The organism is Bradyrhizobium tropiciagri, from assembly GCF_018130545.1.
Taxonomy (GTDB): domain Bacteria; phylum Pseudomonadota; class Alphaproteobacteria; order Rhizobiales; family Xanthobacteraceae; genus Bradyrhizobium; species Bradyrhizobium tropiciagri_A.
In genome coordinates this window covers 705,759-819,971 of sequence record NZ_JAFCKF010000004.1, presented here as the reverse complement: position 1 = coordinate 819,971, position 114,213 = coordinate 705,759, and the positions used below count along the sequence as shown (strand labels likewise).

Annotated in this window: 107 protein-coding genes and 1 pseudogene (2 of these 108 running past the window's edge); 43 read left to right on the top strand and 65 right to left on the bottom strand. The window is 65.2% G+C overall.

The window, feature by feature from the left end:
• A protein-coding gene (locus JQ616_RS21555) for a tetratricopeptide repeat protein (RefSeq protein WP_212017720.1) crosses the window boundary here: on the bottom strand, positions 1–1,489 show its 5' portion. Its footprint begins 299 nt before the window's first position; 1,489 of the gene's 1,788 nt are visible here — the first part of the coding sequence; its start codon is at positions 1,487–1,489; the stop codon falls past the left edge of the window.
• 415 nt (positions 1,490–1,904) lie between these two features.
• Positions 1,905–3,563: an electron transfer flavoprotein-ubiquinone oxidoreductase gene (locus tag JQ616_RS21550; protein ID WP_212017718.1), complete on the bottom strand. Its 1,659-nt coding sequence runs from the start codon at positions 3,561–3,563 to the stop codon at positions 1,905–1,907.
• A gap of 193 nt (positions 3,564–3,756) precedes the next feature.
• On the opposite strand from JQ616_RS21550, the gene JQ616_RS21545 reads away from it, so the two are divergent.
• Complete coding sequence (locus JQ616_RS21545) at positions 3,757–4,578, top strand: uracil-DNA glycosylase (RefSeq protein ID WP_212017920.1); 822 nt, start codon at positions 3,757–3,759, stop codon at positions 4,576–4,578.
• A 111-nt stretch (positions 4,579–4,689) separates the two neighbouring features.
• Here the strand turns inward: JQ616_RS21545 and JQ616_RS21540 are convergent, their stop codons facing one another.
• From JQ616_RS21540 to JQ616_RS21525, 4 genes are all read right to left on the bottom strand, one after another.
• A complete protein-coding gene (locus tag JQ616_RS21540; protein ID WP_212017715.1) occupies positions 4,690–6,195 on the bottom strand; it encodes a glycosyltransferase family 39 protein in 1,506 nt (501 codons plus the stop codon).
• Positions 6,196–6,463: 268 nt separating this feature from the next.
• Positions 6,464–7,240, bottom strand: coding sequence for a ribonuclease HII (locus JQ616_RS21535; protein ID WP_212017714.1), 777 nt, complete (start codon positions 7,238–7,240; stop codon positions 6,464–6,466).
• A gap of 81 nt (positions 7,241–7,321) precedes the next feature.
• The gene (locus tag JQ616_RS21530; protein ID WP_212017712.1) at positions 7,322–7,768 is read right to left on the bottom strand and encodes a VOC family protein; all 447 of its coding nucleotides are present in this window, start codon (positions 7,766–7,768) and stop codon (positions 7,322–7,324) included.
• A 107-nt stretch (positions 7,769–7,875) separates the two neighbouring features.
• Entirely contained in the window at positions 7,876–9,042 is a 1,167-nt protein-coding gene (locus JQ616_RS21525; protein WP_212017710.1) for a PA0069 family radical SAM protein, read from the bottom strand.
• A 164-nt stretch (positions 9,043–9,206) separates the two neighbouring features.
• On the opposite strand from JQ616_RS21525, the gene JQ616_RS21520 reads away from it, so the two are divergent.
• From JQ616_RS21520 to JQ616_RS21510, 3 genes are read left to right on the top strand one after another with little or no spacing between them, the layout of a single operon-like run.
• Positions 9,207–9,776, top strand: coding sequence for a glycosyl transferase (locus tag JQ616_RS21520; RefSeq protein ID WP_212017707.1), 570 nt, complete (start codon positions 9,207–9,209; stop codon positions 9,774–9,776).
• Between the two features lie 45 nt (positions 9,777–9,821).
• On the top strand, positions 9,822–10,061 hold the full coding sequence (locus JQ616_RS21515; RefSeq protein ID WP_212017705.1) for a hypothetical protein: 240 nt from the start codon (positions 9,822–9,824) through the stop codon (positions 10,059–10,061).
• 55 nt (positions 10,062–10,116) lie between these two features.
• A complete protein-coding gene (locus JQ616_RS21510; protein ID WP_212017703.1) occupies positions 10,117–11,058 on the top strand; it encodes a bifunctional helix-turn-helix transcriptional regulator/GNAT family N-acetyltransferase in 942 nt (313 codons plus the stop codon).
• A gap of 154 nt (positions 11,059–11,212) precedes the next feature.
• On the opposite strand, the gene moaB is transcribed toward JQ616_RS21510, so the two are convergent.
• Both moaB and ypfJ read right to left on the bottom strand, forming a co-directional pair.
• Entirely contained in the window at positions 11,213–11,776 is a 564-nt protein-coding gene (moaB, locus tag JQ616_RS21505) for a molybdenum cofactor biosynthesis protein B (protein ID WP_212017701.1), read from the bottom strand.
• A 205-nt stretch (positions 11,777–11,981) separates the two neighbouring features.
• Positions 11,982–12,920 carry a KPN_02809 family neutral zinc metallopeptidase gene (ypfJ, locus tag JQ616_RS21500; RefSeq protein WP_212017699.1) on the bottom strand — a complete coding sequence of 313 codons (939 nt, stop codon included), beginning with the start codon at positions 12,918–12,920 and terminating at the stop codon, positions 11,982–11,984.
• Between the two features lie 382 nt (positions 12,921–13,302).
• Between ypfJ and JQ616_RS21495 the strand changes: the two genes are divergently transcribed.
• Positions 13,303–14,436 (top strand): site-specific DNA-methyltransferase, encoded by a 1,134-nt coding sequence (locus JQ616_RS21495; RefSeq protein ID WP_212017698.1) that lies wholly within the window; start codon positions 13,303–13,305, stop codon positions 14,434–14,436.
• 324 nt (positions 14,437–14,760) lie between these two features.
• On the top strand, positions 14,761–15,447 hold the full coding sequence (locus JQ616_RS21490; protein WP_212017696.1) for a glutathione S-transferase family protein: 687 nt from the start codon (positions 14,761–14,763) through the stop codon (positions 15,445–15,447).
• 72 nt (positions 15,448–15,519) lie between these two features.
• On the opposite strand, the gene JQ616_RS21485 is transcribed toward JQ616_RS21490, so the two are convergent.
• Positions 15,520–15,672 carry a DUF1127 domain-containing protein gene (locus JQ616_RS21485; RefSeq protein ID WP_212017918.1) on the bottom strand — a complete coding sequence of 51 codons (153 nt, stop codon included), beginning with the start codon at positions 15,670–15,672 and terminating at the stop codon, positions 15,520–15,522.
• Positions 15,673–15,688: 16 nt separating this feature from the next.
• Positions 15,689–16,132 (bottom strand): nuclear transport factor 2 family protein, encoded by a 444-nt coding sequence (locus JQ616_RS21480; protein WP_212017694.1) that lies wholly within the window; start codon positions 16,130–16,132, stop codon positions 15,689–15,691.
• Between the two features lie 150 nt (positions 16,133–16,282).
• Between JQ616_RS21480 and JQ616_RS21475 the strand changes: the two genes are divergently transcribed.
• Complete coding sequence (locus tag JQ616_RS21475; protein ID WP_212017916.1) at positions 16,283–17,197, top strand: LysR family transcriptional regulator; 915 nt, start codon at positions 16,283–16,285, stop codon at positions 17,195–17,197.
• 172 nt (positions 17,198–17,369) lie between these two features.
• On the opposite strand, the gene JQ616_RS21470 is transcribed toward JQ616_RS21475, so the two are convergent.
• The gene (locus tag JQ616_RS21470) at positions 17,370–17,990 is read right to left on the bottom strand and encodes a glutathione S-transferase family protein (RefSeq protein ID WP_212017692.1); all 621 of its coding nucleotides are present in this window, start codon (positions 17,988–17,990) and stop codon (positions 17,370–17,372) included.
• Positions 17,991–18,162: 172 nt separating this feature from the next.
• Here JQ616_RS21470 and JQ616_RS21465 point away from each other — a divergent pair, with 172 nt between their 5' ends.
• Positions 18,163–19,428, top strand: a complete 1,266-nt coding sequence (locus JQ616_RS21465; RefSeq protein ID WP_212017690.1) for a flavin-dependent oxidoreductase — start codon at positions 18,163–18,165, stop codon at positions 19,426–19,428.
• A 155-nt stretch (positions 19,429–19,583) separates the two neighbouring features.
• On the opposite strand, the gene JQ616_RS21460 is transcribed toward JQ616_RS21465, so the two are convergent.
• Positions 19,584–20,003, bottom strand: coding sequence for a PaaI family thioesterase (locus tag JQ616_RS21460; RefSeq protein ID WP_212017688.1), 420 nt, complete (start codon positions 20,001–20,003; stop codon positions 19,584–19,586).
• A 71-nt stretch (positions 20,004–20,074) separates the two neighbouring features.
• Positions 20,075–21,187: an A/G-specific adenine glycosylase gene (gene mutY / locus JQ616_RS21455; protein WP_212017686.1), complete on the bottom strand. Its 1,113-nt coding sequence runs from the start codon at positions 21,185–21,187 to the stop codon at positions 20,075–20,077.
• A gap of 140 nt (positions 21,188–21,327) precedes the next feature.
• Here mutY and JQ616_RS21450 point away from each other — a divergent pair, with 140 nt between their 5' ends.
• From JQ616_RS21450 to JQ616_RS21415, 8 genes are all read left to right on the top strand, one after another.
• Positions 21,328–21,807: a DUF721 domain-containing protein gene (locus tag JQ616_RS21450; RefSeq protein WP_212017684.1), complete on the top strand. Its 480-nt coding sequence runs from the start codon at positions 21,328–21,330 to the stop codon at positions 21,805–21,807.
• A 122-nt stretch (positions 21,808–21,929) separates the two neighbouring features.
• Positions 21,930–22,586, top strand: coding sequence for a DsbA family protein (locus JQ616_RS21445; RefSeq protein ID WP_212017682.1), 657 nt, complete (start codon positions 21,930–21,932; stop codon positions 22,584–22,586).
• A 344-nt stretch (positions 22,587–22,930) separates the two neighbouring features.
• The gene (gene smc / locus JQ616_RS21440; protein ID WP_212017680.1) at positions 22,931–26,395 is read left to right on the top strand and encodes a chromosome segregation protein SMC; all 3,465 of its coding nucleotides are present in this window, start codon (positions 22,931–22,933) and stop codon (positions 26,393–26,395) included.
• A 112-nt stretch (positions 26,396–26,507) separates the two neighbouring features.
• On the top strand, positions 26,508–27,515 hold the full coding sequence (locus JQ616_RS21435) for a small ribosomal subunit Rsm22 family protein (protein WP_212017679.1): 1,008 nt from the start codon (positions 26,508–26,510) through the stop codon (positions 27,513–27,515).
• A 239-nt stretch (positions 27,516–27,754) separates the two neighbouring features.
• The gene (locus JQ616_RS21430; protein ID WP_092124555.1) at positions 27,755–28,315 is read left to right on the top strand and encodes a LemA family protein; all 561 of its coding nucleotides are present in this window, start codon (positions 27,755–27,757) and stop codon (positions 28,313–28,315) included.
• 34 nt (positions 28,316–28,349) lie between these two features.
• A complete protein-coding gene (locus JQ616_RS21425; RefSeq protein ID WP_212017677.1) occupies positions 28,350–29,603 on the top strand; it encodes a M48 family metallopeptidase in 1,254 nt (417 codons plus the stop codon).
• Positions 29,604–29,781: 178 nt separating this feature from the next.
• Positions 29,782–30,525, top strand: a complete 744-nt coding sequence (locus JQ616_RS21420) for a hypothetical protein (RefSeq protein WP_212017675.1) — start codon at positions 29,782–29,784, stop codon at positions 30,523–30,525.
• Between the two features lie 82 nt (positions 30,526–30,607).
• On the top strand, positions 30,608–31,276 hold the full coding sequence (locus JQ616_RS21415; RefSeq protein ID WP_212017673.1) for a hypothetical protein: 669 nt from the start codon (positions 30,608–30,610) through the stop codon (positions 31,274–31,276).
• A gap of 167 nt (positions 31,277–31,443) precedes the next feature.
• Here JQ616_RS21415 and JQ616_RS21410 read toward each other — a convergent pair whose 3' ends face one another.
• Entirely contained in the window at positions 31,444–31,983 is a 540-nt protein-coding gene (locus JQ616_RS21410) for an adenine phosphoribosyltransferase (RefSeq protein ID WP_074131621.1), read from the bottom strand.
• A gap of 14 nt (positions 31,984–31,997) precedes the next feature.
• Positions 31,998–34,163 (bottom strand): anthranilate synthase component I, encoded by a 2,166-nt coding sequence (locus JQ616_RS21405; RefSeq protein WP_212017672.1) that lies wholly within the window; start codon positions 34,161–34,163, stop codon positions 31,998–32,000.
• A 343-nt stretch (positions 34,164–34,506) separates the two neighbouring features.
• On the opposite strand from JQ616_RS21405, the gene JQ616_RS21400 reads away from it, so the two are divergent.
• Positions 34,507–35,481, top strand: coding sequence for a VOC family protein (locus JQ616_RS21400; protein WP_249137037.1), 975 nt, complete (start codon positions 34,507–34,509; stop codon positions 35,479–35,481).
• 172 nt (positions 35,482–35,653) lie between these two features.
• Here the strand turns inward: JQ616_RS21400 and JQ616_RS21395 are convergent, their stop codons facing one another.
• The 3 genes from JQ616_RS21395 to petA all read right to left on the bottom strand — a co-directional run bounded on the left by JQ616_RS21395 (position 35,654) and on the right by petA (position 39,196).
• Positions 35,654–36,328: a dienelactone hydrolase family protein gene (locus JQ616_RS21395; protein WP_212017668.1), complete on the bottom strand. Its 675-nt coding sequence runs from the start codon at positions 36,326–36,328 to the stop codon at positions 35,654–35,656.
• Between the two features lie 192 nt (positions 36,329–36,520).
• Entirely contained in the window at positions 36,521–38,593 is a 2,073-nt protein-coding gene (locus JQ616_RS21390) for a cytochrome c1 (RefSeq protein WP_212017666.1), read from the bottom strand.
• Between the two features lie 72 nt (positions 38,594–38,665).
• Positions 38,666–39,196: a ubiquinol-cytochrome c reductase iron-sulfur subunit gene (gene petA, locus JQ616_RS21385; RefSeq protein WP_212017664.1), complete on the bottom strand. Its 531-nt coding sequence runs from the start codon at positions 39,194–39,196 to the stop codon at positions 38,666–38,668.
• A gap of 278 nt (positions 39,197–39,474) precedes the next feature.
• Here petA and JQ616_RS21380 point away from each other — a divergent pair, with 278 nt between their 5' ends.
• The 6 genes from JQ616_RS21380 (at position 39,475) to JQ616_RS21355 (ending at position 43,021) form a co-directional block, all read left to right on the top strand.
• Entirely contained in the window at positions 39,475–39,960 is a 486-nt protein-coding gene (locus tag JQ616_RS21380; protein WP_212017662.1) for a tRNA (cytidine(34)-2'-O)-methyltransferase, read from the top strand.
• A 10-nt stretch (positions 39,961–39,970) separates the two neighbouring features.
• Positions 39,971–40,603 (top strand): 7-carboxy-7-deazaguanine synthase, encoded by a 633-nt coding sequence (queE, locus tag JQ616_RS21375; protein WP_212017660.1) that lies wholly within the window; start codon positions 39,971–39,973, stop codon positions 40,601–40,603.
• A gap of 27 nt (positions 40,604–40,630) precedes the next feature.
• Positions 40,631–40,996, top strand: coding sequence for a 6-pyruvoyl trahydropterin synthase family protein (locus JQ616_RS21370; protein ID WP_050404001.1), 366 nt, complete (start codon positions 40,631–40,633; stop codon positions 40,994–40,996).
• Between the two features lie 2 nt (positions 40,997–40,998).
• Positions 40,999–41,895 carry an oxygen-dependent coproporphyrinogen oxidase gene (gene hemF, locus JQ616_RS21365; RefSeq protein WP_212017658.1) on the top strand — a complete coding sequence of 299 codons (897 nt, stop codon included), beginning with the start codon at positions 40,999–41,001 and terminating at the stop codon, positions 41,893–41,895.
• On the top strand, positions 41,886–42,626 hold the full coding sequence (locus JQ616_RS21360) for an HAD family hydrolase (protein WP_212017656.1): 741 nt from the start codon (positions 41,886–41,888) through the stop codon (positions 42,624–42,626). The genes hemF and JQ616_RS21360 overlap by 10 nt, the downstream gene beginning before the upstream one ends.
• A gap of 113 nt (positions 42,627–42,739) precedes the next feature.
• Positions 42,740–43,021 (top strand): YodC family protein, encoded by a 282-nt coding sequence (locus tag JQ616_RS21355; protein ID WP_212017654.1) that lies wholly within the window; start codon positions 42,740–42,742, stop codon positions 43,019–43,021.
• A 69-nt stretch (positions 43,022–43,090) separates the two neighbouring features.
• Here JQ616_RS21355 and JQ616_RS21350 read toward each other — a convergent pair whose 3' ends face one another.
• Genes JQ616_RS21350 through JQ616_RS21330 form a run of 5 tightly spaced genes read right to left on the bottom strand, consistent with a single transcriptional unit; the run spans position 43,091 to position 46,674 of the window.
• Positions 43,091–43,855: a sulfite exporter TauE/SafE family protein gene (locus JQ616_RS21350; RefSeq protein WP_212017652.1), complete on the bottom strand. Its 765-nt coding sequence runs from the start codon at positions 43,853–43,855 to the stop codon at positions 43,091–43,093.
• Positions 43,852–45,108 carry a CCA tRNA nucleotidyltransferase gene (locus tag JQ616_RS21345; protein ID WP_212017650.1) on the bottom strand — a complete coding sequence of 419 codons (1,257 nt, stop codon included), beginning with the start codon at positions 45,106–45,108 and terminating at the stop codon, positions 43,852–43,854. The genes JQ616_RS21350 and JQ616_RS21345 overlap by 4 nt, the downstream gene beginning before the upstream one ends.
• Positions 45,105–45,368 carry a DUF6111 family protein gene (locus JQ616_RS21340; RefSeq protein ID WP_212017648.1) on the bottom strand — a complete coding sequence of 88 codons (264 nt, stop codon included), beginning with the start codon at positions 45,366–45,368 and terminating at the stop codon, positions 45,105–45,107. Before JQ616_RS21340 ends, JQ616_RS21345 begins: the two co-directional genes overlap by 4 nt.
• On the bottom strand, positions 45,365–46,000 hold the full coding sequence (locus tag JQ616_RS21335) for a CoA pyrophosphatase (RefSeq protein ID WP_433995990.1): 636 nt from the start codon (positions 45,998–46,000) through the stop codon (positions 45,365–45,367). The genes JQ616_RS21340 and JQ616_RS21335 overlap by 4 nt, the downstream gene beginning before the upstream one ends.
• Before the next feature lie 32 nt (positions 46,001–46,032).
• Positions 46,033–46,674 (bottom strand): DUF1285 domain-containing protein, encoded by a 642-nt coding sequence (locus JQ616_RS21330; RefSeq protein ID WP_212017644.1) that lies wholly within the window; start codon positions 46,672–46,674, stop codon positions 46,033–46,035.
• Between the two features lie 231 nt (positions 46,675–46,905).
• Here JQ616_RS21330 and JQ616_RS21325 point away from each other — a divergent pair, with 231 nt between their 5' ends.
• The 6 genes from JQ616_RS21325 to JQ616_RS21300 all read left to right on the top strand — a co-directional run bounded on the left by JQ616_RS21325 (position 46,906) and on the right by JQ616_RS21300 (position 56,777).
• A complete protein-coding gene (locus JQ616_RS21325) occupies positions 46,906–47,910 on the top strand; it encodes an AAA family ATPase (protein ID WP_212017642.1) in 1,005 nt (334 codons plus the stop codon).
• Positions 47,910–48,851: a DUF58 domain-containing protein gene (locus JQ616_RS21320; protein WP_212017640.1), complete on the top strand. Its 942-nt coding sequence runs from the start codon at positions 47,910–47,912 to the stop codon at positions 48,849–48,851. The genes JQ616_RS21325 and JQ616_RS21320 overlap by 1 nt, the downstream gene beginning before the upstream one ends.
• Positions 48,851–51,652 (top strand): DUF4159 domain-containing protein, encoded by a 2,802-nt coding sequence (locus JQ616_RS21315; protein WP_212017914.1) that lies wholly within the window; start codon positions 48,851–48,853, stop codon positions 51,650–51,652. Before JQ616_RS21320 ends, JQ616_RS21315 begins: the two co-directional genes overlap by 1 nt.
• 1 nt (position 51,653) lies before the next feature.
• Positions 51,654–53,717, top strand: a complete 2,064-nt coding sequence (locus tag JQ616_RS21310; protein WP_212017638.1) for a hypothetical protein — start codon at positions 51,654–51,656, stop codon at positions 53,715–53,717.
• Positions 53,718–53,873: 156 nt separating this feature from the next.
• Positions 53,874–54,299 (top strand): DUF2946 family protein, encoded by a 426-nt coding sequence (locus JQ616_RS21305; protein WP_212017636.1) that lies wholly within the window; start codon positions 53,874–53,876, stop codon positions 54,297–54,299.
• 111 nt (positions 54,300–54,410) lie between these two features.
• A complete protein-coding gene (locus JQ616_RS21300) occupies positions 54,411–56,777 on the top strand; it encodes a TonB-dependent receptor (RefSeq protein ID WP_212017634.1) in 2,367 nt (788 codons plus the stop codon).
• A 59-nt stretch (positions 56,778–56,836) separates the two neighbouring features.
• On the opposite strand, the gene JQ616_RS21295 is transcribed toward JQ616_RS21300, so the two are convergent.
• From JQ616_RS21295 to JQ616_RS21285, 3 genes are all read right to left on the bottom strand, one after another.
• Positions 56,837–57,154 (bottom strand): EthD family reductase, encoded by a 318-nt coding sequence (locus JQ616_RS21295; RefSeq protein WP_212017633.1) that lies wholly within the window; start codon positions 57,152–57,154, stop codon positions 56,837–56,839.
• A gap of 113 nt (positions 57,155–57,267) precedes the next feature.
• Positions 57,268–57,780, bottom strand: coding sequence for a GNAT family N-acetyltransferase (locus JQ616_RS21290; RefSeq protein ID WP_212017631.1), 513 nt, complete (start codon positions 57,778–57,780; stop codon positions 57,268–57,270).
• 39 nt (positions 57,781–57,819) lie between these two features.
• Positions 57,820–58,308: an NUDIX domain-containing protein gene (locus JQ616_RS21285; protein WP_212017629.1), complete on the bottom strand. Its 489-nt coding sequence runs from the start codon at positions 58,306–58,308 to the stop codon at positions 57,820–57,822.
• Between the two features lie 159 nt (positions 58,309–58,467).
• Between JQ616_RS21285 and JQ616_RS21280 the strand changes: the two genes are divergently transcribed.
• Positions 58,468–59,355 (top strand): metallophosphoesterase family protein, encoded by an 888-nt coding sequence (locus JQ616_RS21280; protein ID WP_212017627.1) that lies wholly within the window; start codon positions 58,468–58,470, stop codon positions 59,353–59,355.
• On the opposite strand, the gene JQ616_RS21275 is transcribed toward JQ616_RS21280, so the two are convergent.
• From JQ616_RS21275 to JQ616_RS21265, 3 genes are all read right to left on the bottom strand, one after another.
• Positions 59,352–60,131 (bottom strand): glycine-rich domain-containing protein, encoded by a 780-nt coding sequence (locus JQ616_RS21275; RefSeq protein ID WP_212017625.1) that lies wholly within the window; start codon positions 60,129–60,131, stop codon positions 59,352–59,354. The genes JQ616_RS21280 and JQ616_RS21275 overlap by 4 nt on opposite strands.
• 100 nt (positions 60,132–60,231) lie before the next feature.
• Positions 60,232–60,807, bottom strand: coding sequence for a hypothetical protein (locus JQ616_RS21270; RefSeq protein WP_212017623.1), 576 nt, complete (start codon positions 60,805–60,807; stop codon positions 60,232–60,234).
• A 226-nt stretch (positions 60,808–61,033) separates the two neighbouring features.
• On the bottom strand, positions 61,034–61,243 hold the full coding sequence (locus tag JQ616_RS21265) for a DUF4170 domain-containing protein (protein ID WP_016839740.1): 210 nt from the start codon (positions 61,241–61,243) through the stop codon (positions 61,034–61,036).
• Positions 61,244–61,483: 240 nt separating this feature from the next.
• Here JQ616_RS21265 and JQ616_RS21260 point away from each other — a divergent pair, with 240 nt between their 5' ends.
• A complete protein-coding gene (locus tag JQ616_RS21260; RefSeq protein WP_212017621.1) occupies positions 61,484–62,926 on the top strand; it encodes a helix-turn-helix domain-containing protein in 1,443 nt (480 codons plus the stop codon).
• A gap of 38 nt (positions 62,927–62,964) precedes the next feature.
• Here JQ616_RS21260 and JQ616_RS21255 read toward each other — a convergent pair whose 3' ends face one another.
• From JQ616_RS21255 to JQ616_RS21235, 4 genes are all read right to left on the bottom strand, one after another.
• Positions 62,965–63,222, bottom strand: coding sequence for an iron oxidase (locus JQ616_RS21255; protein WP_212017619.1), 258 nt, complete (start codon positions 63,220–63,222; stop codon positions 62,965–62,967).
• Between the two features lie 290 nt (positions 63,223–63,512).
• Positions 63,513–64,049 carry a serine protease gene (locus JQ616_RS39360; RefSeq protein WP_249137031.1) on the bottom strand — a complete coding sequence of 179 codons (537 nt, stop codon included), beginning with the start codon at positions 64,047–64,049 and terminating at the stop codon, positions 63,513–63,515.
• Between the two features lie 506 nt (positions 64,050–64,555).
• Positions 64,556–64,891: a GYD domain-containing protein gene (locus JQ616_RS21240; protein ID WP_212017617.1), complete on the bottom strand. Its 336-nt coding sequence runs from the start codon at positions 64,889–64,891 to the stop codon at positions 64,556–64,558.
• A 211-nt stretch (positions 64,892–65,102) separates the two neighbouring features.
• Complete coding sequence (locus JQ616_RS21235) at positions 65,103–65,345, bottom strand: hypothetical protein (RefSeq protein WP_212017615.1); 243 nt, start codon at positions 65,343–65,345, stop codon at positions 65,103–65,105.
• Here JQ616_RS21235 and JQ616_RS21230 point away from each other — a divergent pair.
• Together JQ616_RS21230 and JQ616_RS21225 are read left to right on the top strand one after the other, a co-directional pair.
• Positions 65,344–66,294 carry an aldo/keto reductase gene (locus JQ616_RS21230; protein ID WP_212017613.1) on the top strand — a complete coding sequence of 317 codons (951 nt, stop codon included), beginning with the start codon at positions 65,344–65,346 and terminating at the stop codon, positions 66,292–66,294. The genes JQ616_RS21235 and JQ616_RS21230 overlap by 2 nt on opposite strands.
• Positions 66,295–66,436: 142 nt before the next feature.
• Positions 66,437–68,113, top strand: coding sequence for a carbamoyltransferase family protein (locus JQ616_RS21225; RefSeq protein ID WP_349630030.1), 1,677 nt, complete (start codon positions 66,437–66,439; stop codon positions 68,111–68,113).
• Between the two features lie 74 nt (positions 68,114–68,187).
• Here the strand turns inward: JQ616_RS21225 and JQ616_RS21220 are convergent.
• Both JQ616_RS21220 and JQ616_RS21215 read right to left on the bottom strand, forming a co-directional pair.
• Positions 68,188–68,769, bottom strand: a pseudogene (locus JQ616_RS21220) (M48 family metalloprotease); the annotation flags it as partial.
• 179 nt (positions 68,770–68,948) lie between these two features.
• Positions 68,949–70,601: an ATP-binding protein gene (locus JQ616_RS21215; protein ID WP_212017611.1), complete on the bottom strand. Its 1,653-nt coding sequence runs from the start codon at positions 70,599–70,601 to the stop codon at positions 68,949–68,951.
• 185 nt (positions 70,602–70,786) lie between these two features.
• On the opposite strand from JQ616_RS21215, the gene JQ616_RS21210 reads away from it, so the two are divergent.
• The 4 genes from JQ616_RS21210 (at position 70,787) to JQ616_RS21195 (ending at position 75,066) form a co-directional block, all read left to right on the top strand.
• A complete protein-coding gene (locus JQ616_RS21210; RefSeq protein ID WP_249137029.1) occupies positions 70,787–72,130 on the top strand; it encodes a lytic murein transglycosylase in 1,344 nt (447 codons plus the stop codon).
• Positions 72,131–72,418: 288 nt separating this feature from the next.
• Positions 72,419–72,922, top strand: a complete 504-nt coding sequence (locus JQ616_RS21205) for a DUF1993 domain-containing protein (protein ID WP_212017609.1) — start codon at positions 72,419–72,421, stop codon at positions 72,920–72,922.
• Between the two features lie 93 nt (positions 72,923–73,015).
• On the top strand, positions 73,016–73,876 hold the full coding sequence (locus JQ616_RS21200) for an SDR family NAD(P)-dependent oxidoreductase (RefSeq protein ID WP_212017608.1): 861 nt from the start codon (positions 73,016–73,018) through the stop codon (positions 73,874–73,876).
• Between the two features lie 86 nt (positions 73,877–73,962).
• Positions 73,963–75,066 (top strand): alkene reductase, encoded by a 1,104-nt coding sequence (locus tag JQ616_RS21195; protein WP_212017606.1) that lies wholly within the window; start codon positions 73,963–73,965, stop codon positions 75,064–75,066.
• Positions 75,067–75,250: 184 nt separating this feature from the next.
• Here the strand turns inward: JQ616_RS21195 and JQ616_RS21190 are convergent, their stop codons facing one another.
• Positions 75,251–75,724 carry a MarR family winged helix-turn-helix transcriptional regulator gene (locus JQ616_RS21190; protein ID WP_349630029.1) on the bottom strand — a complete coding sequence of 158 codons (474 nt, stop codon included), beginning with the start codon at positions 75,722–75,724 and terminating at the stop codon, positions 75,251–75,253.
• A 72-nt stretch (positions 75,725–75,796) separates the two neighbouring features.
• Between JQ616_RS21190 and JQ616_RS21185 the strand changes: the two genes are divergently transcribed.
• Positions 75,797–76,966, top strand: coding sequence for an FAD-dependent oxidoreductase (locus JQ616_RS21185; protein ID WP_212017604.1), 1,170 nt, complete (start codon positions 75,797–75,799; stop codon positions 76,964–76,966).
• A 72-nt stretch (positions 76,967–77,038) separates the two neighbouring features.
• Positions 77,039–77,851, top strand: coding sequence for a tetratricopeptide repeat protein (locus tag JQ616_RS21180; protein WP_212017602.1), 813 nt, complete (start codon positions 77,039–77,041; stop codon positions 77,849–77,851).
• Here JQ616_RS21180 and JQ616_RS21175 read toward each other — a convergent pair.
• From JQ616_RS21175 to JQ616_RS21055, 25 genes are all read right to left on the bottom strand, one after another.
• On the bottom strand, positions 77,840–78,550 hold the full coding sequence (locus JQ616_RS21175) for a hypothetical protein (RefSeq protein WP_212017600.1): 711 nt from the start codon (positions 78,548–78,550) through the stop codon (positions 77,840–77,842). The two genes, JQ616_RS21180 and JQ616_RS21175, sit on opposite strands and share 12 nt — an antisense overlap.
• Before the next feature lie 180 nt (positions 78,551–78,730).
• Positions 78,731–80,473, bottom strand: coding sequence for an ABC transporter substrate-binding protein (locus JQ616_RS21170; protein WP_433995984.1), 1,743 nt, complete (start codon positions 80,471–80,473; stop codon positions 78,731–78,733).
• 109 nt (positions 80,474–80,582) lie between these two features.
• The gene (locus JQ616_RS21165; protein WP_212017596.1) at positions 80,583–80,909 is read right to left on the bottom strand and encodes a DUF2160 domain-containing protein; all 327 of its coding nucleotides are present in this window, start codon (positions 80,907–80,909) and stop codon (positions 80,583–80,585) included.
• 9 nt (positions 80,910–80,918) lie between these two features.
• Positions 80,919–81,725, bottom strand: a complete 807-nt coding sequence (locus JQ616_RS21160) for a carbohydrate ABC transporter permease (protein WP_212017594.1) — start codon at positions 81,723–81,725, stop codon at positions 80,919–80,921.
• A complete protein-coding gene (locus JQ616_RS21155; RefSeq protein ID WP_212017592.1) occupies positions 81,725–82,627 on the bottom strand; it encodes a carbohydrate ABC transporter permease in 903 nt (300 codons plus the stop codon). The genes JQ616_RS21160 and JQ616_RS21155 overlap by 1 nt, the downstream gene beginning before the upstream one ends.
• Positions 82,627–83,712, bottom strand: a complete 1,086-nt coding sequence (locus JQ616_RS21150) for an ABC transporter ATP-binding protein (protein ID WP_212017590.1) — start codon at positions 83,710–83,712, stop codon at positions 82,627–82,629. The genes JQ616_RS21155 and JQ616_RS21150 overlap by 1 nt, the downstream gene beginning before the upstream one ends.
• Positions 83,713–83,724: 12 nt before the next feature.
• The gene (locus JQ616_RS21145) at positions 83,725–84,813 is read right to left on the bottom strand and encodes an ABC transporter ATP-binding protein (RefSeq protein ID WP_212017588.1); all 1,089 of its coding nucleotides are present in this window, start codon (positions 84,811–84,813) and stop codon (positions 83,725–83,727) included.
• Positions 84,810–86,354, bottom strand: a complete 1,545-nt coding sequence (gene glpD, locus JQ616_RS21140; protein ID WP_212017586.1) for a glycerol-3-phosphate dehydrogenase — start codon at positions 86,352–86,354, stop codon at positions 84,810–84,812. Before glpD ends, JQ616_RS21145 begins: the two co-directional genes overlap by 4 nt.
• Positions 86,355–86,560: 206 nt before the next feature.
• Positions 86,561–86,830 carry a hypothetical protein gene (locus JQ616_RS21135; RefSeq protein WP_212017584.1) on the bottom strand — a complete coding sequence of 90 codons (270 nt, stop codon included), beginning with the start codon at positions 86,828–86,830 and terminating at the stop codon, positions 86,561–86,563.
• Positions 86,827–87,624, bottom strand: a complete 798-nt coding sequence (locus JQ616_RS21130; RefSeq protein WP_212017582.1) for a hypothetical protein — start codon at positions 87,622–87,624, stop codon at positions 86,827–86,829. Before JQ616_RS21130 ends, JQ616_RS21135 begins: the two co-directional genes overlap by 4 nt.
• Positions 87,625–87,700: 76 nt before the next feature.
• Positions 87,701–88,537, bottom strand: coding sequence for a DeoR/GlpR family DNA-binding transcription regulator (locus JQ616_RS21125; RefSeq protein WP_212017580.1), 837 nt, complete (start codon positions 88,535–88,537; stop codon positions 87,701–87,703).
• 192 nt (positions 88,538–88,729) lie between these two features.
• Positions 88,730–89,404 (bottom strand): HAD family hydrolase, encoded by a 675-nt coding sequence (locus JQ616_RS21120; RefSeq protein WP_212017578.1) that lies wholly within the window; start codon positions 89,402–89,404, stop codon positions 88,730–88,732.
• A gap of 83 nt (positions 89,405–89,487) precedes the next feature.
• Positions 89,488–89,682 carry a hypothetical protein gene (locus tag JQ616_RS21115; protein WP_212017576.1) on the bottom strand — a complete coding sequence of 65 codons (195 nt, stop codon included), beginning with the start codon at positions 89,680–89,682 and terminating at the stop codon, positions 89,488–89,490.
• Positions 89,683–89,834: 152 nt separating this feature from the next.
• Positions 89,835–90,296 (bottom strand): acyl-CoA thioesterase, encoded by a 462-nt coding sequence (locus JQ616_RS21110; protein ID WP_433995983.1) that lies wholly within the window; start codon positions 90,294–90,296, stop codon positions 89,835–89,837.
• Positions 90,293–92,389 (bottom strand): 3-hydroxyacyl-CoA dehydrogenase NAD-binding domain-containing protein, encoded by a 2,097-nt coding sequence (locus tag JQ616_RS21105; RefSeq protein ID WP_212017574.1) that lies wholly within the window; start codon positions 92,387–92,389, stop codon positions 90,293–90,295. Before JQ616_RS21105 ends, JQ616_RS21110 begins: the two co-directional genes overlap by 4 nt.
• 2 nt (positions 92,390–92,391) lie before the next feature.
• Positions 92,392–93,675 (bottom strand): acetyl-CoA C-acetyltransferase, encoded by a 1,284-nt coding sequence (locus tag JQ616_RS21100; RefSeq protein WP_212017572.1) that lies wholly within the window; start codon positions 93,673–93,675, stop codon positions 92,392–92,394.
• Positions 93,675–95,942 (bottom strand): acyl-CoA dehydrogenase, encoded by a 2,268-nt coding sequence (locus JQ616_RS21095; RefSeq protein WP_212017570.1) that lies wholly within the window; start codon positions 95,940–95,942, stop codon positions 93,675–93,677. The genes JQ616_RS21100 and JQ616_RS21095 overlap by 1 nt, the downstream gene beginning before the upstream one ends.
• A 382-nt stretch (positions 95,943–96,324) precedes the next feature.
• The gene (locus JQ616_RS21090; protein ID WP_212017568.1) at positions 96,325–97,569 is read right to left on the bottom strand and encodes an SMP-30/gluconolactonase/LRE family protein; all 1,245 of its coding nucleotides are present in this window, start codon (positions 97,567–97,569) and stop codon (positions 96,325–96,327) included.
• Between the two features lie 233 nt (positions 97,570–97,802).
• On the bottom strand, positions 97,803–98,426 hold the full coding sequence (locus JQ616_RS21085; protein WP_212017566.1) for a flavin reductase family protein: 624 nt from the start codon (positions 98,424–98,426) through the stop codon (positions 97,803–97,805).
• A gap of 158 nt (positions 98,427–98,584) precedes the next feature.
• Positions 98,585–99,193 carry a TetR/AcrR family transcriptional regulator gene (locus JQ616_RS21080; RefSeq protein ID WP_212017564.1) on the bottom strand — a complete coding sequence of 203 codons (609 nt, stop codon included), beginning with the start codon at positions 99,191–99,193 and terminating at the stop codon, positions 98,585–98,587.
• Between the two features lie 22 nt (positions 99,194–99,215).
• Positions 99,216–102,353 (bottom strand): efflux RND transporter permease subunit, encoded by a 3,138-nt coding sequence (locus JQ616_RS21075; RefSeq protein ID WP_212017562.1) that lies wholly within the window; start codon positions 102,351–102,353, stop codon positions 99,216–99,218.
• Positions 102,354–102,409: 56 nt separating this feature from the next.
• Positions 102,410–103,516, bottom strand: coding sequence for an efflux RND transporter periplasmic adaptor subunit (locus JQ616_RS21070; RefSeq protein ID WP_212017560.1), 1,107 nt, complete (start codon positions 103,514–103,516; stop codon positions 102,410–102,412).
• A 158-nt stretch (positions 103,517–103,674) separates the two neighbouring features.
• A complete protein-coding gene (locus JQ616_RS21065) occupies positions 103,675–105,000 on the bottom strand; it encodes an MFS transporter (RefSeq protein ID WP_212017558.1) in 1,326 nt (441 codons plus the stop codon).
• Positions 105,001–105,141: 141 nt separating this feature from the next.
• Positions 105,142–106,305 (bottom strand): winged helix-turn-helix domain-containing protein, encoded by a 1,164-nt coding sequence (locus JQ616_RS21060; protein WP_212017556.1) that lies wholly within the window; start codon positions 106,303–106,305, stop codon positions 105,142–105,144.
• Between the two features lie 104 nt (positions 106,306–106,409).
• Positions 106,410–106,652, bottom strand: coding sequence for a hypothetical protein (locus JQ616_RS21055; RefSeq protein WP_212017554.1), 243 nt, complete (start codon positions 106,650–106,652; stop codon positions 106,410–106,412).
• A 144-nt stretch (positions 106,653–106,796) separates the two neighbouring features.
• Between JQ616_RS21055 and JQ616_RS21050 the strand changes: the two genes are divergently transcribed.
• Positions 106,797–107,429, top strand: a complete 633-nt coding sequence (locus JQ616_RS21050) for an OmpA family protein (RefSeq protein WP_212017552.1) — start codon at positions 106,797–106,799, stop codon at positions 107,427–107,429.
• Between the two features lie 59 nt (positions 107,430–107,488).
• Here the strand turns inward: JQ616_RS21050 and JQ616_RS21045 are convergent, their stop codons facing one another.
• Positions 107,489–108,793: a phospholipid carrier-dependent glycosyltransferase gene (locus JQ616_RS21045; protein WP_212017550.1), complete on the bottom strand. Its 1,305-nt coding sequence runs from the start codon at positions 108,791–108,793 to the stop codon at positions 107,489–107,491.
• Positions 108,794–109,041: 248 nt separating this feature from the next.
• Between JQ616_RS21045 and JQ616_RS21040 the strand changes: the two genes are divergently transcribed.
• Entirely contained in the window at positions 109,042–109,752 is a 711-nt protein-coding gene (locus JQ616_RS21040; RefSeq protein WP_212017548.1) for a FecR family protein, read from the top strand.
• A 2-nt stretch (positions 109,753–109,754) separates the two neighbouring features.
• Positions 109,755–110,912, top strand: coding sequence for a hypothetical protein (locus JQ616_RS21035; protein ID WP_212017546.1), 1,158 nt, complete (start codon positions 109,755–109,757; stop codon positions 110,910–110,912).
• Between the two features lie 193 nt (positions 110,913–111,105).
• Here the strand turns inward: JQ616_RS21035 and JQ616_RS21030 are convergent, their stop codons facing one another.
• From JQ616_RS21030 to JQ616_RS21020, 3 genes are all read right to left on the bottom strand, one after another.
• The gene (locus tag JQ616_RS21030) at positions 111,106–111,609 is read right to left on the bottom strand and encodes a VOC family protein (RefSeq protein WP_212017544.1); all 504 of its coding nucleotides are present in this window, start codon (positions 111,607–111,609) and stop codon (positions 111,106–111,108) included.
• Positions 111,610–111,634: 25 nt separating this feature from the next.
• Positions 111,635–112,072: a VOC family protein gene (locus JQ616_RS21025; RefSeq protein ID WP_212017542.1), complete on the bottom strand. Its 438-nt coding sequence runs from the start codon at positions 112,070–112,072 to the stop codon at positions 111,635–111,637.
• A gap of 106 nt (positions 112,073–112,178) precedes the next feature.
• Positions 112,179–113,195 carry an alpha/beta hydrolase gene (locus JQ616_RS21020; protein ID WP_212017540.1) on the bottom strand — a complete coding sequence of 339 codons (1,017 nt, stop codon included), beginning with the start codon at positions 113,193–113,195 and terminating at the stop codon, positions 112,179–112,181.
• A 227-nt stretch (positions 113,196–113,422) separates the two neighbouring features.
• On the opposite strand from JQ616_RS21020, the gene JQ616_RS21015 reads away from it, so the two are divergent.
• Positions 113,423–114,213: the 5' portion of an amidohydrolase family protein gene (locus JQ616_RS21015; RefSeq protein WP_212017538.1), read on the top strand. It continues 736 nt past the right edge of the window; the window shows 791 of its 1,527 coding nt (coding positions 1–791); the start codon lies at positions 113,423–113,425; its stop codon lies beyond the right edge, outside the window.

The following is a 114,213-nucleotide window of genomic DNA, read 5'->3' as shown; positions in this document are numbered from 1 at the left end:
CGACGATGTAGCCGTCATCAGGACGCTGATCGACGGCACGCTTGATCATCTTCATGCCTTCGTCGAGGTTGATGCCCTGGTCGATCCAGGAATAGCCGAGATAGTTCAGCACATGGGGCTGCTCGGGCTGCAGCTCGAGCGCCTTGCGCATGTCGGCCTCGGCCTTGTTCCACTGCTTGGAGCGCTCCTCGCAGATGCCGCGATAGTAATAGGTGACCCAGGCGTTCTTGTCGCCGCTACCGGCCGGCAGCGCATCGATCGCCTGCGAGTAGGTGGTGGCGCAGTCGGCGAACTTCTTGCGGCCGCGCTCGATATTGCCGAGCGCCAGGATCGCCTCGACGTCCTTGGGCTGATCGGCGGTCACTTCCTTCAGGATCTTGATCGCCTCGTCGCTGCGGTCGGCGGCGTCGAGATTGGTCGCGAGCTGGATCTGTGCGTTGCGCTTCAGCGGCGAGGACGCCGGCATCCGCTCATAGACCTTGATCGCCATCTGCGGCTTCTTCACCGACTCATAGAGATCGGCGAGCGACAGCAGCGCCAGCGGATGGTTCGGCTGCAGATAGAGCGCGAGCTGCAGATAGACCAGCGCGAGGTCCTCACCGCCGCGGCGGGTCAGCGTCGCGCCGATGCCGTACAGCGCTTCCGCGGCGCCGGCCTGCGGGCTATCGATCAGCGGCGGCAGCTTCTTGCCGGCCTTGGTCTCCTTGATGCCTTCCAGCACCAGCGGATGACGCGGCAGCTTCTTGTCGAACGCCTCGTACATCGCGGTCGCGGCAGCCGCATCCTTGTTGCGCGAGGTCCAGCGGGCATATTCGTCGACCGTGCGCAGCATCGAATCGTCGAGCTTGTAGACCTTCTCGAAGCGGGCGCCGGCGTCCTTCTCCTTACCGGCGAGCTCGTAGATCATGCCGGCATGCAGATCCTTGAAGATCGGATACCATTCCGGGCCGGTCAGCTTGTCGATCGAGGCGACCGCGCCCTTGCTATCGCCGGCGCCATAGGCCGCCCAGGCCGACAGCAGCGTCGCCACCAGGTCGGTGATCGGGCCGCGGACCGACTGGTTGATGTTGGACTGCGCGGCGGCGTACTTCTTCAGCTTGAGGTCGCGCACGCCGACGACGAGGCGGGCGACGCGGTTGGACTTGTCCTGGGTCAGGATGCGGTCGGCGAGCTTGACCGCCTCCTCGATGTCGCCGTCAGCGAGCGAGGAGATGAAGGCGCGGTCGAGCAGCTCGGAATTCTTCGGGTCGGTACGCAGCGCCGAGCGGTAGAACGCCGCGGCCGAGGACGCATCGCGCTCGACACTGGCGTGGCGAGCCGCGAGATAGCTGCCGGCGGTGGTCAGCGACTTCAGGTCGGTCTTGGAGGGGAACTGCGCGGTATTGTCGGTCGGATGATCGGGCGTCTGCGCCGCAAGCTGCGCAGGCACGGCAAGCGCCGCGGCAGCGAGAACGGCAATCGTCAGGCGGTTGAATCGGGTGGACAGCATCACGGTCGCCTTGCTCCAGGGGTTTAAGGCCACGAAGGATTTACGGCCAAGATCCTCGCGACAAGATCTTGCGATCACTCTCAAAATGCGAACCCATGCGGCGGCATCACGGCGAGCGGACAATGCCGCTTTTGGCGCTCTACCGCAAGGACAGCCCAACGGGTACCTGTGACGAATCAATTGGCAGATTAGGCCTTTACGCCCACCGATCCAGCCAGCCCCACCGCAAAACGCTCCCACTATGGCGGTATCGTGACCGGTCCGGGCACATTCGCGTGCAGATGCAAAAAGCCGCGGATGGCGCCCCCGCACGGCCGGTTCGACCTCTCCCCTGGCGGAGAGGTCGGAATTCGAGCGCCGGCGCAGCGGGACCACTCACGCAAATGTGGCCGGCCACCCTGCTCTGTCCTGGTCGTTACATCGCCTCGTAGTTCGGACCGCCGCCGCCCTCGGGAGGAACCCAGGTGATGTTGCCGTTGGGGTCCTTCACGTCGCAGGTTTTGCAGTGGACGCAGTTCTGGGCGTTGATCTGGAAGCGCGGCGTTGCGCCCTCCTCGACCCATTCATAGACGCCGGCGGGGCAATAGCGATTGGAGGGACCGGCGAAAACGTCGTGCTCCGACGTCTTCTGCAGATTGAGATCGGCGACCCTGAGATGGACCGGCTGGTCCTCCTCATGGTTGGTGTTGGACAGGAACACCGACGACAGCTTGTCGAACGAGATCTTGCCGTCCGGCTTCGGATAGGCAATCGGCTGATGCTGCTTGGACGGATCGAGCGTCTTGCGGTCCGGCTTGGCGTGCGACTGGGTGCCGAACAGCGAGAAGCCGAGCGTGTTGCACCACATGTCGAAGCCGGACAGCGCCATGCCGAGCAGATTGCCGAACTTCGACAGCAGCGGCTTGGCGTTGCGGACCTTGAACAGGTCCTTGCCGATCGAAGACGAACGCCAGGCGTTTTCGTATTCGACGACTTCGTCATTGGCGCGTCCGGCGCCGAGTGCGGCCGCGACATGCTCGGCGGCGAGCATGCCGGAGCCCATCGCGTTGTGGACGCCCTTGATGCGCGGCACGTTGACGAAGCCCGCGGCGCAGCCGATCAGCGCACCGCCCGGGAAGGTCAGCCGCGGCACCGACTGGTAGCCGCCCTCGGTGATGGCGCGCGCGCCATAGGCCAGCCGCTTGCCGCCTTCGAACAGTTCGCGGATATCGGGATGGGTCTTCATCCGCTGGAATTCGTCGAACGGCGACAGATAGGGATCGTTGTAGTTCAGATGCACGACGAAGCCGACCGCGACGCGGTTGTCGTCGTAGTGATAGAGGAACGAGCCGCCGCCGGTCTTGTCGTTCAGCGGCCAGCCGAGTGTGTGCTGCACCCGGCCCTTCTTGTGCTTCGCCGGATCGATCTGCCAGACCTCCTTCAGGCCGATGCCGAATTTCGGCGGCTCGGAGTTGGCGTCGAGATTGAACTTCGCGATCAGCTGCTTGGACAGCGAGCCGCGCGCGCCTTCGGCGAACAGCGTGTACTTGCCGAGCAGCTCCATGCCGCGGGTGTAGGAATCCTTGTGGCTGCCGTCCTTGGCGATGCCCATGTCGCCGGTCGCGATGCCGCGCACCGCGCCCTTGTCGTCATAGAGCACTTCGGCCGCGGCAAAGCCCGGATAGATCTCGACGCCGAGCGCTTCCGCCTTCGGCGCCAGCCAGCGGCAGACAGTGCCGAGCGAGCCGATGTAGTTGTGATGATTGTGCATCAGCGGCGGCATGATGAAGTTCGGGATGCGGAACCAGCCCTGCGACGTCGCCCAATAGAAGCGGTCGCTCGTGACCTGCGTCTTCAGCGGACAGTCGGCATCCTCGCGCCAGTCGGGCACCAGCTTGTCGAGGCCGGACGGATCGATCACCGCACCGGAGAGGATGTGCGCGCCGACTTCGGAGCCCTTCTCCACCACGACGACAGAGAGCTCGGGATTGAGCTGCTTGAGCCGGATCGCGGCCGACAGGCCCGACGGGCCAGCGCCGACGATGACGACGTCGAATTCCATAGACTCGCGCGGGGGAAGGTCTTCAGCACTCATGATCTTTGATCTCAGCCCATTGAGAACGCTTCTAAGCTTTTCAAAAGTCGTTGTTTCCGATTTTTCGGGGAAGGACAACCACGGAATTGCGCTTCGATGGCTTTGCACCGTCCGGATACCGCGGAGAATAATCTTTTCCGAAATCGAGCCTCCACTTTTCCCCTCGATGCTCTAGATTGCGCCGATGATGGCCCTGCCACCCGAGCCCACCCCTACACTGCAGCAATTGCTGGCCTTTTACCTCGAGGCCGGGGTCGATTGCGCGCTCGGCGACGCACCGATCAACCGGCTGGAAGAGGTGGAGCCAGTTCCCGCGCCCGCCGCGCCGCGGCCGCCGGTCGCGCTCAATCCGCTGCGTCCGCCGCCGATGCCTTCAGTTCCGCGCAGCGAAATCACCGTGGCACCGGAGGCCGCGATCGCCTCGGCGCGCGAGGCCGCGCGGACCGCGCCGACGCTCGAGGCGTTGCGCACGCTGATGGAGACGTTCGACGGCTGCGCGCTGAAGCACACCGCGACCCGGCTGGTGTTCGCCGATGGCAATCCGCAGGCGCGCGTGATGTTCGTCGGCGAGGCGCCGGGCCGCGACGAGGACATCGAGGGCCTGCCGTTCGTGGGCCGCTCCGGCAAGCTGCTCGACCGCATGATCGCGGCGATCGGGCTCGATCGCAGCAAGGCCTACATCGCCAACGTGATTCCGTGGCGACCGCCGGGCAACCGCACCCCGACGCCGCAGGAGACGCAGGTGTGCCTGCCCTTCATCCAGCGCCATATCGAGCTGGTGAACCCCGACGTGCTGGTGACGCTCGGCAATCCCTCGACGCAGGCGCTGCTGGCGACGCGCGAAGGCATCATGCGCACCCGCGGCAAATGGGTCGATTACGACACCGGCACGCGCACGATCCGCGCCGTCGCCACCTTCCATCCGGCCTATCTGCTGCGCTCGCCGTCGTACAAGCGGCTGTCATGGCAGGATCTGCGCGCGATCGCGAAGGTGCTGCAAGCCGCGACGGCGTAACGCTTCGTAGGGTGGGCAAAGGCGCGCAGCGACGTGCTCACCTTCACGCGTCGTGCTCGCGATGGTGGGCACGCTGACGCTTTGCCCACCCTACGGATCGACGGATCTGCCTCACCCCTTCGGCCGCACGATCGCCCAGCCGATCCGCAGCACCGGCTGCCGGCCGTTGACCAGGCGATCGAACGCCCGCGGCACTTCCGGCACCAGGCCGGGGAAGCGTTGCGCGAGTTCGGGCGGCGGCGTGCCGGCGGTGTCCTGCGCGCGCCAGACCACGACGCCGCCGGTCTCGTTGAACTTCGCGATCGACAGCCAGGGCGTCCGTTGCGGCGTGGCGTCGAGCAGGAGATGCGGACGACGGCCGTTCATCGTGATCAGGCTGGCGATCTCGGGATCGCCGGCGACCGCACGCAGGCGCTGGTTGGTGCGGCGCTCGTAGCTATCGTCGAAAAAGCGGCCGATCGCGGCCGCCGGCGGCGAGGTCGGTGCCTCCGTCGTGCTGATCCACGGCAGGAACAATGCCGCCGCCAGTGCGGCGGCCGCGGGCGCCGCGACCGCGAAAGCCCACACCGAACGCAACAGCCGCTGGCGCCTCAGCGGGATCAGATCGCCGGTCGCGACGACAGCGGCGAGCCCCGACATCAACAGCGCCACGCCGGCGCCGCCGAAGGCGCGGTCGAGATCGAACAGACCGGAGACGAAGCTGCTCAAAATCGCCGGCGCGAACGCGAAGAAATAGACGAACTGCTGCGCCAGCGGACTGACCCGCGGACGATAGATGATCGGCGCATCCTCACTGGCGCGGGCGAACCAGCGTGAATTGAGGATCGCGAGCACCGCGATCGCGGCCGTCGCCACGATCAACCCGCCGAGCACGACGCCCCAATGCAGCGCGCGCTCCCTGAGATCGGCGATCGCAGGCAAGGCCGGCAGCGCTAGCGCGTCGGCGCGGACCAGCCAGATCAGATAGGGCAGCGCCAGCACGATGACGACCAGCAGCGCATAGAGCGGATCGACCGCGCGCAGCGTGCGCCGCCCACGCTCGGTGACCAGCGCAAAGCCGACCACGAGCAGGATCATGCCGATCGCCGCCGGCGTCGTCAGCAGCAGCAGGCCGCAATCGATCGACCAGGCGAACCAGGCGCTGCGCCGGTTCTGCCCGATCAACTGCCAGGAATGCAGCAACAGCAGCGCCCAGAGCGGACGCGCCAGGATCAGCGGGCCGAACTCGACACTCGGCGAGGAGAACACCACGACCGTCATCGACAGCAAGACCGCCAGTACGCCCTGCGGGCCGCCGACGATGGCGCGCGCCAGCTGGTAGAAGGCGATGAAGGTGGCGATCTCGCAGATCTGCGCCAGCAGGTAGACGCCGAACACATGATTGCCGGCGGCGCGGAAGGCGATGTCGGCAAGCCAGAATGCCAGCGGCGGCCCCATGTCGGTGCCGACCTGATATTCGCGGCCGAAGGCGAGCACGGTGGCGAGATTGCCGGGCGGGCTGCCGTAGAAGATCAGGGGCAGCAACAGCCAGATCGCGGCCTGCACCAGCACCACGACCCAGACCACGAGGCGCGGCCGGGCGCGGATCAGTTCGACAACCAGGGAGGTAAACCGCATGAAATGCCTGAAATGCCCCAGCTACCGCATCTAGCGGCGCAGACTGATCCCGAGGGTTTTGATAAACGGCAGCGGCGGTGGAGGCAACCGGCGTCGGATGAGTCCACGGTGCAAAGTCAAATGCAGCTGTCGTGGTCAGCTTCCCCTGTCATCATCCGCGAAGGCGGGGCATCCAGCACGCCGCGGCCCCTCGATCGAAAACGACGGCCTCTGGAATACTGGATCGCCCGGTCGAGGCCGGCTTTGGGTGGGTTGGCGTCGTCGCGAACTACGCCGCCGCCGATGCCGCCGCTTCGCTCTCTGCATCCACCGTGAACAGGTCGGGCTCGGCCGCGACCGGAAAATGCTTCAGCCGCGCGGCGACGACGGGGGCGAAGAAGCTGCGGTGATGGCTGGTCGGGCCGAGCCGGTCCAGCGCCTCGAGGTGCTCGGGGACGCCATAGCCCTTGTGCTGCTCAAAGCCATAGCCGGGACAATCCAGCGCCAGCGCGCACATCAGGCGATCGCGCGTCACCTTGGCGATGATCGAGGCGGCCGCAATCGAGGCCACGATGCCGTCGCCGCCGATCACGGCGTCGCAGTCGCAGGGCGTGGCTAGCTTGTCGCGGCCGTCGACGAAGACGTGCTTTGGCATCTCCGGCAGCGCATGTACCGCGCGCGCCAGCGCCCAGAGCGAGGCACGCAGGATATTGTCGCGGTCGATTCGCGCCGGCGATGCCACCGCGACCGAGAACGCAGCCGTGGCGCAGATTTCCTCGAACAGCTCCTCGCGGCGCTCGGCGGTCAGCCGCTTGGAATCATCGAGGCCCTTGGGAATCCGATTCGGGTCGAGCACGACGGCGGCGGCAACCACGGGTCCGGCCAGGGGACCGCGCCCGGCCTCGTCGCAGCCGGCGACCGGCCAGACGCCGTTCTTGATCAGCGCGCGCTCGCGCCGGAACGTCGGCCGCCTCACGGCGATGACGCGCTTGGCCAGCTTGGCTGATTTGGCCGGCGCCTTCTTCGACGAGGTCTTTGATGCGCTTTTGGATTTATCCCGAATCATGCGGGAGATCGTGATCAAGCAAGCCCCGCGGCGCAACCGGGAACCGGCCACCCGTCCCCGCTATTCAATTTCCTGCCGGAGCTAGTTCGGGATCGACACAAGTCCGCTCTCCAGCACCGCAAAACCCGGCGCGCGCACCACTTCCCAGGCGTGGCCGTCGGGATCGCTGAAATAGCCGCAATAGCCGCCATAGCTGGTCGGCTGCGCGGGCTTCAGCAACGTGGCGCCTTTCGACAGCGCGAACGCCATCACACGATCGACCTCGGCATCGTCGTTGCAGTTCCAGGCGATCGCAACGCCGCGGAACGCGGCTGGCCGCGGCTGATCGGGCAACGCGGCATCGGCAGCGAGCAGATGCCACGGGAACAGCCCGAGCACGGTGCCGCCGGTCGCAAAGAAGGCCACCTCCTCGCCGGTCGCGCGCATCTTCCTGGTGAAGCCGAGGGACTCGTAGAAGGCGATGCTGGCGCGCATGTCGCTGACGCCGAGCGTGAGGACGGTGAAGCGTGCGGCCGGGGCGTTACTCATTGTTACCTCTTTCCGTCATTGCGAGGAGCCAAGCGACGAAGCAATCCATCTATCCCATTATTGCGATATGGATTGCGTCGCTTCGCCCGCAATGACGTTTTTCAGTTTTAGAACAAACTGAGCTGCTGTCCGCTGCGCTTCGGCTTGGCGAAGTGATCGGTGGTCAGCTTGGTGCGCCGCTTGTTGAGGCCGAGCTTTTCGCAGGCGATCTCGAAGCGGCGGCCGATCATCCAGGCCATCGGGCCGGTGCCCTTCATCCGCGTACCCCATTGCGAGTCGTAATCGCGGCCCCCGCGCATGTCGCGGATCAGCGTGAAGACGTGGCGGTAGCGGTCGGGGTAGTTGGCCATCAGCCATTCGCGGAAGAGATCGCGGACCTCGAGCGGCAGCCGCAGCAGCACGTAGCTTGCTTCCCTGGCGCCGGCATGCACGGCGGCGTCGAGGATGCGCTCGATCTCGGAATCGTTCAGTGCCGGGATCACAGGCGCCACCATCACCGTGGTCGGGATGCCGGCATCCGCGAGCCGCTTGATCGCCTCGAGCCGCTTCGGCGGGGTCGAGGCGCGCGGCTCCATGGTGCGGGCGAGTTTTGGGTCGAGCGTCGTCACCGACAGCGCGACCTTGGCGAGATTGCGCTTGGCCATCCGCGCCAGGATATCGATGTCACGGGTCACGAGCGCGGACTTGGTCACGATGCCGACCGGATGGCCGGCGCGCTCGAGGACTTCAAGAATACCGCGCATGATCTTCCGGTCGCGCTCGATCGGCTGATAGGGATCGGTGTTGGTGCCGATCGCGATCATCCGCGCCTCATAGTCGGGCGCCGCCAGCTCCTTCTCGAGCAGCGCCGGCGCATCCGGCTTGGCAAACAGCTTTGACTCGAAGTCGAGCCCCGGCGACAGGCCGAGATAGGCGTGGGTCGGCCGCGCGAAGCAATAGACGCAGCCATGCTCGCAGCCGCGATAGGGATTGATCGAACGGTCGAAGCCGATATCGGGCGAGTCGTTGCGGGTGATCACCTTGCGCGAGGTGTCGAGCGCCACGCTGGTGGTAAACGGCGGCAGGTCTTCGAGGCTCTGCCAGCCGTCGTCGAAGGCTGTCCGCGCCTCGGCCTCGTAACGGCCGCTGGCGTTGGACTGCGCGCCACGACCGCGCCGCCGCTCGCGCTCGATCGCGACCGCAAGCTCGGGAAAAGAGGTGGGTGCACCCGCCGGGTTATCGGAGGGCGCCGTTACCGGCGGGTGCTTGAGGGCATGAGAGGATGCTCGGCTCATGCTGTGAAGCTAGCACAGCGCGAGAACAAATCAAGAACATGAGCGAAGAAATTCCACAGAACCTTGCTACAAAATTCTGCAAGCGAACAGGCTGCTTTGAATATGACAAGGTGATAACACGGCCGGAGTTTCTTGAAACGTTTGAGCCACCGAAGCCTCAAATCATGCTGAGCGTGATCATTCCAACCGACGGCATCGAGCGCACCGCGGTCGCCACATTGGCGGCGCTGGTGCCGGGCGCGGCCGCCGGCGTCATCCGCGAGGTGCTGCTGGTCGACCGCACCAACAGCGACGTGATGGAGCGCGTCGCCGACGTGGCCGGCTGCGGTTTCCTGCGGTTCGAAGGCACGCGCGCCGCGGCGCTGGCCGCCGGTGCAAGGCAGGCGCGCTCGCCCTGGCTAATGTTTCTGCATCCGGGCGCGGTGCTCGATGCCGGCTGGATCGAGGAGACCACCCAGTTCATCCAGATGGTGGCGGCAAGCGGCAAGGATCGCGCCGGCATCTTCCGCTACGCCCGCGCGCCGTACACCGACCCGGGCCTGCGCGACGGCCTCAAATTCGTCGCCCGCATGATCACCGGGCCCTCAGCCGAACAGGGCCTGTTGATCGCGCGCGAGCATTACGAGCGGATCGGCGGCTACCGGCCCGACGCGCGCCGCTCCGAGGCGCGGCTGTTGCGCCGGCTCGGCCGCTCCTCGCGCACCATGCTGCGCAGCCGGATCATGGTGGCGTAAAGACGCGTTTGCCCTAGGGACGCTTCCGGAGAGGGACAGGCCGACGTGACCGTCGAAATTCAGCGACTCGTTCAACGATTTGTTTCGGGGGCGGACACGTCGATCGGCATTGCGAACGAGATCGAGGTGGCGCTCGATGACGGCTTTCCTGACGACCAGTACGTGCAGGAGACCGTCGAGATGCTCGCAATGTATCGGCCTGCGGGCGGAGAACTCCTGTTCGGTACGGCCACCATCAGAGAACGCCTGATTGAAACGATGAAGCGCCTGCGAAAGGACGCGTAGGTTCTTTCGGCAATTGGGCTTGCGATTTATTTGATACCGTCAAATAATCTGTTTGATGAAATCAAATTCCCAGGACACCTCTCTTGCGAGCCAGGTCGCCGCGGTCCGCGGCTTCAGCCGGTTTTACACACGCAAGCTCGGCATCATCGAGCCGAAGCTGCTGCATTCCCCGTTCACGCTGCAGGAAGCCCGCATCATCTACGAGCTCGCGCATCGCCCCAACTGCATCGCGACCGATCTGGTGCGCGATCTCGACCTCGATGCCGGCTTCGTCAGCCGCATGCTGGCCGCGCTGCAACGCCGCCAGATCGTGACGCGCAAGCCGTCGAAGGCCGACCGGCGCGTCAATCAGGTGGCGCTCACCGCCAAGGGCCGCACCGCTGCCGCGGATCTCGACCGCCGCTCGCGCAGCGAGGTCGGGGCGTTGCTGAAGCAGATCGACGGCAAACGCCGCGCCGCCGTGGTGCGCGCGATGGGCACGATCGAGCAAGCGCTGGAGCCGCCGGCGAAGAAGCCGGCCGGCTTCCTGCTGCGCAGCCATCGCGTCGGCGACATCGGCTGGGTCATTTCGCGGCAGGGACGCGCCTACGCGGAGGAATATGGCTGGGACATCAGCTATGAGGCACTGGTGGCCGAGATCTGCGCGCAATTCATCCGATCGTTCGATCCGGCCCGCGAGCATTGCTGGATCGCGGAGATCGACGGCGAGCCGGCCGGCTCGATCTTCCTGGTCAACGGCGGCGACGGGGTCGCCAAGCTGCGGCTGTTGCTGGTCGAGGAAGAGGCGCGCGGACTGGGCGTCGGCCGCGCTCTGGTCGAGCAATGCATCCGCGCCGCCCGCGAGATGGGCTACAAGAAGATGACGCTGTGGACCCAGAGCATTTTGGTCGCCGCCCGCGGCATCTACGCCCGCGCCGGGTTTCACAAGGTAAAGGAAGAGAAGCACCACAGCTTTGGTGTCGACCTGGTCGGCGAGACCTGGGAGCTGGGGCTGTAAGACTGCACACCCCTGTCATTCCGGGGCGCGCGAAGCGCGAGCCCGGAATCCATTGCTCCGCAGGTTGTATGGCTCAATGGATTCCGGGCTCATCGCTACGCGATGCTCTCAGATGCGCAATTGCGCATCTGAGAATGACGGGGAGAGGTGATGCCTACGCGCTCGCGCCCTTCGCCTTCGGACGGCGCAGATGCTCGTCCAGCCGCGGCATGATCTCGACGAAATTGCAGGGCCGCGTGCGGTAGTCGAGCTGCGCAGCCAGGATGCCGTCCCAGCCGTCGCGGCAAGCGCCCGGTGAGCCGGGCAGGCAGAAGATGAAGGTCGCACCGGCCACGCCCGCGGTGGCGCGGCTCTGGATCGTCGATGCGCCGATCTTGGCATGACTCAGCATATGGAAGGCGATCGAGAAGCCGTCCATCCGCTTCTCGAACAGCGGCTCGACCGCCTCCGGCGTCACGTCGCGGCCGGTGAAGCCGGTCCCGCCGGTCGTGATGACGGCATCGACGCCCGCGTCCGCGATCCAGCGCCGGATCACCGCACGGATCGCCTCGACATCGTCAGTGACGATCTCGCGCGCCGCGAGCTTGTGGCCGGCGGCGGTGAGCCGATCGGCCAGCGTAGTGCCCGACTTGTCATCCGCCAGTGAGCGGGTGTCGGAAATCGTCAGCACCGCGATGTTGAGCGGGACGAATTGCTTCGTTTCGTCGATTGAGGACATGGATTGCTCTCTCGCTCCCTCTCCCGATTGCGGGGGTCCGAGGCGAGCGAAGCTCGCTCTCGAGGTTGGGGTGGGGCTGTCACCGCGAGTCATATAGTGAAGAGAGCCCCCACCCGCATCGCATCTGTAGATGCGATGCGACCTCCCCCGCAAGCGGGAGAGATGAACCGAAGTCGCGGCTACGCCGGGCGATCAACCAACATAACTAGCCGTTACTACCGAACGTGTTGCAGGCCTGCACGGTGCCCTGCTGGTAGCCGGTCATGAACCACTGTTTGCGCTGCGCGGCGGAGCCGTGGGTGAAGGAATCCGGCACCACCCTGCCCGTCGCCTGCCGCTGTAGCGTGTCGTCGCCGATCGCGTTCGCCGTGGTCAGCGCGGCGTCGATATCGCCCGCCTCGAGGAAGCCCGGCCGCTTCTTTTCTTCGCGGTTGACCCAGACGCCGGAGAGACAATCGGCCTGCAGCTCGACCTTGACCTGCAATGCGTTGGCTTCGGCCTTGCTGCCGGCCTGCTGCTGCAGACGGTTCACGCGCGGGATGATGCCGAGCAGGTTCTGGATGTGATGTCCGGCCTCATGCGCGATGATATAGGCCGCGGTGAATTTGCAGGCGTTGCCGGAGCAGCCGCGAAAGCGGGTCTCGACCTCGCGGAAGAAGCCGGTGTCGAGGAAGATGGTCTTGTCCGGCGGGCAGTAGAACGGCCCCATCGCCGACTGCGCCATGCCGCAGCGGCCACCATTGGTGGCGTTGCGAAACAGCACGATCTTCGGACCGGTGTAGCTCTGGCCCGAGGCCTGGAAGATCTCGCTCCAGCGATCGTCGATCTCACCCAGGATGCCTGATATCATGCTGCCCATCTCGTCGGTCGGGGCGCCGCGCTTGACCTGTCCGCCCGACGCCTGCCGGTCGGTCTGGTAGGTCGGCGCCTGGCCGCCGCCGGTGAGAATCTCGGCGCCGCCGATCAGGATGCGCGGATCGATGCCGAAGGCGTAGCCGAGCAGGCCAAGCACGATCACCGTGCCGATGCCGAGGCCGCCACCGCCGCCCATCGGAATGCCGAAGCCGCCGCCACCTCCACCTCCGCCGCTGTCGTCGCGACGGTCTTCGATGTCGTCGCTGCGGCGGAAATCATCATAGCGCATGGCGGTTTCCCTTCATTCCAGTCGGCGCCCCAACGTGGGACACACCAACTTAAAATTTCCATTCTGTTAATCAATATCCTGCCCGGCAATAATTGCCTAGTCGGAAGAGGCGCATCCCCTTGCGGTGCAAACGGCCGTGAACGCAGGCGAATCTAGCGGCGGAATCGCGCCGGTTTGATGATCGGCAAAATTTTTCGCCGAACGCGCTGATGTTGCAGCACAACGCTGATGACAATGCGCCACGCCGTTCAAAAGATGCTGCAATCTTTTGCATGAAGATTTCCAATTAAGTCGATTTTTACTTTGCCCGGTCAATGTGACGCCAGTCGGTTGTTTAGTCCCGCGTCGCCGACAGCGTCGCCTGAGTCAGAGTTCTTGAGTCATGGTAGTGTCGCGTCGCGGGGCGTCTGCAAGGGCGCCCCGCACTAAATTTGAGAGTGCCCCGTCGAGCCACATCGTCATTGGCGATTGCGTGGCCGAGTTGTCGAAGCTTCAGGCCGGCTCGGTCGACCTGGTCTTCGCTGACCCTCCCTACAATCTGCAGCTCAAGGGCGATCTCAAGCGTCCCGACGAATCGCATGTCGATGCCGTCAACGACGACTGGGACAAGTTCTCCTCGTTCGCTGCCTATGACGATTTCACCCGCGCCTGGCTCTTGGCCTGCCGCCGCGTGATGAAGCCGTCGGCCACGCTGTGGGTGATCGGCTCCTATCACAATATCTTCCGCGTCGGCGCCATCATGCAGGACCTCGGCTTCTGGCTGCTGAACGACATCGTCTGGCGCAAGTCCAATCCGATGCCGAATTTCCGCGGTCGCCGCTTCACCAACGCGCACGAGACCATGATCTGGGCCGCGCGCGACGAGAAGGCCAAGGGTTACACCTTCAATTATGAAGCGCTGAAGGCCTCCAACGAGGACGTGCAGGCGCGCTCCGACTGGCTGATCCCGCTGTGCACCGGCGAGGAGCGCCTCAAGGGCGATGACGGCAAGAAAGTGCATCCGACCCAGAAGCCCGAGCAGCTGCTCGCCCGCGTGCTGCTGTCGTCGTCGAAGCCCGGCGATCTCGTGATCGATCCGTTCAACGGCACCGGCACCACCGGCGCCGTCGCCAAGCGTCTCGGCCGCAACTATATCGGCTTCGAGCGCGACCGGACCTATGCCGCCGCCGCCGAAGCCCGCATCGCCGCCATCGAGCCGCTGCCGGAGGAGACGCTGGCGCCGTTCATGACCGCGCGCGAGGCGCCGCGCGTGGCGTTCTCCGAACTGATCGAACGCGGCATGATCGTACCTGGCGCAAAACTGGTCGATGCCAAGAAGCGCCACGGCGCGCTGGTGCGCGCCGACGGCGCCATCATGCTCGGCGACAAGGTCGGCTCGATCCACCGCATCGGCGCGGTGGCCCAAGGCTCCGGCGCCTGCAACGGCTGGACCTTCTGGCACGTCGAGACCAAGAACGGTCTGCGGCTGATCGACGAGCTGCGCGCCGAGATCCGTTCCGAGATGGCGGTGGGCTGAACGCCCACCGCGGTTCTGCCTCTCCCTCTTCGTCATTCCCCGATGCGCAATTGCGCATCTGAGCGCGCCGCAAAGCGGCGAGCCCGGAATCCATTGCGCCACCTGCTCTGCGATTCAATGGATTCCGGGATTCCGGGCTCTCGCTTCGCGAGCCCCGGAATGACGATCGGAGCAAAATGACGCCGGCTGACCAGCGCGCCACGCGACCCTGATTCACAAACTCGTCGCTTGCGCATCGCAGCGAAGTTTGCGCATGAGGAGCCGTGCGGCCTTCCCCCGCCGCGTCCCGATCTCGCCGGTCACAAGAACCAAGGGAGTCCCTTCATGATCAAATTCTATTTCAACGGCGCGCCGAATCCGACCAAGGTCGCCCTGTTCCTCGAAGAATCCGGCCTGCCGTTCGAGGCGATCCCGGTCGACACCCGCAAGGGCGAGCAGTTCGCGCCGGAATTCCTGAAGGTCAACCCGAACGGCAAGGTGCCGGCGATCGACGATGACGGCGTGCTGGTGTTCGACAGCAACGCCATCCTGCTCTATCTCGCCGAGGAGAACGGCAAGTTCCTGCCCGCCAACACGCCGGCCAACCGCGCCGCGACGCTGTCCTGGCTGATGTTCATCGCGACCGGCCTCGGCCCGTATTCCGGCCAGGCAGTGCACTTTAAGCATTTCGCGCCGAAGGATCTCGATTACGCCAACAACCGCTACCAGTACGAAGCGCATCGTCACTACAAGATCCTCGACGATCATCTGGCCAAGTCGCGCTACATGGTCGGCGACAGCTACACCATCGTCGACATGGCGTTCTGGGGCTGGGCGCGGATGGCGACGTTCATCCTCGGCGAGGAAGGCTACGCCAAATATCCGAACGTCAAGCGGCTGGTCGACGAGATCTCGGCACGGCCGGCGGCGGCGCGCGCGATCGCGCTGAAGGACAAGCACACCTTCAAGGCCGAGATGGACGACGCGGCGCGCGACATCATGTTCGGTCACCTCAAGTCCAAGGTGGCGTGACACCGTCCGCATTGAACGCTTAAATGGGGTGGGCACGCTCGCGCGTGACCCACCCCACGCTTTTTCGATCCGTCACGGCGGCCAGTACGGCCTGCGTGCGCCATCCCGGCCACGATGGCAGATATCGGCGCGGCAGACGCCGATGTCCTGCAGCTCGCGTTCACTCATCGCAGCGAGCCGCCGCCATGCGCGCCGGTCCTCGCGCCATTGCCCGAACCGAACCAGCGCGGCCGTCAGTGCTTCAACCTGTGGCGCGAACCTCAGCAGCCGGAAACGGACCGAGGGCCTTCTCGGTCAGAACCGAGTCGCAATATTCCCTCACCTCCTTGATCCTGCCGCCGTCGAAGCGGAACACCAGGCAATAGTCGTTGTCGTAGCGTTGCCCCTCCTTGGTGAGGTTGTTGCCCTTGGCCTCGACCACGACGATGTCGCCGTCGGCGATGATGCGATGCGCGACGGTGCGTCCGCGCTCGACCAGTCTTGACCGGACATGGCCGTGCAGATCGGTCATGATCGATTGCTTGCCGGTGAAGGTGCGCGACCACGAATATTGCCCGGTCACGGTCCAGGTCGCGTCGTCGGCGAGCGTTGCCATGAACAGCGATTTCTCGCGCACCGCGGGATCGGGGCTGCCCGCGATCACGAACATCTCCTGCACCAGTTTCTTGTTGTCGGCTGCGCTCATGGCGCGTCTCCTTAGCGATAGTTGGCTTTGACGTGCAGCGTCCCGCACGCGAAACGCTGTCCGCTTCGCGTGAGATCGCCTTGCCTTCCAATCCTGTGATGTCGGCAGCCATTCTTCCAATCGATAGGTGATATGATATATATTCACCTGATGAATTTGAATTCGCTTGACCTCAATCTGCTGGTCGCGCTCGACGCGCTGCTGCGCGACGGCAGCGTCAGCCGCGCCGCGATGCGGCTCAATCTGTCGCAGCCGGCGACCAGCCACGCGCTGCAGCGGCTGCGCGACCTGATCGGCGACCCGCTTTTGGTGCGCAACGGCGCGCGGATGGAGCTGACGCCGCGGGCGCAGGCGCTGCGTTCGCCGCTGGCGCAGGCGCTCGACCAGGTGCGCACGCTGTTCGTGGCGGACGATTTCGACGCCGCACGCAGTGAGCGGCATTTCCGCCTGATGATGCCGGACCTTGCGGTCGAGCTGTTAATGCCGCCGCTGATGGAGAAGGTGACGCGGCTCGCGCCCCACGTCACGATCGACGTGGTGCCGTGGCGGAGCTCCACGATCTTCACGCCGGACTACGCCCGCACCATCGATCTCGTGATCTCGATCGGCAATTCCTTCAAGGGCTTTCACCGCCAGCGGCTCTACACCGACATTGACGCACTCGCGGTGCGGCGCGGCCATCCCGCCGGGGCGAAGCTGAGGAAGCGCGAGGCGTTCCTCGCCGCGCGCCATGTCGCGGTGATCATCCGCGGCCATAACGAGGATCTGATCGACACCTGGCTGCGCGCCAAGGGCATCGAGCGGCGGATCGCGCTGGTGGTGCCGGGCTATATCGAGGCGCTGCACGTCACCGCACGCACCGACCTCGTCGCCTTCGTGCCACGCCGGCTGATCGCGGCGCTGGCAAAACAATTATCGCTGGTGATCGTGACCCCGCCGCTCGATCCCGGGATCGACGAGCAGCACATGTTCTATCCGACCCGCGCGCAGATGGACCCCGGCTCGATCTGGCTGCGGAGGCTGATGCTGGAGACCGGACGCGAGCTGGAGACGGGGAAGGCGTGACGACGCGCCCTCCCCACGTCGTCCCGGCGAAAGCCGGGACCCATAACCATAGGCGTGAATTGAAGATGATGGGCTGTGGCCCCAGCGTCGCGCAACAATTGAGATTCGGGGTTATGGGTCCCGGCTTTCGCCGGGACGACACCTATTTTTTTGCGACACCTATTTTTGGCGCTTACGCCTTCTGCTCCGCCAGCACCTTCTGCACCGCAGGCCGGCTCTCCATCGCCGCGCGATGCGCCTTCACCTTGGGCAGGGTCGCGATGTCGACGCCGTCGCCGTCGAGCCAGAGCGTCAGCGTGTAGAGATAGGCATCGCCGACGGTGTAGCTGTCGCCCATCACCCACGGGCCCCTGAGCATGTCGCGCTCGATCAGGTTGAAGCAGGCGCCCATGGTCTTCGGGACCATCGCCTTCATGTCGGCGAACGAGGTCTCCTGCGTCGCCCAGCGCGCGCCGCGCATCTTGTGGGCGTGGCAGACATGCACCGTCGAGCAGAGATAGGAGTTGAAGGCTTGCAGTTTGGCGAACTCGAAGGCGTCGTCGAGCGGCGCGAGCTTCGCCTGCGGATAGGTCTGCGCGATATAGGCCAGCATCGCCGGGGTCTCGGTCAGCACGCCGCGGTCGGTCACCAGCGACGGCACGCGGCCCTTCGGATTGATCTTGAGATATTCCGGGCTGTTCTGCTGGTTGACCTTGAAATTGAGCCGCTCGACCGTGTAGGCCGCGCCGGCCTCGGCCAGAGCGATGTGGGACGCGAGGGCGCAGGTGCCGGGGGCAGTATAGAGCTTGAGCATATCGATGTCCTCTGCGGGCCTTGTCGGCTCGTTGCGAACCGCGGCCCTGCCTTTTTATGGGATGCGGCGAGGTTAGCGGCGACGTCCCTTGCCGTCCACCCCGCGCGGTGCCGCGGACCTTGCCCGCGGCACCGCCGCCGTGCGATGACCATGCCAATCGAGAGGGCTTTTCATGACGGTGCTCATTGCAGGTGGCGGAATTGGCGGGCTGACGCTGGCGCTCAGCCTGCACCAGATCGGCGTGCCCTGCCGCGTGTTCGAGAGCGTGCCCGAACTGCGGCCACTCGGCGTCGGCATCAACGTGCTGCCGCATGCGGTGCGCGAACTGATCGAGCTCGGCCTGCACGACGTGCTCGACGCGACGGCGGTGCGCACCCGCGAGCTCGCCTATTTCTCCAAGCACGGCAAGCCGATCTGGAGCGAGCCGCGCGGGCTCGAGGCCGGCTACAAATGGCCGCAATTCTCAATCCATCGCGGCCGGCTGCAACAGCTGCTGCTCGATGCCGCAACCGAACGGCTGGGCGCCGAGAACATCCTGACCAGTCACCACCTCACCGGCTGGACCGAGACCGCGGACGGCGTCCGCGCCGATTTCATCGACAAGGCCACCGGCAAGCCCGCAGGCAGCTATGACGGCGCGGTGCTGATCGCCGCCGACGGCATCCATTCGGCGGTGCGCGAGAAGCTTTATCCGCAGGAAGGGCCCCCGATCTGGAACGGCCGCATCCTGTGGCGCGGCATCACGCGGGCGAACTCCTTCCTCACCGGCCGCACCATGATCATGGCCGGCCACGAGATCCTGAAATTCGTCTGCTATCCGATCTCGAAGGAGGCCGGCGCCGACGGCAAGTTCGACATCAACTGGGTCGCCGAGCGGCACATGCCGCCGACCTATCAGTGGCGCCGCGAGGACTATAACCGCACCGCCAAGCTCGACGAGTTCCTGCCGTGGTTCGAGAGCTGGAATTTCGACTGGCTCGACGTGCCCGGCCTGATCCGGAACTGTCCGCATGCCTATGAATATCCGCTGGTCGATCGGGATCCGATCGCGCAATGGACGTTCGGCCGCGTCACGCTGATGGGCGATGCCGCGCACCCGATGTACCCGATCGGCTCCAACGGCGCCTCGCAGGCAATCCTGGATGCGCGCACGCTGACGCGCGAGATTTTGGCGCATGGCCCGACGCAGGCTGCACTTGTGGCCTACGAGGCTGAACGACGACCGGCGACCACCGATCTCGTGATGCTGAACCGCCGCAACGGCCCGGAACAGGTGATGCAGCTTGTCGAGGAGCGCGCTCCCAACGGCTTTGGCGTCGTCACCGAGGTGCTGTCGCAGCAGGAGCTGGAAGACATCGCCGCCAACTACAAGCGCGTCGCCGGCTTCCAGGTCGAGGGCCTGAACGCCAAGCCGCCGATCGTGCAGCGGGCGGGCTGACGCCTGACGTGAAGCTGGTCTCTGTCCCGTCATCCTGAGGAGCGCGCAGCGCGTCTCGAAGGATGTACGGCCACCAGTGGGCCGTCGACGCTTCGAGACGCGCGCGAGATGCGCGCTCCTCAGGGTGACGGGACTGGCTGTATCGCGAGCAGCCCCTATCGCAGCGCTCGCGCCGCCTCCACCAGGCGGATGCTGCTGCTCGCCGTCGCGAGCAGCGTGCCCTCGGCCGAGGTCAGCCGACCCTCGACGAAGGCGATGGTCTTGCCAAGCTGCGTCACGGTCGCCTCGCCGGTGATCGGCCCGGGCCTGGCCGGGGCGAGATAGTTCACGGTCATCGTGATGGTCGTGGTGAACAGCCGGCCCTCGGTCATCACGAACACCGCCGGTCCCATCGTGTCGTCGAGCATCGCCGACAACATGCCGCCCTGGATGAATCCGGCGGGATTGCAAAAATCCGGCTTGCCGTCGAACACGATCCTGATCCAGCCGTCCTGCGGACGCGCGTCGACCACGTGCCAGCCGAGCAGTCTGGCGACAGGCGGCATCGGGATGTGGTCGAGCGCAGTTGCGATCATGGCGGCCTCCGTTGTTCCGGAGGTCGTAGCCGAGCGCTGCTGCCAGCATGGTGTCAGCAGGTCGTCATCTCCTAGAGATCCAGCCCATGCGCAACGACCTTGCGCATCACATTGGGAAACGCCTCGCCGTCGAGCGTGGCCACCGGTACCCAGCGCATGCCGTCCGGCGCCCGGGTCCGCGACGGAACGCTGGCGGTGTAGACCACGAGCTCGAGCGGGAAGTGCGTGAACACGTGGGTCACGACACCCGTCTTGCGATGCCAGCGCGTGACGCCCTTGAGGTCCGGCGCCTGCGCCAACGCGACGGCATCCTCCTGCCCGGCAAGCCACTCCGATCCCGGCACCTCGGTCATGCCGCCGAGCAGGCCCTTTTCCGGGCGGGAGCGGACCAAGAGCTCACCGCCGCGCGTCACCACGAAGGCGGCGCCGCGGCGCAAGGTGCCGCTCTTCTTCGGCGCCTTGCGCGGGAACGTCTCCTGATCGCCACGGCTGCGGGCCGCGCAATCGTCATTCAGCGGACACAATGCACAGGCCGGCTTCTTCGGCGTGCAGATGGTGGCGCCCAAATCCATCAGCGCCTGGGCACTGTCGCCGGCGCGAGACTTCTCGTCGCCGGCGCGGGCGGGGCCGAGCAAGCTCGCCGCCATCTCCTTGATCAACGGCTTGGCCTGCGGCAGCGCCGCCTCGATGGCGTAGAGCCGGGTGACCACGCGTTCGATATTGCCGTCGACCGGCATGGTGCGGCGGTCGAACGCGATCGCCGCGATCGCCGCCGCCGTGTAGGGCCCGATGCCGGGCAGCCCGCGCAGGCCCTCCTCGGTGTCCGGAAAGACCCCGCCATGCTCGCTCAGCACCGCGACCGCGCAGGCGTGCAGATTGCGCGCCCGCGAATAATAGCCGAGCCCGGCCCACATCCTTAAGACGTCGTCGAGCGAGGCGCGGCCGAGCGCGGTCACGTCAGGCCAGCGCGACACGAATTTCTCGAAATAAGGCCCGACCGCCCTGACCGTGGTCTGCTGCAGCATGATTTCCGACAGCCACACGCGATACGGATCGGCGAGCTCACCTGGCGCCGCGCGCCACGGCAGATGCCGGCGATGCCGGTCATACCAGGCCAGCAGCTGTGCCGGCCGGTCGGGTTGGAGGTTGGTCGATTTGGCCTTGGCGGCCGCGCGCGAGCTCATGGACGTATCTTAAGGCAAATCCCGGCGCGTCAGGCCCTAGCCTGACCTCGGCATCCACGTCTTTCTTTGTTCAGACGGAAGCGTGGCCACAATGATGAACAAGGTTTCGGCGCCGTCGCCACCGCTGCTATAACCTTCCGATGTCCAAACCCGGCCCGATCAGCGCCAAACCCCTGTCCATCCTGCTCAGCGACGTCTTCAAGGACGCCTATGCCAAGCAGGGCTTTGCCGCGCGCGAACTGGTGACGCGCTGGACCGAGATCGCGGGCGACCGGATCGCGCCCTATTGCGAACCCATGAAGATCCAGTGGCCGAGGCCGGTGGAGGGGCAGCCGCAGGAGCCGGCGACCCTGGTGCTGCGGGTCGAGGGGCCGATGGCGCTGGAGATCCAGCATTCCTCCGACGTCATCCTGGAGCGGGTGAACCGCTTCTTCGGCTGGCATGCGGTCGGCCGCCTGACGATCCGCCAGGCCCCGCTGTCGCGGCGCAGCCGCCCCAGCCGGCCGCGCCCGCCCGATGCCAAAATTGTGGCCCGGGAGGCGGCAAATCTCGAAGCCGTCGAGGACGACGATCTGCGCGCGGCGCTGGCCCGGCTGGGTGCCTCGATCAAGCGAAATTGACGCTTTTCCGCAGGCCGGCCGCGAGACCGCGGCATTGCCACAATGGTGGTTTCAAGCTAGCGAAGGCTTCTTTTTCGGGACCCCTTCATTCTGGCGCGCATGCGCCAATCCGGGAGCTGACCTTGATCATCACGCGCCGCGCTTTCACCACCGCTCTCTCGCTGACCGGGCTTGCCGCCCTCGCCGGGCTGTCGCCGTTGCGCCTGATCTCGTCGGCGTTCGCGCAGACCGCCGCCGACGTCGCCAAGCCGCAGTCGCTGCCGGACATGGGCCTCGGCCCGCAGGACGCCAAGGTGACGATCGTCGAATACGCCTCGATGACTTGCCCGCACTGCGCCAATTTCAACGAGACCGTGTTCCCGAAGATCAAGTCGACCTACATCGACAGTGGCAAGGTCCGTTACGTGTTCCGCGAATTCCCGCTCGACATCAAGGCCGCCGCCGGCTCGATGCTGGCGCGCTGCATCGCCAAGGACGACGCGCCGAAGTTCTTCGCCGTGATCGACCTGTTGTTCCGCCAGCAGAACGACTGGGTGGTGAAGAACACCACCGAGACGCTGACCCGGATCGGCAAGCAGGCCGGCCTCAGCCAGCAGCAGGTCGAGGACTGCCTGAAGGATCAGAAGCTGCTCGACAAGATCGCCGCCGACCAGAAATACGCCAACGACGTGCTGAAGGTGAACTCGACGCCGACCTTCTTCATCAATGGCGAGATGCTGAAGGGCGAGACCTCGTTCGAGGAATTCAGCAAGCACATCGATCCGCTGCTGAAGAGCTGATCGCGTCTTCGATGCCTGACGACGTCGTGCCCGGTTTTGAGTCGGGCACGATAATTGTGGATGACTTGCGATCACGGCATGCGGCCGTCGCATTATTTGGTTGTTGAAAACCTGATTCGCATGATGCGAATCTCCGAGGACGTGCAGAGGCCACCAACCCCCTGCAAATCCCTCGCAAATCCCTTGGGAAAAGCTTGGTCAAGCGGTTGCCCTGACGCACAGGCATCGCCATTGTCGCCGCTCATGAGAGCTGCACGCAGCTATTCAACCCAGACACCGACATTGCCATCCATGGTATTGTCACGGCAGGGAGATTCGCGCCCGGCCAAACGAGATTTGTGTACATGAAGCTCACGCGCCTCCGCCTGCACGGTTTCAAGTCGTTCGTTGAACCCACCGATTTCATGATCGAGCCGGGCCTGACCGGCGTGGTCGGACCGAACGGTTGCGGCAAATCCAATCTCGTCGAAGCGCTGCGCTGGGCGATGGGTGAGACCTCGCACAAGTCGCTGCGCGCCGCCGACATGGATGCGGTGATCTTCGCCGGTTCCGGCAATCGACCGGCGCGAAACCACGCCGAAGTCGTGATGACGATCGACAATTCCGATCGCTCGGCGCCGGCCGCGATGAACGACAGCCAGCTCCTGGAAATCTCCCGCCGCATCGAGCGCGAGGCCGGCTCGGTCTACCGCATCAACGGCCGCGACGTGCGCGCCCGCGACGTGCAGATCCTGTTCGCCGACGCCGCCACCGGCGCGCGTTCGCCGGCGCTGGTCCACCAGGGCAAGATCGGCGAAATCATCCAGGCCAAGCCGGAGCAGCGCCGCCGCGTGCTGGAAGACGCCGCCGGCGTCGCCGGCCTGCATGCCCGCCGCCACGAGGCGGAACTGCGGCTCAAAGCGGCCGAAACCAACCTCACCCGCGTCGAGGACGTGATCGGCCAGCTCACCGGCCAGATGGAAGGCCTGAAGAAGCAGGCGCGCCAGGCGATCCGCTACCGCGAGGTCGCGGCCAAGGTGCGCAAGTCCGAGGCCATGCTGTTCCACCTGCGCTGGATCGAGGCCAATGCCGACGTCAACGACGCCGCGCACACCCACGATCTCGCCGTGCGCGAGATGGCGGAGCGCACCCAGCATCAGGCGGAAGCCGCACGCATCCAGGCGATCCGCGCCACCGAATTGCCCGCGCTGCGTGACGCCGAGGCGCGCGCCGCCGCTGGCCTGCAGCGCCTGACCAATGCGCGCGAGATGCTCGACCGCGAGGAGCAGCGCGCCAAGGAGCGCGTCGGCGAGCTCGATCGCCGCCTGACCCAGTTCGCCCAGGACATCGCGCGCGAGCAGCAGCAGACCTCGGATGCCGACGTCGCGTTGCAGCGGCTCGACACCGAAGACGCCGAGCTGAAGGAAGAGATCAAGTCGCGGGTCGAGAAGCGCTCCGGCGTCGACGAGCGCGTCGCCGAGGCCGAGGAGATCCTGGCCGCGACCGAGCGCCAGTTCTCCGAGCTGACCACGCAGCTCGCCGACCTCACCGCCAAGCGCAATCAGCTTGAAGCCGGCGTCCGCACCCATCGCGACCGCCTGGCGCGGCTCGATCAGGAGATCGCCAACGTCCAGGCCGAGGAATCCAAGCTCGCGCAGGAGACCGGCAGTCTCGGCGACATCGAGGCGCTGGCCGCCGCCATGGAAATGGCGCAGCAGGCGCTCGCCGAATCCGAGGCCGCCGTGCAGTCGAGCGAGGCCCATCATGCCGCCGCTCGGCAGACGCTGGAAGCCTCGCGCAATCCGCTCACCGAGGCCGAGAAGCGCGTGCAGCGGCTCGAGACCGAAGCCCGCACCATCTCCAAGCTCGTCACCAGCGAGACCAAGAATCTGTGGCCGCCGATCATCGACGGCATCACGGTCGCCAAGGGCTATGAGAAGGCGATCGGCGCCGTGCTCGGCGACGACCTCGATGCACCGGTCGATTCGTCGGCGCCGATGCGCTGGACCAATGTCGGTGAAGCCTCGGGCGATCCGTCGTTGCCGGATGGCATCGAGCGCCTGGCCGATCATGTCCAGGCGCCGCCGGAACTGGCGCGCCGCCTGGCGCAGATCGGCGTGGTGACCAAGGAGCGCGGCGCTGCGCTGGTGTCGCAGCTGAAGACCGGCCAGCGGCTGGTCTCGCTCGAGGGCGACGTCTGGCGCTGGGATGGCTTTGTCGCCGATGCGCATGCCCCGACCGGCGCCGCCCGCCGCCTCGCCGAGCGTGCCCGCCTGGTCGATATCGAGCATGAGCTGGAACAGGCCCGCATCGATGCCGCCGCCAAGCGCCAGGCGCTGGAGACGGCCGAAGAAGAACTGCGCTCGGCGTCCGCTGCCGAGGGGGCCTCGCGCGAGGCCGTGCGCGCCGCCCGCCGCGAGACCGATGCCGCGCGCGAGCGCCATGCCGCAACCGAGCGCGAGATCAATCGCCACTCTGCGCGCAAATCGGCGTTGACCGAGGCGCATAGCCGTGTCGCCGCCGACCGCGCCGAGGCCGAAGCCGCGCATGAGAGCGCGGTTGCCGCGCTGTCCGAATTGCCGCCGGGCGTGGAGACCGAAGCCCAGCTCGCCGCGGTTCGCTCCGAGATCGACAACCAGCGCCGCGCCGCGGCGCAGGTCCGCGCCGAGGCACAGGCGCTCGCCCGCGAAGCCGAGCTCGCCGACCGCCGCGTGCAGGCGATCGTTGCCGAGCGCAATGAATGGCAGAACCGCAAGACCAGCGCCGCTTCCCAGGTCGAGACCGTCGAGGCGCGCATCGCCGAGGTCTCGATCGAGCGCGAGGAGCTTGCCAACGCGCCGGAAGTGTTCGCCGAGAAGCGCAGCGCGCTGATCACGGAGATCGAGCACGCCGAGGGCGATCGCCGCATCGCCGCCGATGCGCTGGCGACCGCGGAAGCGGCGATGGCGGAAACCGACCGTGTCGCCAAGGCCACGCTCGAAGCCCTCTCTTATTCCCGTGAGGCCACCGCGCGCGCCGAAGAGCGCATGGAAGGCACCCGCCGCCGCCTCGCCGACATCGAGCGCGAGATCCACGACATGCTCGAGGTCGAGCCCAGCGCGGTGGTCGGCATGGCCGAGATCGAGCCCGGCGCGGAGCTGCCGCCGGTCGCGCAGGTCGAGGAAGAGCTTGAAAAGCTGCGCCGCGATCGCGAGCGGCTCGGCGCCGTCAACCTGCGCGCCGAGGAAGAGCTCAAGGAAGTCGAGACCCAGCACACCGCGCTGACCACCGAACGCGACGACCTCGTCGAAGCGATCAAGCGGCTGCGGCAGGGCATCCAGAGCCTCAACCGCGAAGCGCGCGAGCGCCTGTTGACCTCGTTCGAGACCGTCAACAACCACTTCAAGCGGCTGTTCACCGAGCTGTTCGGCGGCGGCGAAGCCGCGCTGCACCTGATCGAGAGCGACGATCCGCTCGAAGCCGGCCTCGAGATCATCGCCAAGCCGCCGGGCAAGAAGCCGCAAACGCTGTCGCTGCTCTCTGGCGGCGAGCAGGCGCTGACCGCGCTCTCGCTGATCTTCGCGGTGTTCCTCACCAACCCGTCGCCGATCTGCGTGCTGGACGAAGTCGACGCGCCGCTCGACGACCACAACGTCGAACGGTTCTGCACCCTGCTGAACGAAATGACCGCCTCGACCGACACGCGATTCATCATCATCACGCACAATCCGATCACGATGGCGCGGATGAACCGGCTGTTCGGCGTCACCATGGCCGAGCGCGGCGTCTCCCAGCTGGTCTCGGTCGACCTGCAGGGCGCCGTCGACATCCTCGACCAGAACGTGGCTTGACGTAGTATGCCGTCGTTCCGGGATGGTCTGAAGGACCAGACCCGGAGTCTCGAGATTCCGGGTTCGATGCTGCGCATCGCCCCGGAATGACGTGTTTGAGTGACGGCGAAACATGACTTCCCCCGATCTCCCCGCCGAACTGCGCGCGGTGCTCAACGCCAAGCTCGAAGGCCTGTCGCGTAGCGACGCCGCCGGCCGCGCGGCCGTGATCTCGCAGACCTATCGGGAGGGCGGCGGCTCCTCGACGATCAGGACCGAGACCGATGCGCTGGCCTATGCGCTGGCGCGGATGCCGGCGACGTACGCCGCCGTGGTGGCGAGTCTCAACGCGCTGACGGAGATCAGGCCGGACTTCGCACCGGCAAGCCTGCTCGATGTCGGCGCCGGACCGGGGACCGCGACCTGGGCCACCGCGGAGGCATTCACCTCGCTCAAGGGTTTCACCCTGCTCGACGCCAATGGCGCGCTGCGGACGCTGGCCGAGGGGTTGTTTCACGGCAGCATTCGCCTGCACGACATCAGCTATCAACTCGGCCAGGCCCACGCCCTGCTGGACAAGGCCGAGCCCGCCGATCTCGTCGTCGCCAGCTACATGATCGGTGAACTCGGCGACGCCGAGCGCGCATCGCTGGCCGATGCGCTGTGGTCAAAAACCCGCGACACGCTGCTGGTCGTCGAGCCCGGCACGCCGGCGGGCTATGCGCGGATCATCGCACTTCGCGCACGATTGATCGCCGCCGGCGCCCATGTGATTGCCCCCTGCCCACATGACGGCGCCTGCCGGCTGGTTGCGCCGGACTGGTGTCATTTCTCGCAGCGCCTGCAACGCTCGCGCGCGCACAAGCAGGTCAAGGGCGCCGACGCCCCGTTCGAGGACGAGCGCTTCGCCTATGTTGCCCTAAGCCGCACCGAGGTCGCGGCGCGTCCGTCCCGCGTGCTGGCGCAGCCGGATGTCGGCAAGGTCGAGATTGCAGCCAAGCTGTGCACGCCGGAGGGCGTCACGGTCGCCAAGGTGCCGCGCCGCGCCAAGGCCGACTACGCCCGCGCCCGGCGCTGGCGCTGGGGCGATGCGGTCGAGACATCCGTTGCGGGTCGTCCCGGCGAAAGCCGGGACCCATAACCACCGACGTCTGTTGCGAGCGAAAGCCGTCGCCGCTTGTGCCCTTTCCACGGGCCGCGGCGTATTGGATCCCGGCTCTCGTGCGCAATTGCGCACTAGGCCGGGACGACGACGGGACTTGTTGAACTAATTCGACACCATCGCCGACCAACCCTTGCCCACCTCTTCGCGGCGAGCTGCCTTGCGCCCCGATCTTGGGCTACGGTGCCGCCGTCTCGTCCATCAGGAGTTGCCCTGTCATGTCGACCAGCTGGATCGTTATCGGCGTCATCGTCCTTCTCGTGCTGTTTGCGTTCGGCGCCTATAACCGCCTGGTCGCGCTCGGCCAGCGGGTCAGCCAGGCCTTTGCCGACATCGACGTGCAGCTCAAGCAGCGCCACGATCTGATCCCGAACCTGGTCGAGACCGTGAAGGGCTATGCCGCGCACGAGCGCGGCACGCTCGACGATGTCATCAAGGCGCGCAATTCGGCGATCTCGGCGCAGGGACCGGCCCAGGTCTCGGCCGCGGAGAACCAGCTCTCCGGCGCGCTCGGCCGGCTGATCGCGCTGTCGGAGGCCTATCCGGACCTCAAGGCCAACGCCAATTTCCAGCAGCTCGCCTCCGAGCTCTCGGATCTCGAGAACAAGATCGCCGCCAGCCGCCGTTTCTTCAACAACGCGGTCCAGGAGTACAACACCGGCATCCAGCAGATGCCGGCCGCGCTGTTCGCCGGCATGTTCGGTTTCACCCGCAAGGATTTCTTCGACCTCGGCGCCAGCCGCACGGAGGTCGAGGCCGCACCGAGCGTGAAGTTCTGAGGCGCCAAGCGCGCCGGCGAGAGGCTGCTCGGTCATGGCCGCCTATGGTCTCTACACGCATATCGCATCGAACAAGTTTCGTTCGATGCTGCTGCTCGCCGGCCTGTTCCTGCTGATCTACGTGCTGGTCTATGCCGGCGCGCTGGTCGCGGAGGTGTTGATCGATAGCGGCCGCACGGTCGACTATTACCTGGCACGAGCTTCGCGCGACCTGGTGTCGGCATTCCCCTGGGCGACGATCGCGGCGGCGGCCTGGATCGTGATCGCCTATTTCTTCCACCAGAAGATGATCGACGCCGTCACCGGCGGCGAGAGCGTGACGCGGCAGCAGCAGCCGCGGCTCTACAATCTGTTGGAAAATCTCTGCATCTCGCGCGGCATCCCGATGCCGAAGTTGAAGGTGATGGATAGCCCGGCGCTGAATGCGTTCGCGACCGGATTGAACCCGCGGCAATACGCTATCACGGTCACCACGGGTCTGTTGAAGGCGCTGAACGATCAGGAGATCGAGGCCGTGCTCGGCCACGAGCTTACGCACATCAAGAACGGCGACGTGCAGCTGATGGTGATCGCCGTGATCATCGCCGGCGTGGTCGGCTTCTTCGGCGAGCTGTTCTTCCGCCTGTTCACAAACCTGTCGTGGAATTCGAGTGGTGGCGGAGGCGGCTGGTCGTCCTCGTCATCCTCCCGATCGTCGTCATCCTCGGACCGCGACAGCAAGGGCTCGGGCGGCGGCGCGATCGTTGTCATCATCATCGCGGTCGCGCTGATCGTGCTGGCCTGGCTGCTGTCGCAGGTGGTCAAGCTCGCGCTGTCGCGGTCGCGTGAATTCCTCGCCGATGCCGGCTCGGTCGAGCTGACCAAGAACCCCGATGCGATGATCTCGGCGCTGCGCAAGATCGAGAACCGCGGCGAGCTGCCGGACGCTACCTCGGCGGTGATGGAACTCTGCGTCGACAATCCGCGCGAAGGCTTTGCCGACCTGTTCGCCACCCATCCATCAGTAAAGTCCCGGGTCGACGCCCTGGTGAAATATGCCGGCGGCCACGATCCCGGACCGCTGGCGCTGCCGGACGAGACGTCGGACCAGCCGGAGACACAGGACCAGCCGTCCGCGCCGGGCGGCCAGCCGCCGCCGGTGACCCATGGCCCGTGGGGTGACGCGCCGCCTGCGCAACCGAGCAATCCGCCGCCGCTGCCGGGCACGGGTCCCGCGCAGGGACCGTTCGGGCCGCTTCCGGGCCCGCTGCAAGGCCCGCTTCAAGGACCTTGGGGCCGGCGCCGCTGATCGCGTGGCCCGGATCATGCCCTAGGCACCTCAGTCCATTAAGGAAATCCCCACCAAACCGGACGCGGGCGCCTTCAGGAATTGAATTCTCCCTCGTTTCTGCCATGTTCGCGCCCAAAGCAGTGTGGGGACTTGCCGATCGCCATCGCGGTCGGGAGCGCGCTTTCAAGGGATTTCCATGGCAAAGCCGGTTGTGATCGTGGTGGGCGCTGACAAGGGCGGGGTCGGCAAGACCACCGTCTCGCGGACGCTCCTGGACTATTTCAGTGCCAACAATGTGCAGACCCGGGCGTTCGACACCGAGTCGCCGCGCGGCACGCTGAAGCGCTTCCACCCCGAGATCACCGAGATCGTCGACATGACGACGACCGCGGACCAGATGAAGATCTTCGATACGTTGAACTCGGGGCCCTCGGTCACCGTGATCGACGTCCGCGCCGGCCTGTTGTCACCCGCGCTGGCCTCGCTGCGCGATATCGGCTTCCTCGACGCGGCGCGTTCCGGCCAGATCACCTTCGCTGTGTTCCATATCCTGGGCCCGTCGATCGCCTCGCTGGACGAGATCGCCGAGACCGCCGGCTTCATGGGCGGCGCGAAATATTTCCTGGTGAAGAACTTCATCAACGACACCCAGTTCTTCCAGTGGGACCAGGCGACCTACAATTCCTACTTCCACCGCATCAAGGATGCGACCGACCTGACCATCCCGAAGCTCAACGAAATGGCTTACGAGCAGGTCGAGGTTTCCTCGGTGCCGTTCCTGAAGTTCGTCGCCAACAAGGGCATCAACGACGACGCCGCCAACTACTCCTTCGTGCTGCGCGGCTATGTCCGGCACTGGCTCGCCAATGTCTGGAGCGAGTACGACCGGATCAAGCTGACCGACCTGGTCGGCGCCAAGTCGGCCAAGGGCGAAAAATAGTCGCTGCCAGGGCGCGAAAAAGTCGCGCCCGGGGCAGCGATGGGGCTGGATTAGGCGAAAATTTGGCCTGATATAGCGGGCGATGTCATCCACGCCCGTTTACATCATCTGCTCGCCCCGCCCGCAGGTCGGCAAGACGCTGATCGCGCGGTTGCTCGGCGAATTCCTGCTGCTCAAGAACGGCAATGTGGTCTGCTACGACATCAACCTGAAGGAGCCGTCGCTGCTCGACTATCTGCCGCGGATCACCGAAACCGCAGATGTGATCGACACCTACGGCAAGATGCAGCTGATGGACCGCGTCATCGTCAATGACGGCGTCGCCAAGGTGATCGACCTCGGCTACCACGCCTTCGACGAATTCTTCAAGATGTGCGACCAGATCGGGCTGATGAAGGAGGCGCTGCGCCGCCGCGTCGCGCCCGTCATCCTGTACGTCGCCGATGCCGACCGCGCCTCGGTGCGCGGCTACCAGACGCTGACCGGCATGATCCCGCCGAACGGGCTCGTCGTGATCGACAATGAATTCGTGGTGCGCGGCGAGCTGCCGCCGGTCATGACCGCCAGCCGGGTGCTGCGCTTCCGCGCGCTGCCGGTGTTCCTGAAGACCTATATCGACCGGCTGACCTTCTCCTTCACCGGTTATCTGCGCCAGGAGAAGGACTCATCGACCGAGCTGCATCAGTGGATCCGGAAGAACTACACCACGTTCCGCGATCTCGAATTGAGCGTGCTGTTGCAGCGGGGGTGACCGTCGTCCCGGCCAAGCGAAGCGCGAGCCGGGACCCATAACCACAGCCGCGCGTTTGGCGAAAGCTGGGGCCGCAGCCCGCTTCACAACAGACATTCGTGATTATGGGTCCCTGCTCCCGTGCGCAATTGCGCACCAGGCAGGGACGACGAGTGGAGGGAGCGGCGCTAGTGCCCCTCGAACGCCATCAACGTGCGCACGGGAACATCCATCGCGCGCAGCTTGGCCGCGCCGCCGAGGTCGGGCAGGTCGATGATGAAGCAGGCAGCGACCACATTGGCGCCGATCTGGCGCAACAGCTTCACTGCGCCCTCCGCGGTGCCGCCGGTTGCGATCAGATCGTCGACCAGGATGACGCGCTCGCCGGGCTGCACGGCGTCGGCATGCATCTCCATCTCGTCGATGCCGTATTCCAGCGAGTAGGCGATCCGCACCGTGGTGTGCGGCAGCTTGCCCTTCTTGCGGATCGGCACGAAGCCGGCGGAGAGCTGATGCGCCACCGCGCCGCCGAGGATGAAGCCGCGGGCTTCGATGCCCGCGACCTTGTCGACCTTGGCGCCCGCCCAAGGATGCACCAGCTCATCGACCGCCCGGCGGAAGGCGCGGGCATCGGCGAGCAAGGTCGTGATGTCGCGAAACAGGATGCCCTTCTTCGGGTAGTCCGGGATGGTGCGAACGGTCGCCTTGATGTCGTGGTCGAAGGTCATTGGTCTCGCAATCCTCAATTGGCCGGCGGATTAAGCCGGAATGCATTCTCGACAATGCGCAGGCCGACCTCGTTGCCGAGCGACATCAGCGATTCCGGATGGAATTGCACGCCGCCGACCGGCAGGGTCTTGTGCTCGATCACCATCGCGACGCCGTCTTCGGTGGTCGCGGTCACCGCCAGCACCTCGGGCACGCTGTCGCGCTCGACATAGAGCGAGTGGTAGCGGCCGATCACGATCTCATTGGGCAGATTATGCATCAGCCGGCCGCCGCGCACCTGCACGCGCGAGGGACGGCCATGCGCGGGCTGAGTGAGCTGGCCGAGTTCGCCGCCGAAATATTCGCCGATCGCCTGCACGCCGAGGCAGACGCCGAAGATCGGCAGCTTCTTCTCCAGCGCGGTGTCGATGGTTTTCGCGATGCCGAAATCCTCCGGGCGACCTGGTCCGGGCGACAGCACCAGCAGGTCCCAGCCCTTCTTCTTGAGCATGTCCTGCGCATGGACGTGCCGGACCACGGTGACGTTGGCGCCGACCTGACGGAAATAATCCGCCAGCATGTGCACGAAGCTATCGTCGTGATCGATCAAGAGCACGTTCTTGCCGGAGCCGGTGGCGTCAGGCGCGAAATCCGACAGCGGCTTCGGCGGATCGCCGCGTAGCGCCTGGAACAGCGCCGCCGCTTTGACCTGGCATTCGCGGTCCTCGGCCGCCGGATCGGAGTCGAACAAACAGGTCGCGCCGACGCGCACCTCGGCGAGCCCATCCTTCATGCGGATGGTGCGGATGGTGAGACCGGTATTGATGCTGCCGTCGAAATTCACGCAGCCGATCGCGCCGGCATACCAGCGCCGCGGCGAGCGCTCGTGGTCCTCGACGAACTGCATCGCCCACAATTTCGGTGCGCCGGTCACGGTCACCGCCCAGGCATGGGTCAGGAAAGCGTCGAGCGAATCGAAGCCCGGCCGCAGCATGCCCTCGACGTGGTCGACGGTGTGGAACAGTTTCGAGTAGGTCTCGATCTGCCGCCGCGCCAGCACCTTGATGGTGCCGGGCACGCAGACGCGCGCCTTGTCGTTGCGGTCGACGTCGGTGCACATGTTGAGCTCAAACTCGTCCTTCTCCGAGTTCAGGAGCTTACGGATCTGCTCGGCATCGCCGATCGAATCCGAACCGCGCGCGATGGTGCCCGAGATCGGGCAGGTCTCGACCCGGCGACCGTCCGAACGCACGAACATCTCGGGCGACGCCGAGACCAGGAATTCGCCGTCGCCGAGATTCATCAGCGCGCCATAGGGCGACGGATTGATGCGGCAGAGCCGCTGGAACACTTCCGCCGGCGAGCGTTCGCAGGGCTCGGCGAACAGCTGCCCAGGCACCGCCTCGAACAGATCGCCACGGGCGAACGCCGCCCGCGCCACTTCAACCGTCGCCTGGTATTCGCCCGGGGCGTGATCGGCAAACCCTTGCCGCCCGGTCTTGGTGTAGAGGCTCGGCGCGGTCTCATGGGACTGGCCGGCGGTGGACTTGCCCTTCCACGCGAACTCGTAACTGAGCGCGACGCCGCGGCCAGTAGCACGGTCATAGGCCAGCAGCCGGTCCGGCACGTAGAGCACGATGTCGCGCTGGTCGGCCTCGCGGGTGCGCTTCTGCACGATGTCCTCGATCTGGAACACGAGGTCGTAGGCGAAGGCGCCGAACAGGCCGAGCAGCGGATCGGCATTGGAGGTGAATGCCGCCACCATGTCACGCACCAGCGACATCACGCTGGCCCGGCGGGTGCGCTGGTCTTCCTCGACCGGCGCGGCGCCGCGGATGATATGGCCGGCAAGCTTCGTCGCGCTCCGCTCCGAGATCACGACGCAGGGCTCGCGCAGCACGTCGCCGAGGAAGGCGATCAGAACCTCACCGCGCGGGTTCAGCGCCTGCAACGAGAAATCGGTGCCTGAGGTCTCCAGCACCAGCGGCGGATCGGCGAAGCCGAGGTCAAAGCTCTCGTAGCGGCCCGGCACCGTGGTGCCCGAGGACAGCACCACGCCGCGGCGGCGGTCCAAGAGCGCGATCAGATCGTCGAGGCGATTGGCGCCGCCGGTGAACTGCTCGACCACCCGCGCGACGGCAAGGCCGCCATTGGTCAGATATTCGCTCTTGGCCGGCAGGGAGAAGACTGTCCTGTTCATGTGATCCTCTTACGAGACTTGCCGAGAGAGCGCCACACAGGACAAACGAAGGAGACCGTCGCACTGCGATGGCGACCTTCGACGTTTCTGACAAAATGAAAACGCACCGGCCACCTATGAGAAGGTGGGCCACCAACGACGGGATGGACTGGCAACGGTGCTCATGGCCGTTACACACCACCCGGCGCGGGCCCTGTCAAGGGATGGCCCGACAGCCCTGCCCCAATCCTGGACGCCCGCTCCGACGGCATTTTCGGGTTTGAAGCGACCGGAATCCGCGTAGGATTTATCGAAATGGCGGCCGGTCGCCCGCCCAAAAAACAGACAGATGGTGGAGGCGCAGATGACGATTTTGGGTCTCGGATATGCCGGCTTCGGCTCCGACGCGCTCGACGACTGGCGGCAGTTCGGCACCGGGCTGGTCGGGCTGCAGGCCATCGAGCGCGGCAACTCGCTGCTCGCCTTCCGGATGGACGACCGCAAGCAACGCATCGTGATCGACCGCGCCCAGGGCGAAGGCACGCGGTTCTTTGGCTGGGAGGTGGCGGACGCCGCTGCTCTCGACGCGCTGGCGGCGCGGCTGGAGCGCGCCGGCGTTGCCGTGACATCAGAGCCGCAGACGCTCGCAGATAGCCGCCGGGTGCGCGGCCTGATCTCGTTCCGCGATCCCGCCGGCAACCGTCTCGAGGCGTTCCACGGCGCCGAGATCGACGACACGCCGTTCAAGCCGGGACGCTCGATCTCCGGCTTCCGTACCGGCGCGCTCGGCCTCGGCCACGCCGTGCTGACGGTCGAGAATCTCGTCCCTGTCATGAGCTTCTATGTCGACGTGCTCGGCTTCGGCCTCAGCGACTACATCGAAAAGCCGTTCCGCGCCTATTTCTTCCACGTCAATGCGCGGCACCACTCGCTGGCGCTGATCGAGACCGGCACCAACGGCATGCATCACCTGATGGTGGAGCTGTTCTCACTCGACGATGTCGGCCAAGCCTACGACATCGCGCAGCAGGAAGACCGGGTCAACGTCACGCTCGGCCGGCACACCAACGATCTGATGACGTCGTTCTACGCCAAGTCGCCGTCGGCCTTCATGGTCGAGTGCGGCTGGGGCGGCCGCGAGATCGATCCTGCGAACTGGACGCCGTTCGAAATGTATGACGGCCCGAGCCTGTGGGGCCACGAGCGCGTCTGGCTGTCGCCGGAGGACCGCGCCGTCGCCCGCGAGATGCGGATGCGCGCCGCCGCCGAGGGCAAGCGCGCGCCGGTGCAGGTGCTGGAAGGCAATTTCAGGCTGATGTCGGGGACCTGCCCGTGGTGAGACGGGGTGAAGGCGGAGAGTTAGTTCTCCGCGTCGTCCCGGCGAAGGCCGGGACCCATTGCCACAGGGCGCGGTTGCTTGGCGAGATGACTGCCTGCGTGCCCATTGCGACCGCCGCGGCGTATGGGTCCCTGCTTACGCAGGGACGACACCGCATTTGAGGCTAGGTCGCCTACCCCAGATGCTTCCTGAAGAACTCCGTGGCCCGATCCCACGCGAGCTCCGCACACTGCCGGTCATGCACCGATAGGCGTTGCTCGTTGCCGAAGCCGTGGTCGGCGTCATAGCGGTACAGCTCCAGCGATTTGCCAGCGGCCTTCATCGCTTTCTCGAAGCCGTCGACCAGCGCCGGCGTGCACCAGTCGTCCTTGGTGGCAAAATGGCCCTGCAACGGGATCCGAACGTCCGCCGGCTTGGCGGCCTGCTCGGGCGGAATGCCGTAGAACACCACACCGGCCGTCAGCTCCGGAATCTTGGTGGCACCGATGATGGTCACCGCGCCGCCGAGGCAGAAGCCGGTCAGGCCGACCTTGGCGCCGTTCTTGGCGAGATATTGCGCGGCACCGCGCACGGTTTGCGTGGTGGCGTCCATGAAGTCGAGCGAGTTCATCTCTTTGCCGGCCGCGTCGGTGTCGTGATACGGCACCACCTTGCCCTTGTAGAGATCGGGCGCCAGCGCATCGAAACCGGCCCGCGCGAAGCGGTCGCACATGCCCTTGATCTGGTCCTGGAGGCCCCACCATTCCTGGATCACAACCACGCCCGGTGCGTTGCCGCGCGCCGCGTTGGCGAGATAGCCCGAGGCTTCCTTGCCGTCCGGGCGCTTGAAGGTGATGCTGGTACCCATGAGTTCCTCCGCAATGTTTGCCGGCTGATTGGCCGGCATCTTGTCCGTACTCGGTGGCGGACGCAATCGCCCTGCGGCACGCTCGCGCACTCGTCATAACCGGAGAAACAAAGAGCGTTTTCCGCAAGCCACGCCTTGACCGGCACAAAGCAAAAAAGCCCCCGAAGGGGCTTTTTCAAAGTCTCGCTGAGATCAGTGGGCGTCGGCCCAAACCTTGCGCTTGGTGAAGTACATCAGGATCGCGAACACGACCAGGAAGAAGAACACCTGCATGCCGATCCGCTTGCGCGCTTCCATGTGCGGCTCGGCGGCCCACATCAGGAAGGTCGTGACGTCGTGCGCGTACTGCTTGACCGTCGCCGGCGAGCCGTCGTCGAACGTCACCTGACCGTCGGACAGCGGCTTCGGCATCTTGATGGCGTGGCCGGGGAAGTACTTGTTGTAGTAGGTGCCGTCCGGGACGGTGACACCCGCCGGCGGCTTGTCTTCAAAGCCCTGCAGGATGGCGTCGACGTAGTCCGGTCCCTGCTCCTGATACTGGGTGAAGAAGTCGAACACGAACTGCGGGAAGCCGCGCTTGTAGGACCGCGCCTTGGCCATCAGCGACAGGTCCGGGGGCGCCTTGCCGCCGTTGGCTGCGGCCGCGGCCTGCTCGTTCGGGAACGGTGCCGGGAAATAGTCCGCGGTGCGGCCCGGGCGCTCGAACATTTCACCCTGGTCGTTCGGGCCGTCCTTGATCTTGTACTCGGACGCGAAAGCTGCGGCCTGCGCCTCCGAATAGCCTGGACCGCCGGGATCGGCGAGGTTGCGGAACGCGACGTAGTTCAGGCTATGGCAGGCCGAGCAGACTTCCTTGTAGACCTTGAGGCCACGCTGCAGCGAGCCGCGGTCATACTTGCCGAAAGGGCCGGAGAACGACCAGCTCTGCGCCGGCGGGTTGTCGCCACCCTCCTCGGCCTTGGCGTTCTGGGTGCCGCCTACCAGCAGGCTGCCGGCCACCACCATCGCGAGCATCACCGAGGCTGCGGTCGCAGCCCGGCCCTTGCTCTTCGCCAGCACGTCGTCGGCGATCGAGTTCGGCACCGGCCGCGGCGTCTCGATGCGGGCGAGCAGCGGCAGCACGATCAGGAAGTAGGCGAAGTAGCAGACCGTCAGGATGCGGCCGGCGATCACATAGATGCCTTCCGGCGGCTGCGAGCCGAGATAGCCGAGCAGGATGCAGACCACCACGAAAATCCAGAAGAACTGCTTGGCCAGCGGACGATACTTCGACGACCGGGTCCGTGCGCTGTCGAGCCAGGGCAGGAAGCACAGGATGATGATCGCCGAGAACATCGCCACGACGCCGGCGAGCTTGTTCGGGATCGAACGCAGGATCGCGTAGAACGGCAGGTAGTACCATTCGGGCACGATGTGCGCCGGGGTCACGCCGGGGTTCGCCGGGATGTAGTTGTCGGCGTCGCCGAGATAGTTCGGCATGTAGAAGATGAACCAGGCGAAGAAGATCAGGAAGCACGACACACCGAACGCGTCCTTGATGGTCGCATAGGGCGTGAACGGAACGGTGTCCTTCTCGGTCTTGGGCTCGACGCCGGCCGGGTTGTTCTGACCGGCAACGTGCAGCGCCCAGATGTGCAGCACGACCACGCCGGCGATCACGAACGGCAGCAGATAGTGCAGCGAGAAGAAGCGGTTCAGCGTCGGGTTACCGACCGAATAGCCGCCCCACAGCAGGGTCACGATGCTCTCGCCGAAATACGGCACGGCCGAGAACAGATTGGTGATGACGGTGGCACCCCAGAAGCTCATCTGGCCCCACGGCAGCACGTAGCCCATGAAGCCGGTCGCCATCATCAGGAGGTAGATGATGACGCCGAGGATCCACAGCACCTCGCGCGGCTCCTTGTACGACCCGTAATAGAGACCGCGGAACATGTGGATGTAGACGGCGAAGAAGAACATCGACGCGCCGCAGGCATGCATGTTGCGCAGCAGCCAGCCGTAATTGACGTCGCGGACGATCAGCTCGACCGACTTGAAGGCAAGGTCGGCATGCGGCGTGTAGTGCATCGCCAGGATCACGCCGGTCAGGATCTGCAGGCCCAGCATCATCGAAAGGATGGCGCCGAAGGTCCACCAGTAGTTCAGGTTGCGCGGCGTCGGATAGGCCACGAACGAGGAGTGGATCAGGCCGAAGATCGGAAGGCGCCGTTCGATCCACTTCAAGGCGGGGTTGCTCGGTTGGAAATCAGATGGTCCGCTCATTGATGCGATCCTGAAGAAGAAAAACGACGCGATGGGTCCAAGTGGAAGCCGAAGTCCCGGCGGGTCCGGGACTTAGCCGATCTGGATTTTGGTGTCGGAAAGGAAGGCGTAGGGCGGCACCGCCAGGTTGGCGGGCGCCGGCCCCTGACGGATACGACCGGAGGAGTCGTACTGGGAGCCGTGGCAGGGGCAGAAGAAGCCGTCGTAATTGCCCTCATGGGCGATCGGGATACAGCCGAGATGGGTGCAGATGCCGATCACGACCAACCACTGGTCATGGCCGGCCTTGACGCGGGCCGAGTCGGGCTGCGGATCGGGCAGGCTGGAGAGCGCCACGCTCTGGGCCTCCTGGATCTGCTTCTTGGTGCGGTGGCTGATGTAGATCGGCTTGCCGCGCCAGAACACCTTGATGTCCTGGCCCTCGGCGATCGGTGCCAGGTCGACCTGGATCGGCGCGCCGGCCGCGATCGTCGCGGCATCCGGGTTCATCTGGGCAACCAGCGGCCACACGGTGGCGGCTGCGCCGACGGCGGCGGCAGCTCCGGTTGCAACAAAGAGAAAATCACGGCGTGTCGGATGGTCCGCCGAAGACGCTGTCGTCACGATTCCTAGCCCTTTCTTTTCTGCAGCCGGTGGAACCGCCCCAGAGACGCCGGGAGGCGTCCCAAGAAAGGCTGCCGGCGCCCGCGGCCCCCGCGGCGGCAGAAAACCACTATTCCCCACCCCAAATGGCGGAACAGCAGTCCAGAATCGTTCTATTGGCACCCTTGCCGGACGAGCGCAAGCCCGCTATCGGCTCGCACACGTGCAATGCACGAAATCCGCGCCGAGCGATGTTTTATTGAGACAATTTCATCCGGATTTCACAGGTCGTCCGCACCATGCAGATCGCGCTGTTCCAGCCCGACATCCCCCAGAATACAGGGACGATTCTGCGCCTGTGCGCCTGCCTGGACGTGTCGGCCCATATCATCGAACCGGCGGGTTTCGACACCTCGGACCGGAATTTCCGCAGGGCGGGTATGGACTATCTGGACCATGTGCGGTTGAAGCGTCACGACTCATGGTCGAAATTCGAGGAATGGCGGGCCGCGGCCGGATGCCGGCTGGTGCTGTTCACGACCAAGGCAGCGAAATCCTACCTTGATTTCGCGTATACGGCCTCCGATGTCCTGCTGTTCGGGCGCGAAACGGCAGGGGTGACCGACGCGGTGGTGGCGGCTGCCGATGCACGGCTGGTGATTCCGATCAGGCCGACCATGCGTTCGCTCAATGTGGCGGTCACGGCGGCCATGGCCGTCGGTGAGGCGCTGCGGCAAACCGAATCAGGAATTGCCGGCTCGGGAATCGCCGGTTCGGTAACTTAAGGGATTTTTGGTGAGCTACGCGGTCAAGGAGATCTTTCTCACCCTGCAGGGCGAAGGCGCCCATGCGGGCCGCGCATCCGTGTTCTGCCGGTTTGCCGGCTGCAACCTGTGGAGCGGCCGCGAGCAGGACCGCGCCGGCGCGGTCTGCCGGTTCTGCGACACCGATTTCGTCGGCACCGACGGCACCCTCGGCGGCCGCTATGCGACGGCCGAAGACCTCGCCGGCACCATCGCCGCGCAATGGACCGGCGGCGCGGCCGACCGTTACGTGGTGCTGACCGGCGGCGAGCCGCTGCTACAGGTCGATCCCGCCCTGATCGAGGCCCTGCACGGCCACGGCTTTGCGATCGCGATCGAGACCAACGGCACCATCGCCCCGCCCGACGGGCTCGACTGGATCTGCGTCAGCCCCAAGGCCGCATCCGAGCTCGTGGTGCGCAAGGGACACGAGCTCAAGCTGGTCTATCCGCAGATGGAGAACGCGCCCGAGGATTTTGCGGGGCTTTCCTTCGAGCGTTTCTCGCTGCAGCCGATGGACGGCCCCGACGTGATCGAGAATACCGAGCGGGCGATCGCCTATTGCCTGAAGCACCCGCAATGGCGCCTCAGCGTACAGACGCACAAGACGCTCGGGATTAGATAAACTAACAGAATCGGATTGTTGAACGAGATGTGGGAATTGACGAAAGCGTTTCGGTTCGAAGCTGCGCATGCGCTGTCCGGAACGACCTTTGGCACCGCCAGCGAGGAGATTCACGGCCACTCCTTTCGAGCCGAGGTTACCGTCCGCGGCACGCCGGATCCAAAAACCGGCATGGTGATCGATCTCGGCCTGCTCGAACGCGCGATGGCCGAGGTGCAGAAGACGCTCGATCATAAGTTCCTGAACAAGATCGAAGCGATCGGTGTCCCGACGCTGGAAAATCTCTCGCGCTTCATCTGGGAGCGCTTGCAGCACGCGGGCAAGCTGACCCGCGTCAGCGTGCATCGGGACAGCTGCAACGAGAGCTGCACTTACTTCGGCCCGCAAGGTTAGTCATGCTGCCAACAGACCCCGCCATCATCGAGGACCGCAAGGCGCGCGCGCGCAGCTGGTTCGAGGCACTGCGCAACGAGATCTGCGCAGCCTTCGAGAAGCTCGAGGACGACGCCCCCTCCGCGCTCTATCCCGGCGATGCCGGCCGGTTCGTGCGCACCCCCTGGGACCGCACCGATCACACCGGCAAGCCCGGTGGCGGCGGCGTGATGTCGATCATGAAGGGCCGGCTGTTCGAGAAGGTCGGCGTGCACTGTTCGACCGTGCATGGCGAGTTCGCTCCCGAATTCCGCGCGCAGATTCCCGGCGCCGCCGACGATCCGAGGTTCTGGGCCTCCGGAATTTCGCTGATCGCACATTTGCGCAATCCGAACGTGCCCGCCGTGCACATGAATACCCGCTTCGTGGTCACCACCAAGGCCTGGTTCGGCGGCGGTGCCGATCTGACGCCGGTATTGAACCGGCGGCGGACCCAGGAGGACCCCGATACGCTCGCCTTCCACGCCGCAATGAAGGAGGCGTGCACCGGGCCAAACGGCGTCGCCGACTACGACAAGTACAAGAAGTGGTGCGACGACTATTTCTATCTGCCGCACCGCAAGGAAGCCCGCGGCATCGGCGGCATTTTCTACGACTGGCACGACAGCGGCGACTGGGAGGCCGATCTCGCCTTCACCCAGGACGTCGGGCGCAGCTTCCTAAAAATCTATCCCGACCTTGTGCGGCGCAATTTCGCGGCCGCCTGGAGTGCGGAGGACCGCGACGAGCAGCTGGTCCGCCGCGGGCGCTATGTCGAATTCAACCTGCTCTATGATCGCGGCACCATCTTCGGCCTGAAGACCGGCGGCAATGTGGATTCGATCCTGTCGTCGCTGCCGCCGGAGGTGAAATGGCCGTAATGAAACTGCCGCGCGCGATGCTGATCGACATGGATGACACCATCCTGTCGGCCTACGGACGCCCCGAGATCGCCTGGAACACGATCACCACCGAATTCGCGGAGGAGCTGGCGCCCCTGCCCCCGGACCAGGTCGCGACCGCGCTGCTGGCTTACGCGCGGCAATTCTGGTCGACCGCCGAGCCGATCTGGCGGATCAAGCTCGGCGAAGCACGGCGGCTGACCGTAAAGGGCGGCTTCGCGGCGTTGGCTGCAGCCGGGCACCGCGCGCTGCCCGACGAGCTCGCGGACCGCATCGCCGATCGCTTCACCGCCTATCGCGAGGAGGAGATGTTCGTCTTCCCCGGCGCGCATGAAGCGATCGATACATTCAAAGCGCTCGGCATCAAGCTCGCGCTGGTCACCAACGGCGCCGCCGACATGCAGCGCGCCAAGGTCGAGCGCTTCGCGCTCGGCCATCGCTTCGATCACATCCAGATCGAGGGCGAGCACGGCTTCGGCAAGCCGGAGGAGCGCGCCTATCTGCACGCAATGCAGGCACTCGGCGTCACCGCGTCGGACACCTGGATGATCGGCGACAATCTCGAATGGGAAGTCGTTGCGCCGCAGCGGCTCGGCATCTACGCGATCTGGATGGATGTGCACGGTGTGGGGCTGCCGCCGGGATCGACGATCAAGCCGGATCGCATCATCCGCTCGTTGAGCGAACTGGTTCCTGCTGCACGCAAATAGCCGCGACGGCTGTTTTCCACGTCGATTCCATCACCGCAGCTACCGGCCGTGATTTGACTGTCATCACCGGTCGCTAGCCTGCCGTCCGCGTCATCCAGCGCGGAGGGAAAATCATGGAACTGAAACCAGGCGATGTTGTCATGCTGAAGTCCGGCGGCCATCCGATCACGGTCGTCGAAGTCGACGAGGACAAGGTCGAGTGCCTGTGGATGGGCACGGACGGCGATCTGTTTCGCGAAACCTTGCCGCTCGTCGCGCTCGAATCGACCGAGCTCGATCCGGAAGATGACGAGGAAGACGACGAAGAAGAAGAGGATGACGAGGAAGAGGACGACGAGGAAGAAGAGGATGACGACGAGGATCACGGCGGCCGCAAGAAGCGCAAGGCCGCTTGACAAGGCTGCGTAAGATTTCTCAGGCGATGCTGTCTGGCGAAGCGCCGGCAGCATCGTCTCCGCTTTCGGTCAGAGCGCGCGCAACGCGCTCGTGATCATCACCGCACCGCCGGTGATCACGGCGGCATCGAGGATCGCGGTGTGGATATGCACCGGCATCCGCTCGACAAAGGCCTTGGCGAGGAACGCGCCGGGAATGGCGACCAGTCCGATCAGAAGCGCAAGCGCCAGCACCTGCGCGGTGATGACGCCGGTCAGCCCGAACACCGAGATCTTGACCGCGGCACTCGTCAGCGAAATCACTGCGTCGGTTGCGACCACGGCCGCGCCTTCGAGGCCCGCCGCCATCAACAGCGACAGCAGGATCACGCCCGAGCCCGCGGTGCCGCCAACCACGACGCCATAGCCGACCGCGCCGGCCGCAAGGCCCCGCTCGCCGATCCTGACGCTGTGCTTGCGCAGCAGCCGGCGCAGCGGCACGCTCAGGATCAGCATGGTGCCGATCACGAGCGAGGCGCCGGCGCTGGTGAGCCGCGTATAGCCGTAAGCACCGAGCGCCGTGGAGAGCAGCGCCGCCGCGATCACTATGAGAGCCTTGCGGCGATCGGCAAATCTGACAAAGGCGATGAAGCGGCTGGAATTGGTGAAGATCGACGAGATCGCGATGATAGGCACCACCGGCTCGGCACCGACCATCGGCACCAGCACCAGCGGCATCAAGGCGCCGGTGCCATAGCCGGCGAGACCGCCGATCACGGAAGCAAACAGCGCAACGGCTGCGACAAGCAGAATTTGAAGGAGCGAGATGTCTGCGAAGCCGGAGAGGAAATTCAAAGCCGATGATCGCGGGTGAAACGGGAAACGGTCTGGTCGGCGATGCCAGACAACACCTGCGGATCCAGCGGGAAATCCGCGGCCAGCCAAGCATCCTCGGCCAAGGTCAGGACATGCCCCAATGCCGGTCCTTCGGCAATCCCCCGCGCGATGAAATCCGATGCCCTCAAGGGAAAGTGAGGCGCGCGCCAGCGTTGCGGCAGTGTCGCGAGCGCGCGCCATTGCTCGACATCGCGGCCTGCGCCGGTTCGCGCCCAGGCGAGCAGCAGCCGGTCACGATAGGGCTCCTCATCGAGCCGGTAGAGCCGGCGCCTGGCATGGGCCTCGTCCATGCCGGGCAGGCGCCACCAGCGATGGCCCATCGAGTCCAGCGCCTTGGCCTCGGCGTTGGAGAGCCGCAGCCGGCTTGCGATCCGCCGCGCGTCCTCGGTCACCGCAACCGTCAGCGCGGCGAGCCGGCGCATCGCGCTCGGCGCCAGCGCCATCAGCTGCTCGATCTCGATCATCGCGCCGAACGGTCCGGTATAGGCGACGCCGCCGAACAGCGGCTGCAGCAACCCGCCATCGCCCATCGCGACCACCGCGCCCGCGGCGCCGGTCGCAACCAAGAGCTTGAGCATCTCCATGCGGATGCGCTCGGCCGACAGGCCCGTCAAGCCGGCGCGCCCACTGATGCAGGCGAGATAGCCGGCACGATCGACCGCGCCGGCAGCATAGGCGGCATGGAAACGGAAGAAGCGCAGGATGCGCAAATAATCCTCGGCAATCCGCTGCGCGGGATCGCCGATGAAACGCACCCGCCGCGCCTCGATGTCGGCGAGGCCGCCGACGTGATCGTGCACGACGCCCGAGGCGTCGACCGACAGGCCATTGATGGTGAAGTCGCGCCGCTCGGCGTCGCGCACCCAGTCGCGCCCGAACGCCACCTTGGCCTTGCGGCCATAGGTCTCGGTGTCCTCGCGCAGCGTCGTCACCTCGACCGGCTGGCCGTCGACGACCAGCGTCACCGTGCCGTGCTCGATGCCGGTCGGCACGCTCTTGATACTCGCCCGCTTGGCGCGGCGGATCACCTCTTCCGGCAGCGCCGTGGTGGCGATGTCTATATCGGCGAGCGGAATCCGCATCAGCGCGTTGCGCACGGCGCCGCCGATCACCCGTGCCTCCTCGCCATCGGCATTGAGCAGACCGAGCACGCGCGCCGCCGGCCCCGAAGCGAGCCACGGCGCGTCGGACAACAAGCGCACCTCGCTCATCGCTCAACTCCGGGCACCAGCCTGCCATTCTCGATGTGAGCGGGAACATAAGTCGAGTTCGGCGGCGCGCCGGTCAATTCGGCAAGCAGCACGAAACTCACGATCACCATCACCAGCGCCGCCAGCGTCAGCTTCGCGATCATGTGGAGCGGCCAGGATGCCGGCAACGTCACGCCGGACCGCGTCGCGATCAGGAAGATGGCATAGACCGCGAAAGGGATCAGAAAGACTCCGATCTCGGTCAATACCGTGCGGATCATGACAGATAGATCCGCTCATACAGCACGCGCAGGATGCCCGCGGTCGCGCCCCAGATGTAGCGCTCGGCGAACGGCATCGCGTAGTAGGACCGGTCCATGCCGCGGAATTCCTTGGTGTGGATCTGATGATTCTCGGGATTCATCAGGAAAGCGAGCGGCACTTCGAAGGCATCGACGACCTCGGCCTCGTTGATCTCAAGCGTGAAGCCGGGCTTCACCTTGGCGACTGTCGGCAGGATGCGGAAGCCGAACGCGGTGCCATAGAGGTCGAGATAGCCGACCGGGTCGATGAATTCCCGCTTGAGCCCGACTTCTTCGCAGGCCTCGCGCAGCGCGGCGTCGAGCGGCGAGGCATCGGTAGCGTCGATCTTGCCGCCGGGAAACGAGATCTGGCCGGCATGGCTCGACAGATGCGGCGAGCGCTGCGTCAAGAGCACGGTCGGCTCGGGATGATCGACCACCGGGATCAGCACCGCCGCCGGCCGCACCGGCTGCTCCTGGGCCACGATCTCGAGCATGCGGTCGTTGCCGGAATCTCCAGTGCGCGGAATGATATGCGGATCGACCAGCCCCGGCGGCACTTCGAAATTGAGCCGCGTGCGGGCTCGCGCGAAGAATTCCGTCGAGCTGATCGTCGCCGGCTTCACCTTCAGCAACGGCTCGTTCAAAGTGCGCCCCTCACCTGGCTGGCATCGGCCATCGAGAAAAACTCGCCGCCGGACTCGATGCCGAACATCTCCTGACCATCGACCATCCGCTCCTCGCCCATGTCAACCAGATCGTAGTAGAGCGCACGGGTCACCTTCGCCCATAGATCGGCGCGGACATGCAGATAGGGCGTCAATCCGCCATCGTCGGCGGCTTCAAATCTGAGGCCGTGGCCCTTCTCGCAATCGACCCAGTCGTCGACATTGGTGCGGAACCTGAGCAACCGGCCGCGCGCATCTTGCTCGGTCTGCATTTCCACGGCAAGGAACGGCGCATCGTCGACGCGGATGCCGACTTTCTCCACTGGTGTCACGAGAAAGTGCTTGCCGTCCTCGCGCTTCAGGATTGTTGAGAATAGCCGCACCAGCGCGGGGCGGCCGATCGGCGTTCCCATGTAGAACCAGGTGCCGTCGGGCGCGATTCGCATGTCGAGGTCGCCGCAGAACGGCGGATTCCACAAATGAACCGGGGGCAGGCCCTTGCGTCCGGCAGGACCCGATGTCGCAGCTTGATTGGCAGCGGTGGTAAGCCCGTCGAGGCCCCTGCTTCCGAGCCCCGTAGTTTCACCGCCGGAATCGCTCTGCCCTTGCTTCGCCATTGTTTGCCTTAAAGTTTCCAACCCTCAATCTGGCACATTTGGTGCACGTCGCCTTCAGATGTGGTCGGGATGATATTCTCGCCACATCGTGATGCCGTTCATACCCTGAAATACCGATAAGGTGGGGATAGTTTAATTCAACGAATACATGGCCTTCGCGCAGGTTTAGCATGAGGGTCATGAGATGACGACGCGGGAATCGCGCGCAATCGTCGAGAAGGAGCTGATCGAATGGCTGGTGCAGACAGCGTCGAGAAACTGGAGGATGTGATCGTCCGTTCGGCCGAGCAGGTCGCGGGCCAGATCAAGGCCGCCAAGGAAGCGGTGTCCACGGTTATTTTCGGCCAGGACCAGGTGATCGAAAACACCCTGGTGACGATCCTGTCCGGTGGCCATGCGCTTCTGATCGGCGTCCCCGGCCTCGCCAAGACCAAGCTGGTCGAGACGCTCGGCGTCACGCTCGGGCTCGACGCCAAGCGCATCCAGTTCACGCCCGACTTGATGCCCTCCGACATCCTCGGCGCCGAAGTGCTCGACGAGAGCTCCGCCGGCAAGCGTTCGTTCCGCTTCATCTCGGGCCCGGTGTTCGCGCAGCTGTTGATGGCCGACGAGATCAACCGCGCCAGCCCACGCACCCAGTCGGCGCTGCTGCAAGCCATGCAGGAACAGCACATCACCATTGCCGGTGCGCGACATGATTTGCCGAAGCCGTTCCACGTGCTCGCGACGCAGAATCCGCTCGAGCAGGAAGGCACCTATCCGCTGCCCGAGGCGCAGCTCGACCGCTTCCTGATGGAAATCGACGTCGACTATCCCGATCGCGACGCCGAGCGGCGCATCCTGTTCGAGACCACCGGCGCCGAAGAGGCGCATGCCAAGCCGTCGATGGACGCCGAGACGCTGCTGTCGGCGCAACGCCTGGTGCGGCGCCTGCCGGTCGGCGATTCCGTGGTCGAGGCGATCCTGACGCTGGTGCGCGCCGCGCGTCCCGGCACCGAGGGCGGCGAAGCCGGCAAACTGATCGCTTGGGGACCCGGTCCCCGCGCCAGCCAGTCCTTGATGCTGGCGGTGCGCGCCCGCGCGCTGCTCGACGGACGGCTCGCGCCGTCGATCGACGACGTGCTCGATCTCGCCGAGCCCGTGCTCAAGCACCGCATGGCGCTGACCTTCTCGGCGCGCGCCGAGGGTCGCACTATCCCCGACGTGATCAAGCAATTGAAGGCACGGATCGGTTGATGGCCGCAGACAACAAGCACCAGAACGAGGAGATCCTTGCGGTTCGACGTGCAGATGGCGAAAGCCGAACGCTCGCCGCATCGCTGCCGCGCCTGGTGCTTGAGGCCCGCCGCATCGCGGCCAATGTCATCCATGGCCTGCATGGCCGCCGCCGCGCCGGCACCGGCGAGAGTTTTTGGCAATACCGCCGCTTCGTCTCGGGCGAGCCGGCGCAGCGCGTCGACTGGCGCCGCTCCGGACGCGACGACCATCTCTATGTTCGCGAGCAGGAGTGGGAGGCCGCGCACACGATCTGGATCTGGCCCGACCGCTCACCGTCGATGGCGTTTGCCTCGCGCGAGGCGCGCGACAGCAAGCTCGAACGCGGGCTGATCGTCGCCTTCGCGCTGGCCGAGCTGCTTGTTGCCGGCGGCGAGCGCGTCGGCATTCCCGGCCTGATGAATCCGACTGGCAGCCGCGCCGTGGTCGACAAGATGGCGCAGGCGATCCTGCACGACGAGACGACGCGCGCCAGCCTGCCGCCGTCCTTTGTGCCGTCGTCGCTCGCCGAGATCGTGGTGCTGTCGGACTTCTGGTCGCCGCTCTCCGAGATCACGACGATGCTGGGCGGGCTCGCCTCAACGGGCGCGCATGGCACGATGATCCAGGTCGTCGACCCCGCCGAAGAGACCTTCCCTTATTCCGGCCGTGTCGAATTCGTCGAGCCGGAGGCCGGTAGTGTCATCACCGCGGGCCGTGCGGAAAGCTGGGCCAGCGATTACGTCGCCCGCGTCGCGCTGCATCGCGACCAGATCCGCGCCGAGACCAACCGGCTCGACTGGCTGTTCTCGACCCACACCACCAGCCGCTCCGCGGCCGAGCTGCTGCTCTTCCTGCATGCCGGCATGATGGCGAGCAAGGGCAGCGGCCGCTCAACGGTCAAGGCGGGACGCAGCGCATGATCGCAGGCCTCCCCCTCTCCTTCGCCGAACCGCTGCTGCTGCTGGGGCTGGTCAGCCTGCCGGTGTTGTGGTGGCTGCTCCGCGTGATGCCGCCGCGGCCGCGGCGGGTCGAATTCCCGCCGACGCGCCTGCTGTTCGACATCGCGCCCAAGGAAGAGACGCCGTCACGCACCCCGTGGTGGCTGACTCTGCTGCGGCTCGCCGCCGCTGCGCTCGTCATCTTCGCCGCCGCCGGGCCGATCTGGAATCCGCAGACCGGCGTTGCCGCAGGCAAACAGCCGCTGGTGATCCTGCTCGACGACGGCTGGAGCGCGGCCTCGAGCTGGGATGCGCGGATCAAGGCGGCGGACGAACTGATCACCAATGCCGACAGCGACCGCCGCGGCGTCGCGCTGGTGCCGCTGTCGGAGCCTACGCGCGACATCACGCTGATGCCGGCCGGCGCCGCGCGCGTCGCGCTGCGCCAGCTCGCGCCGAAGCCCTACTCGGTCGATCGCGTTGAAACCCTCGCCACGCTCGAGCGTTTCCTCAAATCGACCGGCGACTGCGACATCGCCTGGCTGTCCGACGGCGTCGACACCGGCCGCGGCAGCGAATTCACCGAAGGTCTCGCCAAGGTGATCGAGAGCCGCAATTTGACGATCTATGCCGGCGGCGCGCAGTCGGCGCAGGCGCTGGTCGCGGCCGAGAACGCCGCCGCCAAGATGACGGTGAAGGTGCTGCGCACCGAGAACGGCATCGCGGCCGGGACGGTGCGCGCGGTCGACGCCAAGGGCTCGCCGATCGGCGAAGCCCGCTACAGTTTCGGCCCGCAGGACCGCGAGACCGAAGCCGCGTTCGATCTTCCGGTCGAGCTGCGCAACGACATCTCGCGGCTGGAAATCTCCGGCGAGCATTCCGCCGGCGCCGTACAGCTGCTCGACCGGCGCTGGCGCCGCCGCGCCATCGGCGTGGTCTCGGGCGCGAGCACCGATACCGCGCAACCGCTGCTGGCCTCGACCTTCTATCTCTCCCGCGCGCTGTCGCCGTTCGCCGATGTCAGGCTCGGCGATCGCGGCGCGCCACAGCAGGTGATCGGGCAATTCCTCGATCAGCGGCTGCCGATGATCGTGATGGCCGATGTCGGCGCGCTGTCGCCGGAGATCCGCGACCGGCTTAACGCCTGGATCGAACAGGGCGGCGTGCTGGTGCGCTTCGCCGGCCCCCGCCTCGCCCAGGCCGATGACGACCTCGTTCCCGTCAAGCTGCGCCGCGGCGGCCGCACGCTCGGCGGTAGCCTGACCTGGGAGAAGCCGCAACACATGGCCTCATTCGCCGCCGACGGTCCGTTCGCGGGCCTCACCGTGCCGAAAGACATCACCGTGAGCCGCCAGGTGCTGGCCGAGCCCGACGCCGTGCTTGCGACCAAGAGCTGGGCCTCGCTCGAAGACGGCACGCCGCTCGTCACCGGCGAGCATCGCGGCAAGGGCGTGGTCAGCCTGTTCCATGTCGGCGCCGACATGCGCTGGTCGGATCTGCCGATGTCCGGCACCTTCGTCGAGATGCTGCGCCGGCTGATCGACATGTCCGGCTACACCTCGAAGCCCGGCCCCGGCGTCGCCAGCGATCCCACCGCAGAGATGGTCGCGCCGCTGCGCACGCTCGATGGCTTCGGCGCTTTCGGGCCGCCGCCCTCGACCGCCAAGCCGATGCCGGCGGATTATCGCGATCGCGGCACCTCGGACCATCCGCCCGGCTTCTACGGCACCGCCGAGAGTCCAATCGCGGTCAACACGCTGGCCTCCGCCGACCGCATCGCGCCGCTCGACACGTCCGGCCTGCGCGCCAAACGTGCGACCTACACCAACGCCGAACCGCGCGACCTGCGCGGCATCATGCTGTCGACCGCCCTCGCGCTGTTCCTGCTCGATGCCATCGTGGTGGCGATGCTCGGCGGCGGCCTCGCCGCGCTGATCCGGCGCCGCGCCGCGCCGGCGGTGCTGGCCCTCGCTTTCATGCTGGTGGCGATCGCACCGTCATCGACCCGGGCCGAGACCAGCGACGAGTTCGCGATCAAGGCGGTGACGCAGACCCGGCTCGCCTATGTCGTCACCGGCAATGCCGACGTCGATTCTATCGTCAAGGCCGGGATGTCCGGCCTGACGCTGTTCCTCGGGCAGCGCACCGCGCTGGAGGCCGGCGACCCCGTCGGCATCGATCCGGCGCGCGACGAGCTGGCGTTCTTCCCGCTGATCTACTGGCCGATCGTGCCGGGCGCGCCGAAGCCGCCGCAGGACGCCATCAACAAAATCGACGCCTACATGAAGCAGGGCGGCACTGTCATCTTCGACACCCGCGACGCGGTCGAGGCTCCGCCGGGTGACAATGGCTCGTCGCAGACCCCGGGCATGCAGACGCTGCGCGAATTGCTGTCGACCCTCGACGTGCCCGAGCTCGAGCCGGTGCCGCGCGAGCACGTGCTGACCAAGACGTTCTATTTGCTGCGCGACTTCCCCGGCCGCTTCAACACGGGCCAGACCTGGGTCGAGGCGCTGCCGCGCGAGGACGACGACGAAGCCGCGCAGCGTCCGGCGCGTGGCGGCGACGGCGTCTCGCCGATCATCATCACGTCGAACGACCTTGCCGGCGCCTGGGCGATCCGCCCCGACGGGCAGCCAATGCTGCCGCTGACGCCGGGCGAGCCGCGGCAACGCGAATTCGCCTTCCGCGCCGGCGTCAACATCGTGATGTACACGCTGACCGGCAACTACAAGGCCGATCAGGTGCACGCGCCTGCCTTGATCGAGCGGCTGGGACAATAATATGAACTACGGTATTGCGTTCACACCGCTGGTTCCTTCGATCGTGCTGTGGCTCGGGCTCGGCGCGATCGTCGTGATCGCGGCACTGCTGTTGCTGTCGCGCGCGCGCGGCGCCGCGGTGCGTGTCGCCGCGCTGGCGCTGATCCTGCTGGCGCTGGCCAATCCCTCCTTCACCCGCGAGGACCGCGAGCCGCTGACCTCGGTCGCCGCCGTGGTGGTCGACAAGAGCCCGAGCCAGAATTTCGGCACGCGCAACCAGGAGACTGAGAAAGCCAAGCAGACGCTGGTCGACAGCCTGAAGCAGATCAAGGGCCTTGAGGTCCGCGTCGTCGAGGCCGGTCAGGCCGACGGCGAAACCGACGGCACCAAACTGTTCGGCGCGCTGACGTCGGCGCTGTCGGACGTTCCGGTCGAGCGCGTCGCCGGCGCGTTCATGATCACCGACGGCCGCGTGCACGACATTCCCGCCAACGCCCAGGCACTCGGCTTCCAGGCCCCGGTCCACGCCCTGATCACCGGCCGCAAGGACGAGCGCGACCGCCGCATCGCGATCACGGCCGCGCCGCGCTTCGGCATCGTCGGCCAGACCCAGACCATTACTTTCCGGCTCGACGACCAGGGCGTCACCGGCGAGCGCGCCAAGGTCACGATCCGCCGCGACGGCGAGGTGATCAACGAACGCACGATGACGTCAGGCCAGACCTCGAGCGTCGATATCGACATCAAGCATGCCGGTCCCAACATCGTCGAGATCGAGGCCTCGCCGCTCGAGAACGAGCTGACGCCGGTCAACAACCGCGCCGTGGTCGCGATCGACGGCGTCCGCGACAAGCTGCGCGTGCTGCTGGTGTCAGGCGAGCCGCATGCCGGCGAGCGCACCTGGCGCAATTTGTTGAAGTCCGACCCCAGCGTCGATCTCGTGCACTTCACCATTCTGCGGCCGCCGGAGAAGCAGGACGGCACGCCGATCAACGAGCTGTCGCTGATCGCGTTTCCGACCCGCGAGCTGTTCCAGCAGAAGATCAACGAATTCCAGCTGATCATCTTCGATCGCTATGCCCGCCAGGGCGTGCTGCCGATCGCCTATTTCGACAACATCGCGCGCTATGTCCGTTCCGGCGGCGCGGTGCTGGTCTCCGCCGGCCCGGACTACGCCTCGACCACCAGCATCTGGCGCACGCCGCTGGATTCGGTGCTGCCGGCCGAGCCGGTCGGCGTCACCGAGAAACCGTTCTATGCGCATTTGAGCGATGCCGGGAAACGCCATCCGGTGACGCGCGGGCTGGAGGGCTCGAACACCGAGCCGCCGCATTGGAGCCGGTTCTTCCGCACCGTCGATACCCGCAACGCGATCAACCCGCCGGTGATGACCGGCGCCGACGGCAAGCCGCTGCTGCTGCTGTCGCGCTTCGGCGAAGGCCGCGTCGCACTGCTGCTGTCCGACCAGATCTGGCTGTGGGCGCGCGGTTATGAAGGCGGCGGCCCGCATCTCGATCTGTTGCGGCGGGTGTCGCACTGGCTGATGAAGCAGCCCGACCTCGACGAAGAGGCGCTGCGCATGCAGGTGCAGGGCAAGGACCTCATGGTGGTGCGCCAGACCATGGCCGACACCGTCGCGCCGGTCACCGTGACGTCGCCGAGCGGCGTCACGCATGAAATGACGCTCACCGCCGGGGATCCCGGCGAATGGCGCGCGACATTGCCCGCGAGCGAGCTCGGCCTGTGGCAGGCCACCGACGGCACGCTGAAGGCGCTGATCAATGTCGGTCCGACCAACCCGAAGGAATTCTCGGAGGTCACCTCGACCACCGAGATGCTGAAGCCGCTGGCGCAGGCAACCGGCGGCGACGCGCGGCGCATCGTCGACGGGTCGAGCCTCGACATGCCGCGCATCGTGCCGGTGCGCGCCTCCACGATCTTCCGCGGCGACGGCTGGCTCGGCGTCAAGATGCGCGATGCCAGTGTGGTCAAGGGCGTCGGCGTGCTGCCGATGTTCGCCGGCCTGGTCGGCCTGCTGCTGTTGCTCGGCGCATTCGCCGCAACCTGGCTGCGTGAGGGACGCTGAGCCCTCCGGGCTCGGGTCGGCGTTGCGTCAAACCCACACCGGCAACACATCGACACAGTGTGTCTGAACGTTGGTTGACATCGCGCTCGCCGTCCGATGTTATAATGTAACATCGGGACCGCTGGGGTGTTCGCGCGCTCCCGATTGGTGGGGCGCATGAACTGGTTCCGAAGGCACATCAAGACTGGCTCGCGGCTGGCGCTGTTCGCGCTCGCTGTCCAGTTCGTGCTGTCGTTCGGGCATTTCCACCCCATCGCGGCCGCACAAGCCGCGCCCGCAGCCCAGAGCGGCGGCCTGTCGCTGCTCGATCTCGCCTATATCGGGACCTCGGCAACGCCTGATCTCGCGGTCCAGGTGACCGGGACACAGCCGCCCACCGAACAGGACCGTGACCGGCATCCGGCCGACAATTGCGCGATCTGCGCCGTGATGTCGCTCGCGAGCAGCGTGCTGTTCACGGCGCCGCCGGTGCTGTTGCTGCCGGAAGCCGTCGAGCTCCTGTTCCGCACCACCAATGCCGAATTCATCCATCTGAAGTCGGCGCCTGCGGCGTTCCACTCCCGCGCACCTCCTCTGTCCTGACATCGACTGATTGCTGCACGCCCTGAGCGGACGGCCGCGCCACGATTGCGGCCGGCTTCCGCCGGGCAAATCGGAATCGATCCGTCATGTCGACGGGGCTGGACCAGAACAATGACACTTCAGACGAAACGAGCACTCCACATCGGAGGCGCGAGCTGGCTGCTGCTCGGCGCAATGCATGGCGCCGCACTGGCCGATGACCCGCCGGCGCAACTGCCTGACATCACCGTGACGGCGCCAAGCCCGATCCAGCGCCATCGCACCGTGCCGACGCGCACGCCGACCCGCGCGGTCCGGGCCGTGCCGAGCCGCAGCAGCGAACGCGCCGCCACGGCGCAGCCGACGCCTGTGGCAGCGGCGCCAGCACCGCAACAAGGCGTGCTGCCCGTCGTCACCGACCAGTTCGCGACCGTCACCGTGGTGCCCAACGAGGAGCTGCGGCGCTCCGGCGGCGCCACGCTCGGCGATCTCCTGTTCTCCAAGCCCGGCATCACCGGTTCGAGCTTTGCGCCCGGCGCGTCGAGCCGGCCGATCATCCGGGGCCTCGATGTCAACCGCGTCGGCATCGTCGAGAATGGCCTCGGCGGCGGCGGCGTCTCGGATCTCGGCGAAGATCATTTCGTCCCGATCGATCCGTTCTCGACCAACCAGATCGAGGTGGTGCGGGGACCTGCCGCGCTGCGCTACGGCTCGACCTCGATCGGCGGCGTGGTCAGCGCCACCAACAACCGCATCCCCGACACGATGCCGACCTGCGCGGCGACGCCGTTCCAGAGCTACGGATTGCCGGTGAAGGCGCCGCTCGCCGATGCCGGCGGCCCGGGTTGCCTCAATGTCGAGACCCGCACCTCGGTGAGCTCTGTCAATCGCGGCGTCGAAGGCGGCATGCTGCTGGATGCCGGCGGCAACAATGTCGCCGTGCATGCCGACGTCTATGGCCGCACCACCAGCGACTACAACATCCCGAGCTATCCGTATCTGTTCGACCAGACCCGGCCGGTGGGCGGCCGCCAGCCGAACTCCGCGACGCAGTCGGACGGTGCATCGGTCGGAGCATCGTACTTCTTCCAGGGCGGCTATATCGGCGCGGCGATCACCCAGAACGACTCGCTGTACCACATCCCCGGCATCGACGGCGCCGACCACCAGACCCGGATCGACGCACACCAGACCAAGATCGCCGTGAAGGGCGAGTACCGGCCCGATGCGGCTGCAATCGACGCGGTGCGGTTCTGGGTCGGCGCAACCGACTATCGCCACAATGAGCTCGGTCTTGCCGATCCGACCGATCTGTTCAGCGACGGCGTGCGCCAGACCTTCACCAACAAGGAGCAGGAGGCCCGCGTCGAGGTGCAGATGATGCCGTTCAACGCGCGCTTCGCCACGGTGACCACAGCGTTCGGCTTGCAGGCCGGACATCAGGAGCTGACCGCGCCGAGCCCGGACGATCCGGGCGCGCTGTTCAACGGCCTGTGGAGCCCGAACAACAACAACCGCGTCGCCGGCTACGTGTTCAACGAGTTCAAGTTCACGGACCAGACCAAGGCGCAGATCGCGGGCCGCATCGAGCATATCGAGCTGCACGGATCGACGCCGGATTTCCCCGCGGACTTCCTGCCCGACGGTGCGCCACAGAGCGCGGTGTCGCGCAACTTGTCCTACACGCCGGTCAGCGGCAGCGTCGGGCTGATCCAGAACCTGCCGAGCGATCTGGTCGGCAGCATCACCGCGCAATATGTCGAGCGCGCGCCGAAGCCCGCCGAGCTGTTCTCGCGCGGCGCGCATGATGCGACCGCGACCTTCGACATCGGCAATCCGAACCTGACGATCGAGACCGCGAAATCGGTCGAGATCGGCCTGCGCAAGGCGACCGGACCATTTCGTTTCGAGGCCACCGCCTACTACACCCGCTTCAGCAATTTCATCTATCGCCGCCTGACCGGGGTGATGTGCGGAGAAGATTTCGATTCCTGCGGCAATGGCGATCCGAACAACGAGGGACGCCAGGCGGTCTATTCGCAGCGTGACGCGATCTTCCGTGGCGCCGAATTCCAGAGCCAGCTCGATATCGGCGCGCTCAACGGCGGCATCTGGGGCATCGAGAACCAGTTCGACGTGGTGCGCGCCACCTTCACCGACGGCAGCAACGTGCCGCGGATCCCGCCGGTGCGGCTCGGCGGCGGCGTCTACTGGCGTGACAGCAACTGGTTCACCCGCGTCAACCTGGTGCACGCCTTCGCGCAGAACGACATCGCCGTCATCGGCGAGACCCCGACCGCGGGCTACAATCTGCTGAACGCGGAGATCACCTACAACACCAAGCTGACTTCGTCGTGGATCGGCGCACGCGAGATGACGCTGGGCCTGGTCGGTAACAATCTGCTCAACCAGAACATCCGCAACTCCGTCTCCTACACCAAGGACGAGGTGCTGATGCCGGGCCTCGGCGTGCGGGCCTTCGCCAATCTGAAGTTCTAAAAAAAGCGTATCCCTCTGCCGTCGGCGGCAGAGGGATCACCTTCTAACGTCCGCGCCGGTCAGTGGCCGACGACGACTTCGCTGATCTGAATCACCGGCTGCAGATCAGTGTAGTTCGGAATGTCGCCCATGATCTCCTGGGCGTGCTTGCCCATGGCGGCCCCGAAGGCCTCAACCGAGTCGCAGAAGATGTGGCACATTCCGACATAAGTGGCGGGCGCTCCCGGGGCGCCGCCGGCGAGCCCCTTGTCCACGGTGTAGTATTTGCAGGCGTCGCCGAGCCGCGCCTTCACCAGCGGCATATGCTTGTCGCGATAATAATCGTGATCGAAGCGTGCGCCTGGATTGTTCGGATACATCACACTGACCTTGATCATGGCGCACACTCTCCCTGTTGATATGACATGCGCCGGTCTTGTCCCGGCGCTTGCCTCAACTGTGCTTCAGTTTCCGAAGGTGCGCAACCGTTCCCGCGACGCTCGCAGGAATGTCAGATCGCCTTGCTCCAGTCCGGCTGGATCGGCCCGGATACGCCCTCGAACGCGCCGTCGACCAGTTCCATGACAAGCACACGACTGTAGTCGACGGGGCCCGGCATCGTCATCCGCCCCTTCGGGACCGGCTTGAAGCCGACCCGCGCATAATACGGCTCGTCGCCGACCAGCACGATCAGCCGGTGGCCCTTGGCGCGGGCGTCGTTGATCGCACGCTCGAGCAGCGCACGGCCGACGCCGCGGCTGCGGAACGGCGGCTCGACCGTCAACGGCCCGAGCATCAGGGCCGGCGTATCGCCGATGATGATCGGCAGCTGGCGCACCGAGCCGACCAGCAGCGTGCCGATCCGCGCGGTGAAGGAGACATCGAGCAGATGATCGACATGCTCGCGCAGCCGGTAGGCGCTGAGCGCGAAGCGGCCAGGCCCGAAGGTGCGCTCATGCAGGCGCTCGATCGCCTGGGCGTCTTTCGGGGTCTCGGGCAGGATGGTCAGGGATAGTTCGGTCATTGTGGGGCGCGGGATAGCATCTGGCGCGGGCGCGGTCCATCACCGCCATGTCGCCGGCGGCGGCTTGGCCTCGAGCACCTCGGCGATCCGCAGCCGCGTCCCGGGGGTGGTCTCGTCAGGCAGATTGGCCGGATCAAAGAACCCGCAGGCCACGATCTCGCGATTCGGCTCCGGCAGGCGGTCCTGCCGGTAGTTCCTGACGACATAGACCGCGACATGATCGCGCGGCGAGACGTGGCTGTTGTGGAAGATGCCGTGCAGAACCGGCTCTCCGACGAGCTCGATCCGCCCCTCCTCCTCCAGCTCGCGCCGCAGCGATTCGATAAAGCTCTCGCCGACCTCGACCCCGCCGCCGGGCAGATACCAGCCGTGGACGTAGCTGTGCTTGACCAGGAACACCTTGTTGTCGGCATCGAGCACCACGGCGCGGACGCCGAGCGTCATGCTGCGGACCAGCCGCCAGTAGAAATGAAACACCCACCTGATCTGCGGCTCGTAGCGCTTGCGTAAATCCAGCAGGATCGTCACTGAACCCTCGACATCTCGGTGTTTGATCCGTGCTTTGATCCTTGCATTGATCCTTGCGCGGCTGCGCAGCTCTTGCCAATACAGGGCACGACGTTCGGGATAGCACGACATGACCGGCTGCCGGCCACTTTTCGCGGACAATCCGAAGGGAATTGCCTGATGGCGGCGTTCCGCCTCGCGCACCTGTCGGACCCGCACCTGCCGCCGATGCCGGCGGCGCGGCTGCGCGACCTCGCCGGCAAGCGCGCCTTCGGCTATTTGAACTGGACGCGCAACCGTCACAAATACCACCGCCGCGATGTGCTCGACGCACTGGTGTCGGACATGCAGGCGCAGCAACCGGACCATGTCGCCGTGACCGGCGATCTCGTCAACCTGGCGCTGGATGCCGAGTTCAACCCGGCCCGGCAATGGCTGGAGGGCGTCGGCGATCCCACCGGTGTGACTATCGTCCCGGGCAACCACGACGCCTATGTGCGCGCAACCAAGCATCGCTTCGTCAGCCACTTCAGCGACTATCTGCGCGGCGACGCCGACGGCGCCGCGACGCATTTTCCGTTCGTGCGCCGCCGCGGCCCGGTGGCGCTGATCGGCGTCTCCTCGGCGGTGCCGACGCCGCCGCTGATGGCAACCGGCTGGCTCGGCCACGCCCAGCTCACAGCGCTTGACGCGATCCTCGCGCAGTTGTCGCGGGAGGACGCCTTCCGCGTCCTGCTGGTGCATCACCCGCTGCACTCCGACGGCCGCGCCAAGCGGCTGACCGATTCGCGTCAGCTGCTGGCGCTGCTCAAGCGGCACGGCGTCGAGCTGGTGTTGCATGGTCACGACCACATTCATTCGACGATGTGGTTCGACGGCCCCGAGCGCAAGATCCCCGCGATCGGCGTGCCGTCGGCGTCCGCGCTGGCGCGCAAGCACTATCCAGCAGCGGCCTATAATCTGTTCTCGATCGAGCGTGATGGCAACGCGTGGCGCTGCGAGCAGACCGTGCGCGGCCTCGGCAGTCACGACGGCATTCGCGAGATCAGGCAAATCCGACTGTCCTAATCCCCGCCCCCGCCGCCGCCACACCCACCGCCGCAACCGCCTCCGCTGTCGCCGCCACCTCCGCCGTCGCTGCTGCCTCCGTCACCGCCGCCGTGGCCACCACTGTCACCGCCATCGCCGCCATGGCTTCCATCGCTGCCGGAATCGCCGAACCCCGCCGACGAGCCGTCGATCGACGAGTCCGAGAAATCGCCGCCGCAATAGGGACTGTCGGCAATGCCGCTGCGGCGCAGGGCCTCGCAGTCGGTGTGATAGATGAAGCCGCCCGGAATGTTCAGCTTGGCATCGAGCGCGAACAGCAGCGGTAGCCGCGTCGGCCTGACCGGATCGATGTTCTCGTATTTGCAGCAGTACCACCAGACCCGCCGCAGCCCCTCATTGCTCCGGCGCCGCTCCTTCACCAGCACGACCGCCGGCGTGTGATGCAGGAAGGTGCCGAAGGCACGGCGGCAGAACGCGTCGTATTCGCGGGTGTAGAGAATGAATTCGTGCCAGAGGTCGTCGGCCGCCTGCGACGGCATCGAGACGTAGCGCTTGCCGCTCATCAGATAGGCCAGGAAGAACTGCCGCAGACCGCGCGACACCAGCGCGCTGTCCTTGCGGGCGAAGCCCGGATGATGCTTTTCGAGCCGGGCCAACAAGCCCGCCGGCCATTTGAAGGTGCGGATATATTCGGCACGGCGCAACGTCTGCCATTTGCCGAACAGCACCGCACTGCCGACCACCGCGGCGGCCGCCAGGACGCCGAAGAATGCCGAGGCAGGTGTTATGACCACGATGCCCCCGCCCCTTCCATTATCTGAGCATGATCTCCGCGCAAACGCGTTCCGCGTTTGTCGCGAGGGAAAACCGCTTCGCACTTTTCCGGATCATGCTTCAGTAGTTCTGCAAGCTCGCCAGCAGCGCGAGACCGAATAGCGCGAGCGCCCCGAGGACGAAGCCGAGCACGAACATGCCGAATCCGCCGCGACGCTTCGGCGGCGCCACAGGCATGGGCGGCGGCGCCGGCGGCTCGGCCACCGGCAGCGGCGTTGCCACCATCGCATGCTCGCGCTCGATCATGCGGCGCGCAACATAGTCGGTGACAGCATCGACGATCGCAGCCACGTCGTGCGATTCGGCGAGCACGATGCGGCCGAAGCGGGTGTCCTGCACGAAGCGGTAGATCCGCTTGTCGCGCCCCATCAGCACATGGGCGACGACGTCGATCCACAGCCGCGGCGTCTCGCCCTGGCTGATGCCGCGGTCGAACAGATCGACCTTTTCCGGCACCTGCGCGAACAGCGGATCGAGCGCGTCGTTGAGGATCTCGAGCCGCGCCACCTCGGCATCGCGCAATTCAACGACGACGCCGGTTCGGTCGGCCGCCTCGATCCGCGCCCGCCGCAGCGCCTCTCGCAGCGTCGGCCGCATCTCGCGTGCCTCGCTGCCGGTGTTCTGCGGATCGGACATGCCTTACGGCCTCGTACTGACGGGTTTCCTATGCATTAACCTATCAGCAACCATGACGTCCGCAAAGGACGTTGGTTCCCAAGCACTTAGGCCGCCACTTATCCCCAGATCAAAAGCCCTGGCGCTGTCCCAAAAACGGTCGACCCCACCCGGATGAACCGGATGGGGCCGCCGTCCTTGGACGTTTTCTTAGCTTTGATAATTCTGACGTCGATAATTTTGGCGGTTACGCCGAAACCCGCGACGGCTCCTCGACGATCGAGAAGCGCACGCCGGCCTTGTGGCGGCTCTCTTCGGAGACTTCCTTCCAGCACTCTTCGGCTTCCTTGCGGGTCTTGAACGGACCGCGGACCTGAGCCGAGCCTTCGACGAGCTTGTGGAAGTTCATCGAGCCGAACTCGCCGCCGATCACCCAGAAATTGCTGCCCTTGCTCATCGTCAGTCTCCTTCAAAAAGTAAGGCTGCCTTTGCCCAGCCGCCTGAATTCCGATCCTCGCAGCCTGCTCCAATTCGACATTCTTGACAGAGCATCGCGAAGTGCGTGTCAGCAGATAAACGCTAAAAGGCGAAGTTCGTATAGATACCTTGTTTTTTATTGGTGATGTCATGTAACATCTGAACTTGTAATAAATGTCATTTTGTAAATTTTGTCATAAAATAGGTCAGGAAGTCTGCCATGCCGGGCGAGTCGGGAAAGAAGCTGTTCGTCGGCCCGCGGTTCCGGCGAATCCGCCAGCAATTGGGACTGTCGCAGACCCAGATCGCCGAGGGGCTCGGCATCTCGCCCTCCTACATCAACCTGATTGAGCGCAACCAGCGCCCGGTCACAGCGCAGATTCTGCTGCGCCTGGCCGAGACCTATGACCTCGACCTGCGCGACCTTGCCACCGCCGACGAGGACCGATTCTTCGCGGAACTCAACGAGATCTTCTCCGATCCGCTGTTCCGGCAGATCGACCTGCCGAAGCAGGAACTGCGCGACCTCGCCGAGCTCTGCCCCGGCGTGACGCATGCGCTGCAACGGCTCTACGCCGCCTACACCGAGGCGCGCCGCGGCGAGACGCTGGTCGCGGCGCAGATGGCCGACCGCGAGGGCTCGCAGTTCGACGCCAATCCGATCGAGCGGGTGCGCGACCTGATCGAGGCCAACCGCAACTATTTTCCGGAGCTCGAGACCGCGGCGGAGAACCTGCGCGACGAACTCAACGTACCGACCGAGGGCCTGTTCACGGCGCTGGCGACGCGGCTGCGGGAAAAGCACTCGATCGTTTGCCGCGTGATGCCGGTCGACGTGATGCGCGAGACGCTGCGCCGGTTCGACCGGCATCGCCGGCAGCTCTTGATCTCCGAACTCGTCGACAGCTCCGGCCGCAGCTTCCAGCTTGCGCTGCAGATCGGCTTTGTCGAATGCGGCGCCGCGATCGATGCGATCGTCAGCCGCGCCGGTCCGCTCGACGACACCGCGCGCCGGCTCTACCGCATCACGCTCGCGAACTATTTCGCGGCGGCCGCGATGATGCCCTATCAGGCATTTCATTCCGCCGCCGAGGCGCTCAGCTACGACGTCCATGTGCTGGCGCAGCGCTTCAACGCCGGTTTCGAGCAGGTCTGCCATCGCCTCACCACGCTGCAACGGCCGAACGCGCGCGGTGTGCCGTTCTTCCTGCTGCGCGTCGACAATGCCGGCAACGTGTCGAAACGGTTTTCCTCCGGCACCTTCCCGTTCTCCAAATTCGGCGGCACCTGCCCGCTCTGGAACGTGCATTCGACCTTCGATATGCCGGACCGCCTGCTCAGCCAGGTGATCGAGCTGCCGGACGGCACGCGCTACTTCTCGATCGCGCAAATGGTGCGAAGGCCGGTGGCGCCCTATCCGCAGCCGCAGCCGCGCTTTGCGATCGGGCTCGGCTGCGAGATCCGTCATGCAGCCAAGCTCGTCTATGCGACCGGCATGGATCTGGAGAAGGTCGAGGGCACCCCGATCGGCGTCAACTGCCGGCTCTGCGAGCGCGAGAATTGCAGCCAGCGCGCCGAGCCGCCGATCACGCGCACCCTGATCCTCGACGAAACCACGCGGCGGGTATCGTCGTTCGCATTCTCGAATGCGCGGGAGCTGTAGGCTGGTTTTCTTATCCTCCCCTGGAAGGGGAGGGTAACTCAATCCACCGGAGCAAAGGCCTTGCACCAGCCGTCCTTGCTGACGACACCCTCGACCACCTTGCAGCCGTCGGGCGCGACGAACAGCGTGCACAGGCCGCAGGAGTAGATGCCGTTCGGCGTGTCCTGATATTCGGCCTGCGGTTTTGTCATCTTGTCGGAGGCGCAGGCACTGTGCAGCAGAAGGGTTGCGGGAAGTCCGGCGATGGCAGTGCCGATGAAAGTGCGGCGCGAACGACCGGGTTGTTGTTTGGCCATGGTGCTCACCCCATGCGTCGTCCCCGCGAAAGCAGGGACCCATACTTCGCGGCGGACATTGCAAACGGGACTCTTCGTTGTCGTCCTAGCGAAGGCCAAGGGATCCCTAACTACCGCATTTCATCGTGAACGAAATTGTGACCCCAACATCGCGCAACAACGCGCATTTGGGGTAATGGGTCCCGGCCCTAGCCGGGACGACGGCGAGTTTGTCCAGCATTCCGTGCAGCTTGGCGCGAAATACCGCTCGATGGATTTCGGGCTCTCGCTTCGCGAGCGCTACCAACCGCTCAGGGCTTACGCAGATTGAGCGAGAAGCGCAGGTTCAGCGGCTGCAACATCTCCGGCGGCGGCGCCTCGCCGACATTGCCGCGCTTCAGGATGGTGCGCAGGTCCTCGGTCGCGCCGGCGTCATCGAACGCAGGAAACGTGACGCGCTCGACGGTGCCGTCCGGATTGAGCCAGGCGCGCACCACGCGCGCCGCGACGGACCGGCCCTCCTTGTTCACGATGATACGGGCGCAGTCCGCGACCGCATGACGCGCGGTCAGCATGTGGCCGAGATCATCGACAAAGAACGCGGTGCCGTCGAGCCGCTGGCTCACCGTCGGCGGACCGTTGACGTCGCGCGCAAGCGGTTTGGCAGTCTCTCTTTGTCGCACCGGTTGAAACGGCGAGAACGGCACCTGCGCCGCCGCCCGTTGCGGCGTGAAGCCATTGAGGGAGCAAGCGATTGCGAGACCGTACGCCATCCGGACAAGACGAACAGGCCATCTCGTGCGCGCCGCCAGCGCGGCGCCGCCTGAAATCGTAACCGAGTGATGCAACTTCAGATCCCAGCCCCGCAAACCCCAAGCCAGCCCTTCGACTAGCCGCTCGGAGCACTGACCGGCAACGTCTCTACATACACCGCACTCTCTACTTCATTTCACGCGACGCGGCAGATTTTTCAGGGCCGCTGCTGGTCCCAAAGGTACCGGGCGGGCCGTACAGCACGCAGTCCTCGGTGTAGCGTTCTTTTATTTCAGCCCTTCTGCGCGCCGCATCGCCTCTACCTGGACACACCGCCCGCCTGAGCGGACGACACGTCTCGTCGTCGCGCCAGGCCAATGCGGCACGAGGTGGCGGACGTCGGGCGACGGCACAACCGGCCGGGGCTATGCGAGCCAGCATGCGCGCGCGACATCCGCCTGAGCTACGGCCCATCCGTTGACGGCGCCCCGGATCAGTGGCGCGCAACGGCCCCCGTCTCCGCGCGGCACGCCAGAAAGCGCCGCCGCGCGAGAGTGACAGCAGTCGTCAGATCACTTGCGGTTCTCGGTCGTCCGCTCTGTCAGCTGCCGGGCGGCGAGTAGGCGGCCTTGAGCTTGCTTGCGTGCTGACGTACCACCTTGATCTCATCCTGAGTGAACAGCCGGACTAGCCGCACATTCTGCATCGCGCCGGCCGCCACGACCACGCCGCTGATCGCGGGTGCGAAGCTCGGATCCGGCACGTCGAAGATCACCATCACGCCGGGGCCATCGGCCGACATGCTGTACATCGAAATCAATTTGCCGCCGGCCGCCTCGATCAGCTTCTTCGCGGCCTCGTACCGGTTGGTCCCCGGGTTTTCCATGATGTTGTTGAGAGAACGCGGGGTGTATTCACCAGAGAAGCAGAAATGCATGGCAATTGCTCCATTTGGCTGGAATGAAAATGGCACTCACCCGGGCGCGACCCAGGCAGAAGATTTTTCGTACTGAAAATGAGACCATAAGGCCTGCCGATGGCCATTGACGCTGCCGCGCATTCTCCGGAATTCGGCGTGACCGGTGGCAGCTCGCCGTGCAAGCTACATCAAACGTCGTGCAAATGAAATCGCATTCCTGCGCTCCGGGTCAATCGATGCGGCCCTGAGGGGCAGCGTGACTGACCTGACGTACGAGCAGCACGGCGAGCGATTCCGCTGGAATGACGCTGACGGCCTCCACGGCAAATTTGATACGCAGCGCTGCCTCGGTAGGCAGCGCTGTTTGCTTCTGGTTGCGCACCGATGCCAACCGGCGCAAGGCCTTGCAAACAAGGGCGATCTGCCTCAGTGTCCGGCGCCTCCCGTCAAGAACAAGCGAAAGAAGACTCATGAAGCATCGTGCGCTCGGCCGTTCCGGCCTCACCGTCCCTCCCTTGTGCTTCGGCTGCAACGTGTTCGGCTGGACGGTGGACGAGGCCTCGTCGTTCCGGCTGCTCGACACCGTGCTGGATCAGGGGCTGACGTTCCTGGATACGGCGGACGTCTATTCGCGCTGGGTGCCGGGCCACAGCGGCGGCGAGTCCGAGACGATCATCGGCAAATGGATGAAGGCGCGCGGCAACCGCAACCGCGTCATCCTCGCCACCAAGGTCGGCATGGACATGGGCGGCGGCAATGTCGGGCTCAAGCCGGACTATATCGCGCGCGCGGTCGAGGACTCGCTGCGCCGGCTGCAGACCGACACCATCGACCTCTACCAATCGCACAAGGACGATGAGACGACGCCGCAGGAAGAGACGCTCGCGGCCTACGACAAACTGATCAAGGCCGGCAAGGTCAGGGCGATCGGCGCCTCGAACTTCTCGCCGGCGCGGCTCAAGGCCGCCCTCGATATTTCCAAGGCGAACGGGCTGCCCCGCTACGAGAGCATGCAGCCCGAATACAGCCTGGCGGAGCGGTCGAGCTACGAAGGCGCGCTGCAACAGGTTTGCGAACAAAACGACGTCGGCGTGATCACGTTCTTCTCGCTGGCCGCCGGATTCCTCACCGGCAAATATCGCTCGGAGGCCGACTTCGCCAAGAGCCCGCGCGGCGCACGCAGCATTCCAAAATACATGAACCCGCGCGGCATGCGCATCCTGGCCGGCCTCGACGAGGTCGCCGCGGAAACCCGTGCCGAGCCTGCCGCGGTCGCGCTCGCCTGGCTGATGGCGAAACCTTCGATCACCGCGCCGATCGCCAGCGCGACCAGACCCGAGCAGGTCGCGACGCTGGCCGCCGCGGCCAGGCTCGAGCTGAGCAAGGACCACGTCGGACGGCTGGATGCCGCCAGCGCGTAGCGCGTTTTCGAGCGGATCGAACTGCGGCTTTTGGCCTTCGATGCGCAACCTCGATACCGCCTTACTATTCCGGACAGCTTGGGCCGCTTGCCCGTTCCGATGTCATCGGAACGGAAGGCTCCAGGCGTAGGGGGAGACGCTGGTGAACATCCTTGGGATCAACTCGGTGTATCACGAGTCCGCCGCCGCGCTGCTGGTTGACGGCAGGCTCATCGTGGCGGTCGAGGAAGAGCGGTTCAACCGCATCAAGCACGGCAAGCCGGCCGAGTTCGACAACCCGCATCAACTCCCCGTACGCGCGATCCGGTTTTGCCTGCGCCACGCCGGGCTCACCGCGCGCGATATCGATCACGTCGCCTACTCGTTCGATCCCGGGCAGCGCCGCAAGCGATATCGCGCCGAGTGGTGGGACCCGCGGCTGGAGGAGACCTTTCGGCTCCGGCTCGGTCAGGTGCCGGGCGCCATCGACGACCTGTTTGGACGCTCGCTGCGGCAGCGACTGCATTTCGTGCCGCATCATATGGCGCACGCTGCATCCGCCTACTTCCCGTCGGGCTTCGACCGCGCGGCGATCCTGAGCATCGACGGAATCGGCGAGACCGCGGGTACCTCGCTGGCAAAGGCCACGGGCAGTCGCATCCAGAACGTCGAGACCTTCGAGTATCCGCATTCGATCGGCTTCATCTGGGAGGTGTTCAGCGGCTATCTCGGCTTCTCGCATTACGACGCCTCGAAAGTCATGGGCCTGGCGGCCTATGGCGATCCGGAGGTCTATCGTCAGCAGTTCCAATCGATCATGCGTTCCGACGAAGTGAATTACGGGGTGTCGCCGGCCTATCTCGGCAACAGCCCGGAGCGTTACGCCAGAATGGAAGCCGTGTTCGGCCCGGTGCGCTATGAGGACGGCGAAATCCTGCCGCGGCATGCCGACATGGCGGCCGCGTTGCAGGAGGCGACGAATGCCGCGGTCATCGCCGCCGTCCGGCGCGTCAAGCGCAGGGTGCCATCGGACAATCTGTGCCTTGCCGGCGGCGTCGCGCTCAATTGCGTGACCAACGAACTGGTCAGGCGTTCCGGTGAATTCAAGAATGTGTTCATCCCATCTGCGCCGCATGACGCGGGCACGGCGATCGGCGCCGCCTTTGCCGTGCATTGCGCGAAGCACAAGCGTCCCCCCGAGCGCGGCAACGACACGCCGTATCTCGGCCCCGCATTCAAGCGGCGCGACATTCTGGCAGCGGTCAAGTCGGCCGGGCTCAAAGCAACGCGCAGCAGATCCCCGGCGCGCGATGCCGCCGACATGATCGCCAGCGGCAAGATCGTCGCCTGGTTCCAGGGCCGCATGGAGTTCGGACCACGCGCGCTGGGCAACCGCTCCCTGCTCGCCGACCCCAGGCGGCCCGACATGCGCGATATCCTCAATCAGAAGGTCAAGCACCGGGAGGATTTCCGGCCGTTTGCGCCGAGCGTGCTGGCCGAGTATGCCGAGGAATGGTTCGAGATCGGCGCGCCGACCGCCAGTCACGCATTCATGCTGTTTGCATGCCCGGTCAAACCCGATCGGCGCGATCTCATTCCGGCGGTTGTGCATCGCGACGGCAGCGCCCGGGTCCAGATCGTCAGCCGCAAATCAAATCCGCGCTTTCACGAACTGATCTCCAGCTTCCATGCCAAGACCGGCGTGCCGCTCGTCGTCAACACGTCCTTCAATGACAGCGAGCCCATCGTCTGCACCCCCATGGATGCAATCGTCACGTTCCGCAAGTCCGGCATCGACGCGCTGGTCATGGACGACGTGGTGCTGACGGCGAAAGCGTGACCTCGCCCGCATCTTCAGCCTCAGCATCTTCGGCCTCAGCATCTTCGGCCTCAGGATCTCTTACTCCAGGATCCCTAACCCCACGGGCCGCGCGGGCTCGACGAGCCCTGTGATCCGCCCCACGGGCTGCGCGGCGGAGTGCCGGCCGGACGCGGCGCGGTCTGGGTGCCGAGCTCGGCGGCGAGCTGCTGGAGTGCAGCGATGCGGTTCGCGGTCGAGGGATGGGTGGCGAACAGATTATCGACGCCGTGGCCCGACAGCGGGTTGATGATGAACATATGCGCGGTGGCCGGATTGCGCTCGGCCTCCATGTTCGGCACCTGGTGCGAAGCGTTCTCGATCTTGACGAGCGCGGACGCCAGCCACATCGGCTGGCCGACGATGCGCGCGCCGAAATTGTCGGCGGCATATTCGCGGGTGCGGCTGATCGCCATCTGCACCAGCATGGCGCCGAGCGGCGCCAGGATCATCATCGCGATCGAGCCGATGATGCCGGGGCCGTTGTTGTTGCGATTGCCGCCGAAGAACATGCCGAACTGCGCCAGCATCGAGATCGCACCGGCGATCGTCGCCGTGATCGTCATGGTCAGCGTGTCATGGTGCTTGATGTGCGCGAGCTCGTGCGCGATCACGCCGGCGAGCTCCTCGCGGCTGAGATTGATGAACTCGTCGACAACACCCTCGCACTGATGATGCACTTCCGTACTTTGCTTGAAAATAAGGTCTACTCGAAGGGCTATGCAGCGCCGGCCGCTTCGAGCAAAAGCGCTTCTCCGGTCGCCGTACCCTAAGAAACCACGCGTTTACGGACTTCGCACCCGGCACGTAGCTGCGCCTACTCCGCGGGCTCCTGCGCGAGCCGCGCCTCCTTCTCGCGCAGCGCAACGCGCAGCATGCGGGCGAGCTGGGCCCGGCTGTAGGGCTTTCCGAGGAACAGGATGCCCTGCTCCAGCTTGCCGTCCTGGTCGATCGCGTCGTCGGTGTAGCCCGACGTGAACAGCACGCGCAGACCGGGACGGCGCTTCAGCGCCTCGGTGGCGAGGTCGCGCCCGTTCATCGCGCCGGGCATGATGACGTCGGTGAACAACAGATCGATCGGCGCGCCGCTGTCAAGCACGCCGAGCGCTTCAGAGCCATTGTTGGCCGACAGCGTCGTGTAACCGAGGCTCTCGATCTGCGTCAGCACGTAGGAGCGCACCAGCTTGTCATCCTCGACGACAAGCACGATCTCCTGCGCGCCGCGGACGTCCGGCTGCCGCCGCTCGGGCACCGCGGCGGGCGAGACCGCCGCTGCGCGCGGCAGATAGAGCATCACCCTGGTGCCACGGCCGAGCTCGCTGTCGAGCGTGATGTGGCCGTTGGACTGCTTGACGAAGCCGTAGACCATGCTGAGCCCGAGACCGGTGCCCTTGCCGACATCCTTGGTGGTGAAGAACGGCTCGAACACCTTTGCCAGATCGGCCTCCGCAATGCCCTGGCCATTGTCGATCAGCGCGATCGCGACATAGTCGCCGGCGGCAAGCCCGTCATGGCCATGCACGTCTGATGGCTTCAGCTCGGCGGTGCGGGTCTCGATCCGGAGCCGGCCGCCCTTCGACATGGCATCGCGGGCGTTCAGCGCCAGGTTGATGATCGCGGTGACGAGCTGGTTGGAATCGACCAGCGCGCGCGGCAGGTCGGACATCGGGTGAAAGTCGATGTCGACATGGTCGCCGATGGTCGGCCGCAGCAGCTCGATGGTGTCGACCATCAGCGCATTGACGTCGACATCGCTCGGTTGCAGCGGCTGCTTGCGCGCGAACGCCAACAGATGTCGCGTCAGCGACGCGCCGCGATCGGCGGCGTCGCGGATCAGGCCGGTGATCTCGGTCAGCTGCCGGTTGTGGGTCACCGCATCGGACAGGATGTCGATGGTGCCGGTGATGACGGTGAGGATGTTGTTGAAGTCGTGCGCGATGCCGCCGGTGAGCTGGCCGACCGCTTCCATCTTCTGCGCCTGGCGGATCTTGCTCTCATTGGCCTCGGCCTCGCGGAACCGCTCGAGCAGGAATTCCGAGCGCTGGCGCTGCCGTCCCTCCGCGGCGAGCGCGACATGCGCCTCGCGCAGCTGCGCCTCGCTCGGGATCGCCAGGATCTTCGGGATCAGCGGCCACAGCAGCACCGCGGTGACGATCGAGGCGATTGCGGTGAGCGCCTTGAGCAGGCCTTCGAGGCCGTAGATCGGCACCCACAGCGTGTAGATCGAGAACACATGGGTGAGGCCGCAGGCGAGGATGAAGGTGGCGAACGGCCAGGCCATCCAGCCGAACTGGAAATCGCGCCGCTTGGAAACCAGGATCGCGAGCGCAAACGGGATCGAAAAATACGAAGCGGCAATCAGTGCGTCTGAAATCACATGGAGCCAGATCAGTTCCGGCTCCCACAACAGGCAGATGCCGTGTGGCGAAAATGTCGACGAATCCAACAGACGCTCGAGAAAACTCCACATGGGTCCCTCCGGGCGTGATCGATCCGCCGACACCCCTGCCCGCGAATCACTTGGCCCGATCATAGCGGCGGCACTTCAACCTGCCGAAGCCCAATTGGTCTAACAGGCGCACCCCCGTTGTTGCCCGGTGTCGCCCTGGTGTATGCAGGATAAGTTTTATCCCCCTATTCAAGCCGGTGATATCGATGCCAGCATCTCCCCTCCGCGCCCCGATCATGATCGCAGCGATCGCAGGGGCGCTGGCGCTGTCCTCTTTGGCCTCGGCACAGCAACTGCTGCCCGGCCCCTTGAATCCTGCGCCAGCCAGGCCGCGCCCGGCCGCCGTGGCCGCGCCGAGGGCCGCGTCGTGCCACAACGGGCAAAACTTCGATCGCTTCCTCGCCGAGCTGAAGCAGAAGGCGGTCGCCGCCGGCGTCTCGCAGCGCACGATCGCGGAGGCCGCGCCCTACCTGGTCTACGACCAGGGCATCGTCAACCGCGACCGCGGTCAGCGTGTGTTCGGGCAGATCTTCACCCAGTTCGCCGGCCGCATGGCCGCGAACTACCGCATGCAGCAGGGCCAGCAATACATCAAAACCTATGCGGCCGCGTTCGCGCGCGCCGAGAAGGAGTACGGCGTGCCGCCGGCGGTCATCGCCGCGTTCTGGGGACTGGAGAGCGATTTCGGCGTGCAGATGGGCAATCTGCCGACGCTGAAATCGCTGGTGTCGCTGGCCTATGATTGCCGCCGCTCAGAGATGTTCCAGGGCGAGACCATCGCGGCGCTGAAGATCATCGAGCGCGGCGATCTGACGCCAGACGAGATGATCGGCTCGTGGGCCGGCGAGCTCGGCCAGACGCAATTTTTGCCGACGCATTATTTCAACTACGCCGTCGACTACGACGGCGACGGCCATCGCAATCTCCTGCAGAGCGGGCCCGACGTGATCGGCTCGACCGCGAACTACATCGCCAACGGATTGAAGTGGCGGCGCGGCGAGCCGTGGCTGCAGGAGGTGCGGGTGCCGCAGGCCGCGAATTTTCCGTGGGACCAGGCCGATCTCACCATCAAGCTGCCGCGCTCGAAATGGGTGGCGCTCGGCGTCACCTTGAGTGACGGCAAGCCGCTCGCCAATGACGAACTGCCAGCCTCGCTGCTGCTGCCGATGGGCCGGATGGGTCCGGCGTTCCTCGCCTACCCGAATTTCGCCGCCTACACCGAATGGAACAACTCGCTGATCTATTCGACGACCGCCGGCTATCTCGCCGGTCGCATCGCGGGCGCGCCGCCGATGCAGCGGCCGCACGCGCCGGTTGCGCAACTGCCGTTTGGCGAGATCAAGGAGCTACAGGGATTGCTGGCGCGTGCCGGCTACGACGTGGGCAAGATCGACGGCGTGCTCGGCCAGGCGAGCCGCAGCGCGGTGAAAGCGATGCAAATGAAGTACGGCCTGCCCGCGGATTCCTGGCCGACCGCTGAGCTGCTCGCACGGATGCGCGGTGGCGGTCGCACGCAGCCGGCCGCGGATGCCGCGATGCCGGCTCGGTAATCCTGCCTACAGAAACCTGAAACCAAACCCGTCACCCTGAGGTGCGAGCCTTGCGGCGCAATTGCGCCGCTGGGCGAGCCTCGAAGGGTCGACGGCCACCAGCCGGGCCGTCGATCCTTCGAGACGCCTGCTTCGCAGGCTCCTCAGGATGACGGGATTGAGAAGGCGTCGCGGGAAATATTTGACCAAGTGTTACAGCTCCCCGCAGTTGTATTCTTCCCTTTGCCGCCCCATCTGCAGCATCGCCGTTCGGTAACATCCGGATTTCATCAGCACAGGGAGCATCACATGTCCTTTTATGACGCCGTCGTCCCCGCATATTTGCAGATCCTCAACAGCCTCAGCGCCGAGCTGACCAAGGCCGAGGCACATTGCGAGGCCAAGAAGATTGCACCCGAGGTGCTGCTGGGATCGCGGCTCTATCCGGACATGCTGCCGCTGACCAAGCAGATCCAGCTGGTCTGCGACCATGCCTCCAGGGGTTGCGCGCGGCTGACCCATAGCGCGGTGCCGTCGACACCCGACACCGAGAAGACCTTCGGCGAACTGAAGCAGCGGCTGGCCAACACGACCACCTATGTGAAGTCGTTCAAGCCGGAGCAGTTCGAGGGTGGCGAAACCAAGGACGTCACCTTCCCGATCGGCGCCGAACGCACCATGACCTTGAAGGGCCAGCAATTCCTCAACGCATTCTCGTTCCCGAATTTCTACTTCCACGCCGTCACCGCGCACGGCATCCTGCGCCACAACGGCGTCGAGATCGGCAAGCGCGATTTCCTCGGCGTGAGCTGACGCCGCAACATATTCCCCGCCGCGGGATTTTCGCCTCACGCTCCCTCCCGTGCTACTGCTCCCTGACAACAACAAGACGTCAGGGAGCACGCCATGTCGACCACAACCCACGCACCGAAAGCCATCGATCCCTCCGCCTCGCTGCATGCCGAAGCACTGGGACTGGCGAAGAACCACGGTCGCCTCGCCGGCCGACGGATCATCGTGGTCGGTGCCGGGCAGCGCACGACCGTCGATGCGGAGCCGCCGATCGGCAACGGCCGCGCCATCAGCGTGCTGTTCGCGCGCGAGGGCGCGTCCGTCGCCTGCCTCGACGTCAACAAGGAGGCTGCCGACAACACCGTCACGCAGATCGCAAAAGAAGGCGGCAAGGCCTTCACCGATGTGGTCGATGTCTCCGACGTGGCGGCGATCGCGCCGGCGGTCGAACGCTGCGCGCAAAAGCTCGGCGGGCTCGACGGGCTTGCGCTGAATGTCGGCATCTCCTCCGGCCTGTCGCTGCCCAAGATGACGGCAGAAGCCTGGGACCGCGACTACGCCGTCAACGTACGCAGCCACATGCTGTTCGCGCAGAAGGCGCTGGAAGTGATGGCGCCGGGCGGCGCGATTATCCTGATCTCCTCGATGGCGAGCCAGCGTGCCGGCGGCCGCAACCCGGCCTATGAATCCTCCAAGGCGGCTCAGATCGCGCTCGGCCGGGCGATTGCACGCGCCGGCGAGGACAAGGGCATTCGCTGCAATGTGATCGCGCCCGGTTTCATGGACACGCCGATGGGCCGCGATGCCAGCCGAAGGCGGTCGGACCGTGCCGTCACAGTGCCTTTCGGCCGCCAGGGCACCGGCTGGGAGGTGGCCTATACTGCGCTGTTCCTGATTTCGAATGAATCTTCCTACGTCAACGCCCACACGCTGTTCCTCGACGCCGGACACATGGGCGGGATCGTGCGCGGCTAGTCTGCAAACTTGGACTATCCGGGCCATTGCGCTCGTCGCCGCAATGCACAACTGTCCCTCATCAGTCACCCACTGGAACATTTCACATGAGCCGATCGACCAAACTTCTCGAGCCCTACAAGCTTGGCCCGCTGTCGCTGCCGAACCGCTTCGCGATGGCGCCGCTGACGCGCAATCGCGCGGTGCCGCCCGGCATGGTGCCAAGCCCGCTCGCGGTGGACTATTACGGCCAGCGCGCCTCCGCCGGCCTTCTGATCACCGAAGCGAGCCAGGTCTCGCAGCAAGGCCAGGGCTATCAGGACACGCCCGGCATCTACTCGAAGGAGCAGGTCGAGGCCTGGCGCAAGGTCACCGATCGCGTGCATGAGCGCGGCGGCCACATCTTCATCCAGCTCTGGCATGTCGGCCGCATCTCGCACACCTCGCTGCAGCCGAATGGCGGCGCACCGGTGGCGCCGAGCGCGATCCGCGCCAAGACCAAGACCTTCGTGAACGGCACCTTCGCCGACGTCTCCGAGCCGCGCGCGCTCGAACTGTCGGAAATCCCCGGGATCATCGAAGATTTCAAGCGCGGCACCGCGAACGCGCTGGCCGCCGGCTTCGACGGCGTCGAGATCCACGGCGCCAACGGCTATCTGCTCGACCAGTTCGCCCGCGACAGCAGCAACAAGCGCAGCGACGCCTATGGCGGCGGAATCGAGAACCGCGCGCAGCTGATGCTGGAGGTTTCCAAGGCGGTCGCTAAAGAGGCCGGCGCCGATCGCACCGGCATCCGCATCTCGCCGGTGACGCCGGCCAACGACGTCTCCGACAGCAATCCGCAGCCGCTGTTCGACCACATCGTCGACCAGCTCAACGCGCTGAAGCTGACCTATATCCACGTCATCGAAGGCGCGACCGGCGGCCCACGCGACAATGCGCCGTTCGACTACGCCTCGCTGCGCAAGCGCTTCAAGCAGACCTATATCGCCAACAACGGCTACGACTTCGCGCTGGCGGAGAAGGTGCTGGAGGCCGGCGCTGCCGACATGATCGCGTTCGGCAAGCCGTTCATCTCCAACCCCGACCTGGTCGAGCGACTGAAGGCCGGCGCCCCGCTCAACGAATGGGACAAGGCAACCTTCTACGGCGGCGGCGCCAAGGGCTACACGGATTACCCGACGCTGAAGGCGACCGAAGCGGCGGAGTAACGTACACCAAAGCCTGTCATGCCCCGCGAAGGCGGGGCATCCAGTATTCCAGAGTCGCCAGTGGTTGATTGAGGCGCCGCGGCGTACTGGATCGCTCGGTCAAGCCGGCCGATGGCAAGGGAGAAAACAGAAAAGGCCGGGATCGCTCCCGGCCTTTTTCATTGCGCGCCTACATGTCGGGCGTTTAAGCCTCGACGGCCTCGCCAACCTCAACCTCCTCCGCGACCATGCGATCGAGGTTTCGATTGAGCCGCCGCAGCAGATCGAGCAGCGTTGCGGTTTCGGCCGCGCTGAAGCCGGCGAGCGCATGGTCCTGATTGCGATGCAGCGCCTTGCGCGCGGCCGGCATTTTCGCCTTGGCCGCCTTGGTCAACGACACAAGTTGGCTGCGGCCATCGCCCGGCATCGGCGTACGCTGGATGAGGCCATCGCGCTCCATCCGTGCCAGGATCTGCGCCATCGATGGCTGCTCGACCTTCGCGGCACGGGCAAGATCGCGCTGTGACATCGCCTTGCCGTCACGCAACAGATAGAGCACCGGCAGCTGGCCGATGCTGAAGCCGTGTGGCTTCACCCGCCGCTCGCCGAGCCGCAGGAAGCTGCGCGAGGCCATATTGACCAGCGGCGCCGGTCGATCGAACAGGTTCCAATCCGTCACGCTTCACCATTTACATAGGTCGCTATTTATATTAGATAGGTGCCTATATATATTAATGCAAGCGTGGTGTCCATGAGTTCGAGTCCCATTCGTATTGCCATCGTCGGCGCCGGTCCCGGCGGCCTGACGCTCGCCCGACTGCTGCATGTCGCCGGAATCAAGACACGCCTGTTCGAACGCGAGGCGTCAGCAAACGCGCGGCCGCAAGGCGGCACGCTCGACCTGCATGCCGAGAGCGGCCAGCTCGCCTTGGCGCGCGCCGGGCTCACCGACGGCTTCCTGCGCATCGCACGTTACGAGGACCAGGGCAGCCGGCTCTATGACGGCGACGGCCAGCTACTGCTCGCGGATGACGACATGACCGGCGACCGTCCGGAGGTCGATCGCACCGCACTCCGCGACCTGCTGCTGCAATCGCTGCCACCGGATGCCGTCGCCTGGGGTCACGGCCTGCGCGAGGTCTCGCCGCGGGATGACGGCCGTTACGATCTGATCTTCGACGATGGACGCGAAGGGCCGTTTGATCTCGTGATCGGCGCCGACGGCGCGTGGTCGCAGGTGCGGCCACTGGTGTCGCGCTATCAGCCGCAATACAGCGGGCTAACCTTCATCGAGTTCGGCATCGACGACGTCGACGCCAACCACCCCGCGCTGTCGCAGCTGGTCGGCCGCGGCAAGATGGGCGCGGAGAGCGCCGGCCGCAGCCTGATCGTCCAGCGCAACGACAACGCCCATCTGCGCGGCTATGCGATCTTTCGCGTGCCCGTCGAATGGGCCGAGCGGCGCTTCGACGTCACCTCCCCGGCCGCGATGCGTCGCGCACTGCTTGGTGAATTCGCAGGATGGGCCGATACCTTGCTCGACCTGTTCCGCGCCAGCAACGATCAATTCGCACTGCGGCCGATCCACGCGCTGCCGGTCGGGCATTACTGGACCAACCGCCCCGGAATCACCCTGCTCGGCGACGCCGCGCATCTGATGTCGCCGTTCGGCGGCGAGGGCGTTAACGCAGCGATGCTGGATGCGGCGGAACTGGCGGGGTATCTGGTAGGATCGGCCGATTGGCAGGAGGCGGTTCGCGCCTACGAGACCGGGATGTTCGTACGCGTCGCCGAGCCCGCCGGCGAGGCTGCCGAAGCCGCCGCGACCGAACTGTCGCATATCAGCCAGGAACTGACGCTGGCGCATCACCAGTTGCACATGCAGATGCGCGCGGCGGCCGGTCACGCCGCCGCGCGGTAAGCGCTGGCCATGATCTGCGGCGCCGCGTAGCATGGATCGCACCAAGCAGCTTGAAGACGATCGCATGCAGGAATGAACAAGGACACCGCCGAGGATATCGTTCGACGCGCCACCGCCGCATTCAACAGCGGCCGGCACGATGAGGCGATCGCGGTTTGCGAGCGCGGCCTTGCACGCCAGCCCGGCGAGCCGATGCTGAGCCATCTGCTCGCCGCGGTGCTGTTCACCAAAGGCGAGATCGCACCGGCGCGCAGGCATGTCGCGGCCAGCCTGGCAAGGCGCCCCGACAATGCCGCGGCGCAGCTGCTCGCCGCCCGGCTCGCCCGCGGCGAAGGCGAATTCGACGCGGCACTGATCCATCTCGACCGCGCCATCGCGCTCAAGCCACAGCGCGATGCCTTCGTCGAGAAGGCGCGCACGCTGGAGCTCGCCGGCCGCAAGGCGCAGGCGTGCGAGGCATGGGCGGCGATCCTCAAGGCCATCCCCGAGCATCAGGAAGCCAATGCGCGGCTCGGCCGGCTGGCCTGGGAGGATGGCAACCTCCCCGCGGCGGTGAGCCTGCTCGAGCGAGCTACCGCGGGCACGGCGCCGGCCTCGGTGTGGTTCGATCTCGGCGTGGCCAGGCAGGATTCGCGCGACCACAAAGGCGCTGCACAGGCTTATCGCCAGGCGATTGAGATCAAGCCGGACTACGCTGAAGCGGCACTCAATCTCGGGATCGCATTGCAGGAGGGTGGCGAGCCCGACGCCGCGATGCAGGCCTTCGCGCGCGCCTATGCCTTGCGCCCGCAGCTGTTCGGATCGATCGCGATGGCGCTGACCTCGGCCCCGCACGGCCGGCTGTGGCTCAACGAGCGCGCGCTGCGTGCGGCGCTAGGTGGTTAGGCGCCCGCGCTTGGCACGGAAATGCTTGCGGTAGACATTGGGCGCGGCCAGCACCTCGCCGACGACCTTCGAATAGGCTTCACGATGCGCGTCGTCGAACGGCTCGAACACCAGTTCGGGGGCCTGGCGCGGCACGGCGAAGCACTGCACGACCGGCGTGCCCTTCGGCAGCACGCCGGAAAAATCGGGCTCGGTCCACACCGCCGGGAAATTGATCCCGCCATCGTGAAACCGGTCGGCATCGACCAGTCCCGAGATCACGCGGAACGGCAGGTCGTCGCGGTTGACCGGGTGGGTCGCGAACAGTGACCAGCCCGGCTCGAGCTCGATGGTCCAGAAGCTGTTGAACTTCAGCGCGGCCTGCCCGTTGGCGAACGGCGCGCCGGCGAATTGCGCGATGGGATGGAAGCTGAGCGGCGCGCGCGGATGGCCCTGCGTGGCCGGCTCCGGAATCTCCCAGTCCCACGCGAATGCACCACGGTCGATCCTGACATCACAGGGCAGCGGGATCATCACCCCATGGGCCATCGCATCGACGAAGGGCGGGCATTGTTTGACCGTGCGGATCTCGCGGTCGTGGATGTCGGAATGCGCCTTCGCCGGCATCGCGCGCAGCCAGTCCGGCAACGCGCTGCGGGCCGGGAACGGCCGCGGCAGATGATCGGCAAGCTGCGGATCGCAGCGGAAAATCATGCGCATGGTCAACTCCCGGATCATGATGCGATGAGGGAGACGCATGATGATCTCATGGCGTCATTTGAGCACAATCGAGAGCCCGCCTCCACTCTCCCTGTCCTGGATGCCGGACAGCAAAAAGGCCGGGATTGCTCCCGGCCTTTCGCAGTCTTCGGATGGCGTGGGCTGGTACGCCTTACCGACTTACTTCGCTTCGGCGCGCTTGGGCGGCGAGGCCGGCCACGACTTGATCAGCGTGTCGTAGTCGATCGTCTCACCCTTCGGCTTTTCGTTGGCAAGCTTGCGCTGCGGCGCAATGTTGCCGTCCTTGGCCGACTTGGCGAACCAGTACTCGGCGGTTTCCTTCTTGTTCAGCTTCGGTCCGCAGGCACCCTGCACACCGGACTTCTCAAGACGTTCCATCACCGAATCCTGGGCCGCGGCGAGTGCGTCCATCGCAGCCTGCGGCGTCTTCGCACCGGACGACGCATCGCCGATGTTCTGCCACCACAGCTGAGCGAGCTTCGGATAGTCAGGCACGTTGTTGCCGGTCGGGGTCCACTGCACGCGGGCGGGCGAGCGGTAGAACTCGATCAGGCCGCCGAGCTTCGGCGCACGCTCGGTGAACGACTTGTCCCAGATGTCGGATTCACGGATGAAGGTGAGACCGACATGGCTCTTCTTCAAGCTCACCGTCTTGGAGACGATGAACTGCTGGTAGAGCCAGGCTGCCTTGCGGCGATCGACCGGGGTCGACTTCAGCAGCGTGAGCGAGCCCACGTCCTGGTAGCCGAGCTTCATGCCGTCCTTCCAGTACGCACCGTGCGGCGACGGGGCCATACGCCACTTCGGCGTACCGTCCGCGTTCATCACGGCAATGCCCGGCTTCACCATGTCGGCGGTGAAGGCGGTGTACCAGAAGATCTGCTGGGCGATATTGCCCTGCGAGGGCACCGGGCCCGACTCGGAGAAGGTCATGCCCTGCGCCTGCGGCGGAGCATACTTCTTCATCCAGTCGAGGTACTTGACGATCGAGTAGACCGCCGCCGGGCCGTTGACGTCGCCGCCACGCTCGACCGACGAGCCGACCGGACGGCAGCCTTCCATGCGGATACCCCATTCGTCGACCGGCAGGCCGTTCGGGAGACCCTTGTCGCCGTTGCCGGCCATCGACAGCCAGGCGTCGGTGAAACGCCAGCCGAGCGAGGGATCCTTCTTGCCATAATCCATATGGCCGTAGACCTTGACGCCGTTGATCTCCTTGACGTCGTTGGTGAAGAAGTCGGCGATATCTTCATAGGCCGACCAGTTCACGGGCACGCCGAGATCGTAGCCATACTTGGCCTTGAACTTGGCCTTGTATTCCGGATTGGTGAACCAGTCGTAGCGGAACCAATAGAGGTTCGCGAACTGCTGGTCGGGCAGCTGGTAGAGGTGCCCGTTCGGCGCCGTGGTGAACGACTTGCCGATGAAGTCGTCGACGTCGAGCATCGGGTCGGTGACGTCCTTGGCTTCGCCCTTCATCCACTCCGTCAAGTCGACCGCCTGGCCATAACGGAAGTGGGTGCCGATGAAGTCGGAGTCGTTGATCCAGCCGTCATAGACGTTCTTGCCGGACTGCATCTGGGTCTGGATCTTTTCGACGACGTCACCTTCCTGGATGATGTCGTGCTTGACCTTGATGCCGGTGATCTCCTCGAACGCCTTGGCGAGCGTGCGGGATTCGTATTCGTGCACAGTCAGCGTTTCGGAGACGACGTTGATCTCCATGCCCTTGAAGGGGGCAGCGGCCTTGATGAACCACTGCATCTCCTTCATCTGGTCGTCCTTGGAGAGGGTCGACGGCTGGAATTCGCTGTCGATCCACTTCTTCGCGGCCGCCTCGTCGGCGCGGGCCGGCGCGACAAGAGTGACCGATGCTGCGACGAGCGCGAGTGCGCTGGTCATCGTCAAAAGACTATCTTTAGTCATTCGTAAATGTCGCATTAGATTCCTCCGGTTGCAGCGACTAAATCCAGGCCCGGGTAGACCCCGGATCTGCTCTTTTTCGCGTTCCTCAGACGGTGCGAAAGATCACCACGGCTGAAAGAAGCGAAATTACCGTTCCGAGCCACAGGCTCGAAATCTCGACACCCTCCCCGATCGGTAGGGAGAAGATGGGATCGGTGCCGACGAGGCCGATCCACAGCAAGTGGATCACCGCCGCCAGCACCAGCGAGACGAACAAGCGATCGCCGCGCGTGGTCGGAATCCGCAGCACGCCGACCCGCTCCGCTTCGGGATAGGCTATCGCGAGCCAGGTCATCATCCCGAGCGTGCAGGCAAGCAGCACGAAGAAGATCGCGGTGGGCCAGGTCCATGCCATCCATGCGATGCTGTCCATGAGCCCCTCCTAGACCCGGCCGAGCGCGAAGCCGCGCGCGATGTAGTTGCGGACGAACCAGATCACGAGCGCGCCGGGAATGATGGTGAGCACGCCGGCCGCGGCCAGCAGCCCCCAATCCATGCCGGCAGCCGAAACCGTCCGCGTCATGATCGCTGCGATCGGCTTGGCCTGCACCGACGTCAGCGTGCGCGCCAGCAGCAGCTCGACCCATGAGAACATGAAGCAGAAGAAGGCGGCGACGCCGATGCCGCTCGCGATCAGCGGCACCAGGATCTTGATGAAGAAGCGCGGGAACGAGTAGCCGTCAAGGAAGGCGGTCTCGTCGATTTCGCGCGGCACGCCGGAGACGAAGCCTTCGAGAATCCAAACCGCCAGCGGCACGTTGAAGATGCAGTGCGCCAGCGCCACCGCCCACGGCGTATCGAACAGGCCGATCGCCGAATAGAGGTTGAAGAACGGCAGCGCGTAGACCGCCGCCGGCGCCATGCGGTTCGACAGCAGCCAGAAGAACAGATGCTTGTCGCCGAGGAAGCGGTAGCGCGAGAACGCATAAGCCGCCGGCAACGCCACCGCGATCGAGATCACGGTGTTGATGACGACATATTCCAGCGAGTTGATGTAGCCGGAATACCAGCTCTCGTCGGTGAAGATGCGCCGATAGTGCTGCAGCGTCGGCGTATGCGGCCACAAGGTCATCGTCGAGACGATCTCGGCGTTGGTCTTGAAGCTCATGTTGACGAGCCAGTAGATCGGCAACAGCAGGAAGATCAGGAACAGCCCCATGATGAGGCGGCGGCCGGGGATCGAGTGCATCACGCCGCTCCTTCCTTGACCGGACGCTCGGAGCCGGCATTGGTCATCACGGTGTAGAACACCCAGCACACGATCAGGATGATCAGGTTGTAGACCAGCGACAGCGCGGCCGCCTTGCCGAGATCGAACTGGCCGAGCGCGATCTTGACGAGCTCGATCGAGACGAAGGTCGTCGAGTTGCCGGGACCGCCGCCGGTGACCACGAACGGCTCGGTGTAGATCATGAAAGAGTCCATGAAGCGCAGCAGTACCGCGATCAAGAGCACGCGGTTCATCTTTGGCAGCTGGATGGCCTTGAACACCGCCCAGCGCGAGGCACCGTCGATCTGCGCCGCCTGGTAATAGGCGTCGGGGATCGACTTCAGGCCGGCGTAGCAGAGCAGCGCGACAAGGCTGGTCCAGTGCCAGACGTCCATCACGATGACCGTGACCCAGGCGTCGACCTCATTGGACACGTAATTGTAGTTGAAGCCGAGGTGGTTCAGCACATAGCCGAGCAGGCCGATATCGGGTCGGCCGAAGATCTGCCAGATCGTGCCAACCACGTTCCACGGAATCAAAAGCGGCAATGCGAGAATGACGAGGCAGGCCGCGACGGTCCAGCCCTCGCGCGGCATCGACAGCGCGACAACAATGCCGAGCGGCACCTCGATCGCCAGGATCACGGCGGAGAAGAACAAATTGCGACCGAGCGAGGCCAGGAAGCGGCCGCCGAGATCGGTCGAGGGATCGAGCAGCTCCTTAAACCAGCCGACGCCGTTCCAGAAGAACTGGTTGTTACCGAAGGTGTCCTGCATCGAATAGTTCACGACCGTCATCAGCGGCAGCACCGCCGAGAACGCGACCACCAGGAACACCGGTAGCACCAGGAACCAGGCTTTTTGGTTGATGGTCTTGTCCATCAGGCAACCCCTTCCACCAAATGGCTGTCGGCATAGACGTGGACGTAGGCGGGATTGAAGATCAGGCCGGCGGTATCGCCGGAGACCGAGAAGCCCGGCGGCACGCGCGCCGCGAGTTTGGTGTTGCCGATGCGAACGCGGGCGAACTGGATTCGGCCGAGATCGTCGATCCGCTCGATCTTCGCCGACAGCAGCCCCGACGCGGGCGCTGCGACATCGACGAATTCCGGCCGGACGCCGATCTCGATCTTCTTGCCCGCCGGCAGCACACCATAGTTGCGATGCAGGCCGATGACATGGCCGTCGATCCGCGCCTCGTGGCCCGAGACCTCCGCAGGTACGATGTTCATGCCGGGCGAGCCGATGAAGTAGCCGACGAAGGTATGCTCCGGCTTGTCGAACAATTCGGCCGGCGTGCCGCTCTGCACCACCCGGCCGTCATGCATGACGACCACGGTATCGGCGAAGGTCAGCGCTTCGGTCTGGTCGTGAGTGACGTAGATCATCGTGAGGTCGAGCTCGCGATGCAGCGCCTTCAATTTCGAGCGCAGCTGCCATTTCAGCTCGGGATCGATCACCGTCAGCGGCTCGTCGAACAGCACGGCGGCGACGTCGGAACGCACCAGGCCGCGGCCGAGCGAGATCTTCTGCTTGGCGTCGGCGGTGAGCCGCGTCGCCTTGCGGTTCAGATACGGCGTGAGGTCGAGCAGGTCGGCGATCTGCTTGACCCGCGCCTCGACCTCGGCCCTGGCGACGCCGCGGTTCTTCAGCGGGAAGGCCAGGTTCTCGCCGACCGTCATGGTGTCGTAGATCACCGGAAACTGGAACACCTGCGCGATATTGCGCTTCTGTGTCGACAGCGGCGTGATGTCTTTGCCGTCGAACAGGATCTGGCCGCGCGACGGCGTCACGATGCCGGAAATCAGATTGAGCAGCGTGGTCTTGCCGCAACCGGACGGCCCGAGCAGCGCATAGGCGCCGCCCTGCCGCCAGGTCATGGTGACCGGCTTCAGCGCGAAGGATTCCAGCGGCGCGTCATTGCCGTTGTAGGACTGCGCGAGATCGACGAGGTCAATGCGGGCCATGAAGCATCTCCCTCACTTCGAGAAACTGGTTGCGGGTGAAGCGACGAGGCGGTCGGCCGCGTCGAACACGAAGATGTCGTCGGGATCCAGCGCGGCGTCGAGCACCTGCCCGGGTTCATATTCATGGACGCCGTGCAGCACTGCGACCCAGTTCGAGTCATGGACATGGACGTGCACGAAGCTCTCCGAGCCGGTGATCTCGGTCACCGTCACGGTGGCGGAGAATTTATGGCGGCCGGCCGCGGCGCTGCCGACCTCGAGCTGGTGCGCGCGGAAACCGATCCGGTAGGCGCCATTGGGCAGACCGGCATAGAGCCCGGCCGCGGGCGCCTGCTCACCGCCGGCATAGATCACAACGTCGCCCTTCTTCTCGATGCCGATGACGTTGAGCGGTGGATCGGAGAACACCTGCGCGACGCGGAGCGTGTCGGGATGGCGATAGACCTTCGGCGTCGCGCCGATCTGCAGCGCCTGGCCTTCCCACATGCAGACCGTGTCGCCGCCGAGCAGCAGCGCTTCCGACGGTTCGGTGGTGGCATAGACGAAGATCGCACCGGAGGCCTCGAATATCCGCGGCAGCTCGGCGCGCAGCTCCTCGCGCAGCTTGTAATCGAGATTGGCGAGCGGCTCGTCGAGCAGCACGAGATCGGCGCCCTTGACCAGCGCGCGCGCAATCGCGGTACGCTGCTGCTGGCCGCCGGAGAGCTGCAGCGGCGTGCGCTTCAGGAAAGGCTCGAGCCGCAGCAGGGCGGCCGCCTCGGCCACCCGCTTCTCGATCTCGGCCTTCGGCTTGCCCTGCACGCGCAAAGGCGAAGCGATGTTCTCGTAGACCGTCAGCGAGGGATAGTTGATGAACTGCTGATAGACCATCGCGACCGAGCGCTGCCGCACATCGGCGCCGGTGACGTCCTTGCCGTCGACCAGCACGCGGCCGGAAGCCGGCTTATCGAGACCGGCGAGCAGCCGCATGATCGAGGTCTTGCCCGACAGCGTCGGCCCGAGCAACACGCTGAGCGTGCCACGCTCCAGCGTCAGCGACACATCGCGGATGGTCGGAACGCCATCCACGGTTCGCGTGACGTTCTGCAGTGTAACGCTCATGCCCGTCCTCCCGCTTCGCGGAGGGGACGTTCACCGGACACGCGGTTGGCGGCCATCCACTCGTCGAGCGCGGCGATTTCACCCGCCGTCATCCGCAAGCCCAGCTTGGATCGTCGCCAGACGACATCGTCCGCAGTCCGAGCCCATTCGTTTGCCATCAGGTACCGGACTTCACTCTCCGTCAAGGTGGCGCCGAAGGACCGGCCGAGATCTTCTGCCGATGCTGCGTTGCCCAAGACTTTATTGGCGCGCGTACCGTAAGCATGCGCGAGACGGTTGGCGTGCGACTGCGTCAGGAACGGATGATTGCGAACCAGTTCCGCGCTCAGCGCTGCGACCGCCGACACGTCCATGTCGCCGCCGGGCAGCGGCGCCTTGCCGGTCCAGCCTTCCTGCGCCTTTGTGCCGCGGAGGTAAGGCGACAGCCGCTCCAGCGCCTCTTCGGAGAGGCGGCGATAGGTCGTGATCTTGCCGCCGTAGATCGAGAGCAGCGGCGCCCCGCCGGGCGTATCGAGCTCGAACACATAATCGCGGGTCGCGGCCTTGGCCTCGCTCGCGCCGTCGTCATAGAGCGGACGCACGCCGGAGTAATTCCAGACCACGTCCTCGGGCTTCACCGGCTTGGCGAGATATTCGCTGGCGGAGGCGCAGAGATACTCGATCTCCTCCTGCGTCGCCTTCACCAGGGCCGGATCGCCGTCATAGTCGCGATCGGTGGTGCCGATCAGCGAGAAATCGTTCTGGTAGGGGATGACGAAGATGATGCGGCCGTCGGCATTCTGGAAGATGTAGGCGCGGTCGTGATCGTAGAGCTTGGGCACCACGATGTGCGACCCCTGCACCAGCCGCACCTTGGCGCGCGCATTGACGCCGACGCCTGACGCCAGCACCTGCTCGACCCAGGGACCGCCGGCATTGACCAGCACGCGGGCCTTGATCGTCTCGCGAGAACCGTTCGTGGTGTCTTCGACCGTGACGTGCCAGATGCCGTCCACCTGCCTGATCTCGACCGCGCGGGTGCGGGTGCGGATCTCGGCGCCGCGATCGGCGGCATCGCGCGCGGTCAGCGCCACCAGCCGCGCGTCGTCGACGAAGCAGTCGGAATATTCGAAGCCCTTGGTGTAGCGGCCCGGGATCAGCGGCTTGCCGACCACGTCGCGCGTCAGATCAAGCGAGCGCGTCGCCGGCAGCAGGTGCCGACCACCGATATGATCGTAGAGGAAGAGGCCGAGCCGCAGCAGCCAGGCCGGACGTAGCCCCGCGTGGTGCGGCAAAACGAAACGCAGCGGACGAATGATGTGGGGCGCGATCTGCCAGAGGATCTCGCGCTCGATCAGCGCCTCGCGCACCAAACGAAACTCGTAATATTCGAGATAGCGCAGACCGCCATGCACGAGCTTGGTCGACCAGGACGATGTCCCGCTGGCCAAGTCATTCATTTCACAGAGGAAAACAGAGTTACCCCGGCCCGCCGCATCGCGCGCGATGCCGCAGCCATTAACGCCGCCTCCGATGATGGCGAGGTCGTAAATTCGATCCAAAGAACGCTTCCCCCGGCGACCGTTTTCGCTTTGACGGTTTTACTTTCGAATTGAAGTAGATCACAACCAAAAACGAAAGCAAAGCGAAAATGGGGAACTTTAGCTGGGGATTTTTTGGGCGGGGTGCTCGCAGCTGGAGCTGTTTGGGGAAACAGGACAGGCCCGTGCGACGCTTGAGATGACGCCAGGCAAGACCGCGACCACGATCAGAGACGTCGTGGCGAACGTCCGGCACGCAATTCCGGCAATGTCTGCTCCGGGTCGTAGCTGCGACGAACTTCACCACCCACTCGCCTTGCAGATGCTCGGCTGTCACGCACGCACCAAATGATCAGCGCAAGCAAGCCGGTCGCCGCGAGCAGTCTATGACCGCTGGCAAACAGCACGAAGAAGACCAAGGACGCGACGAAAAGGATCGCATACCATTTGAGGGCGAAGCCGAGATAGATTCGCCCGACGGAACGATCCCTGTTCATCGGATCGACCGATTGCTTGGCAGCGACGCCGACATCACGAGAAAGAAAAGCGGCGCGAGGACGAACACCACGACGTAAGCCCAGACATATCCGCCGCCGAGCGCCACTTGCAGTCCGCTGTAGGTCGATGATTTTCGATGCGTCAGGATCACCCAGAGTCCAAAACCGAATAGCGGCAACAGGAGGTAACGCCACCGCTCGCGCCAATTGCGCATGATGGTCGGCAGATCGGCAAGTAGAGCGATCACGAACAGCGAGAAGGTGACGGCGTAGAGCGAGACCAAAGGCAGGAAGAGATGCTCGAACCTCACCTGCGCGGACGCATCGGTCGACATCGGGATGCCATCCGCAAACAGGCTGCCAAACGGCGGGACTGCGAACAGCCGCGGATCAAAGCCCATCGCCTGGCAAAGCCAGAACAGGACGATCGCGACCGCGCCGATCACCGCCTGCGCGAGGAAAGCTCCGCTCGCGATGCGCTGACACAGCGACCCCGACAGGAAGATCCGCGACAATCCGAAAAACAGCTTCCTGCCGCGGCCGCTCTGCTGCTCCAGTTCTGAAAGCCAGGCCGGTCCCTTCCCGGCGCCGAAGCGAAAGATCTCGGTCCCGAGACGCTGCGATTGCGGCCGGGTCTCACCATCGAATGCGCGCATGACCACGAGTGCGGAGACGCCGCCGGCCAGCGCCGTTGCGCAGGCAGATGCGGTGCTAAAGCCAAGGACAAACGAGACGATGCCCAACATCGCTGCGATGCCCAATGCCAAGACGATCTTGAATTGCGCGCTGACCAACGGACCGCTCCACCCGAGGCAAGCCTACAGCTGCCGGTAGAAAGCATCCGAAACAAGTTCGCTAAAACTTGAGCGATCAGGCGCCTTGCGCACTGCGCAGCGTCGCCGGTGCCGCGTCTGCGCTGTCGTCAATATCGACCGGCGGCTTGTCCATCGCGACCACCACCTCGATACCGCGGCTGTGACAGATGTTGGCGAGGCCTGCGGGGAGCGGCGAATCCGTGACGAAGGTCTGGATCTGGCTCATATGCGCGATGCGCACTGGTGCGCTGCGGCGGAGTTTTGTCGCGTCCGACACCAGCATGACGTTGCGCGCATTGGCGATGATCGCCTGCGCCACCTGCACCTCGCGATAGTCGAAGTCGAGCAGCGCGCCCTCCTCGTCGATCGCCGATGCGCCGATGATGGCGTAGTCAACCTTGAACTGGCCGATCAGCTGCGTCGCGGTGGAGCCGACCACCGCGCCGTCGGCACGGCGCACCGTGCCACCGGCCACCACCACCTCGATGCGGGGATGGCGATAGAGCAGCATCGCGACGTTGAGGTTGTTGGTGATGACAAGCAGGTCCTCATGCGAGGTCAGCGCGCTCGCGACCTCTTCCGTCGTGGTGCCGATATTGATGAACAGCGAGCAGCCGTTCGGAATTCTCGCCGCCGCGGCAGCGCCGATCGCCTTCTTCTCCTCGGCGGCGACGAACCGGCGCGCCTCATAGGCGAGGTTCTCGACACCCGAGGCGATGATCGCGCCGCCATGGATGCGGGTCAGCGACCGCTCGTCGCAGAGATCGTTGAGATCCTTTCGGATGGTCTGCGCCGACACCTCGAATCGCTTGGCGAGGTCTTCGACCATGACCCGGCCGAAAGCGCGCGCAATGTTGAGGATTTCAGTCTGGCGGTGGGAGAGTCCGGCCACGGCGGCCCCCTTGAAACGGCAATCGGTTGGAGCATGATCCTTCGGAAAACCGGTTTCCAGTTTTCCGGATCACGCTTCAGCCCATGGTGCGACCGTTCGGCACCGAGGTCAACGAGCAAGCTTCGCCGGGGTTAAGAACCGCGTTGCAGCAATGTCGAGCCGACGACATTCCGGCACAATGCCTCGCCACGCCTACCAATTCATGGCCGATGCGACCAGGCGGATCAATTCGGGATCGTCGAATGCCCGCGCGCTGGCGACTGCGCCGGCCCCGATCAGATCGGCATGGCTGAGGCCGGTCCGCATCCCGATCGTGGCGATCCCCGCCGCCGTTGCCGACTGCACGCCGGAGCGCGAATCCTCGAAGGCCAGCGAAGCCTGTGCCTGCGCGCCGGCAAGGCGCAGCCCCTCGAGGTACGGCAAGGGATGCGGCTTGCCGTGCGCCAGTTCGTCGCCGATCACCAGCGCCTTGAAACGGTGCGCGATGCCGAGTCCCGAGAGCAGCAGTTCGGCGTTTGCACGCGGCGCGTTGGTCACCGCCACCATCGGCACGCCGGCATCATCGGCGCGGTCGAGCAGCGGCAGCAATCCCGGCACCGGCACGATCTGGCCGGCGACCAGCTCGCGGAAGACCCGCTCCTTCTCACTGAGGATGCCGGCGCGGCGTTCAGGCGGTTCGTGTGCGAGGAAGCGTTCGCCGATCGACGCATTGGAGAAGCCTTGCAGCTCCCTGCCGAAGCGCGCGTGATCGAAGGCATGTCCGTGAGGGCCGAGCACCCGGTTGAACGCCGCCAGATGCAGCGGATCGGTGTCGGCGAGCGTGCCGTCGATATCGAACAGCAGCGCCTTGTTCTGTGTCTGCGACATCCGAAAAACGTGTCCGTGAATTCGGATGCATCAATACAGACTCTTGCGGCACACGCAAACGGCGTGGCTCGCGGGCCTCCTTGTCAGGAAGCCAGTTGCAAATCCTGGCCGGTGAGAAGGCGTCGCGCGGCGCGTTCGGCCTCGCGCGCGTTGCGGAAGATGCGACCTTCGAGCGCCTGGAAGCGGTGCGAAGCAGCAAAGAACTCGTAACCCTTGGTATCGCGCACCACGATACCCGCGGTCTGTGAACTCACTTCGATGACGTAGCAGTCTGACATTATCGGCCTCGGTTCAACTCCGCGCCGACAACGGCATCGCTGCCCGATTGTTCCTCGGTTTATTTGCGAAGCGAAGCACCTTATTTGCGTCGAAACCGCGCTCCGGTCGCAGTTTCGACGCGTTTCCGCGCGCACCGAATCACCTTCTCGTGTCAGGTCGAAATCGTCGCCCCATCGCGCTGGATCGGTTGCGGATGGCCCTGCTCATCGATCGAGACGTAGGTGAAATTGCCGTCGGTCACGAGGATCGACTGCTGCTCGCGGCGGCGCAGCACCCAGGCTTCGAGATGCACCGTGATCGAGGTGCGGCCGATGCGCACGAGGTTGGCGTGCACGGAAACCAGGTCGCCGACATACACCGCCTTGCGGAAATTCATCGCGTCGATCGCGACCGTCACGGTGCGGGATTTCGCAACCTTGCCCGCGAACACCCCGCCGCCGAGGTCCATCTGGCTGAGCAGCCAGCCGCCGAAGATATCGCCATTGGCATTGGTGTCGGCCGGCATCGCCAGCGTGCGGATGCAGAGATCGCCCTGCGGCTCGTTGCCGCTGATGGCCGGCGCGTGAACGTGAGTTTCAGGCGCTTGGGGGTCGGTCACTTGCGAGTCGGTCACTTGAAAGCCTCCCAGCCGGGATCCGGCGCAAAGCGTCCGCCGAACTTGCGCATCAGCGTCTGCATTGTCGACACGATATTATCGACACCGCGGCTGCGCGCATAGTTGAGCGGGCCACCGCGGAACGGGGCATAGCCGGTGCCGAAGATCATCGCGCCGTCGACCATGTCGGCGTTGTCCACGATGCCTTCGCGCAAGGCCGCGACGCAGACATTCGAGATCGGCAGCACCAGCCGGTCAATCATCTCGTCGCTCACTTTCGGACCGGTCTCCGGCAGCGGCGCCTTCTCCGCCTTGCCGTCCTTCCAGGTGTAGAAGCCCTTGCCGGTCTTGCGGCCGAGCTCGCCCTTGGCGACTTTTTCGCGCAACCACGCCGGCGTTGGCGGCAAGGTGTCGCCGAACTTCGAGCGCAGCATGTCGCCGACATCGAGGCAGATATCGAGGCCGACCTGGTCGGCGAGCTCGATCGGCCCCATCGGCATGCCGAACTCGATCGCGGCCGCGTCGATCAGGCGCTGATCGGTCTTCTCGTCCAGCATCATCATCGCTTCCAGCATGTAGGGCGTCAGCGCGCGGTTAACGAGGAAGCCCGGCGAGCTCTTCACCGGCAGCGGCAGGCGGTCGATGGCGCCGACAAAGGCCAGCGCTTCCTTGAGCATGCCGGCATCGGTGCCGTCATGGCTGACGACCTCGACGAGTTGCAGCCGCGACACCGGATTGAAGAAATGCAGGCCGAGCAGCCGCTCCGGCCTTGCCAGCGTGGTGCGCAGATCCTGCAGCGGGATGCTCGAGGTGTTGGTGGCGAGGATCGCGCCCGGTTTCATCTTCGGCTCGAGCGAGGCATAGACCTTCTGCTTCAGCGCGAGCTTTTCCGGCACGGCCTCGATGATCACGTCCGCATTGCGGACGCCCTCGCCGTCCATGTCGGGAATCAGCCGGTCCAGCGCGTCGCGCTGGTCGATCTTCTTGCGCATGATCTTGCCGAACAAATCCGCCGCGCGCTTCATCGCGCCCGCGATCGGCTCGGCTTTCATGTCGGCCAAGGTCACCCGCATATCCTGGTTGGCGCACCAGGCCGCGATATCGCCGCCCATCGCGCCGGCGCCGATGACGTGGACATGCGCGACCTTATTGCCGGAGCCTGCCACCTTCTTCATCTGCTCGCGCAGGAAGAACACGCGGATCAAATTCTGCGCGGTCGGCGTCACCATCAGATTGGCGAATGAGGCCTTCTCCGCATTCAGCATCGCCGAGCGGTTGCCGGCGTGCTTTTCCCAGAGATCGATCAGCGCGTAGGGCGCCGGATAATACTTGCGCGGCGCCGCCTTGCCGGCCTCGCTGCGCATCCGCGAGGCGAGGAAGCCCCTGACTGGGCCCGAATTAAGCAGCGAGTTGAGCACGCCCGGCTTGGCGCGTTTCAACCTACCGAACACCGCATCCTTCACCGCGTTGCGGACATGGCGCTCCTGGGTCACGGCATCGACCAGGCCGAGCGATTTGGCGCGACGCGCGTCGATGGTCTTCCCGGTCAGCATCAGGGTCATCGCCTGCATCGGGTTGACCAGCTCGGTGAAGCGCACGGTGCCGCCAAGGCCGGGATGCAGGCCGAGCATCACCTCGGGGAAACCGAACCGCGCATCGTCGATTGCGATCCGCATCTGGCAGGCCAGCGCGACCTCGAGGCCGCCGCCGAGGCAGAAGCCGTGAATGACCGCGACCGAGGGCACGCGCAGCGCCTCGAGCCGGTCGATTACCGCATGCGCGCGGCCGATCGCGGTCTCGACCGCGCTGGGATCGCTGGCTCCGCGAAACTCGTTGACGTCGGCACCGGCGATGAAGCCGCTCGGTTTTGCCGAACACACCACGAGGCCGGTCGGCCGCTGGCTTTCCAGTGCTGTGACGATGGCATCGAGCTCCTCGAGCAGGTCGGCCGACAGCGTGTTGGCGCTGGCGCCGGCACGGTCGAACAGCAGCCAGGCAATGCCGTCCTCATCCCGCGTCAGCTTGAAATTCTTGTACGGACTATCGGCGGCTGGCTTCGGCCCAAGCTCGAGCACACGATCGGCGAGAAGGTCCATGATCCGTGAATCCATGATCACACCATCTCAATCAACATCGCGCCGCCCTGCCCGCCACCGATGCATTCGGTGGCGACGCCGCGCCTGGTGCCGAGCCGCTTCATCGCATTGACCAGATGCAGCACGATGCGGTTGCCGCTGGTGCCGACGGGATGGCCGAGGCTGATCGCGCCGCCATCGACGTTCAACTTGGCGCGGTCGATCTCGCCCGCCGCGCCATCGAGCCCCAGAATCTCGCGGCAGAACTTGTCGTCATTCCAGGCCGCGAGACAGCCCAGCACCTGGGTGGCAAAGGCTTCATTGAGCTCCCAGGTCTCGACCTCCTGCAAGGTCATGCTGTTGCGCTTCAAGAGCGCGCTCGCCGACAGCACCGGGCCAAGCCCCATGATCGAGGGATCGAGCGCCGACCATTGGCTGTCGAGGATGACGGCCTTCGGCGTCAGCCCGTGCTTGGCGACCGCGGTCTCGGACGCCAGGATCACCCAGGACGCGCCGTCGGTGATCTGCGAGGAGTTGCCGGCGGTGACCTGGCCCCACGGACGCTCGAACACCGGCTTCAGCTTTGCCAGCGTCTCCGGTGAGGAGTCCGGGCGAACGCCGTCATCAAAATCGTAGAACTTGCCGTCGCGGGAGAACGCGGTCTCGACCTCACCCTTGAGGAAGCCCTGCTTCTGCGCGTTGGCGAGCCGCTGATGGCTCTCGGCGGCGTAGGCATCGGATTGCGCGCGGGTGATGCCGAAGAGATGGCCGACCTTCTCGGCTGTCTGACCCATGTTGAGCTCGGTGATCGGATCGGTCAGCCCGCGCTCGAGACCTATGATCGGCTTGAAGTAGCTCGGCTTCACCTTTAGGGCCGCGGCGATCTTGGCGCCCAGGCCCTTGGCGCCGGCAAAGCCGGCAAACCAGCGCACGCCGGAGTTCGGCCAGACCAGCGGCGCGTGGCTCAACGCTTCGGCGCCGCCGGCGAGGATCAGATCGGAGATGCCCTCACGGATATAGCGGTAGCCGGTGTCGATCGACTGCATGCCGGAGCCGCAATTGATCTGCACCGTGAAGGCGACCATCTGCTCGCCCATGCCGAGCCTGAGCGCCGCGACCCGCGCCGGATTCATCTCGTCGGCGATGACATTGACGCAGCCGAGGATGACCTGGTCGAAGGCCGTGGGCGCGAAGGGCTGCCGCGCCAGCAGCGGCCGGCCGCATTGCACAGCGAGATCGACCGGGGTGAACGGGCCGGGACCGGAGCGCGCCTTCAGGAACGGCGTCCGGCTGCCGTCGACGATAAAGACTGGTCGCGCCATCAGCTCGCCGCCCTCTGCTCACCAAGCTCCTGGAAGAACTGATGCACGTCGGCGGATTTCTTGTAAATCGGGGACAGCGCCTCCGGCGCAAAATCATCGACCTCGATGACTTTGGCGACGGCCTCATGGGCGGCGGCGAGCTTCTCGCCGTCGGCCTCGGTGATAACACCTTTCTTCACCGCCTCCTTCCAATCATGCAGCCGCGCCGCGCGCATCTGCTTGGCCGCGTCCTCCGCCTGGGTCACAAGACGGAAGGCCTTCTCCAGCCGGGCGACGCCGCCGTCGTCCTCGACAAAGGCGAGGTCCGGCGTGAGGCGGTCGCGCGCCGCCGACGGCGTCAGCACGAGCTGCGCGCATTGCTGCACGACGCGATCCGACGGACCGGTGACGCGGGCACCGAACGGCTGGATCAGGAATTTCAACATCCACGCCACCGGACGGTTGGGCAGGTTGGCGAGGATTTCGGCAAAGCGGTTCTCGATGGTCTTGAAGCCGGATGCCATGCACCATTCGAGCGCGGGCAGATCCTCCTTCTGCCGGCCCTCGTCCTGCCAGCGCTTCAACGCGGCCGAGAGCAGATAGAGCTCGGACAGAATGTCACCGAAGCGCGCGGACAGCATTTCCTTGCGCTTCAGCGCGCCGCCGAGCGTGAGCAGAGCCATGTCGGCGCATAGCGCGAATGCCGACGAATAACGCGACAGCTGGCGATAGAACTCCGTGGCATCACCGGCATCCGGCGCCGGCGCGAACAGGCCGCCGGTCCAGCTACGACCCCATGCGCGGAACATGGTCGCAAAGCTGTGGCCGACATGCTTCCAGAACGCGGTGTCGAACGCAGTCAGGCCCTTGTCGTGATCGGTCTCGCTGAGCGCGTTCATCTCCTGCAACAGATAGGGATGCGCGCGGATCGCGCCCTGCCCGAACACGATCAGGTTGCGGGTCAGGATGTTGGCGCCCTCGACCGTGATGCCGACCGGCACCGAGCGATAGAGTCCGCCGAGATAGTTTTGCGGTCCGTCGATCACGGCCTTGCCGCCATGAATATCCATCGCGTCGTCGATCGCGATCCGCATCCGCTCGGTGGCGTGCAGCTTCATGATCCCCGAGATGACAGCGGGATGATGCCCCTCGTTCAGCGCAGCACAGGTCAGCCGCCGCGCGGCGTCGAGCAGATAGGCGGTGCCGGCGATCCGCGCCAGCGGCTCCTCGATGCCTTCGAACTTGGAAATAGAAATGCCGAACTGCTCGCGGATGCGGGCATAGGCGCCGGTGGTGCGCGCGGCATAGGCGGCGCCGGCGGCCGACAGCGATGGCAGCGAGATGCCGCGGCCGGCGGCGAGCGCCGTCATCAGCATCTTCCAGCCCTGACCCAGGCGCTCCTGACCGCCGATGATGTAGTCGAGCGGGATGAAGACGTCCTTGCCCCAGTTCGGGCCGTTCTGGAACACCTGCATCGCGGGCAGATGGCGGTGGCCGATCGAGACGCCGGGCAGATGAGTCGGGATCAGCGCGACCGTGATGCCGAGCTCTTCCTCGTTGCCCACGAGGTGATCAGGATCATAGGCCTTGAAGGCAAGGCCGAGCAGCGTCGCGACCGGGCCCAGCGTGATGTAGCGCTTGTGCCAGTTCAGCTTCAGCCCGAGCACCTCGCGGCCTTCGAAGCTGCCCTTGCAGATGATGCCACTGTCGATCATCGAGGCGGCGTCCGAGCCGGCCTCCGGGCTGGTCAGGCCGAAGCAGGGAATGTCCTGGCCGGCGGCGAGGCGCGGCAGCCATTTGTCCTGCTGCTCCCTGGTGCCGAAGCGCATCAGGAGTTCGCCCGGCCCGAGCGAGTTCGGCACCATCACGGTGACGGCCGCGGTCAGCGAGCGCGACGAGATCTTGCGCACCACTTCGGAATGCGCATAGGGCGAGAAGCCGAGCCCGCCGAATTCCTTCGGAATGATCATGCCGAAGAATTTCTTGGCCTTGATGAAGGCCCAGACCTCGGGCGGCAGGTCGCGCCACTCCCAGTTGATCTTCCACTCATCCAGCATGGTGCAGAGCTCGTCGACCGGACCGTGCAGGAAGGCGTTCTCCTCGTCGGTCAATCTGGCCGGCGCGAACGCCAGCAATTTCGACCAGTCCGGATTGCCGGTGAAGAGATCGGCGTCCCACCAGACGTCGCCGGCTTCCAGCGCCTCGCGCTCGGTGTCCGACATCGTCGGCAGCACGCCACGCGCCCAGGAGAAGATCGGTTTTGTAAGATAGTCGCGGCGGAAGCTCATGGCGGTCCTCATGAAACGGCGGCGCGGATAGGTGATCTTATCGGAAAGTGCCGTTCACCGGTGAACACTTCGCTGTTCAAATAAAGCGAAATTGACGCGGCCGAGCCGCCGTTTGTTAACGGCAGGCCGCGCGTTCAGTTCCGAAAGCTGAGCTGCGACAATCAGGTAGCGGGGGAATGAAGCCAGATTTCGAATGGTCTCGCCGCGGGCTCGCTGCGCCTCTCCCGCTTGCGGGGGAGGCCGTCGCGCGTTAGCGCGGCGGGTGGGGGTTCTCTCCACAATACGACTCGCGGAGAGAGCCCCCACCCCACCCCTCCCCCGCAAGCGGGAGAGGGAGCGCAGTTTCCTACGCGGTTACAGCTCCAACTGCTCCTGCCGCGTGCTAGGCCGGTCCGGCGCCCTGGGTCGCGGTATAGACGGCGTAGAGCGACTGGCTCGCGGCCATGAACAGGCGGTTGCGCTTGGGGCCGCCGAAGGTGATGTTGCCGCAGACCTCGGGCAGCCGGATGCGGCCGAGCAGCTTGCCTTCCGGCGACCAGCACGTCACGCCGTTGTAGCCGACCGCACGGCCGGCATTGCTCGAGCACCAGACATTGCCGTTGACGTCGCAGCGGATGCCGTCCGGTCCGCACTTCACGCCGTCGATGGTGAAATCGCTGAACCGCTTGCCATTGGTCGGCTTGTTGTCGGACCCGACATCGAACACGAAGACGTCACCCTTGCCGCCTGGTCCGGTGTCACCCGGTCCCTTGCCGGTCGAGACCACGTAGAGCTTCTTGTAGTCCGGCGAGAAGCAGATGCCGTTCGGATCGGGCACCTGGTCCTCGCTGACGACGAGATCGATGCGGCCGGAGGGATCGATGCGATAGCAATTGGTCGGCAGCTCGCGCTTGAGCGGCACGAAGCCAGCCGGCTGGCCGATCCGGGGATTGAGCTTGCCGGCCGGATTGACCGGACCGCCCGCCGCGTCGGGCTCGCCCTCATAGAGCTGGCTGCCATAGGGCGGATCGGTGAACCAATAGCTGCCGTCAGGATGCGCGACGACATCGTTCGGGGAGTTCAACCGCTTGCCTTGATAGTTGTCGGCAAGCACGGTCGCGGTGCCGTCGTTCTCGTAGCGCGTCACGCGGCGGGTGAGATGTTCGCAAGACAGCTGGCGGCCCTGGAAGTCGAACGAATTGCCATTCGAGTAGTTCGACGGCATCCGGAAGACGCTGACATGGCCGTCATCCTCCGACCAGCGCAGCTGCCGGTTGTTGGGGATGTCGCTCCACAGGAGATAGCGGCCCTGCGCGCTCCAGGCCGGGCCTTCCGACCACAGCGCGCCGGTGTAGAGGCGCTTGATCGAAGTGTTGGGCTGGGCCAGATCGTTGAAGGACGGATCGACCGCGATGACGTCGGGGTCCCAGAAATAGGTGGTCGGCGCACCGCGCGGACTGAAGTCGCGCGGCGGACTGGTGATGGTCGTCGGCGGCGCGACCGGCGCGGGCGCATTCTGCGCCAGTGCGCTGCCGGCACCGGTGGCCGTGGCGGCGGCAGCCACCGCAAGCCCCTGGACCAGCGTCCGTCGCGAAACATGTGGATCGCGCTGCGGCGCTTTTTGATCGCTCCGCTCGTGGTGTGTCATCGCATCCTCCCACTCTGTTGACCGGCCGTTGATCCGGCCTGGCGCGCGGGAGGTTAGACTGCTCGCCCCGAGGTTGCGAGTGACGGTTTTTCATCACCGCGGGCGGAGATTTCACATTGTTGTGGTTTCCGCTCCGTATTTGCGAGGAGCGAAGCGACGAAGCAATCCATCTATCCCACGCTCGGAGGAATGGATTGCTTAGCTTCGCTCGCAATGACGGTTACATGGACGGCTCAATCCGGCCGGATCATCTCGAACATGTTTTCCGGCTTGATCTCAAAGTAATCCCCCATCCGCCCGGCGCGGACGATCGGGTGCGCCAATCCGGTCTGATAGACGCCATCCTTGATGAAGGCCTTGTCGATGTGCACGGCGACGACCTCGCCGAGCGTCAGCCAGGCCGCGGCCTTCTTGCCGTCGGCGCCCTGGAGCTGGATGATCTGGCTCACCTTGCATTCGAACGACACCGGGCTTTCGGCGACACGTGGCACGTTGACGAGCTTGCCGGGTACCTGTGTCAGCCCCGCGAGCTTGAACTCGTCGACGTCGCGCGCGACATGCGCCGCGGTCGCATTCATGTGCTTGGCCAGATCCATCGTCGCCAGATTCCAGACGAACTCGCCGGTGTCCTGGATGTTGGCGACGCTGTCCTTCCAGTTGGTGGAGGAGAAGCCGATGATCGGCGGCACGTAGCAGAAGGCGTTGAAGAAGCTGTAAGGCGCGAGGTTGACGTTGCCGCCCTTGTCGCGCGAGGAAATCCAGCCGATCGGCCGCGGCGCCACGATGGCGTTGAACGGATCGTGCTTCAGGCCATGGCCGTTCTTCGGCTCGTAGAAATGCAGGTCTTTGTCGGTCACGGCGCAGCCCCTTCGTAGCCCGGATGGAGCGCAGCGCAATCCGGGACGATCTCACAAGCGGAAATGACCCCGGATTACGCTGCGCTCCATCCGGGTTACAATTTCGCTTTGCCTGCAATCACAGGAGAGTCAACTGACGAAAATGTCAGCCCTGACGCTCAATTGGCGCGGGTGCGCGGCGACAGGCCGGCGATCACGAAATCGATCATCTGATCGATGGTCGGGCCCGGCTTGGTAGCACACTGGGCAATCATCTGCGGATGGAAGAACCGCATCATCGCGGTGCAGGCGCACAGCGACGCGAGTTGCAGGTCCGGCACCTCGAACTCGCCCGACGCGGCTCCTTGCGCGATCACCTCGCCGATAATGGAGGCGATACACTCCATATGGGCGACACAGACGTCCCAGTCCTCCTGCATCGCGATCTCGACCATCTCATGCATCTTGGAATCGCCGACATAGCGCTCGGTGTTCATGCGGTTGATGGTCGTCATCATCTGGCGCAAGCGCGGCGCCGCCGGCCCTTCCGACCGGGCGATACGCCGCCCCTCGATCTCGACCTCGCCCATCAGGCCGCGCGCCACGCCCTCGTGGATCGACTTCTTCGAATCGAAGAAGCGATACACGTTGGCGGGGCTCATCCGCAGCTCTTTGGCGATGTCGGCGACCGTGGTCTTCTGGTAGCCGATCTGCCGGAACAAGCGCTCCGCCACCACGAGAATCCGTTCGCGGGTGTCGGTTTCGCTATGTTCCTGGATCAGCGTCATGTTGGCCCTGCTCAATCTTCAATTATTCAGCGGCTTCAGCAAGTGGAAATGCGTGTTGCGCATCGCCGGCATGCTGCGGCGCAGTATTGATCTGCTCGGGGCCGCTCTCCTCGAGGGTCTTGCGGAACCAGAGGGCGTAAAGGCCCGGCAGATACAGCAAGGTCAGGAAAGTCGCAACAAACAAACCGCCCATGATGGTGATCGCCATCGGGCCCCAGAACGCCGAGCGCGACAACGGGATCATGGCGAGGATCGCGGCGAGCGCGGTCAGCACCACCGGCCGGGCGCGGCGGACGGTGGCCTCGACGATCGCTTCGCGCCGGGTCAGGCCGGACGCCACGTCGCTCTCGATCTGATCGACCAGGATCACGGTGTTGCGCATGATCATGCCGGCGAGCGCGATCAGGCCGAGCAGCGCCACGAAGCCGAACGGCTGGTTGGCGACGTTGAGCCCGAGCGAGGCGCCGACGATGCCGAGCGGCGCGGTCAGGAACACCAGGGTCAGGCGCGAGAAGCTCTGCAGCTGGATCATCAACAGCGTCAGCATCACCATCACCATCACGGGGAAGAGGATGAAGATCGACGCATTGCCCTTGGCGGATTCCTCGAACGCTCCGCCCGGCTCGATCCGGTAGGCCGGCTCGAGATGGGCCTGGATGTCCTTCAACTTCGGCGAGATCTGGTTGGTGACGTCGGGCGCCTGCACGCCGTCGACGACGTCGGAGCGCACGGTGATCGCCATGTCGCGGTTGCGCCGCCACAGGATCGGCTCCTCATGCGCATATTCGATCTTGGCGATCTGCTGCAGCGGCACGGCGACGCCGTTGCGCGTGGTGATCGTGAGATCGCCGACGCGGCCGAGATCGAGCCGCTCGGACGGCACCGCGCGGGCGACCACGCCGACCTTCTCGATGCCGTCGCGGATCGTGGTGACCGGTGCGCCCGAGATCAGCATCGCCAGCGCCTGCGAGACATCCTGCGGGGTCAGGCCGAGCGCGCGTGCCCGATCCTGGTCGACGGCGAGCTTCAGATAGGGCGACTGCTCGTTCCAGTCGAGCTGGACGTCCTTGACGCTCTTGTTCTGACGCATGACGTCGCGCACCTGGTAGGCGATGTCGCGCACCTTGTTGGCGTCAGGCCCGATCACGCGGAACTGGACCGGGAAGCCGACCGGCGGACCGAAGTTGAAGCGGTCGACCCGGACCCGCGCCTCGTTCAGCGCGCCGTCGGCGGCGGCCTGCTCGATCTTCGCCTTGACGCGCTCGCGGGCGTCGACGTTCTTGGCGAGGATCACGATCTCGGCGAAGGCCTCGTTCGGCAGCTGCGGGTTGAGGCCGAGCCAGAAGCGCGGCGAACCCTGGCCGACATAGGCGGTGTAGGTCTGGATGTCCTGGTCGTCCTTCAAGAGCCCTTCAGCCTTCTTCACCGTCTTTTCGGTGACGTTGAAGGCGGTGCCCTCGGGCAGACGGAGTTGCAGGAACAGTTCGGGCCGCTCCGACAGCGGGAAGAACTGCTGCTGGACGTGGCCGAAGCCCACGATCGACGCGACGAAGACGCCGACGGTCGCCACCACCACCTTGATGCGGTGATCGACGCACCACTGCACGATGCTGCGCAGGCCGCGGTACATCCGCGTCTCGTAGATCGCGTGCGGATCGTGGTTCTGGTGCACCTTGATGTTGGGCAGCAGCTTGACGCCGATATAGGGCGTGAAGATCACCGCGACGAACCAGGAGGCGACCAGCGCGATCGCCACGATCCAGAAGATGCCGCCGGCATATTCGCCGACCGCCGAATTGGCAAAGCCGATGGGGAGGAAGCCAGCGGCCGTGACCAGCGTCCCCGTGAGCATCGGAAACGCAGTAGATTCCCAGGCAAAGGACGCCGCCTTCATGCGGTCCCAGCCCTGTTCCATTTTCACCACCATCATCTCGACCGCGATGATGGCGTCGTCGACCAGAAGGCCGAGCGCAATGATCAGCGCGCCGAGCGTGATTCGGTGCAGATCGAGCGACATCGCGTTCATCACGATGAAGACGATGCCGAGCACCAGCGGCACCGACAGCGCCACCACGATGCCGGTGCGCCAGCCGAGCGCGACGAATGAGACGAACAGCACGATCGCGAGTGCCTCGACAAAGGAGTGCACGAACTCGCCGACGGCGTGCTCAACCACCTTCGGCTGGTCGGCGATCTGCTGGACGTCGATGCCCTGCGGCACCGCCTTCATGAACTCGGCGGTCGCCTGCTGGACCTCCTTGCCGAGCTCGAGGATGTTGGCGCCCTTGGCGGTGACGACGCCGATGCCGAGCGCGGGCTTGCCTTCCTGGCGGACCTTGAACGTCGGCGGATCGACATAGCCGTGGGAGACGGTTGCGATATCGCCGAGCCGGAACACGCGGCCATTGCTCTCGACCGGCGTCTCGGAAACCGCCTTGACGCCGTCAAGCGCACCGGTGACGCGCAGCGGCACGCGCTGCGACGAGGTCTCAACGGTGCCGGCCGGCGTGACGTTGTTCTGCTTGGCGAGCGAGTCGAACAGCGCCTGCGGCGTGATGCCGAGCGTTGCCAGCTTGGCATGCGAGAACTCGACGAAGATGCGCTCGTCCTGGGTACCGTAGAGGTCGATCTTGGTCACACCCGGCACCTTCAGCAGGCGCTGGCGGAAACCTTCGGCGACCTTCTTGAGCTGCGCGTAATTGGCGCCGTCGCCGGTCATCATATAGAGGATCGAATCGACGTCGGAGAATTCGTCGTTGACGACCGGGCCGAGAATGCCGGAGGGCAGCTCGCCCTGCACGTCGACCAGCTTCTTGCGCAAGAGATAGAAGAGATACGGCACGTCCTTCGGCGAGGTCGAATCCTTGAAGGAAACCTGCATCGCCGTGAAGCCCGGCTTGGAATAGGTCTGCACCTTGTCGAAGAACGGCAGCTCCTGCAGCTTCTTCTCGATCGGGTCGGCGACCTGCATCTGCATTTCCTGCGAGGTCGCGCCCGGCCACATCACCGAGACGTTCACCACCTTGACGGTGAAGAACGGGTCTTCGGCGCGGCCGAGCTTCTCATAGGAGAAGTAGCCAGCGACGCCGAGGATGATCATCAGGAACAGCACCAGCGTCGGATGGCTGACCGCCCAGGCCGAAAGGTTGAAGCGCTTCATCGAACTCTCCAAGTTCTAGACCAGGTCCCAGAACCGTTTCTGCTGTATTGCGAGGATCAGAACGACAGCGACGACACGACCCGCACCTTCTGACTCGGATCGAGTTTCTGCACGCCGAGCGCGACCACCTTGGCGCCGTCGTCGACTCCGCCGGAGATCACGACGTTGTTGCTCTCATAGGCCTTCACCTTGACCGGCTTCAGCGCGATATCGCCCTTGTCGTCGACGATGTAGAGCGAGGGATCGCCGCCCTGGCTGTACAGCGCCGATAGCGGCAGCTTGGCCACCCGCTCGCTCGCCTTGTCGGCCAGGGTCAGCGTCGCGGTCATGCCGAGCGAGACGGCTTCGTCAGCGTCCGGCAGCGAGAATTTTGCGAGATAGGTGCGGGTGGCGGGATCGGCCTGCGGCGCGACCTCGCGCAACTTCGCGGCATAGGTCTTCTTCGCGTCCGACCAGAGCGTGACCGTGGCAACGCCCGACCTGGCACGAGCAAGAAGCGTCTCGGGGATCGCGACGACGGCTTCCTTCTCACCAAGTCGGGCGACACGGATCGAAGCCTGGCCCGCGGCAACCACCTGGCCGGGCTCGATCATGGTCGCTGTGACGACACCCCGGGTGTCGGCCACGAGCGTTGCGTAAGAGAGAGAGTTCTTGGTCAACTCGACCGAGCGCTCGGCGCGGTTCAGCCTCGCGCGGGCCTCGTCGCCGGCGGCCTTGGCGGAATCCAGCGCCGCATCGGTGGTCCAGCCCTTGGCCTTCAGGTCCTTGGCGCGCTGCTCGGCGGCCGCGGCCTGCGCCAGTACGCCGGTGGCGGCGCTGAATTCGGCCTCCGCCTGCTCGGCCTGCAGCTTCAGGTCGACCTCATCGAGGGTGGCCAAGGGCTGGTCGACGTCGACTGTCTGTCCGACCTCGACCAGCCGCTTGGCCACCTTGCCGGCAACCCGAAAGCCCATATCGGCTTCGATACGGGGCTTGATGGTGCCGACAAAGCTGCGCTCGGGGGTTTCAGCTTCATAATGGACGGTCGCCACCAGAACGGGGCGCCCCGGATCGGCGGTTTCGGCCGCCTTTTCATTGCAACCGGTCAGCGCGAACACCGCAAAAGCCAGCGACGCTCCGGTCAAGAGCCTGTAATAGCTCGACAAAACGGAACGAACGAACATCTGAAATCTCCATCGGGCTGACGACTGATGAAGAGTATCGATTTATCACTGATGAATGTCAATATTCGTCAGTGATAACCTATTCGTGAGGTCCGCCGCAATCAGCCTGGGATCGGCAGGGATTTGGCGGGGGCGTAGCCCAGATGAAGCGGACGCTGCTATTTCGCGCCGGCGAACTCGGTCTTGGTCTCGTGGCCGCCGAGGAAAACCAGCAGCCCCGCCGCGAGCGGCAACAGTGCCAGCACGAGCAGGCCGGTCGACGTGCTGCCGGTCGCTTCCTTCACCCAGCCGATCAGATAGGGCCCGCCGAAACCGGCGAGGTTGCCGATCGAGTTGATCAGCGCGATCCCGCCCGCGGCGGCGGTGCCGGACAGCCAGGCGGTCGGCAGCGTCCAGAACACAGCAAAGGTGCAGAACACGCCGATCGCGGCGACGCTCAGCACCACCATCGTCATGATCGGATCGGTGATGTAGCTTGAGACGGCGAGCGCCAGCGCCGTGAGCAACAGCGGCGCGCCGACATGGAACACGCGCTCCCGCGTCGCGTCCGAACGGCGCGCCCACAGGATCATCGCAACCGTGCCGAACGCATAGGGGATCGCGGTGACGAAGCCGGTCTGCGCGTTGGTGAGACCGAACGCCTTGACGATCTGCGGCAGCCAGAACTGCATGCCGTACAGCGAGGCGACGAATCCGAAATAGATCGCGCTGAGCGCCAGCACCTTCGGCGAGGACAGCGCCTCGAACAGTGTGAAGTGCTTGGCCGCCTGCTTGGCCGCGACCTCGGCATCGAGCTTCGACTTCAGCCACGCCTTCTGCTCGGCCGAGAGCCAATCGGCCTTCTCCGGCCGGTCGGTGAGATAGAACCAGGTGACGATGCCGAGCAGCACCGAGGGCACGCCCTCGACGATGAACAGCCACTGCCAGCCCTTCAGCCCCATCACGCCGTCGAGCCCGAGCAGCATGCCGGAGATCGGGGCGCCGATCACCGTCGAGATCGGTACGGCGAGCGCAAAGGCGGCGAGGAAGCGCGCGCGATACTGGGCCGGATACCAGTAGGTGAGATAGAGGATGATGCCGGGGAAGAAGCCGGCCTCGGCCACGCCGAGGAAGAAGCGCAGCGCGTAGAAGCTGTGCTCGTCATAGACCGCCGCCATCAAGGCAGACAGGATGCCCCAGCTCACCATGATGCGGGCGATCCACTTGCTGGCGCCGAACTTCTCCAGCGCCAGATTGCTCGGCACCTCGAAGATGAAATAGCCGACGAAGAAGATGCCGGCGCCGAACGAGAACACCAGCGGCGAGAACTTCAGCTCACTGTTCATGGTGAGTGCGGCGAAGCCGAGATTGACGCGGTCGAGATAGGAGAAGAAGTAGGCCAGGATCAGGAACGGGATCAGCCGCCAGGAGATCGCGCGGATCGTGGACGTCTCGATCTCGCTGCGGGCGCCCTGATCGGGCGCAAAGGTTGCGGTCTGGCTCATTTGTTTCCCCCAAAGCTATTGCTTGCCTTGAGGATTATTGGGTGACCCGGCATTCGGCAATGGCAAAAACTCATAGCACACAGCACAAACGGGAACTTGGGTGGCCTTCCGGCGGCTGGCGCTGGCGGCCCGAGCCGGGAGCTACTCCGCGAGTTGGAAACGCGCGAAGCGGTCGAGCTCCTCCTCGATGCGGCGCTTCAGCTCCTTGCGCGTCGCTTGTTTCTTGCCGTTGCCGACCCAGCTCCATTTCTGCATCAGGAGCTTCTTGTTCTGCCGGTCGGTCTTGAGGTCGAGTGCGGCGACGATGTCGTCGCCGACCACGACCGGCAGCGCAAAATAGCCGAACAGGCGCTTGTCCTTCGGCACATAGGCCTCGAAACGATGGCCATAGCCGAAGAACAGCTCGGTACGCTTGCGCTGGATGATCAGGGGATCGAACGGCGAGAGGATGTGAACCAGGGACGGATCCCCCTCGCCGGTCGCTTCCAGCACTTCGGGGCGCGCCCAATGCTCGTGCTTGCCGGCGCCGTCGAGCGCGATCCGCACCAGCTGCTTGCGGCGCACCCGCGCCTCGATCAGGCCGCGCACCGCCTTCTTGCTCGGCGCGTCGAGATGGCAGATCGAATCCAGGCTGACGATGCCCTGCGAGCGCAGCGCGCGATCGAGCAGATAGGCCGTTCGGGCCGAGGCCGGCGCGGGCTTCGGCGGCTTGTCCCAGCCGAAATGCCTGGTCATCAGCTCGTAGGTCTTCAGCATGCCGGCGCGCTCGCTGATCGTGACCACACCGCCATAGAAGGCAAGCTGCAGCGCGCGCTTGGAGGGTTTCCGGCTCTGCCAGAGGTGCTCCTTCTCGGTCAGCACGTCGTCTTCGATGTCCCGGATGGTCAGCGGTCCTTCGCGCAGCAGCCGCATGATCTTGCGGGTGTCCGCCGGGGTCACCGACGAGAACCATTTGTGGCCCTCGCGCTTGTGCGCCTTCATCGCCGGCAGGAAGATATTGATGTCCTTGGACGGTACGTAGGACAACGCGTGCGTCCAGTATTCGAACACGCTCTTGTCCTGGCTCTGCGCCTGCTTGAGGTCGGCGCGGCGGTAGTCCGGAATGCGGGTGAACAGGATGTGGTGATGGCAGCGCTCGATCACGTTGATGGTGTCGATCTGCACATAGCCGAGATGGTCGACGGCGGCGGCAACGGCTGAGGCCCCCTCCCCGAACGGCGCCTGTGTATCGAGCCGCTGCGCACGCAGCCAGATGTGGCGGGCGGCAGCATTGTTCAGGGATAACGGTTCGGCGGCGCGGGGCATTGCACGCGCAATGTAGTGAGATTCGCGCAAGTGTGGAGAGCCGTATGATGGAAATCAGCCCCGCATAAGCATGCATGCTTTGATGTACGCGCAATTCCGTCCGGCTACGCCGATCCGACGACCCGGCGCAACCAGGGAACGTCCCCGATCGCCGCCGCAAGCGCGGCGCTTTCGTCATGGAAGACCCGGGACGAATGACCGCCAATTGGAAACCAGCCGCGGCCATCCTCCACGTCGCGCCGATACTCCTCGAAGCCGATAGTCCCGTCCGCGCGCAGGAAGATATCGACGCAGCGCGCGGCATCCTCGTCGTTGATCGAGCGCAGCACGCGATTGACGTGGGCCATGTCCTCTACCCGCTTGCCCCAGCCCGGCGGGGCAGCCCCTTCCGTGATCTAGATCACATTTCGGACTTTGAACCAGTCCTAGGCTCCCGGCATCAAAACGATAGCAAGCCGGATTGGCTAGCCCGACATTCAAGGACGAAAATCATGACCCGCTCCTTTTCCCTGTCTCTTTTGACAATCGGCGCCGCGCTGTCGCTGACGGCGGGCGTCGCGCTGGCCGGCAGCGACACCGTTCCGGCTGCCCAGATCCTCAATGCGCTGAAGCCGAAGTCGGCCACCCGCGGGCTGTCGGCCGGCACGCAGGTCGATCCCGCCGCGTCCGCCAAGGAGACGAGCTTCCTCAACAGCGTTCGCAACCGGCAGACCCGCTCGCTATCCTTGGATGAGCGCCAGGAGATCGCCGACATCGCCGCCAGCAAGCCGAAGATCGATCTGGAGATTCACTTCGACTACAACTCGGCCGACATCAGCAAGGGCTCGACCCAGGCGGTGCAGGAGCTCGGCAAGGCGCTGTCGGATGCCAACATGAAGGGCTCGACTTTCGTCGTCGCCGGCCACACCGATGCGATCGGCGGCGAGGCCTACAACCAGGATCTGTCGGAGCGCCGCGCCGATACCATCAAGAAGTATCTGATCGAGCATTACGGCCTGAACGGCTCCGACCTCGTGACCGTCGGCTATGGCAAGACCCGGCCGAAGGACCCGAGCGCGCCGATGGACCCGACCAATCGCCGCGTGCAGGTCGTCAACATGGATACCAAGACGGCGCAGCAGTAGTCACCCGCGCAATCGAACCGCCTGCTTACCGGCAGGCGGATCGATTGATCCGACGAGCGTCAGATCCAGTTCTGGAACAGCATCAGCCGATTGAAGGTCGTCATCGAGGTCCCGATGCCGGCAGCCGTGACCGGCAGCATCGCGACGAAGCCCGCGCACGCGACCGCCACGAAAGTCCATAACAGCCAGCGCGGCGTGCCCTTGCGGCTCAAGGCATGGACCAGCACGAAGCTCGCGGTGGTCGCGGCCGGCAGATAGTAATAGATGAAGCCGAGCGTGCGCGGCAGCAGCGCCCAGGCGAGATACGGGCCGAGATAGAACGCCAGCACGAGAAAAGCATTGCGGCTGCGCCCGATGATCCAGTCGCGCAGCGCAACGATCAGCGCAATCAATGCCGGCCACAGCACCAGCGGGTTGCCGAGAAACACGATCGCGGCGAAGGCGTCGTCGCCGACCTTCTCGAACAGATACCAGACCGGGCGCACCAGGAACGGCCAGGATGGCCACGAGCTCATATAGGTGTGGCCCGCGATCGCGGTCGTGGTGTTGTCGGCAAAGATGCGGCGCTGCGCCTCGATGAGGCCGGACAACGAGAGACCGTAGAGCGGCACGAAGGTCGCCAGATAGACCGCTGACGGAAGCAGCACGAAACAGACGATGAAATGCGGAAGACGAAAATCCGGCCATAAATCCGGCCGGTACCAGTCCTCCGCATTGGCGTCGGCAAAGCGCGTGCGCCAGCCCTGCATCAGTCGGATCACCGCGACGATTGCGATGCAGGTCGCGAGCACGAACAACCCGCTCCATTTGCAGGCGCTCGCAAGCCCCGCGGCCAATCCCGCCAGCGCGAACGCGGCGTGCGGCCGCTGTTGCCGGAAGCCGTGGAGGAAGGCCGCGACCGCGAACAGGCAGAAGGCGAGCGCGAAAATATCCAGCATCGCGATCCGCGACTGCACGAACAGCATCTGGTTGAAGAAGGCGATCAGCATCGCCGCAACCGCGCGCTCCTGCGATGCGAACAGCGCGAGCCCGCCGAGATAGACCGCGACCAGCGCCAGCGCTCCGAACAACGCGGCGGGATAGCGCCATCCGAGTGGCCCATCGCCGAACGCCTTGATCGAGAGCGCGATGATCTCCTTGGCAAGCGGCGGATGCATCGGATTGAGGATCGGGCCCTCGATCACCGGCAACAGCATCTGCCGCGCCGCCGGCACGTAATGCACCTCGTCGAAATAGAGCTTGTCGGGCGTCGTGATCCCGATCAGCAGCACGACATGGGCAACGACAAAGATGATCGCCGCGACGATCGCGGCGCGCGCGGCTGGGCGGCGGTCAACAGACGAAGATTTGGTTGCGATGCTCAAGACGCGGGCACGATGACAGGGGCACAAGTGTGAGCGAAGTGTGAGCTATTCATGCATGCTCGCACGCGACGGGTGTGACGTATGTGACGTGTGTGATCGGAACTCACTCTCACGTCCGCACCGTTGAACGTAGTCGAATCGACGGACACTAACCATCCAATCACCTCGGCGCAGCTTGTGACAAATATACAATATCAGATGCGTGCACGATCCGGTACGATGACGCCGTTAAGTCAATCGGTATTGCAATGAATTCGCCTCACCGCTTTTTCTTCTTACCAGCACTCGGTCTTACCGTCGCACTGGCGGCCCATCCCGCGCAGGCGCAAACCCGCGTCGGCGAAGCGGCGATGGTGAAGAACGAGGTTCTCCGTGTTGCGGCCGCGACCAGCCCGATCAATGTCGGCGACGCGCTGCTGCGCGATGAGACGGTGCGCACCGGTCTGGAAAGCGCGGCGCGGCTGGTGATGGCCGACAGCACCAACCTCTCGCTCGGACCGAACGCCTCGCTCAAGCTCGACCGCACCGTGTTCGACGACGAGCATCATTATCGCGACGTGGCGATCCGTCTGACCTCGGGTGCGTTCCGCTTCGTCACCGGCCATTCGGAAAAGGCCGCCTACAAGATCACGACGCCGCTTGCGACCATCGGCGTTCGCGGCACGGTACTCGATATCCTGTCACAGCGCGGCAAGACCATTGTGGTGCTGCAGGAAGGCGCATCGACGGTCTGCACGTCGAACCGGCAGTGCATCGACCTGACCCAGCCCGGCGACACCGCGATCATCACCTCGAGCGGCGGCCACACCACGATCCAGAAGACCAACAACCCGCCCTGGACCTTTGCCGCGACCTGCAGCCAGTCGGCGGGGCTCTGCACCGTCACCCAGTATGCGGACGCGACACCGGTGACGCCGCCGGTCGACGACGATCCCACCGGCATGCTGTGCGGACGGTGAGCATGGCGCGCCGCATCCATCGTGTGATCCTGTCGGCGGCCCTGACAATGGCGCTGTCGCTCGCGATGCTGGCGTTCGCTGCGCCGGCCCAGGCGCAGACTCCAACGCCGAACTGTACTTCCGTTCCTAGCAACCTGTCGGTGTCGCAAAACTGCAGTACATCGACCCCCACGCCGACGCCTACTCCCACACCGACGCCTACCCCGACGCCGACACCGACGCCGAGCCCTTCGCCGACGCCAACTCCGACGCCGACACCCATCACCGGCGCGCCGTCGAGCGGCAGCTCGATCAACAACCTCGCGGACCAGCGCTTCAACCAGATGATCACCAACCGCGTGCTCGGGTCGGTGCTGCTCGGCGTCAATGAACAGGTCAATTGCGACGATTGCATCAGCGCGTTCGGCTCGGCCGGTTCGTTCTCGGCCGGCATCCATGGCCGCAAGACCATCACGCCGAATCTGTCGCTGCTCGCCGGCATCGCCTACACGCAATATGGCGAGGGCGGCTACAACGTCACCAGCGCGCCGATCGGCGCGTTCGCGCTACGCTACGACTTCGTCGACTGGGGATCGTCGCGACCATTCTTCGATATCGGCACCGTCCTCTCGCCGTCCGAGAAGGTGCGCTACACCCGCAATTACGCCACGAGCCTCGGCCCGGTGTCGGTCACCGGCCAGACGTCGAGCGAGAATTACGGCGTCTACGGGCGCGCGGGCTGGATCAACCGGCTGTCGGCGCGCGACGAGGTCGCGGCTTCGGTCGAGGTCTGGCAGCTCTGGCAACGGGTCAAGGGCTACAGCGACCCCGCCATGGCTTTCAATCCGTTCGACGCCACCATCGCCGACGGCACCGATCGCACCAGCCTGGTCAAGATCGGCGGCCAGTGGACACACCTGTTCGGATCGAACATCGAAACCAACATCAATGGCGGCTGGGTGCAATCCTTCGCCACCCATTCCGGCATCGTCGCCACCGTCACCGGCGATGGCACCATCGTGCCAACGATCGGCAACCAGGGCTGGTTCGAATATGGCGGCCGCGTCGGCTTCCGCATCACCAAGGGCTGGGTCGCCGACATCTTCCTCAACGGCACCGCCGGACCGCAGCCGGTCGGCAACACGGTCCATGGCGGCGTCGGGCTGCGGATCAGCTATTAGGTACGTTGTCATGCTCCGCTTCGAGCGAGGCATCCAGTACGCCGCGGCCCATCAGGCAAGCACCGGGCCACTGGATACTGGGTCACCCGCCTGCCGGGCGATGATAGTTCGTAGGGTGGGCAGAGCGCAGCGTACCCACCACCACGAGCGGAGCGCTGATGGTGGGCACGGCGCAAGAGCGCCTTTGCCCACCCTACGCAGTCAAGCGCCAGGCCGCCGCCTCACCTTCATAGGCCCGGCGCAGGCCTGCGACGTCGAGCTTGATCATGCCGAGCAGCGCCTGCATCGCGCGCGCGGCGCCGGCGGCATCCGGGCCGCCGATATAGTCGTGAAGCTCGCGCGGCACGATCTGCCAGGACACGCCGAAGCGGTCGCGCAGCCAGCCGCACTGCTCCTCCTTGCCGCCACCCGCGAGCAGCGCGGCCCAGAGCCTGTCGACCTCGGCCTGATCGACACAGTCGATCGAGAACGAGATCGCGTGGGTGTATTCCATCCTCATCCCTCCGTTCAGCGCCATGAAGCGCTGACCGGCCAGGGTGAACTCGACCACCAGCACCGTGCCGGCCTTTCCGGCCGGGCCGTCGACGGTGTTGTTCTGGATCTTGTCGATACGCGAGTCCGGCAGCAGCGAGACGTAGAAGTTCGCGGCCTCCTCGGCCTCGCCGTCGAACCACAGGCAGGGTGACACTTTCGACATCGATGAGCTCCTTGTCAGCGAGCGATCAAGCGGTGGCCGCGGCGGCCTGCGCCTTGGCTGCCGCCTCGACGTCCATCCACATCACTTCCCAGATATGCCCGTCGGGATCCTCGAAGCTGCGGCCATACATGAAGCCGTAATCCTGCTTCGGCGACGGGTCGGCGCTGCCGCCAGCGCCCTTCGCCTTGGTCACGTAGCCGTCGACGGCGTCGCGGTTCTCGGCCGAAAGGCAAATCAGCACTTCGCTTGTGGTCTTGGCATCGGCGATCGTCTTCGGCGTGAACTGCCGGAATTTGTCGTGGGTCAGCAGCATGACGAAAATCGTCTCGGAGATCACCATGCAGGAGGCGGTCTCGTCGGAGAATTGCGGGTTCTTGCTGGCGCCGATCGCCTCGTAGAACGCGGTGGCGCGGGCGAGGTTGCTGACCGGCAGATTGACGAAGATCATTGTGGGATTGGCCATGAAGGGCACTCCAATTGGCGGGGTTGTGCCCCGAGGACGAACCGCATAGCCGGCTCCCGACATCGCCGCACCAATTTTTTCTTGCGGCGTCCTGCCGCAGGCAAGCTCACGTCACGATCGGCGTCGGCATGGTCAGGAATGCCCGGGTTACGTGCCAGAACAGCTCGCGATTGGTGGCAAGCGCCACGGAATGTGCGGTGCCGGGCAGGATGATGAACTGCCGGTCGCCGTTCGGCAGCTTGTTGAAGAACTCCTCGAGATCGGGCACCGCCGCGATCCCGTCATATTCGCCGCGAACCAGCAGCACCGGCGCCAGCACCTTCTCCGGATGCACCACCGGCAAATTGGCCGTCATGTCGAGGTAGGTGCCGGTCGGGATCTGGTCGCCGAACCGCATCTCGACATCGGCCAGCGCTTCGATCACGGCGGGATCCGACGTGCCGGGCTTGTCGCGGGTCGCGATCGAGCGGATCATGTCGCGGTCGCGCTTGCGCATGTTGTGGCTGCGGTAATAGGCCAGCTGCTCGGCACGCTTCGCCAACGTCGGCGAACCCTCGCCCTTGTAGGTGAAGGCGGCAAACACCAGCCGGTCGATCCGCTCGGGCGCGGCCATCGCGAAGGCACCGGCCCGCAGCGCGCCGGAGGATTCGCCGACGAAGTGATACTTCGTTTGCCCGGTCTCGCGGACGATCACCTCGACCGCCGCTTTCAGATCCTCGACGCCGCTCGCAATATCCGCATTGCCCGAGGTGCGGCCCGACTTGCCGTAGTTCTCGTGATCCATGGTCCAGCAATCGAAGCCGTAGCGCGCAAACACATTGAGCAGCGAATACTCGCCCTTGCCGGGCACGGTGAGGTCGAACGCCCTCGATGTCACCGATGAGCCATGAACGAAGAACACCACGGGCCGCGCGCGCTCGCCTGGCTTCGGCGCGCCGATCCGCTTGCGGAACATCCACAGCGGGACGTCGCCCTTCTTCGCCCAATATTCATTGCTCCATATTTCGCCTTCGGTGGGAATTGCGACAGCCGCCTGCGCCGGCGCTGCGCCGACCGCGCCGCCGGCCGCTGCAATGCCGATCCCCTTGATGATGCTGCGCCGCGAATGATCTGACGACATCATGGTTCGCCTCCCTTCCGGATTTCTTGCTTCGATCCGGTGCGGTCGAGCATAGCAGCGCACGCGTGACGCCGCGAGCGAACGCGCGATGCCGGCATCTCACCATGACAAATACGATGCACGATTTTGTGAACGCGGCTTGCAGCAATCGGCGCGGACGACGCTCGGACTTGGCCCTAGTCTCCGCGGCGATCCGACCGGAAATATCCGGCGAGACGCGGGAGCGAAGAATGAGCAGCAATCTCACCGATGAAGAACTTGCCGCCTTGATGCCCTCCGAGCTGTGCCAGTACCAGACGCCGATCCCGACCCAGATCGTCTCCAGCGACGAGTTCTATCCCGATCCGCAGAATGAACGGCAGCGCGAAGTCGAGGCACGGCTGCTCGCGATGGCCGACGATCTCGGCGGCAAGCAGGGCCTCGATCGTCGTCGCTTCTTCCAAACCGCGGCCGGCATGGCCGCTTCCTTCGTCGCGATGAACCAGGTCTACGGTCCACTGTTCGACGTGACGCCGGCCGAGGCCGCGACGCCGGCGATGGCGCAAGAGCGCGCCAACGGGCTGAAAGACCAGTTCATCATGGACATGCACACGCATTTCCTGCGCGACGACACCCGCATCATGGGCTTTGTGGAAATGCGCAAGGCGGTCGGCAAGGCCGGCTGGAACAAGGAGCTCAACGATCACGAGCAGACCATCGAGGATCTCAAGTTCAACAACTACAAGAAGGAGATGTTTCTCGATTCCGACACCAAGATCGCGTTGATCTCCTCGGCGCCGTCGGACATCGAGCAGGACTGGTTCCTGACCAACGAGCAGATGGCCGAGGCGCGCAAGAAGATGAACGACGAGGCCGGCTCGCGGCGCGTGTTCTGTCACGCCATCTTCACGCCCGGGCAGCCCGGCTGGCTCGACAAGCTCGACGCGGCTTTGGCGCTGAAGCCGGAATCCTGCAAGGGCTACACGATCGGCGACAACACCCACAAGGAGATCAGCCGCTATCCGTGGCGGCTGGATGACGA

Bases quoted from the DNA above. Each gene is read 5' to 3' on its own strand.
- JQ616_RS21550 (WP_212017718.1), bottom strand. From the start codon at position 3,563: ATGAGTGCTGAAGACCTTCCCCCGCGCGAGTCTATGGAATTCGACGTC.
- JQ616_RS21540 (WP_212017715.1), bottom strand. From the start codon at position 6,195: ATGCGGTTTACCTCCCTGGTTGTCGAACTGATCCGCGCCCGGCCGCGC.
- JQ616_RS21535 (WP_212017714.1), bottom strand. From the start codon at position 7,240: ATGATTCGGGATAAATCCAAAAGCGCATCAAAGACCTCGTCGAAGAAG.
- JQ616_RS21530 (WP_212017712.1), bottom strand. From the start codon at position 7,768: ATGAGTAACGCCCCGGCCGCACGCTTCACCGTCCTCACGCTCGGCGTC.
- JQ616_RS21525 (WP_212017710.1), bottom strand. From the start codon at position 9,042: ATGAGCCGAGCATCCTCTCATGCCCTCAAGCACCCGCCGGTAACGGCG.
- JQ616_RS21520 (WP_212017707.1), top strand. From the start codon at position 9,207: ATGCTGAGCGTGATCATTCCAACCGACGGCATCGAGCGCACCGCGGTC.
- JQ616_RS21510 (WP_212017703.1), top strand. From the start codon at position 10,117: ATGAAATCAAATTCCCAGGACACCTCTCTTGCGAGCCAGGTCGCCGCG.
- moaB (WP_212017701.1), bottom strand. From the start codon at position 11,776: ATGTCCTCAATCGACGAAACGAAGCAATTCGTCCCGCTCAACATCGCG.
- ypfJ (WP_212017699.1), bottom strand. From the start codon at position 12,920: ATGCGCTATGATGATTTCCGCCGCAGCGACGACATCGAAGACCGTCGC.
- JQ616_RS21495 (WP_212017698.1), top strand. From the start codon at position 13,303: ATGGTAGTGTCGCGTCGCGGGGCGTCTGCAAGGGCGCCCCGCACTAAA.
- JQ616_RS21490 (WP_212017696.1), top strand. From the start codon at position 14,761: ATGATCAAATTCTATTTCAACGGCGCGCCGAATCCGACCAAGGTCGCC.
- JQ616_RS21480 (WP_212017694.1), bottom strand. From the start codon at position 16,132: ATGAGCGCAGCCGACAACAAGAAACTGGTGCAGGAGATGTTCGTGATC.
- JQ616_RS21475 (WP_212017916.1), top strand. From the start codon at position 16,283: ATGAATTTGAATTCGCTTGACCTCAATCTGCTGGTCGCGCTCGACGCG.
- JQ616_RS21470 (WP_212017692.1), bottom strand. From the start codon at position 17,990: ATGCTCAAGCTCTATACTGCCCCCGGCACCTGCGCCCTCGCGTCCCAC.
- JQ616_RS21465 (WP_212017690.1), top strand. From the start codon at position 18,163: ATGACGGTGCTCATTGCAGGTGGCGGAATTGGCGGGCTGACGCTGGCG.
- JQ616_RS21460 (WP_212017688.1), bottom strand. From the start codon at position 20,003: ATGATCGCAACTGCGCTCGACCACATCCCGATGCCGCCTGTCGCCAGA.
- mutY (WP_212017686.1), bottom strand. From the start codon at position 21,187: ATGAGCTCGCGCGCGGCCGCCAAGGCCAAATCGACCAACCTCCAACCC.
- JQ616_RS21450 (WP_212017684.1), top strand. From the start codon at position 21,328: ATGTCCAAACCCGGCCCGATCAGCGCCAAACCCCTGTCCATCCTGCTC.
- smc (WP_212017680.1), top strand. From the start codon at position 22,931: ATGAAGCTCACGCGCCTCCGCCTGCACGGTTTCAAGTCGTTCGTTGAA.
- JQ616_RS21435 (WP_212017679.1), top strand. From the start codon at position 26,508: ATGACTTCCCCCGATCTCCCCGCCGAACTGCGCGCGGTGCTCAACGCC.
- JQ616_RS21430 (WP_092124555.1), top strand. From the start codon at position 27,755: ATGTCGACCAGCTGGATCGTTATCGGCGTCATCGTCCTTCTCGTGCTG.
- JQ616_RS21425 (WP_212017677.1), top strand. From the start codon at position 28,350: ATGGCCGCCTATGGTCTCTACACGCATATCGCATCGAACAAGTTTCGT.
- JQ616_RS21420 (WP_212017675.1), top strand. From the start codon at position 29,782: ATGGCAAAGCCGGTTGTGATCGTGGTGGGCGCTGACAAGGGCGGGGTC.
- JQ616_RS21415 (WP_212017673.1), top strand. From the start codon at position 30,608: ATGTCATCCACGCCCGTTTACATCATCTGCTCGCCCCGCCCGCAGGTC.
- JQ616_RS21410 (WP_074131621.1), bottom strand. From the start codon at position 31,983: ATGACCTTCGACCACGACATCAAGGCGACCGTTCGCACCATCCCGGAC.
- JQ616_RS21405 (WP_212017672.1), bottom strand. From the start codon at position 34,163: ATGAACAGGACAGTCTTCTCCCTGCCGGCCAAGAGCGAATATCTGACC.
- JQ616_RS21400 (WP_249137037.1), top strand. From the start codon at position 34,507: ATGACGATTTTGGGTCTCGGATATGCCGGCTTCGGCTCCGACGCGCTC.
- JQ616_RS21395 (WP_212017668.1), bottom strand. From the start codon at position 36,328: ATGGGTACCAGCATCACCTTCAAGCGCCCGGACGGCAAGGAAGCCTCG.
- JQ616_RS21390 (WP_212017666.1), bottom strand. From the start codon at position 38,593: ATGAGCGGACCATCTGATTTCCAACCGAGCAACCCCGCCTTGAAGTGG.
- JQ616_RS21380 (WP_212017662.1), top strand. From the start codon at position 39,475: ATGCAGATCGCGCTGTTCCAGCCCGACATCCCCCAGAATACAGGGACG.
- JQ616_RS21370 (WP_050404001.1), top strand. From the start codon at position 40,631: ATGTGGGAATTGACGAAAGCGTTTCGGTTCGAAGCTGCGCATGCGCTG.
- hemF (WP_212017658.1), top strand. From the start codon at position 40,999: ATGCTGCCAACAGACCCCGCCATCATCGAGGACCGCAAGGCGCGCGCG.
- JQ616_RS21360 (WP_212017656.1), top strand. From the start codon at position 41,886: ATGGCCGTAATGAAACTGCCGCGCGCGATGCTGATCGACATGGATGAC.
- JQ616_RS21355 (WP_212017654.1), top strand. From the start codon at position 42,740: ATGGAACTGAAACCAGGCGATGTTGTCATGCTGAAGTCCGGCGGCCAT.
- JQ616_RS21345 (WP_212017650.1), bottom strand. From the start codon at position 45,108: ATGAGCGAGGTGCGCTTGTTGTCCGACGCGCCGTGGCTCGCTTCGGGG.
- JQ616_RS21340 (WP_212017648.1), bottom strand. From the start codon at position 45,368: ATGATCCGCACGGTATTGACCGAGATCGGAGTCTTTCTGATCCCTTTC.
- JQ616_RS21330 (WP_212017644.1), bottom strand. From the start codon at position 46,674: ATGGCGAAGCAAGGGCAGAGCGATTCCGGCGGTGAAACTACGGGGCTC.
- JQ616_RS21325 (WP_212017642.1), top strand. From the start codon at position 46,906: ATGGCTGGTGCAGACAGCGTCGAGAAACTGGAGGATGTGATCGTCCGT.
- JQ616_RS21320 (WP_212017640.1), top strand. From the start codon at position 47,910: ATGGCCGCAGACAACAAGCACCAGAACGAGGAGATCCTTGCGGTTCGA.
- JQ616_RS21310 (WP_212017638.1), top strand. From the start codon at position 51,654: ATGAACTACGGTATTGCGTTCACACCGCTGGTTCCTTCGATCGTGCTG.
- JQ616_RS21305 (WP_212017636.1), top strand. From the start codon at position 53,874: ATGAACTGGTTCCGAAGGCACATCAAGACTGGCTCGCGGCTGGCGCTG.
- JQ616_RS21300 (WP_212017634.1), top strand. From the start codon at position 54,411: ATGACACTTCAGACGAAACGAGCACTCCACATCGGAGGCGCGAGCTGG.
- JQ616_RS21295 (WP_212017633.1), bottom strand. From the start codon at position 57,154: ATGATCAAGGTCAGTGTGATGTATCCGAACAATCCAGGCGCACGCTTC.
- JQ616_RS21290 (WP_212017631.1), bottom strand. From the start codon at position 57,780: ATGACCGAACTATCCCTGACCATCCTGCCCGAGACCCCGAAAGACGCC.
- JQ616_RS21280 (WP_212017627.1), top strand. From the start codon at position 58,468: ATGGCGGCGTTCCGCCTCGCGCACCTGTCGGACCCGCACCTGCCGCCG.
- JQ616_RS21270 (WP_212017623.1), bottom strand. From the start codon at position 60,807: ATGTCCGATCCGCAGAACACCGGCAGCGAGGCACGCGAGATGCGGCCG.
- JQ616_RS21265 (WP_016839740.1), bottom strand. From the start codon at position 61,243: ATGAGCAAGGGCAGCAATTTCTGGGTGATCGGCGGCGAGTTCGGCTCG.
- JQ616_RS21260 (WP_212017621.1), top strand. From the start codon at position 61,484: ATGCCGGGCGAGTCGGGAAAGAAGCTGTTCGTCGGCCCGCGGTTCCGG.
- JQ616_RS21255 (WP_212017619.1), bottom strand. From the start codon at position 63,222: ATGGCCAAACAACAACCCGGTCGTTCGCGCCGCACTTTCATCGGCACT.
- JQ616_RS21240 (WP_212017617.1), bottom strand. From the start codon at position 64,891: ATGCATTTCTGCTTCTCTGGTGAATACACCCCGCGTTCTCTCAACAAC.
- JQ616_RS21230 (WP_212017613.1), top strand. From the start codon at position 65,344: ATGAAGCATCGTGCGCTCGGCCGTTCCGGCCTCACCGTCCCTCCCTTG.
- JQ616_RS21235 (WP_212017615.1), bottom strand. From the start codon at position 65,345: ATGAGTCTTCTTTCGCTTGTTCTTGACGGGAGGCGCCGGACACTGAGG.
- JQ616_RS21215 (WP_212017611.1), bottom strand. From the start codon at position 70,601: ATGTGGAGTTTTCTCGAGCGTCTGTTGGATTCGTCGACATTTTCGCCA.
- JQ616_RS21210 (WP_249137029.1), top strand. From the start codon at position 70,787: ATGCCAGCATCTCCCCTCCGCGCCCCGATCATGATCGCAGCGATCGCA.
- JQ616_RS21205 (WP_212017609.1), top strand. From the start codon at position 72,419: ATGTCCTTTTATGACGCCGTCGTCCCCGCATATTTGCAGATCCTCAAC.
- JQ616_RS21200 (WP_212017608.1), top strand. From the start codon at position 73,016: ATGTCGACCACAACCCACGCACCGAAAGCCATCGATCCCTCCGCCTCG.
- JQ616_RS21195 (WP_212017606.1), top strand. From the start codon at position 73,963: ATGAGCCGATCGACCAAACTTCTCGAGCCCTACAAGCTTGGCCCGCTG.
- JQ616_RS21185 (WP_212017604.1), top strand. From the start codon at position 75,797: ATGAGTTCGAGTCCCATTCGTATTGCCATCGTCGGCGCCGGTCCCGGC.
- JQ616_RS21180 (WP_212017602.1), top strand. From the start codon at position 77,039: ATGAACAAGGACACCGCCGAGGATATCGTTCGACGCGCCACCGCCGCA.
- JQ616_RS21175 (WP_212017600.1), bottom strand. From the start codon at position 78,550: ATGCGCATGATTTTCCGCTGCGATCCGCAGCTTGCCGATCATCTGCCG.
- JQ616_RS21170 (WP_433995984.1), bottom strand. From the start codon at position 80,473: ATGACCAGCGCACTCGCGCTCGTCGCAGCATCGGTCACTCTTGTCGCG.
- JQ616_RS21165 (WP_212017596.1), bottom strand. From the start codon at position 80,909: ATGGACAGCATCGCATGGATGGCATGGACCTGGCCCACCGCGATCTTC.
- JQ616_RS21160 (WP_212017594.1), bottom strand. From the start codon at position 81,725: ATGCACTCGATCCCCGGCCGCCGCCTCATCATGGGGCTGTTCCTGATC.
- JQ616_RS21155 (WP_212017592.1), bottom strand. From the start codon at position 82,627: ATGGACAAGACCATCAACCAAAAAGCCTGGTTCCTGGTGCTACCGGTG.
- JQ616_RS21150 (WP_212017590.1), bottom strand. From the start codon at position 83,712: ATGGCCCGCATTGACCTCGTCGATCTCGCGCAGTCCTACAACGGCAAT.
- JQ616_RS21145 (WP_212017588.1), bottom strand. From the start codon at position 84,813: ATGAGCGTTACACTGCAGAACGTCACGCGAACCGTGGATGGCGTTCCG.
- JQ616_RS21135 (WP_212017584.1), bottom strand. From the start codon at position 86,830: ATGAACAGGGATCGTTCCGTCGGGCGAATCTATCTCGGCTTCGCCCTC.
- JQ616_RS21120 (WP_212017578.1), bottom strand. From the start codon at position 89,404: ATGTCGCAGACACAGAACAAGGCGCTGCTGTTCGATATCGACGGCACG.
- JQ616_RS21115 (WP_212017576.1), bottom strand. From the start codon at position 89,682: ATGTCAGACTGCTACGTCATCGAAGTGAGTTCACAGACCGCGGGTATC.
- JQ616_RS21105 (WP_212017574.1), bottom strand. From the start codon at position 92,389: ATGGATTCACGGATCATGGACCTTCTCGCCGATCGTGTGCTCGAGCTT.
- JQ616_RS21100 (WP_212017572.1), bottom strand. From the start codon at position 93,675: ATGGCGCGACCAGTCTTTATCGTCGACGGCAGCCGGACGCCGTTCCTG.
- JQ616_RS21095 (WP_212017570.1), bottom strand. From the start codon at position 95,942: ATGAGCTTCCGCCGCGACTATCTTACAAAACCGATCTTCTCCTGGGCG.
- JQ616_RS21090 (WP_212017568.1), bottom strand. From the start codon at position 97,569: ATGACACACCACGAGCGGAGCGATCAAAAAGCGCCGCAGCGCGATCCA.
- JQ616_RS21080 (WP_212017564.1), bottom strand. From the start codon at position 99,193: ATGACGCTGATCCAGGAACATAGCGAAACCGACACCCGCGAACGGATT.
- JQ616_RS21075 (WP_212017562.1), bottom strand. From the start codon at position 102,353: ATGAAGCGCTTCAACCTTTCGGCCTGGGCGGTCAGCCATCCGACGCTG.
- JQ616_RS21070 (WP_212017560.1), bottom strand. From the start codon at position 103,516: ATGTTCGTTCGTTCCGTTTTGTCGAGCTATTACAGGCTCTTGACCGGA.
- JQ616_RS21065 (WP_212017558.1), bottom strand. From the start codon at position 105,000: ATGAGCCAGACCGCAACCTTTGCGCCCGATCAGGGCGCCCGCAGCGAG.
- JQ616_RS21060 (WP_212017556.1), bottom strand. From the start codon at position 106,305: ATGCCCCGCGCCGCCGAACCGTTATCCCTGAACAATGCTGCCGCCCGC.
- JQ616_RS21055 (WP_212017554.1), bottom strand. From the start codon at position 106,652: ATGGCCCACGTCAATCGCGTGCTGCGCTCGATCAACGACGAGGATGCC.
- JQ616_RS21050 (WP_212017552.1), top strand. From the start codon at position 106,797: ATGACCCGCTCCTTTTCCCTGTCTCTTTTGACAATCGGCGCCGCGCTG.
- JQ616_RS21040 (WP_212017548.1), top strand. From the start codon at position 109,042: ATGAATTCGCCTCACCGCTTTTTCTTCTTACCAGCACTCGGTCTTACC.
- JQ616_RS21035 (WP_212017546.1), top strand. From the start codon at position 109,755: ATGGCGCGCCGCATCCATCGTGTGATCCTGTCGGCGGCCCTGACAATG.
- JQ616_RS21030 (WP_212017544.1), bottom strand. From the start codon at position 111,609: ATGTCGAAAGTGTCACCCTGCCTGTGGTTCGACGGCGAGGCCGAGGAG.
- JQ616_RS21025 (WP_212017542.1), bottom strand. From the start codon at position 112,072: ATGGCCAATCCCACAATGATCTTCGTCAATCTGCCGGTCAGCAACCTC.
- JQ616_RS21020 (WP_212017540.1), bottom strand. From the start codon at position 113,195: ATGATGTCGTCAGATCATTCGCGGCGCAGCATCATCAAGGGGATCGGC.